General features: G+C 70.7%; 104 protein-coding genes and 1 pseudogene (2 of these 105 only partly in view). 55 read left to right on the top strand and 50 right to left on the bottom strand.

Features of this window, described 5'->3' with window-relative positions; all coding sequences use genetic code 11:
• Positions 1–59, bottom strand: a pseudogene (locus tag OG395_RS23460) (DNA-binding protein) (its annotated part extends 31 nt beyond the left edge of the window); the annotation flags it as partial.
• Between the two features lie 404 nt (positions 60–463).
• Here OG395_RS23460 and OG395_RS23455 point away from each other — a divergent pair.
• Together OG395_RS23455 and OG395_RS23450 are read left to right on the top strand one after the other, a co-directional pair.
• On the top strand, positions 464–1186 hold the full coding sequence (locus tag OG395_RS23455; RefSeq protein WP_327249433.1) for an RNA polymerase sigma factor: 723 nt from the start codon (positions 464–466) through the stop codon (positions 1184–1186).
• Positions 1165–2280 carry a hypothetical protein gene (locus tag OG395_RS23450; RefSeq protein WP_327244713.1) on the top strand — a complete coding sequence of 372 codons (1116 nt, stop codon included), beginning with the start codon at positions 1165–1167 and terminating at the stop codon, positions 2278–2280. The genes OG395_RS23455 and OG395_RS23450 overlap by 22 nt, the downstream gene beginning before the upstream one ends.
• A 188-nt stretch (positions 2281–2468) precedes the next feature.
• On the opposite strand, the gene OG395_RS23445 is transcribed toward OG395_RS23450, so the two are convergent.
• A complete protein-coding gene (locus tag OG395_RS23445) occupies positions 2469–3365 on the bottom strand; it encodes a L,D-transpeptidase family protein (protein WP_442818770.1) in 897 nt (298 codons plus the stop codon).
• Between the two features lie 224 nt (positions 3366–3589).
• Here OG395_RS23445 and OG395_RS23440 point away from each other — a divergent pair, with 224 nt between their 5' ends.
• Complete coding sequence (locus tag OG395_RS23440) at positions 3590–5170, top strand: acyl-CoA mutase large subunit family protein (RefSeq protein ID WP_326792698.1); 1581 nt, start codon at positions 3590–3592, stop codon at positions 5168–5170.
• 119 nt (positions 5171–5289) lie between these two features.
• Complete coding sequence (gene leuE / locus OG395_RS23435) at positions 5290–5967, top strand: leucine efflux protein LeuE (RefSeq protein WP_327244711.1); 678 nt, start codon at positions 5290–5292, stop codon at positions 5965–5967.
• Between the two features lie 18 nt (positions 5968–5985).
• Here leuE and OG395_RS23430 read toward each other — a convergent pair whose 3' ends face one another.
• Entirely contained in the window at positions 5986–7134 is a 1149-nt protein-coding gene (locus OG395_RS23430) for an acyltransferase family protein (RefSeq protein WP_442818769.1), read from the bottom strand.
• A 231-nt stretch (positions 7135–7365) separates the two neighbouring features.
• On the opposite strand from OG395_RS23430, the gene OG395_RS23425 reads away from it, so the two are divergent.
• Positions 7366–8913 carry a hypothetical protein gene (locus tag OG395_RS23425; protein ID WP_327244709.1) on the top strand — a complete coding sequence of 516 codons (1548 nt, stop codon included), beginning with the start codon at positions 7366–7368 and terminating at the stop codon, positions 8911–8913.
• A complete protein-coding gene (locus tag OG395_RS23420; RefSeq protein WP_327244708.1) occupies positions 8910–11267 on the top strand; it encodes a glycosyltransferase in 2358 nt (785 codons plus the stop codon). Before OG395_RS23425 ends, OG395_RS23420 begins: the two co-directional genes overlap by 4 nt.
• A 101-nt stretch (positions 11268–11368) precedes the next feature.
• Here OG395_RS23420 and OG395_RS23415 read toward each other — a convergent pair whose 3' ends face one another.
• Both OG395_RS23415 and OG395_RS23410 read right to left on the bottom strand, forming a co-directional pair.
• On the bottom strand, positions 11369–12742 hold the full coding sequence (locus tag OG395_RS23415; RefSeq protein ID WP_327244707.1) for a polysialyltransferase family glycosyltransferase: 1374 nt from the start codon (positions 12740–12742) through the stop codon (positions 11369–11371).
• Positions 12739–13722 carry a glycosyltransferase family 2 protein gene (locus OG395_RS23410; protein ID WP_327244706.1) on the bottom strand — a complete coding sequence of 328 codons (984 nt, stop codon included), beginning with the start codon at positions 13720–13722 and terminating at the stop codon, positions 12739–12741. Before OG395_RS23410 ends, OG395_RS23415 begins: the two co-directional genes overlap by 4 nt.
• A gap of 209 nt (positions 13723–13931) precedes the next feature.
• Here OG395_RS23410 and OG395_RS23405 point away from each other — a divergent pair, with 209 nt between their 5' ends.
• The 4 genes from OG395_RS23405 to OG395_RS23390 are packed head-to-tail and all read left to right on the top strand — an operon-like array spanning position 13932 to position 18588.
• The gene (locus OG395_RS23405; protein ID WP_327244705.1) at positions 13932–15290 is read left to right on the top strand and encodes a DUF6716 putative glycosyltransferase; all 1359 of its coding nucleotides are present in this window, start codon (positions 13932–13934) and stop codon (positions 15288–15290) included.
• Between the two features lie 20 nt (positions 15291–15310).
• Positions 15311–16573, top strand: coding sequence for an N-acylneuraminate cytidylyltransferase (locus OG395_RS23400; protein WP_327244704.1), 1263 nt, complete (start codon positions 15311–15313; stop codon positions 16571–16573).
• A 12-nt stretch (positions 16574–16585) separates the two neighbouring features.
• Positions 16586–17521 (top strand): N-acetylneuraminate synthase family protein, encoded by a 936-nt coding sequence (locus tag OG395_RS23395; RefSeq protein WP_266982308.1) that lies wholly within the window; start codon positions 16586–16588, stop codon positions 17519–17521.
• Between the two features lie 11 nt (positions 17522–17532).
• Positions 17533–18588: a hypothetical protein gene (locus tag OG395_RS23390; RefSeq protein ID WP_327244703.1), complete on the top strand. Its 1056-nt coding sequence runs from the start codon at positions 17533–17535 to the stop codon at positions 18586–18588.
• Positions 18589–18667: 79 nt separating this feature from the next.
• On the opposite strand, the gene OG395_RS23385 is transcribed toward OG395_RS23390, so the two are convergent.
• Positions 18668–18856: a hypothetical protein gene (locus tag OG395_RS23385; protein WP_327244702.1), complete on the bottom strand. Its 189-nt coding sequence runs from the start codon at positions 18854–18856 to the stop codon at positions 18668–18670.
• A 227-nt stretch (positions 18857–19083) separates the two neighbouring features.
• On the opposite strand from OG395_RS23385, the gene OG395_RS23380 reads away from it, so the two are divergent.
• Positions 19084–19773 carry a hypothetical protein gene (locus OG395_RS23380; protein WP_327244701.1) on the top strand — a complete coding sequence of 230 codons (690 nt, stop codon included), beginning with the start codon at positions 19084–19086 and terminating at the stop codon, positions 19771–19773.
• A 57-nt stretch (positions 19774–19830) separates the two neighbouring features.
• Here the strand turns inward: OG395_RS23380 and OG395_RS23375 are convergent, their stop codons facing one another.
• Entirely contained in the window at positions 19831–21090 is a 1260-nt protein-coding gene (locus OG395_RS23375) for a M48 family metallopeptidase (protein ID WP_327244700.1), read from the bottom strand.
• 274 nt (positions 21091–21364) lie between these two features.
• On the opposite strand from OG395_RS23375, the gene OG395_RS23370 reads away from it, so the two are divergent.
• The 7 genes from OG395_RS23370 (at position 21365) to OG395_RS23340 (ending at position 29949) form a co-directional block, all read left to right on the top strand.
• Positions 21365–22636, top strand: coding sequence for an amidohydrolase (locus OG395_RS23370; protein WP_327249432.1), 1272 nt, complete (start codon positions 21365–21367; stop codon positions 22634–22636).
• Positions 22637–22774: 138 nt separating this feature from the next.
• The gene (locus OG395_RS23365) at positions 22775–23815 is read left to right on the top strand and encodes a BMP family lipoprotein (protein ID WP_327244699.1); all 1041 of its coding nucleotides are present in this window, start codon (positions 22775–22777) and stop codon (positions 23813–23815) included.
• A 278-nt stretch (positions 23816–24093) separates the two neighbouring features.
• On the top strand, positions 24094–25686 hold the full coding sequence (locus OG395_RS23360) for an ABC transporter ATP-binding protein (protein ID WP_327244698.1): 1593 nt from the start codon (positions 24094–24096) through the stop codon (positions 25684–25686).
• Entirely contained in the window at positions 25683–26798 is a 1116-nt protein-coding gene (locus tag OG395_RS23355) for an ABC transporter permease (protein WP_327244697.1), read from the top strand. The genes OG395_RS23360 and OG395_RS23355 overlap by 4 nt, the downstream gene beginning before the upstream one ends.
• Positions 26795–28084: an ABC transporter permease gene (locus tag OG395_RS23350; RefSeq protein ID WP_327244696.1), complete on the top strand. Its 1290-nt coding sequence runs from the start codon at positions 26795–26797 to the stop codon at positions 28082–28084. The genes OG395_RS23355 and OG395_RS23350 overlap by 4 nt, the downstream gene beginning before the upstream one ends.
• Positions 28081–28479: a cytidine deaminase gene (locus OG395_RS23345; protein WP_037688350.1), complete on the top strand. Its 399-nt coding sequence runs from the start codon at positions 28081–28083 to the stop codon at positions 28477–28479. The genes OG395_RS23350 and OG395_RS23345 overlap by 4 nt, the downstream gene beginning before the upstream one ends.
• Positions 28480–28671: 192 nt before the next feature.
• Positions 28672–29949, top strand: a complete 1278-nt coding sequence (locus OG395_RS23340) for a thymidine phosphorylase (protein WP_327244695.1) — start codon at positions 28672–28674, stop codon at positions 29947–29949.
• A gap of 95 nt (positions 29950–30044) precedes the next feature.
• Here OG395_RS23340 and OG395_RS23335 read toward each other — a convergent pair whose 3' ends face one another.
• A complete protein-coding gene (locus OG395_RS23335) occupies positions 30045–33344 on the bottom strand; it encodes a S8 family peptidase (protein ID WP_442818591.1) in 3300 nt (1099 codons plus the stop codon).
• A gap of 322 nt (positions 33345–33666) precedes the next feature.
• On the opposite strand from OG395_RS23335, the gene OG395_RS23330 reads away from it, so the two are divergent.
• Positions 33667–34020 carry an STAS domain-containing protein gene (locus OG395_RS23330; protein WP_327249430.1) on the top strand — a complete coding sequence of 118 codons (354 nt, stop codon included), beginning with the start codon at positions 33667–33669 and terminating at the stop codon, positions 34018–34020.
• 106 nt (positions 34021–34126) lie between these two features.
• Here the strand turns inward: OG395_RS23330 and OG395_RS23325 are convergent, their stop codons facing one another.
• From OG395_RS23325 to OG395_RS23310, 4 genes are all read right to left on the bottom strand, one after another.
• The gene (locus OG395_RS23325; RefSeq protein ID WP_327244694.1) at positions 34127–34399 is read right to left on the bottom strand and encodes a hypothetical protein; all 273 of its coding nucleotides are present in this window, start codon (positions 34397–34399) and stop codon (positions 34127–34129) included.
• Positions 34396–35385, bottom strand: a complete 990-nt coding sequence (locus OG395_RS23320; RefSeq protein ID WP_327244693.1) for a sigma-70 family RNA polymerase sigma factor — start codon at positions 35383–35385, stop codon at positions 34396–34398. The genes OG395_RS23325 and OG395_RS23320 overlap by 4 nt, the downstream gene beginning before the upstream one ends.
• A 142-nt stretch (positions 35386–35527) precedes the next feature.
• Positions 35528–36244, bottom strand: a complete 717-nt coding sequence (locus tag OG395_RS23315) for a L,D-transpeptidase family protein (RefSeq protein ID WP_327244692.1) — start codon at positions 36242–36244, stop codon at positions 35528–35530.
• An 87-nt stretch (positions 36245–36331) separates the two neighbouring features.
• Entirely contained in the window at positions 36332–37636 is a 1305-nt protein-coding gene (locus OG395_RS23310; RefSeq protein WP_327244691.1) for an MFS transporter, read from the bottom strand.
• A 62-nt stretch (positions 37637–37698) separates the two neighbouring features.
• Here OG395_RS23310 and OG395_RS23305 point away from each other — a divergent pair, with 62 nt between their 5' ends.
• Positions 37699–38652 carry a LysR family transcriptional regulator gene (locus OG395_RS23305; RefSeq protein WP_327244690.1) on the top strand — a complete coding sequence of 318 codons (954 nt, stop codon included), beginning with the start codon at positions 37699–37701 and terminating at the stop codon, positions 38650–38652.
• A gap of 69 nt (positions 38653–38721) precedes the next feature.
• On the opposite strand, the gene OG395_RS23300 is transcribed toward OG395_RS23305, so the two are convergent.
• A complete protein-coding gene (locus OG395_RS23300; protein WP_327244689.1) occupies positions 38722–39483 on the bottom strand; it encodes an alpha/beta hydrolase in 762 nt (253 codons plus the stop codon).
• Positions 39484–39586: 103 nt separating this feature from the next.
• On the opposite strand from OG395_RS23300, the gene OG395_RS23295 reads away from it, so the two are divergent.
• Both OG395_RS23295 and OG395_RS23290 read left to right on the top strand, forming a co-directional pair.
• Positions 39587–40741, top strand: coding sequence for an adenosine deaminase (locus OG395_RS23295; RefSeq protein WP_327244688.1), 1155 nt, complete (start codon positions 39587–39589; stop codon positions 40739–40741).
• A gap of 134 nt (positions 40742–40875) precedes the next feature.
• Complete coding sequence (locus OG395_RS23290; RefSeq protein ID WP_327244687.1) at positions 40876–41190, top strand: hypothetical protein; 315 nt, start codon at positions 40876–40878, stop codon at positions 41188–41190.
• A 103-nt stretch (positions 41191–41293) separates the two neighbouring features.
• Here OG395_RS23290 and OG395_RS23285 read toward each other — a convergent pair whose 3' ends face one another.
• The 5 genes from OG395_RS23285 to afsQ1 form a co-directional block, all read right to left on the bottom strand.
• On the bottom strand, positions 41294–41494 hold the full coding sequence (locus OG395_RS23285) for a PspC domain-containing protein (protein WP_327244686.1): 201 nt from the start codon (positions 41492–41494) through the stop codon (positions 41294–41296).
• Positions 41495–41588: 94 nt separating this feature from the next.
• Complete coding sequence (locus OG395_RS23280; RefSeq protein ID WP_327244685.1) at positions 41589–42143, bottom strand: VanZ family protein; 555 nt, start codon at positions 42141–42143, stop codon at positions 41589–41591.
• A 70-nt stretch (positions 42144–42213) separates the two neighbouring features.
• A complete protein-coding gene (locus OG395_RS23275) occupies positions 42214–42837 on the bottom strand; it encodes a hypothetical protein (protein WP_327244684.1) in 624 nt (207 codons plus the stop codon).
• Entirely contained in the window at positions 42837–44375 is a 1539-nt protein-coding gene (locus tag OG395_RS23270) for a HAMP domain-containing sensor histidine kinase (RefSeq protein WP_327244683.1), read from the bottom strand. Before OG395_RS23270 ends, OG395_RS23275 begins: the two co-directional genes overlap by 1 nt.
• The gene (gene afsQ1, locus OG395_RS23265; protein WP_189275392.1) at positions 44372–45049 is read right to left on the bottom strand and encodes a two-component system response regulator AfsQ1; all 678 of its coding nucleotides are present in this window, start codon (positions 45047–45049) and stop codon (positions 44372–44374) included. Before afsQ1 ends, OG395_RS23270 begins: the two co-directional genes overlap by 4 nt.
• Before the next feature lie 181 nt (positions 45050–45230).
• On the opposite strand from afsQ1, the gene OG395_RS23260 reads away from it, so the two are divergent.
• Positions 45231–46019 carry a SigE family RNA polymerase sigma factor gene (locus OG395_RS23260; RefSeq protein WP_327249429.1) on the top strand — a complete coding sequence of 263 codons (789 nt, stop codon included), beginning with the start codon at positions 45231–45233 and terminating at the stop codon, positions 46017–46019.
• Positions 46020–46199: 180 nt separating this feature from the next.
• Here the strand turns inward: OG395_RS23260 and OG395_RS23255 are convergent, their stop codons facing one another.
• Both OG395_RS23255 and OG395_RS23250 read right to left on the bottom strand, forming a co-directional pair.
• Positions 46200–46919 carry a response regulator transcription factor gene (locus tag OG395_RS23255; protein ID WP_327244682.1) on the bottom strand — a complete coding sequence of 240 codons (720 nt, stop codon included), beginning with the start codon at positions 46917–46919 and terminating at the stop codon, positions 46200–46202.
• Positions 46916–48100 (bottom strand): sensor histidine kinase, encoded by a 1185-nt coding sequence (locus OG395_RS23250; protein ID WP_327244681.1) that lies wholly within the window; start codon positions 48098–48100, stop codon positions 46916–46918. Before OG395_RS23250 ends, OG395_RS23255 begins: the two co-directional genes overlap by 4 nt.
• Before the next feature lie 145 nt (positions 48101–48245).
• Between OG395_RS23250 and OG395_RS23245 the strand changes: the two genes are divergently transcribed.
• Genes OG395_RS23245 through OG395_RS23235 form a run of 3 tightly spaced genes read left to right on the top strand, consistent with a single transcriptional unit; the run spans position 48246 to position 51489 of the window.
• Positions 48246–49178: an ABC transporter ATP-binding protein gene (locus tag OG395_RS23245; protein ID WP_327244680.1), complete on the top strand. Its 933-nt coding sequence runs from the start codon at positions 48246–48248 to the stop codon at positions 49176–49178.
• Positions 49175–50716 carry an ABC transporter permease subunit gene (locus OG395_RS23240; RefSeq protein WP_327244679.1) on the top strand — a complete coding sequence of 514 codons (1542 nt, stop codon included), beginning with the start codon at positions 49175–49177 and terminating at the stop codon, positions 50714–50716. Before OG395_RS23245 ends, OG395_RS23240 begins: the two co-directional genes overlap by 4 nt.
• Positions 50713–51489: an ABC transporter permease gene (locus OG395_RS23235; RefSeq protein ID WP_327244678.1), complete on the top strand. Its 777-nt coding sequence runs from the start codon at positions 50713–50715 to the stop codon at positions 51487–51489. The genes OG395_RS23240 and OG395_RS23235 overlap by 4 nt, the downstream gene beginning before the upstream one ends.
• A 19-nt stretch (positions 51490–51508) precedes the next feature.
• Here the strand turns inward: OG395_RS23235 and OG395_RS23230 are convergent, their stop codons facing one another.
• The gene (locus OG395_RS23230) at positions 51509–52216 is read right to left on the bottom strand and encodes a uridine kinase family protein (protein WP_327244677.1); all 708 of its coding nucleotides are present in this window, start codon (positions 52214–52216) and stop codon (positions 51509–51511) included.
• Between the two features lie 64 nt (positions 52217–52280).
• Here OG395_RS23230 and OG395_RS23225 point away from each other — a divergent pair, with 64 nt between their 5' ends.
• A complete protein-coding gene (locus OG395_RS23225) occupies positions 52281–52685 on the top strand; it encodes a hypothetical protein (protein ID WP_327244676.1) in 405 nt (134 codons plus the stop codon).
• Positions 52686–52754: 69 nt separating this feature from the next.
• Here OG395_RS23225 and OG395_RS23220 read toward each other — a convergent pair whose 3' ends face one another.
• Genes OG395_RS23220 through deoC form a run of 3 tightly spaced genes read right to left on the bottom strand, consistent with a single transcriptional unit; the run spans position 52755 to position 56123 of the window.
• Entirely contained in the window at positions 52755–53726 is a 972-nt protein-coding gene (locus OG395_RS23220; protein ID WP_327244675.1) for an aldehyde dehydrogenase family protein, read from the bottom strand.
• Complete coding sequence (locus OG395_RS23215) at positions 53716–55155, bottom strand: aldehyde dehydrogenase family protein (RefSeq protein ID WP_266982249.1); 1440 nt, start codon at positions 55153–55155, stop codon at positions 53716–53718. The genes OG395_RS23220 and OG395_RS23215 overlap by 11 nt, the downstream gene beginning before the upstream one ends.
• Before the next feature lie 5 nt (positions 55156–55160).
• Complete coding sequence (deoC, locus tag OG395_RS23210; protein ID WP_327249428.1) at positions 55161–56123, bottom strand: deoxyribose-phosphate aldolase; 963 nt, start codon at positions 56121–56123, stop codon at positions 55161–55163.
• Positions 56124–56259: 136 nt separating this feature from the next.
• Here deoC and OG395_RS23205 point away from each other — a divergent pair, with 136 nt between their 5' ends.
• The gene (locus tag OG395_RS23205) at positions 56260–56904 is read left to right on the top strand and encodes a PH domain-containing protein (RefSeq protein ID WP_327244674.1); all 645 of its coding nucleotides are present in this window, start codon (positions 56260–56262) and stop codon (positions 56902–56904) included.
• Positions 56905–57355: 451 nt separating this feature from the next.
• Here the strand turns inward: OG395_RS23205 and OG395_RS23200 are convergent, their stop codons facing one another.
• From OG395_RS23200 to OG395_RS23190, 3 genes are all read right to left on the bottom strand, one after another.
• A complete protein-coding gene (locus OG395_RS23200) occupies positions 57356–58996 on the bottom strand; it encodes a phospho-sugar mutase (RefSeq protein WP_327244673.1) in 1641 nt (546 codons plus the stop codon).
• A gap of 108 nt (positions 58997–59104) precedes the next feature.
• Positions 59105–59929: a purine-nucleoside phosphorylase gene (locus tag OG395_RS23195; protein ID WP_327244672.1), complete on the bottom strand. Its 825-nt coding sequence runs from the start codon at positions 59927–59929 to the stop codon at positions 59105–59107.
• A gap of 104 nt (positions 59930–60033) precedes the next feature.
• Positions 60034–60471: a gamma-glutamylcyclotransferase gene (locus OG395_RS23190; RefSeq protein WP_266982241.1), complete on the bottom strand. Its 438-nt coding sequence runs from the start codon at positions 60469–60471 to the stop codon at positions 60034–60036.
• A 273-nt stretch (positions 60472–60744) separates the two neighbouring features.
• On the opposite strand from OG395_RS23190, the gene OG395_RS23185 reads away from it, so the two are divergent.
• On the top strand, positions 60745–62184 hold the full coding sequence (locus OG395_RS23185; protein ID WP_327244671.1) for an NAD(P)H-quinone dehydrogenase: 1440 nt from the start codon (positions 60745–60747) through the stop codon (positions 62182–62184).
• Between the two features lie 177 nt (positions 62185–62361).
• Positions 62362–63324: a DeoR/GlpR family DNA-binding transcription regulator gene (locus OG395_RS23180; protein WP_327244670.1), complete on the top strand. Its 963-nt coding sequence runs from the start codon at positions 62362–62364 to the stop codon at positions 63322–63324.
• A gap of 231 nt (positions 63325–63555) precedes the next feature.
• Here OG395_RS23180 and OG395_RS23175 read toward each other — a convergent pair whose 3' ends face one another.
• Both OG395_RS23175 and OG395_RS23170 read right to left on the bottom strand, forming a co-directional pair.
• Entirely contained in the window at positions 63556–64149 is a 594-nt protein-coding gene (locus OG395_RS23175; protein WP_327244669.1) for a TetR/AcrR family transcriptional regulator, read from the bottom strand.
• A gap of 181 nt (positions 64150–64330) precedes the next feature.
• Positions 64331–66085 (bottom strand): acetyl/propionyl/methylcrotonyl-CoA carboxylase subunit alpha, encoded by a 1755-nt coding sequence (locus tag OG395_RS23170; RefSeq protein ID WP_327244668.1) that lies wholly within the window; start codon positions 66083–66085, stop codon positions 64331–64333.
• Positions 66086–66497: 412 nt separating this feature from the next.
• Between OG395_RS23170 and OG395_RS23165 the strand changes: the two genes are divergently transcribed.
• Complete coding sequence (locus OG395_RS23165; protein WP_327244667.1) at positions 66498–66968, top strand: hypothetical protein; 471 nt, start codon at positions 66498–66500, stop codon at positions 66966–66968.
• A gap of 13 nt (positions 66969–66981) precedes the next feature.
• On the opposite strand, the gene OG395_RS23160 is transcribed toward OG395_RS23165, so the two are convergent.
• From OG395_RS23160 to OG395_RS23145, 4 genes are all read right to left on the bottom strand, one after another.
• Positions 66982–67593 carry a nucleoside triphosphate pyrophosphatase gene (locus tag OG395_RS23160; protein ID WP_327244666.1) on the bottom strand — a complete coding sequence of 204 codons (612 nt, stop codon included), beginning with the start codon at positions 67591–67593 and terminating at the stop codon, positions 66982–66984.
• Positions 67594–67738: 145 nt separating this feature from the next.
• On the bottom strand, positions 67739–67867 hold the full coding sequence (gene mmpB / locus OG395_RS23155) for a morphogenic membrane protein MmpB (protein ID WP_266982230.1): 129 nt from the start codon (positions 67865–67867) through the stop codon (positions 67739–67741).
• A 155-nt stretch (positions 67868–68022) separates the two neighbouring features.
• Positions 68023–68229, bottom strand: coding sequence for an acyl-CoA carboxylase subunit epsilon (locus OG395_RS23150; protein ID WP_327244665.1), 207 nt, complete (start codon positions 68227–68229; stop codon positions 68023–68025).
• Between the two features lie 14 nt (positions 68230–68243).
• Positions 68244–69827 carry an acyl-CoA carboxylase subunit beta gene (locus tag OG395_RS23145; protein WP_327244664.1) on the bottom strand — a complete coding sequence of 528 codons (1584 nt, stop codon included), beginning with the start codon at positions 69825–69827 and terminating at the stop codon, positions 68244–68246.
• Positions 69828–70026: 199 nt separating this feature from the next.
• Between OG395_RS23145 and OG395_RS23140 the strand changes: the two genes are divergently transcribed.
• From OG395_RS23140 to hutH, 5 genes are all read left to right on the top strand, one after another.
• Positions 70027–70893 carry a biotin--[acetyl-CoA-carboxylase] ligase gene (locus OG395_RS23140; RefSeq protein ID WP_327244663.1) on the top strand — a complete coding sequence of 289 codons (867 nt, stop codon included), beginning with the start codon at positions 70027–70029 and terminating at the stop codon, positions 70891–70893.
• Positions 70894–71244: 351 nt separating this feature from the next.
• Positions 71245–72417 (top strand): adenylate/guanylate cyclase domain-containing protein, encoded by a 1173-nt coding sequence (locus OG395_RS23135; RefSeq protein WP_327244662.1) that lies wholly within the window; start codon positions 71245–71247, stop codon positions 72415–72417.
• A 75-nt stretch (positions 72418–72492) separates the two neighbouring features.
• Positions 72493–73305: an enoyl-CoA hydratase/isomerase family protein gene (locus OG395_RS23130; protein WP_327244661.1), complete on the top strand. Its 813-nt coding sequence runs from the start codon at positions 72493–72495 to the stop codon at positions 73303–73305.
• A gap of 86 nt (positions 73306–73391) precedes the next feature.
• The gene (locus OG395_RS23125) at positions 73392–74573 is read left to right on the top strand and encodes a GGDEF domain-containing protein (RefSeq protein ID WP_327244660.1); all 1182 of its coding nucleotides are present in this window, start codon (positions 73392–73394) and stop codon (positions 74571–74573) included.
• Between the two features lie 90 nt (positions 74574–74663).
• Complete coding sequence (gene hutH / locus OG395_RS23120) at positions 74664–76214, top strand: histidine ammonia-lyase (protein ID WP_078839839.1); 1551 nt, start codon at positions 74664–74666, stop codon at positions 76212–76214.
• Between the two features lie 299 nt (positions 76215–76513).
• Here the strand turns inward: hutH and OG395_RS23115 are convergent, their stop codons facing one another.
• On the bottom strand, positions 76514–76819 hold the full coding sequence (locus tag OG395_RS23115) for a hypothetical protein (RefSeq protein ID WP_327244659.1): 306 nt from the start codon (positions 76817–76819) through the stop codon (positions 76514–76516).
• Between the two features lie 154 nt (positions 76820–76973).
• Between OG395_RS23115 and OG395_RS23110 the strand changes: the two genes are divergently transcribed.
• The 4 genes from OG395_RS23110 (at position 76974) to OG395_RS23095 (ending at position 81209) form a co-directional block, all read left to right on the top strand.
• Complete coding sequence (locus OG395_RS23110; RefSeq protein WP_327249427.1) at positions 76974–77342, top strand: hypothetical protein; 369 nt, start codon at positions 76974–76976, stop codon at positions 77340–77342.
• A 207-nt stretch (positions 77343–77549) separates the two neighbouring features.
• Positions 77550–78815, top strand: coding sequence for a L,D-transpeptidase (locus OG395_RS23105; protein WP_327244658.1), 1266 nt, complete (start codon positions 77550–77552; stop codon positions 78813–78815).
• A gap of 207 nt (positions 78816–79022) precedes the next feature.
• The gene (locus OG395_RS23100) at positions 79023–80480 is read left to right on the top strand and encodes an ABC transporter permease (RefSeq protein ID WP_327244657.1); all 1458 of its coding nucleotides are present in this window, start codon (positions 79023–79025) and stop codon (positions 80478–80480) included.
• A gap of 45 nt (positions 80481–80525) precedes the next feature.
• Complete coding sequence (locus OG395_RS23095; protein WP_327244656.1) at positions 80526–81209, top strand: ABC transporter ATP-binding protein; 684 nt, start codon at positions 80526–80528, stop codon at positions 81207–81209.
• Positions 81210–81325: 116 nt separating this feature from the next.
• Here OG395_RS23095 and OG395_RS23090 read toward each other — a convergent pair whose 3' ends face one another.
• Entirely contained in the window at positions 81326–81889 is a 564-nt protein-coding gene (locus tag OG395_RS23090; RefSeq protein WP_327244655.1) for an RDD family protein, read from the bottom strand.
• A gap of 49 nt (positions 81890–81938) precedes the next feature.
• Here OG395_RS23090 and OG395_RS23085 point away from each other — a divergent pair, with 49 nt between their 5' ends.
• From OG395_RS23085 to gdhA, 4 genes are all read left to right on the top strand, one after another.
• Complete coding sequence (locus tag OG395_RS23085; protein WP_327244654.1) at positions 81939–82451, top strand: hypothetical protein; 513 nt, start codon at positions 81939–81941, stop codon at positions 82449–82451.
• Positions 82452–82541: 90 nt separating this feature from the next.
• Positions 82542–82916, top strand: a complete 375-nt coding sequence (locus tag OG395_RS23080; protein WP_327249426.1) for a DUF1330 domain-containing protein — start codon at positions 82542–82544, stop codon at positions 82914–82916.
• A 139-nt stretch (positions 82917–83055) separates the two neighbouring features.
• A complete protein-coding gene (locus OG395_RS23075) occupies positions 83056–83226 on the top strand; it encodes a hypothetical protein (protein ID WP_266982203.1) in 171 nt (56 codons plus the stop codon).
• Positions 83227–83496: 270 nt separating this feature from the next.
• Entirely contained in the window at positions 83497–84876 is a 1380-nt protein-coding gene (gene gdhA / locus OG395_RS23070) for an NADP-specific glutamate dehydrogenase (RefSeq protein WP_327249425.1), read from the top strand.
• Positions 84877–85003: 127 nt separating this feature from the next.
• Here the strand turns inward: gdhA and OG395_RS23065 are convergent, their stop codons facing one another.
• The 5 genes from OG395_RS23065 to OG395_RS23045 all read right to left on the bottom strand — a co-directional run bounded on the left by OG395_RS23065 (position 85004) and on the right by OG395_RS23045 (position 90260).
• Positions 85004–85360 (bottom strand): YrdB family protein, encoded by a 357-nt coding sequence (locus OG395_RS23065; RefSeq protein ID WP_442818768.1) that lies wholly within the window; start codon positions 85358–85360, stop codon positions 85004–85006.
• Between the two features lie 81 nt (positions 85361–85441).
• Entirely contained in the window at positions 85442–86107 is a 666-nt protein-coding gene (msrA, locus tag OG395_RS23060) for a peptide-methionine (S)-S-oxide reductase MsrA (protein WP_327244652.1), read from the bottom strand.
• 88 nt (positions 86108–86195) lie between these two features.
• A complete protein-coding gene (locus OG395_RS23055) occupies positions 86196–87332 on the bottom strand; it encodes a hypothetical protein (RefSeq protein WP_327244651.1) in 1137 nt (378 codons plus the stop codon).
• 37 nt (positions 87333–87369) lie between these two features.
• Positions 87370–88959, bottom strand: a complete 1590-nt coding sequence (locus OG395_RS23050) for a M48 family metallopeptidase (protein WP_327244650.1) — start codon at positions 88957–88959, stop codon at positions 87370–87372.
• Positions 88960–89156: 197 nt separating this feature from the next.
• Positions 89157–90260, bottom strand: coding sequence for a hypothetical protein (locus OG395_RS23045; protein WP_327244649.1), 1104 nt, complete (start codon positions 90258–90260; stop codon positions 89157–89159).
• Between the two features lie 67 nt (positions 90261–90327).
• On the opposite strand from OG395_RS23045, the gene OG395_RS23040 reads away from it, so the two are divergent.
• Entirely contained in the window at positions 90328–91473 is a 1146-nt protein-coding gene (locus OG395_RS23040; protein ID WP_327244648.1) for a cystathionine gamma-synthase, read from the top strand.
• Between the two features lie 218 nt (positions 91474–91691).
• Here OG395_RS23040 and OG395_RS23035 read toward each other — a convergent pair whose 3' ends face one another.
• The 4 genes from OG395_RS23035 to OG395_RS23020 form a co-directional block, all read right to left on the bottom strand.
• Positions 91692–91883, bottom strand: coding sequence for a DUF1059 domain-containing protein (locus OG395_RS23035; RefSeq protein ID WP_037688500.1), 192 nt, complete (start codon positions 91881–91883; stop codon positions 91692–91694).
• Positions 91884–92004: 121 nt separating this feature from the next.
• Positions 92005–92256, bottom strand: coding sequence for a hypothetical protein (locus OG395_RS23030; RefSeq protein ID WP_327244647.1), 252 nt, complete (start codon positions 92254–92256; stop codon positions 92005–92007).
• On the bottom strand, positions 92253–92747 hold the full coding sequence (locus OG395_RS23025; protein ID WP_327244646.1) for a sigma factor-like helix-turn-helix DNA-binding protein: 495 nt from the start codon (positions 92745–92747) through the stop codon (positions 92253–92255). The genes OG395_RS23030 and OG395_RS23025 overlap by 4 nt, the downstream gene beginning before the upstream one ends.
• Before the next feature lie 62 nt (positions 92748–92809).
• A complete protein-coding gene (locus OG395_RS23020; protein ID WP_327244645.1) occupies positions 92810–93331 on the bottom strand; it encodes a MarR family winged helix-turn-helix transcriptional regulator in 522 nt (173 codons plus the stop codon).
• Between the two features lie 157 nt (positions 93332–93488).
• Between OG395_RS23020 and ilvA the strand changes: the two genes are divergently transcribed.
• The 3 genes from ilvA to OG395_RS23005 all read left to right on the top strand — a co-directional run bounded on the left by ilvA (position 93489) and on the right by OG395_RS23005 (position 96685).
• On the top strand, positions 93489–94718 hold the full coding sequence (ilvA, locus tag OG395_RS23015; protein ID WP_266982172.1) for a threonine ammonia-lyase: 1230 nt from the start codon (positions 93489–93491) through the stop codon (positions 94716–94718).
• A 93-nt stretch (positions 94719–94811) separates the two neighbouring features.
• On the top strand, positions 94812–95834 hold the full coding sequence (locus tag OG395_RS23010; protein WP_327244644.1) for an ATP-binding cassette domain-containing protein: 1023 nt from the start codon (positions 94812–94814) through the stop codon (positions 95832–95834).
• The gene (locus tag OG395_RS23005) at positions 95831–96685 is read left to right on the top strand and encodes an ABC transporter permease (RefSeq protein WP_327244643.1); all 855 of its coding nucleotides are present in this window, start codon (positions 95831–95833) and stop codon (positions 96683–96685) included. The genes OG395_RS23010 and OG395_RS23005 overlap by 4 nt, the downstream gene beginning before the upstream one ends.
• A gap of 69 nt (positions 96686–96754) precedes the next feature.
• Here the strand turns inward: OG395_RS23005 and greA are convergent, their stop codons facing one another.
• Positions 96755–97252 carry a transcription elongation factor GreA gene (gene greA / locus OG395_RS23000; protein ID WP_037688517.1) on the bottom strand — a complete coding sequence of 166 codons (498 nt, stop codon included), beginning with the start codon at positions 97250–97252 and terminating at the stop codon, positions 96755–96757.
• Positions 97253–97455: 203 nt separating this feature from the next.
• Positions 97456–97872, bottom strand: coding sequence for a DUF4307 domain-containing protein (locus OG395_RS22995; protein ID WP_327244642.1), 417 nt, complete (start codon positions 97870–97872; stop codon positions 97456–97458).
• 153 nt (positions 97873–98025) lie between these two features.
• Here OG395_RS22995 and mca point away from each other — a divergent pair, with 153 nt between their 5' ends.
• Both mca and OG395_RS22985 read left to right on the top strand, forming a co-directional pair.
• Complete coding sequence (gene mca / locus OG395_RS22990) at positions 98026–98907, top strand: mycothiol conjugate amidase Mca (protein ID WP_266982165.1); 882 nt, start codon at positions 98026–98028, stop codon at positions 98905–98907.
• 1 nt (position 98908) lies between these two features.
• Positions 98909–99148, top strand: a complete 240-nt coding sequence (locus OG395_RS22985) for a hypothetical protein (RefSeq protein WP_327244641.1) — start codon at positions 98909–98911, stop codon at positions 99146–99148.
• 88 nt (positions 99149–99236) lie between these two features.
• Here the strand turns inward: OG395_RS22985 and OG395_RS22980 are convergent, their stop codons facing one another.
• Positions 99237–102494 carry a tetratricopeptide repeat protein gene (locus OG395_RS22980; protein ID WP_327244640.1) on the bottom strand — a complete coding sequence of 1086 codons (3258 nt, stop codon included), beginning with the start codon at positions 102492–102494 and terminating at the stop codon, positions 99237–99239.
• A 175-nt stretch (positions 102495–102669) separates the two neighbouring features.
• Between OG395_RS22980 and OG395_RS22975 the strand changes: the two genes are divergently transcribed.
• A complete protein-coding gene (locus tag OG395_RS22975; RefSeq protein ID WP_327244639.1) occupies positions 102670–104685 on the top strand; it encodes a thioredoxin domain-containing protein in 2016 nt (671 codons plus the stop codon).
• A gap of 86 nt (positions 104686–104771) precedes the next feature.
• Here OG395_RS22975 and OG395_RS22970 read toward each other — a convergent pair whose 3' ends face one another.
• Positions 104772–105404, bottom strand: a complete 633-nt coding sequence (locus OG395_RS22970) for a TetR/AcrR family transcriptional regulator (RefSeq protein WP_327244638.1) — start codon at positions 105402–105404, stop codon at positions 104772–104774.
• A 220-nt stretch (positions 105405–105624) separates the two neighbouring features.
• Positions 105625–106335 carry a PAQR family membrane homeostasis protein TrhA gene (gene trhA / locus OG395_RS22965; protein ID WP_327244637.1) on the bottom strand — a complete coding sequence of 237 codons (711 nt, stop codon included), beginning with the start codon at positions 106333–106335 and terminating at the stop codon, positions 105625–105627.
• Positions 106336–106530: 195 nt separating this feature from the next.
• Here trhA and OG395_RS22960 point away from each other — a divergent pair, with 195 nt between their 5' ends.
• Positions 106531–108354 carry a phosphoenolpyruvate carboxykinase (GTP) gene (locus tag OG395_RS22960; protein ID WP_327244636.1) on the top strand — a complete coding sequence of 608 codons (1824 nt, stop codon included), beginning with the start codon at positions 106531–106533 and terminating at the stop codon, positions 108352–108354.
• A gap of 457 nt (positions 108355–108811) precedes the next feature.
• On the top strand, positions 108812–109153 hold the full coding sequence (locus tag OG395_RS22955) for a hypothetical protein (RefSeq protein WP_327244635.1): 342 nt from the start codon (positions 108812–108814) through the stop codon (positions 109151–109153).
• Positions 109154–109294: 141 nt separating this feature from the next.
• Here OG395_RS22955 and OG395_RS22950 read toward each other — a convergent pair whose 3' ends face one another.
• A complete protein-coding gene (locus tag OG395_RS22950) occupies positions 109295–110650 on the bottom strand; it encodes a collagen-like protein (RefSeq protein WP_327244634.1) in 1356 nt (451 codons plus the stop codon).
• A 310-nt stretch (positions 110651–110960) separates the two neighbouring features.
• Here OG395_RS22950 and OG395_RS22945 point away from each other — a divergent pair, with 310 nt between their 5' ends.
• Both OG395_RS22945 and OG395_RS22940 read left to right on the top strand, forming a co-directional pair.
• Positions 110961–111683, top strand: coding sequence for a peptidylprolyl isomerase (locus OG395_RS22945; protein WP_327244633.1), 723 nt, complete (start codon positions 110961–110963; stop codon positions 111681–111683).
• 127 nt (positions 111684–111810) lie between these two features.
• Positions 111811–112287, top strand: partial view of a DUF2079 domain-containing protein gene (locus OG395_RS22940; RefSeq protein ID WP_327244632.1) — the 5' portion only. 996 nt of this gene lie beyond the right edge of the window; only the first 477 of its 1473 coding nucleotides appear in the window; its start codon is at positions 111811–111813; the stop codon falls past the right edge of the window.

Below are 112287 nucleotides of genomic sequence, written 5' to 3'. Positions count from 1 at the left end.
AGATCGTACGACCTGTGGTACTCCATCACGAGGGCCGGATCATCGATGGTGTCACCGCTCGGAAGGGAGCGGGAACCGGACCGGGAGCGACGGCAAGGACAGGACTGCTGTCGACTGAATCACCGACCGGTCCGTCACCGGGTTGGAGGGCGTCCTCGGGGAACGGTGCCGGCGGGATCCCGGACCTGCCGAACAGAGAGAACTGAGGCAGAACGAGGACGACCGGGGCCGCCACCCCCCACAGGAGAGGCCCCGGTCGTCTTCCGCGGGGCCGCAGGACGACCCCGTACTCCTCTCAGCGCCGTGAGTGCGTTTTCTGTCACACCTCACTGTGTCCGGGAACGTTGCGGGTTGTACAAGTCATGGACGCGGCCCCCGCGAAGGACGTAGCGTGCTGAGTCGCGCAGGGTGGCGCGGTAGTGGTGACCAGCTGCGATTCAGGACAGCAGGGCGGGTTGAGGGAGTGCTGGGGGACGACGCGGAGTTGACCGCCGCGGTGCTCGCGGCACAGGACGGGGACGAGGACGCCTTCCGTTCTGTGTACCGCGCTGTGCAGCCGCGGCTGCTGGGCTACATACGAACGCTGGTGGGGGAGCCGGATGCCGAGGACGTGGCGTCCGAGTCCTGGCTGCAGATAGCGCGTGACCTCGACCGGTTCAGCGGAGACGCCGACCGGTTCCGCGGCTGGGCGGCGCGGATTGCCCGCAATCGGGCTCTCGACCATGTGCGAATGCGCGGCAGGCGCCCCGCGATCGGCGGCGACGAGACCGAACTGTCGGAGAAACCGGCCGAGTCCGACACCGCCGACGAGGCGATCGAGGCCCTGGCCACCGGCCGTACCATGGCTCTCATCGCCCAACTGCCGCAGGACCAGGCCGAGGCCGTCGTGCTGCGCGTGGTGGTCGGCCTGGATGCGAAGAGCGCGGCCCAGACGCTGGGCAAGCGGCCGGGAGCGGTACGCACCGCCGCACACCGCGGACTGAAACGGCTGGCGGAGCTGCTCCGCGCGGACAGTGACGACGGCGGTGGCGAAGAGGACGCGTCGCGGGGATTTCTGCCGCACGGGAGTGCGGCAGGTCATGCGGCGGAACTCGGCGCCGTACCCGCGCAGCGCCTTTCCCGGACCGGTCTGGCGGCGTCCGCCGGTGTGACGGATTTGCGTCCGTGGACGCAGAGGGACATGTGATGGCCGACAAGCAGGACGCATGGCTTGACAGGGACGCGACGGAGCGACTGCTCCGCGGCGAACCGGTCGATCCCGGCGAGGGCCATGCGCGCGCCGACGCCGAACGGCTCGCGGCCGCGCTGGGCGCGGCTGCCCGCAGTGCCCGCCCGGCCGCCGGTGAACTGCCGGGCGAGGCCGCCGCGCTGGCCGCGTTCCGGACGGCCCGGCGCGCAGGGGCGCGGGCGACGGCGCCGGTGGACGTCCGGTCGGCGGGACACGCCGCGAAGGACAGCGGGCCAAAGACGCTGGGACCGGTACGCATCGGTCCCGCGGCATCCCAGGGCGGCCGCACGCGTGCGCCGCGCTGGGGCCGTCCCGTCCGTTTCGGTCTTGCCGCCTCCCTCGCCGGCTGCGCGCTCGGTGGGGTGGCGGTCGCGGCAGGCGCGGGCGTGCTTCCCGGTCCGTTCGGCAAACACGCCAACCCGCTGCCGGCCTCCTCGGTATCGGCGTCCGCGTTTCCGGAGGAACTGGGCTCCGGGGACGCGTCCGGCGGGACGACTGCCCCGCCGTCGGGGTCGCCGGACGTGAACACGTCCCCGGATTCTTCCGGTGGAACCCACCAGGGCAAGGACGACCGTGACGGCGCGTCAGACAAGGCCGGAACGCCGGACGGGAGCGGCGCCCGGAACGGCGGGAGCGACGGCCGACGTTCCCCGGACGCGACCGACGGCAAGGGCACGCCCGGCGGCGGCCAGGACGACACGTCGGACGTCTGGTTCGCCCGGACCCTCAAGGCATGCCGCGACTACCGCGACGGCAAGCTCAACGACGCCCGCAGACGCCGTCTCGAAGAGCTGGCCGACGGCGCCGCCAACCTGGACCGGTTCTGTCAGCGGATGTTCGACAAGGCCGGTGACGAGGACGACCAGGGGAACGACGCCGACGAGCAGAGCGGTGCCGACGCGGACGCGGCGGATCAGGCCGACGGCAGTGCGAACGCGCTCCAGTCGCTCTGGTTCGCACCCGGTACCCCGGCCCCGTCGGCCCCGGCGTCCCCGACCGGTGTCGCCTCCCCGACGGCCACGGCTCCGGCCGTCCCGGCCGACAGGCTCTGAGCCGTTCCGGCCGCTCCGCCGGCACCGGGTGTGACACTTTTCGACCCGTGGACGCAGTACAGAGTGAGCCGACTGGTCATCGGCAGCGCACAGAGCCGGGGTTCCCCCCGTACCTTCGGCTCGGCGCACCCGGCGCGGGCGGGACACGTTCCCCCGGTCCCGCCCGCGCCCCCTTTCCCCGCCTCCGCTCACCAGTAGATGACGACCTTGTCGCCGTTGCGCACCTGGTCGAAGAGGGCGGCGATCTTCCCTTCGTCCCGGATGTTCACGCAGCCGTGCGACGCGCCGGTGTAGCCGCGGGCCGCGAAGTCCGCCGAGTAGTGCACCGCCTGACCGCCGCTGAAGAACATCGCGTACGGCATGGCCGTGTGGTAGATCGTCGACACGTGGTGCCGGGACTTCCAGTAGATGGAGAAGGTGCCTTCGCGGGTCGGCGTGTACTGCGAGCCGAACCGCACATCCATCGAGGAGACGACCCGGCCGTCGATCATCCACGACAGGGTCCGGCTGTTCTTGCTGATGCAGAGCACCCGCCCGGTCATGCAGCGCTTGTCGGGCCTGGCGGCGGGCCGGGAGGTCGGCGGGTTCAGCTCGGCCGCCGTCGGCTTCCGTGTCATGGCGACCAGCTTCTGCCAGGTGAGGGTGTCCGTTCGACCCGTGCGGGACAGACCGCGCTTGCCCTGGAAGGACTGCACGGCGGCGACGGTGAGCGTCCCGTAGTAGCCCGTCGGGCTGCGGTCGAAATGGCCGATCTGACGGAGCCGGGCCTGCAGCTCCCGTACCTGCTTGCCCTCGGAGCCGGTCGCCATCAGCGTCCTGCCCTGTGGAGCGGGCTTGGGGGCGGCGGACACCGACGGCGAGGGCGCGATGGTCGACGGCGAGGGGGTCGCGGCGGGCTTGGCGTCGTCGGTCGCCGGGCCGGAGGTCTTCGGCGGGGACGAGGGCTTCGTCGCGGAACCGCCGGAGGCATGCGCCTGGCAGCCCGCGGTCGTGGCGGCCAGCGTCAGGACGGCGACGGCGGTCACCGCCGTGGCGCCTGCCCGGTGTGCCGTTCCTCCGCCGTACCGGGTTCTGTGTATCCGCATCATCCTCGGCCCCCTGATTCCTTCGTTCTCTCTTGGGACGGATTCCCGCTCTGCCCGGTTGCCAAAGCCCGCGCATGATGGTGAGTGCGGTGGCGAAGGCCGTAGGACGCACCCTGTGAGCAAGGTCCCAGCCGGTGCCCCTCCACCGGTCGCGCGGCCGCCGCTACAGTCCGTCGCGAGGATCGTTGGTTACCAGTTGGTAGCTTCAGTGGGAGGTACAGCAGATGACGCGCGAGTCGGAGTCGGGACTGCCCATCGAGCCGGTGTACGGGCCGGACGCACTCGACGGGTGGAACGCCGACGACAAACTGGGAGAGCCCGGTGCCTACCCCTTCACGCGCGGCGTGTACCCCACGATGTACACCGGCCGGCCGTGGACGATGCGGCAGTACGCCGGCTTCGGCACGGCCTCCGAGTCCAACGCCCGCTACAAGCAGCTGATCGCCAACGGCACGATGGGTCTCTCCGTCGCCTTCGACCTGCCCACCCAGATGGGTCACGACTCCGATGCGCCGATCGCGTCCGGCGAGGTCGGCAAGGTCGGGGTGGCGATCGACTCGATCGACGACATGCGGGTGCTGTTCGGCGGGATCCCGCTGGACAAGGTCTCCACGTCCATGACGATCAATGCCCCCGCCGCCCTGCTGCTCCTCCTCTACCAGTTGGTCGGCGAGGAGCAGGGCGTCCCGGCGGACAGGCTGACCGGCACCATCCAGAACGACGTCCTCAAGGAGTACATCGCCCGCGGCACTTACATCTTCCCGCCCAAGCCCTCGCTGCGGCTGATCGCCGACATCTTCAAGTACTGCAAGGCCGAGATCCCGAAGTGGAACACCATCTCGATCTCCGGCTACCACATGGCGGAGGCCGGAGCCTCGCCCGCGCAGGAGATCGCGTTCACCCTCGCGGACGGCATCGAGTACGTCCGTACCGCCGTCGCGGCGGGCATGGACGTCGACGACTTCGCCCCGCGTCTCTCCTTCTTCTTCGTCGCCCGTACGACCATCCTCGAAGAGGTCGCCAAGTTCCGCGCCGCCCGCCGGATCTGGGCCCGGGTGATGAAGGAGGAGTTCGGCGCATCGAGCCCCAAGTCGCTGATGCTCCGCTTCCACACCCAGACCGCGGGCGTCCAGCTCACCGCGCAGCAGCCCGAGGTCAACCTGGTGCGCGTCGCGGTCCAGGGGCTCGGCGCGGTCCTCGGCGGCACGCAGTCGCTGCACACCAACTCGTTCGACGAGGCGATCGCCCTGCCGACCGACAAGTCCGCCCGGCTCGCGCTCCGTACCCAGCAGGTCCTGGCGTACGAAACGGACGTCACCGCCACGGTCGACCCGTTCGCGGGTTCGTACGTCGTCGAGAAGATGACGGACGACGTCGAAGCCGCTGCCCTGGAGCTGATGGGCAAGGTCGAGGACATGGGCGGCGCGGTCAACGCCATCGAGCGGGGCTTCCAGAAGAACGAGATCGAACGGAGCGCCTACCGCATCGCCCTGGAGACGGACAGCGGGGAGCGCGTCGTCGTCGGCGTCAACCGCTTCCAGCTCGACGAGGAGGAGCCCTACGAGCCGCTCCGCGTCGACCCGGCGATCGAGGCCCAACAGGCGGCCCGGCTGACGAAGCTCCGCGCCGAACGGGACCAGGACGCCGTCGACGAGGCGCTGGGGCGGCTGAAGAAGGCGGCCGAGGGGACGGACAACGTCCTCTACCCGATGAAGGACGCGCTGGCGGCGCGGGCGACGGTCGGCGAAGTCTGCAACGCGCTGCGGGAGGTGTGGGGGACGTACGTGCCGACGGACGCGTTCTGAGCGGGGGTCCGCCTGCGTCGCGGATGTTCTCCCGTCCGCTCGACGGCGAAGGCTGAGCCCCGTACCGTCCTCCGAGACACCTGGACGGAGTGTCGTACCCCCGTGCGACACTCCTGTTCATGCTGGGTGTCACTGATCTTCCGACCTATCTTGTCGGCCTCGTGCTGATTGTTCTGCTGCCGGGGCCGAATTCGTTGTACGTGCTCTCCGTCGCCGCCCGCCGCGGTGTGCGGACCGGGTATGTGGCGGCTGCCGGTGTGTGGACCGGTGACACCGTGCTGATGACGCTGTCCGCGCTCGGCGCCGCCTCCCTGCTGCAGACGACGCCGGTGCTCTTCGCCGTCGTCAAGTACGCGGGCGCGGGCTATCTGACCTGGCTGGCGATCGGCATGCTGCGGGCCGCGGCGTCCATGTGGCGCGAGCGGCACCGGCAGATCGCCGAGTTGACGGACGAGGCCGCCGGACCGGGCGAAACGGGGACGGCGGCCGGGGCGGTGGAGCGGCCGTACCGGCGGGCGCTGGTGGTGAGCCTCTTCAACCCGAAGGCGATCCTGTTCCTGATCTCCTTCTTCGTGCAGTTCGTCGACCCCGGGTACGCCTATCCGGCGCTGTCCTTCCTGCTGCTGGGGACGCTGCTGCAGATCGCGAGCTTCCTCTACCTGTCGGCGCTGATATTCGGCGGCACCCGGCTGTCCGCCGCGTTCCGCCGCCGCAAGCGGCTGTCGGCCGGGGCCACTTCGGCGGCGGGTGTGCTGTTCCTCGGGTTCGCGGCGAAGCTCTCGCTCAGCAGCGTCTGAGGCGGACGGGCGGCCCGTTCACCGGTGTCGTGCCTCACCGCCCGCACCGCCCGTCAGTGATCTGCGCAGCCGCGGTGTGAGCCACCGCTCCACATACCGGTGCAGCAGCCAGGCCAGCGCCAGCATCAGGACCACGGTGAGAACCGCCGTCGCCCACGCGGGGACCCCGAGGCGCTGATGGAGCATGTTCACCGCCACCCAGCCCAGATGCTCATGGACCAGGTAGAAGGGGTACGTCAGCGCTCCCGCGACGGTCAGCCACCGGTGGTCGAAGCGGGCCAGGGCGCCCAGTGCGATGGCGGCGACGGCGGCGAAACCGGCCGTCACGATTGCGATGATGACCAGTGACGAGCGGTACGAGAAGGCGTGCGGGCCCGCCGGATGCCACAGATCGGCCACCGCGGAGTGCTGGCCGAGCAGCCAGCTGACGCCGACGATGCCCCAGGCCGTGGCGTCCCGCCGGTTGCGGTGGACCAGGTAGAGCCCGATGCCGCCTATGAAGAACGGGGCGTACGCCGGCATCAGGACCACGTCGAGCAGCGGCTCGCCGGATGCCTTGCCGAGCGCCGCTGCCAGGGTCCACGCCGCACAGAACAGGACGATCCGTCGCCGGTTGGCCCCCGGCAGGACGACGCACACGGCGAACAGGGCGTAGAACCGGATCTCCGCCCACAGCGTCCAGCACACGCCCAGCACCCGGTCCACGCCCAGCGGCTGCTGCAGCAGCGTCAGGTTGACCAGCGCGTCGCTGGGCGAGACCGCCTCGTACGCCACCGTCGGTAGTGCGAAGACCAGGGTCACGAGCACGACCGACGCCCAGTACGCGGGCAGCAGCCTGGCCGCCCGCGAGGCGAAGAACGACGCGAGCGAACGGCCCCATCCGCTCATGCAGATCACGAAACCGCTGATGACGAAGAAGATCTGCACACCGAGACAGCCGTAGGCGAACCACGTGTGGGCGGACGGGAACAGGGAAGCGGCGGAGACTCCCCACGCCGTGGTGATCTCACCGCCCCGGCCCCCGTAGTGGTACGCCGCGACCATCAGCGCGGCGACCAGCCGCAGCCCGTCGAGGGCCCGCAGCCGGGGTGCGGGGCGCGCCTGTGGTGACCCGGGCCCCACCTGCGCGCGGGCGGTGGAAACCCGCTCGATCGTCCTGCCCGGCATCTCCGGAGTGATGGTCACTGACGTCCCTTCCAACAGTGGCGAAGGGTCAGGCTAGGGCGCCGATGGCTCCGGAACGGGCGGGAAGGGAGCAGTTTCCCGTGCTGACAGGGCGAGTTCATCTCGCGGCCGTTCAGGTTTCTTAGCGTGCTACGGAACCTGACACGGTCGCCGAACATCCTTACCCCTTCTCACGCCCCCTTCCCCCCACGGGCACCAGACGCTTGGAGCGCCATGACGAAAGCCCGCACCCGCTGGCCACGGCAACGTGACGCGGAGGACTCGGCCCCGCCCGAAGGCGGGACGTCCCACCTCGCCACCGTCCTCCCGACGGAACTGGAGACCTGCCTGCGCGCCTGTGCCGCGCACAGCGGGAAGCTGGTCGCCGGGCTCGACCGGCGGCGTACGGCGCTTGCGGAGGCGCTCAGGAACCTGCTGGCCACCCACGCCGGCATGGAGCAGACGGCCGCCGCGGCCTCCCCGCTCCCGCTGCTGCGGCGCCCGGGCAAGAGCGGGACAGGATCCTCGCTCGTGCTCGGTGACGCCCTGCTCGACCCGCTGCTCGCGGTCGGCAACAAGGCGCTGGACTGCGGTTACGAGGACGAGCTGAAGCTCGCGATCCTCATCACGGACACCGTGCTCACCCAGCGCAGGCGCTCCCGCGCCGGCTGGCGGCTGCGGGCCCGGACGCTGGAGGCGATGGGGGCGGAGAACGCCGCGGTCGAGGCGTACGAGCGCTACCTCGGGCTCACCGACGAGGACGGCTTCGGTGTGGCGGCGAAGATCGCCGGCCTGCGGGCCGGCGCCGAGCGCCAGGACGAGCTCCTGCGGAAGCTGGAGTGCGACTGCCCGGAAGCCGGCGAGTTCACCGGCCTGTCCGTCACCGAGTCCTGGGCCGAAGGCCTGGAGCTGCAGGCGCGCGGCGACTGGCGTGCGGCCCGGCCCCGGCTGATCGGCGCGCTGCTCACCCAGGACCGGGCCGGAGTCCCGGTGCCGGAGATCCAGGAGGCCGCGTCCCAGTACCTGGGCCTCGCGATGGAGGCCGGCGGGCTGGCGGGCAGCGGCGCCGGCAGTCCCACCGGCCCCACCGATCTCGCGCTCCTCACCGACCTGATCGCGCTCTACGCCGAGCAGCGCCGGACCCGGATGCGCGGCCCGATCGGCGACCCCACCTTCGGCGACGTCGAATGGACCACGCTCGGCGAGTTCCGTAACCGGATAGCGGGCAAGTCGATCTGCCTGATCGCCAACTCGCAGCGCGTCGGCAGCAGTTCGATGGGAGCCGAGATCGACGCGTACGACCTGGTCGTCCGCTTCAACTCGTACAGGATCGATCCGTCGGCGACCGGCAAGCGCACCGACATCCACGCCACCATCCACAAGCACGGCTTCAACTGGGACCGGAAGGTCGACACCCGGCTGGTTTTCGGGGGGCTCTCCGGCGACTGGAAGTACTCGCTGCGCAACCGGCTCGTACCCGGCGCCCAGAAGTATCTCGGCGACGAATCGCTGCGCTGGCCGCTGCGCGACATCGGCAAGGTCGGCACCGACGTCTGGCCGGCGATCCCCACCAGCGGCTTCAACATGCTGTGGCTGCTGGACTACCTGGACGTCAGCTCGCAGCTCGACCTGATCGGCTTCGACTTCTACGAGAGCGGCGCCTACCGCCTGCCCGCCGCGATGAAGATGCCCATCACCTCCGTGCACGAGTACACCAGCGAAAAGACGTGGGTCATGGAACGCGCCCAGAGCGTCACCGATATGAGGATCAGACTGCGATGACGACGCCCACCGCGACCACCGCACAGGCACCCGTGCCCGCGCCCCGGACCCCCGCCCCCGCGAACGCGCTCACCGGCAAGCGCCGCGTCGCTTTCGCGAGCTTCGTGGACGAGAACTACCTGCCCGGCTTCCTGGCCCTGCTGCGCAGTCTTGCCCTGTCCAACCCCGGCGTCTGCGAGGACTTCATCGTCCTGCACGACGGACTGCGCCCCGCCTCCGTCGCCCAGATCCGGGCGCTGCACCCACGCATCGACTTCCGCCGGGTGGACGCCGAGCACTACGACTCGTATGCCAAGGGAGACCAGGACAACTACCTGGTCCGCAAGGCGTACTTCATCCTCGACGTGTTCCGGGTGCGCGACTACGACACCGTGATCACTCTGGACACCGACATGGTGGTCCTCGGCGATCTCGGCGAACTGCTGGAGCTGCGCGACGGCCTGGCCGCCGTGCCGCAGTTCTTCTACGGGCAGCACAAGCTCAACAGCGGGCTGCTGGTCATCCAGCGCGAGTACCTGAGCGACGAGTTCTGCGCGAAGATCGACGAGGTCGGCCGCGCGGGCACGTACGAGCTCGACAAGCACGACCAGGGCATCCTGAACGCTGTCCTCGAGGGCGACTTCGTGCAGCTCGACGCCCGCTACAACTTCGTCAAGCGGCGGCTCTCCGGCGACCTCCCGGTGCCCGACACCACCGCGATCCTGCACTTCACCGGGCGGCACAAGCCCTGGCAGGGCGGCGAGGCCGGCTACGGCCAGGCCGAGGACCGCTGGCGCGAGTTCGAGCTGCCCGACACCGAGTTCCACGCCGCGTACCTCGCGCTGCCCGGCACCAAGCACCACGACCTGCTGGTGCACTACGGGACCCCGCACGTGCGCCGCACCGCCGACCCGGAGAGTGCGCGCCGGGTCGCCGCCGCGCACATCTCCGCCGGTGAGTACCAGGAGGCGGCCGACCTCCTCGGCGCCGTCCGGATACCCGTCGACGACGCCTGGCCGCACGAGGTGCTCGGCCACGCGCTGATGAGCGTCTCCCGTTACGAGGAGGCCCGCGCCCAGCTCCTCCTCGCGACCGCCGCCCCCAACCGGGCCGCGACCTCCTTCGCGCGGCTCGCCCAGATCGCCTGGATCCACGGCGACGACGCCACGGCGGCGGCGTACGCGATCGAAGGGCTCGGCGTCGACCCGACCCACCGGGCGAACCGGCTGATGTACAAGCGCACCAAGGACGTGTCCACCCCCGTGGAGGGGCCGGCCGCCGAGCAGCTCGCGCATGTCGCCTTCTACATGGAGCGACAGGGCAACGCCGGGGACAAGCTCCTCCCGGAGAGCGTCCGGCTGGCGTTCGGCCAGGACACCGGCCCGGCCCGCTGGCACTCGGTCCACGCCCACCGGCTCTTCGACGAGGCCGCGCTGGAGCGGGTCAACGCCCGGCGCGGACTGGTCATCGGCGGCGGCGGCCTCTTCATCCCGGACACCGCGCCGAACGGCAACAGCGGCTGGCAGTGGAACGTCCCCGACGAGCTGCTGGAGCGGATCGACGTACCCGTCATGGTGTACGCCGTCGGGTTCAACGCCTTCGACGGCCAGGCGTACGGCCACGGCCGGGACCGGTTCCTCTCCTCCCTGCGGAAGCTGGTGGAGCGCGCCTCGTTCTTCGGGCTGCGCAACCACGGCTCCATCGAGAAGGTCCGCGAGCTCCTGCCGCCGTCGCTGCACGACAAGGTCCGCTTCCAGCCCTGCCCGACCACGGTCACCCGGCAGCTGGTCCGCGGCTGGACCGACCCCGCACAGCGCGAGAACACCGTGCTGATCAACGCCGCGTACGACCGGTCCGGGCTCCGCTTCGGCCACGACTACAGGCACTTCCTCGCCGAGATGGCCACCGCGGTGAAGGAGCTCGGCAAGCGCGCCGAGGTGAAGTGCGTGGCGCACTCGCTGGACGACGAGCGGATCGCGTTCGACCTGCGGCGCGAGCACGGCATCTCGCTGCCGGTGATCCCGATGTACGACTTCGGATGCGACGAGATCCGGTCCACGTACGCCCGGACCAAGCTGGTCATCGGGATGCGCGGGCACGCGGGGATGATCCCGTTCGGCTGCGGTACGCCGATCATCAGCCTGATCTCGCACCCGAAGATGGCGTACTTCCTGTCCGACATCGACCGCCCGGAGTGGGGCATCTCCGTCCACGACCGGCACCTCGGGGCGCGGCTCGTGGAGCGGGCGGCGGGGCTGCTGGACGACCACGCGGCGACGGTCGCCGATGTGCACGGCAGGCAGCAGGAACTCTGGAAGGTCACCGAGGCGAACGCCGCGGACCTCCGGGTGATCCAGGGCGGCGTCCGTATCTGACGGCACGACGAAGGGGGGCGGGGCGCCGACCAGGCGCCCCGCCCCGCTTTTCTGCCCTCGATCGCCGGGCGGCCCGACACGGAGTACCCGGTCGCCCCGGCTTATCGGAGCACAACCCGCCGCAACGACTTCGCCCGCCGCGCCACCTTGCGCACCGCTGCGTTCCGCGGGAGGAACGCGAATTGGGCGGGCACTCCACCCGGCAGCCCCAGCGAGGTGAGCCGCTTGCGCTTGAAGTAGCGCCAGGTCGCCGCCGTGAGATGGGTGGAGAGATACCGCTCAGCGGCCGGCCGCAGTTCCGGATAGATCTTCGGCTGCATCGTGAAGCCGACCGCGGTGACCAGCTCGTTCAGCTCGGCCGGTGCCACCGCCTCCGCCTCTGTGACCGCCTGCCGGTCGCCGAGGTCCGGCACCAGGGCGTCCACCAGCGTCACCGGAACCCGGTTGCTGTTCTCGAACGGCGACAGCCGGTCCAGCAGCATCTCCGTACCGACCCGGGCGACCGGCACACCGTAGAACGCGGACGCCGTGAGCAGCGCGGTCGAGAAGCAGCCGACGACCAGCGCCGGCCGCATCCGCCGGTACAGCACCTCGGCCAGCACCGGCGTGGTCAGCACCCCCGAGTCCAGCACGGTCAGCTCCGCGCCGAGCTTCTCCGCCTCCGTCTCCATCGCCCGCGACCACTGCGCCGGCGCCGTCGGGTGCGGCTTGAACACCAGCCGCGTGTGGCCGAGTTCGACCGCCCCGCGCATCATGCGCAGATGCAGTTTCTCCTCCTCCGCCGCGCTGATCAGCCCCAGCGCGGAGAGGTACTGGCCGAGCAGCAGGGCGGGCGCCTCCACGGACGGCACGCTCCCCACCACATCGTGGGCGTCGGCCAGTTCACCGAGCACCGTGAGGAACGCCTCGGTCGGCACGACCTCCGGCGCGACCCCGAACTCCGTGAGCAGCAGCGGCTTCAGTCCCGGCACGAGGTCGAGGTGGAGCAGCCGCCGCACCCGGGTGCCGGTCAGCGGGTCGATCTTGTTCCTGGTCGGGCCGTAGCTCATCAGCCCGTCCGCGTACACATCGATCGGTGCGCCGGTGAACATCTGGGCGATCGCCATCGCCGGGTTGACCTGGATCGACTCGATCGCGAGCTCGACGGTGTCGTCCCCGAGTCCCCATGCGAGGCGCAGATGACGCTCCCACAGCGGTACGTCGTCCGGGCGCGGGGCCCAGCCGCTCGGGTGGAACGGGGCGATGGTCTCGTTCCACGACACCACGTCGTCGAACCGGCCGCGCAGCGCGTCGAACCCGGGCATCGCGTCGACGGCGGGTGTCGTCTCCGGAATCGCCGCGTTGTTCGAGATGAGCAGGATGCGGCGGTCGGCGTCCGCGAAGGCGCCCGCGTCCAGCGCGGCCGCGAGGGTGGCGGTGCCGTAGAGGGTGGAGGCGAGGAAGATCTGCGTCGTACGGGTCCGGCTGCTGCTCATGCGGCCGCCACCTCCTTCGCGGCGACCGGGCGGCGACGCAGTCGGCGCAGCAGGGTCGCGCGCTGTACGTCCATCGAGTCCAGGGCGTCGTCCAGCACGTCCTGCGGCATCCGCTTGAGTGCGGCCGCGCTCATCGATTTCAGGGCCCGGGACACGGCGGGTTCGAATCTCTCCATCGAGCTCATGTGATGAAAAATGATTGCGCAATAGGTGCGGACCGCTTTCGGCAGAAGGGCCCGCGCATCGCGGTCCTCCGCCGTTTCTCGTACCACTTGATCAAATGAGCGAATGAAATCGAGCTGGCGTACGTCACCGATCTGGGTCAGCGACGAGGCGACGCCGCGCCGGTAGAAAATGCCGAGAAAACCGAGTACCGCGAAGGAATCCGCCTCGCGGTGCAGTCGCCAGATCCACGGCCGGTCCTCGGCGGTGCGCAGACCGTCCGTGAAGTGCAGCAGTCCGCGGTCCAGGAGCCGGCGGTGGTAGAGGCCCGCCCAGGCGTACGGGTAGTCGACCGAGGTGGTCCGCGCGGCGGGCAGGATCGCGTCCCGCGGGTCCATGACCTCGTCGCGCCGGCCGTGCGGTACGCGGTGCACCGTACGGGTCCTGCCGTCGACCTGCACATGGTCGGTACGGACGAAGTCGCAGCCCAGCGCCTCGGCCCGGGCCAGCAGCCCGGCGAAGTACCCGGGGGCCACCCAGTCGTCGCCGTCCAGGAAGGCGAGGTATTCGCCGCGGGCCGCGTCCAGGCCGGTGTTCCGGGCGGTGGCCAGCCCGCCGTTCTGCTTGTGTCTGCTGACGACCACCCCCGGAATCTCGTCCTCCGCGCGGCGCAGCATGTCCGCGGTCCCGTCGGTCGAACAGTCGTCGACGAGGATGAATTCGAAGTCGTCGCGGGCGTTGGCCCGCAGGCTTCTCAGGGTGTCGGGGGCGTATGTCTGCACGTTGTAGAACGGCACGATGACGGAGAGCTTAACCACCCGTCTCACGCTAGGCGGGCGCTCGTCATTTGCCCTGGCCCCAGGGGGGACGGCAGGTGAACGACGAATGTCGGAATGATGAACCGGACTCAATCCATAGCGATTGAGGGCCTTTTGTGGAGCTGATTCGCCAAGCGTCGGCGGGCTGTTAACCATCTGTTGCCGTCACGTTGGGCCATGAATCGAAATGCCTTCCTAACTTCTAGGACGTGCCCCCACGTACCAGCAAGACCACGGCGCTCCGGGTAGCCGTACTCGCCGACTCGGACACCCGGTGGAAATGGGGCGCGCTCACCGCGCGCCGCCTGACCACCGGGTCCCCGGACGCGCCCCGCGCAGCGGAACGGCCGGTCGAGATCAGCGGACTGCTCCTGCGCGGCCGGGCCACCCCGACGGCGCGCCAGCTCGCCGAAGTCGGTGACGTAGGGGTCGAGACCGGCCGGGTGCGCGAAGTGACGGCCGTCGAGTTCCTGCACACCGTGCGGGACGAGGGGTACGACGTCGTGGTCCTCGCCCTCGTCGGCGGCGCGGTCCAGGCGATGCTGCACGGCCTCGCCGCCCTGCGGCTGCCCGCCAGGCCCGTCGTCGTCACCGGCTACGTCGGTGTCGTCTACGAGAAGCTCGCCGACGGTCTGCTGCTGCGGCACGGCGCGGACGTCGTCCTCGCCAACTCCCGCCACGACGCGGAGCGTTTCCGCGCCGTGTACGAGGGAGTGGGCGCCGATGCCTCGGCCGTCACGGAGGCCGCACTGCCGTTCCTCGGCGGCGCCCCGCACCGGCCGCAGGAGGGTCGCGACACCGTGGTGTTCGCCGCCCAGCCCTCCGTACCGGCGTCCCGCGCCGACCGTACATATCTGCTGCGCAGGCTCGTCGAGCACGCCAGGCTGCACCCGGACCGCGAGGTGCTGCTGAAGCTGCGCTCCAAGCCCGGCGAGCACACCACACACATCGAAGAACTCCCGTACCAGCGGCTCGCGGAGAAGCTGCCCGGCGGACTGCCGCCCAACTTCCGCCTCGTGTACGGGCACATGGGCGAGGTCCTCGACCGCACCGACCTGCTGGTCACGGTCTCCTCGACCGCCGCGCTGGAGTCCCTGCACCGGCGCATCCCCACCGCGATCCTCAGCGACCTCGGCGTGCGCGAGGCCCTCGGCAACCACCACTTCATCGGCTCGGGCCTGCTCACGTCGTGGGACCGGCTCGACGGCGGCTCCCACCCGGAGCCCGACGAGACATGGCTGGCCGGCCAGGGCGTCGCCGCCGACGGCACCTACGACACGGCGTACGAAACCGCACGGGCCCGCGTCGGCGCGCTGCTGGCCGCGTCCCGCCTGCCCGACCTCGCCCCGTACTACACACCCGCCACCGCCTCCGGCTACCTGCCCGGCATCCTCGCCCGCCACCACCTGGCCCCCGACGGCCACCCGCTGCCCGGCGCCGCCGCGCCGCGCGAGACGGGCGGGGTGCGGGGCGCGGTCCGCGACGCGGTACGGGAAGCGGCGCGCGGCGCGTACCGGCAGGGCGTCCAGCGGGTAGCCCCCGTGATCCGACGGATGGGCGAGCTGTGACAACGAATCCAGGAGCAGACATGACGCCGACCTCGACACCGAAGCCGAACCCGACCGTGCTCGCGGTGATCCCCGCACGCGGCGGATCCAAGGGCGTCCCGGCCAAGAACCTCGCCCAGGTCGGCGGCATACCGCTGGTCGCCCGTGCGGTCCGCGCCTGCCTGTCCGCCCGTGAGGTCACGGACGTCGTCGTCACCACGGACGACGCGGCGATCGCGGACGCGGCCCGGGCGGCGGGCGACGCGCTCGGCGCCACCGAGCGCGTGCACTGCGTCCAGCGCCCGTCGGCCATCGCGGGCGACACCGCGACCAGCGAGGCTGCGGTCCTGCACGCACTCGACGCGTACGAGGCGATGCACGAGCGCACCGCCGACGTGGTGCTGCTCGTCCAGTGCACCAGCCCGTTCGTCACCCGCGAGGACATCGACGGCGTGGCCGCCGCTGTCGCCCGCGACGGCGCCGACACGGCCGTCACCGTCGCCCCGTTCCACGGCTTCATCTGGCGCGACGGCAGCGCGGTCGAGGACGACACCTACGGCGTCAACCACGACAAGGCCGTCCGCCCGCGCCGCCAGGACCGGCCCCAGGACCTGCTGGAGACCGGCGCCGCCTACGCGATGGACGTCGAGGGCTTCCGTACCCACCGGCACCGCTTCTTCGGCCACACCGCGCTGGTCACCACCGACCCCGCCCGGGTCCTGGAGATCGACGACCCGCACGACCTGGCCCGCGCCCGCGCCCTCGCACCGCTCCTGGACCCGTCACCGCTGCCGACCCGCGAGGACATCGACGCGGTCGTCCTCGACTTCGACGGCACGCAGACCGACGACCGGGTCCTGATCGACTCCGACGGACGCGAGATCGTCGCCGTCCACCGCGGAGACGGTCTGGGCATCGCCGCCCTGCGCAGGGCGGGCCTGGACCTCCTGATCCTCTCCACCGAGCAGAACCCGGTCGTCGCCGCCCGCGCCGACAAGCTCAAGATCCCCGTCCTGCATGGCATCGACCGCAAGGACCTCGCGCTCAAGCAGTGGTGCGACGAGCACGGCATCGCGCCCGAGCGGGTGCTCTACGTCGGCAACGACGTCAATGACCTGCCCTGCTTCGCCCTCGCCGGCTGGCCCGTCGCCGTAGCGAGCGCCCATGACTCGGTACGCGCCGCGGCGCGCGCCGTCACGACCACCCCCGGCGGCTTCGGCGCCATCCGCGAAATCGCGGCGTGGCTGCTCGGGCCCACCCTCACCGGCCACCTTTCCACCCCCACCAACTCCACCACCAAGTAAGGAAACACCCCCATGAGCACCTCCCGTCTGCGCACCCTCGGCACCCGCACCGCCGGTCCCGGCCGCCCCGTCTACATCACCGGCGAGATCGGCATCAACCACAACGGCGACCTCGACAACGCCCTCGCGCTGATCGACGTGGCCGCCGAAGCCGGCTGCGACGCCGTCAAGTTCCAGAAGCGCACCCCGGAGATCTGCACCCCGCGCGACCAGTGGGACATCGAGCGCGACACCCCGTGGGGCCGGATGACGTACATCGACTACCGCCACCGCGTCGAGTTCGGCGAGGCCGAGTACCGCGCCATCTCCGACCACTGCGCCGAGCGCGGCATCGACTGGTTCGCCTCCCCGTGGGACACCGAGGCCGTCGCCTTCCTGGAGAAGTTCGACGTCCCCGCCCACAAGGTCGCCTCCGCCTCCCTCACCGACGACGAGCTGCTCCGCTCGCTGCGCGCCACGGGCCGCACGATCATCCTTTCCACCGGCATGTCGACCCCGCGCCAGATCCGCCACGCGGTCGAGGTCCTCGGCTCGGACAACATCCTTCTCTGCCACGCCACGTCGACGTACCCCGCGAAGGCCGAGGAGCTGAACCTCCGCGTCATCAACACCCTCCAGCAGGAGTACCCGAACGTCCCGATCGGCTACAGCGGCCACGAGACCGGCCTGCAGACCACCCTCGCCGCCGTCGCCCTCGGCGCCGCGTTCGTCGAGCGCCACATCACCCTCGACCGGGCCATGTGGGGCTCCGACCAGGCCGCCTCCGTCGAGCCGCAGGGTCTGACCCGTCTGGTCCGCGACATCCGCACCATCGAGGCCTCCCTCGGGGACGGCGTCAAGAAGGTGTACGAGTCCGAGCTCGGCCCGATGAAGAAGCTCCGCCGCGTCGCGGGCGTCGTCGCCGAGAACGCCGAGGCGGCCCCGGCCGCCGAGCCGGTCGCGGTCTGACGGGCCGACCGGTGAACCTCGCCTTCGTCGAGAGCCCGGTCCAGCTCCTGAACGTCCTGGAGTGGGCCTTCACAGAGGGAGGCGACGACCATGTCCTGGCGGACATAACGGTCGTCGTCCTCCCCCCGGTCGACCCGATGTCGCGCGGCCAGCTGCGCCGGATGGCGGAGCTGGCTCGCGACGAGGGCGTCAACGTCCGCTGGCAGGAGGCGCGCGGCGGGGCGGGCGCGCCGCTGAAAACCCTCCGGGCCCTGACGGGACTGCTGCGCAGGGCGGACCGGATCGTGATCGGCGACCCGTTCTCCCGCTACGTGCAGCTCCTCCTGTCCATGGTCCGCACCCGTCGGCTCACGGTGGTCGACGACGGCACGGCCACGATGGAGTTCGTCGCCCAACTCGCCCGTGGCGAAAGGCTGGTGCGCTGGCACCGGCGGGGCAGCTCGGGCCCGCGCGACCTGATCCTGGCCCCGGTCACGGCCACCGCCCGCCGTCGCTTCACCCCGTCCTCGACCCGCGAGGTCGAGGTGTTCACGGCCATGCCGGTCGAGGCTCCGGCCGGTGTCACGGTCACTCCCAACACCTTCGCCTGGACCCGCGCCCGCTTCGGCCCGCCACTCCTCACCAAGGGCGCGGACCTGGTCGGCACGTCCCTGGCCGAGACCGGCGTGATCGACCAGGCCCAGTACCTGGAGGCGGTCGCCGCCCTGGCCCGTACCCATGGCGCGACCCGCTACTTCGCGCACCGCCGCGAGTCCGCCGACAAACTCCATGCTCTGGAAGCCGCCACCGGCCTGGAGATCGTCCGCCCGGACCTCCCCCTGGAACTCATCGCCCGCCGCGGCCCGATCGGCCGCACGGTCCTGAGCTTCCCCTCCACGGTGGTCCACACACTGCCGCTGGCGCTGACGGGCACGGAGGTCAAGGTCGCGGTCTGCGACATCGCCCCGGAGTGGCTGCGTGACACGGCGTCGCCACGCGCGCAGGGTTTCCTGAGCGGTGTCACGGAGACGGCCCGCGACGTACAGCGCCTCGCTCCGTGGCGGGCCACCGCGGTGACCGAGGCCTGAGCCCGTCCCTGCGAACGGCTGAGGCCGCCCGGGCGGACTGCCTGAGCGGCCTCGATTCACACGTGAACCATGACCGGCGTCATGAGTTGTACGGTCCGAAGAACGTCACCCGGCCGAAGGGTCCGTTGCCGGGGGCCGTTTCCCCCGCTGCCGACAGGCTCAGTGAGGGAACCAGCAGGTCCGGCGACGCCGTCGGCCACTCGCCGGAGCGGTCGCCATCGACCGGGCCCAGTACCCGGAGGTGGTTGCCGCCCTGGCCCGTACCCATGGCGCGACCCGCTGCTTTTGCGTACCGCCGTGAGAACTCCACGCCCTGGAAGCCGCCTCGGCCGCGAGCCCTGGCGTGCGGCTGCCGAGCGCCGGGGAGTCCGCGTCCGGACGAGCCGCGCGCCGAACCACCTGACGTCACCCTGACTGGGAAGTGGCGTACGGCCAGGGTTTGTTGGGGGGAAGCCCTGATGGTGGGCAGGGGCGGCCGGGCGCGAGCATCGCAGCATGAGAGTGCAGACGATGACGGTGCGTCAGAACGAGCCGGTCGGCGGGGCATTCATTGCGGGCCCGGCCCTGTTGGCCGGGTACGGAGTGGTGCGGCTGGCCGGTCGGGCGGTGAGCGATTACGGGCCCGGTGCGTGGTGGACGGTGGCGCATGTGCTGTCGCTGGCCGGACTGCTCGCGTTCGTGCTGGTGTTGCTGGGGCTGCGGAGGACGGCAGGGGTGCGGGGTGGCAAGCGGGTCGCGGTCGAGGCGGCGACCTGGGCGGGGCTGCTCGGGGCGGCGGCGCTGGTGGTTCAGGCGGTGATCGACCTGGCGGTCGGGTTCCTCACCGTGGACAAGCCGGCCATGAGCGACATGTTCGGGAGGGTGCAGGACGTGCCCGGCGTGATGCCGCTCGTCTACACCGTGGTGCCGATGCTGTTCTGGCTCGGCCTGTCGGCCCTCGTCACGCTGCTGGCGTTCCTCCGGCGGGACGTCGTCAGGGGCTGGGCCCCGGTGCTGGTGCTGGCCGGGATCGTGCCGGCGGCCATGAGCCTGGATCTGCTGGCGGTCGGTGCGGTGTGCCTCGGGACGGCGCTGCTGCCGATGCGCCGGGGGCTGCCCGAGCGCGGCGGGCGGCCGGGCCGGCCTCAGGGACGACCGGGCGCGGCGCGCAGCGAGGAGCAGTCCTTCTCCGAGACGGCGCAGTAGTCGACGGGGGCACCGGGACCAGCCCTCCTGCCTGCCTGCCCGCTGCCGCCCGCCCGTCTACCTGCTGTTGAGGATCCGGCGGGCCAGCCTCTCCCGGGCCCCGGCCAGCTCGGCGTCGAGGCCGGCCTGCCTCCCGGCGTCCGCGACCACCGCGGCCGCCTCGGGAGCCGCCGCGAGCAGGCGGGCGCGGCGCAGATGCGTCGGCGGGTGGGTCGAGTCGACGCTGTGGCCCCGCTGCGCGCTGACGCGCCGCTGACGCTCGTACTCGCCCTCCGGTATCGAGTCCATGTGGGCGGCCAGTCGCTCCCACAGGCCGCGCCAGGCTTCCTTGCGCGCCGGGTCCCCGGGCCGTCCCACCTGCGTGGAATTGGCCTCGCGCAGCAACGCGGACCGGGCGGAGTCACCGACCAGGAGCCGGTCCATGAGGCCCACGGCGGCCTCGGTGGACCCGGCCCGGGCCGCGAAGGAGTCGGCCAGGTACTCGCCACGCTGCGTGTCGCGCAGCGTCAGGTGGTCGAGCAGCATCAGCACACCCTGGACCGCCCGTCGAGGCAGCAGGGAGAGCGCGTTGAGCGCCGCCTCGCCGAGGGTGGGGTGGGGGATCCGGTCCAGCAGATACCACCAGGTGGTCAGGGAACGGAGCGCGTTCCCGGTGATCAGACCGTGGCGCATGTCCCCGTTGGCGTAGTGACCGAGCTCGTGCCCCAGCAGCGCGATCCGCTGCTGGGGGGTCGTGATCTCCCCGAGCCCGAGCCCGAGGACCAGCAGCCAACGCTGACGCACCCCGTAGGTGGTCACGGCCGCGTTCACGTCGTCCGTGACCACGACGGAGTGCACCCCGGTCGTGCCGGCGACCTTTGCGACCTCGTCGATCAGAGCGAACAGCTCGGGCGCATCGGCCCGGTGCAGGACCGGCTCGTCGGGGAGCCGTCCGAAGCGCGGGCGCAGGACCCCGGCGAGGACCAGGAAGAGCGCGCCCACCGCGGGAAGCGCGCTGCCCCAACCGAGCAGCACCAGCAGGAGTCCGCCGACGGCCAGGGCGACCGTGACGCCGTGGACGGCCAGGGCGATGACGAAGGCCAGGACACCGGCGAGGTCGCGCCGGGGCCGCAACGACTCACCGGTCGTCACCTGGGCGAGCAGCTTCTCCCCGTACCGGCGGGCCGGCTCGCGCCGCAGCCCCTCCAGCCGCCCCGGGGGTTCCTCGGCCTCTCCCGGATCCACGTTCCAGTCGCACGCGGCGCACCACGGCACGAACCTCTGGTCCGTCTGGATCTCCGCTCCGCACTCCGGGCACGGCCGAACGTTCTGTTCCAAGGTGTCGAGCACCGTCGGGCCCCGTCCACGGCCCCGACCGGGACCGACGCTGTCCACGACGCAGTCGATCGAGCGCGTCGGCGACGCAGAGTAGACCGGGCGCACTCCGGACCCGGACAGCGGGGCACCGGAGGAAAACGGGCGAGTTTACCCACCTCCATCCCACTGCACACGCTCCGACGCCGCATTTTGTTCCTCTATGCGGCTGAACTTTTGTTGATCTGTGGCCAGTTGAGGGGTGAAGGGGCCTACCCTTCACCAGGTGAACCAGTTGATGTCCCGCGACGCCGATGCCGACCTGCCCGAGGACGCCGACCTGCCCGGCACGCTGCCCGGGCCCCTGCGGGCCGAGCTGATCGCGTTCCGGCGCGATCTGCACATGCACCCCGAGCTCGGCAACCAGGAGTTCCGTACCACCGCCGCGCTCAAGGCCCGGCTGGAGAGGGCCGGGCTCCGGCCCCGGGTGCTCGCGACCGGAACCGGTCTCCTGTGCGACGTGGGTACATCGGGAGGGGCGCGAAGCTCGGACGAGGGTGGTGGTGGGCGACGGGCGGGCGGTGACACGCGGCCCATGCTCGCCCTGCGCGCGGACATCGACGCTCTGCCCATTCCGGACACCAAGGCCGGCGTCCCGTACCGGTCCACCGTTCCCGACCGGGCGCACGCCTGCGGGCACGACATTCACACGACCACCGTCCTCGGCGCCGGGCTCGTGCTCGCCGAGCTCGACCGGCAGGGGCTGCTGCCGCACCCCGTGCGGCTGATCTTCCAGCCCGCCGAGGAGGTGTTGCCCGGCGGCGCGCCCGATGCGATCGAGGACGGGGTGCTGGAAGGCGTCGGGCGGATTATCGGGGTGCACTGCGACCCGAAGGTCGACGTGGGGAGGATCGGGCTGCGGGTCGGGGCGATCACCTCCGCCTGCGACCGGTTGGAGGTCACGCTCGACGGGCCCGGCGGGCACACCGCCCGGCCGCATCTGACCACCGACCTGGTCACCGCCGCCGCCAAGGTGGCCACCGAGGTGCCCGCGCTGCTGGCGCGGCGGGTCGACGCGCGGGCCGGGCTCGCCGTGACCTGGGGGCGGCTGGAGGCCGGGCACGCGTGCAATGTGATCCCGCAGCATGCCGAGCTGTCGGGAACGGTCCGCTGCCTGGATCTGGCGGCCTGGCGGGAGGCGCCGGACCTGATCCATGCCGCCATCGACGAGGTGGCCGGAATGCATCGGGCCAAGTCGGTGATCGACTACATCCGAGGGGTCCCGCCCGTCGTGAACGATCCGGCCGTGACCGATCTGCTGGCCGCTGCGATGACCGGGCGCCGTGGATCGTATGCAATCGAGGACACCGAGCAGAGCCTCGGCGGGGAGGACTTCTCCTGGTATCTGGAGCACGTCCCGGGGGCCATGGCGCGGCTCGGGGTGCGCACGCCCGGTGACACCCGGCGCCTTGATCTGCACCGGGGTGATTTCGACGCGGACGAGGAGGCGATCACCGTTGGCGTGGAGCTCTTCACCGCCGCGGCTTTGCTCGACGGCAACCGTTCGTGACCGGACAGGTCACCCCCGGTTCGCGACGATCCGATAACGGCTTCCGTACAGGGCTTTATCTGACATCTACGCGCGTTACGATCGCGGCGAAACCAGCGCCGGAAGAGGCGCTTCGGTCAGGTTTGAAGGAGCCTTCCCTTGCGCCGGGTATCCAAGATCACCGCTGCGTGTGCCATCACTGCAGCATTCGCGCTCACCGCCACCGCGTGCGGCAGCTCGTCCGAGGAGAGCACCAGCTCCGACAAGGGCCAGATGAAGATCGGCATGGCCTACGACGTGGGCGGCCGGGGCGACAACTCGTTCAACGACTCCGCCGCGCGTGGTCTGGACAAGGCCAAGGCCGAGTTCAAGGCCCAGACGAAGGAGCTCACCGCCAAGAACGGTGAGACCCCGGCCGACCGTGAGCAGCGTCTGCAGTCGCTCGCCGAGGGCGGCTACAACCCGGTCATAGCGATCGGCTTCGCGTACAAGGACGCGGTCGACAAGATCGCCCCGAAGTACCCGAAGGTCAACTTCGGCCTGGTCGACTCGGTCTCCGACGTGAAGAACGTCGCCTCCATCGTCTTCACCGAGGAGCAGGGCTCGTACCTCGCCGGTGTCGCAGCGGCGCTGAAGTCGAAGGACGGCCAGGTCGGCTTCATCGGCGGTGTGGACCTTCCGCTGATCAAGAAGTTCGCCGCGGGCTTCCAGCAGGGTGTCCTGGACACGAACCCGAAGGCCAAGGTGCAGATCCAGTACCTGTCCACCGGTTCGGACCTGTCCGGCTTCGGCAGCCCCGACAAGGGCAAGGAAGCCGCCAAGGGCATGCTCGACAAGGGCGCGGACGTCATCTTCGCCGCCGCGGGCGGCTCGGGTGCCGGTTCGATCGAGGCCGTCGCGGGCAAGAAGGGCGCCTGGTCCATCGGTGTCGACTCCGACCAGGCACTGGACCCGGCGCTGGCGAAGTACAAGGACACGATCCTGACCTCGGTCGTCAAGAACGTCGACGCCGGTGTCTACGACCTGGTCAAGTCCGTCAAGGACGGCAAGGCGCTGACCGGCGTCCAGGCGTACTCCCTGGCCAAGGGCGGCGTCTCGCTGACCACCACGGGTGACCACCTGGGGGACATCCAGACGCAGCTCGACGAGGCGAAGAAGAAGATCGTCGACGGCACGATCACGGTCAAGACCACGACCTGATCCGAGCCGTCGATCGGGGCCCGGGGGAGCTGCTTCGGCTGCTCGGCCGGGCCCCGATTCGCGTACGGCTTCCGGCCCGGACCGGAACGTAGCCGTACGCACACGGTTGGCCACCTTCTACCGGGTGGCCAACGATTCGGGGACGCTACGCGCGTAGCGTGTTCCGGGCGCGGTACCTTTTTTCGCTCCCCCCGCCTCTTGCCCCATCGCCTCCGCCCTCCGCCCTCCGCTCCTGTCAAGGAGAGTGCGCCATCAACGCGTCCAGCAGTCCCCATGCCGTGGAGCTCCGCGGCATCACCAAGCGGTTCCCCGGGGTCGTGGCCAACCACGACATCGACATCACCGTGCGTCGCGGCACCGTCCACGCTCTCGTCGGCGAGAACGGTGCCGGCAAGTCCACTCTGATGAAGATCCTGTACGGCATGCAGAAGCCGGACGAGGGCACCATCGCGGTGGACGGCGAGCAGGTCTCGTTCCACAACCCGGGTGACGCCATCGCGCGCGGCATCGGCATGGTGCACCAGCACTTCATGCTCGCCGACTACCTCACCGTCCTGGAGAACGTCGTCCTCGGCTCCGAGAAGCTGTACGGGATCGGCGACCGGGCCCGCGCCAGGATCAAGGAGATCTCGGACGCGTACGGTCTCGGGATCCGCCCGGACGCCATGGTCGAGGACCTCGGCGTCGCCGACCGCCAGCGCGTGGAGATCCTCAAGGTCCTCTACCGCGGCGCCCGCACCCTGATCCTCGACGAGCCGACCGCCGTCCTCGTGCCGCAGGAGGTCGACGCGCTCTTCGACAACCTGCGCGAGCTCAAGGCCGAGGGCCTGACCGTCATCTTCATCTCGCACAAGCTGGGCGAGGTGCTGTCGGTCGCCGACGAGATCACCGTCATCCGGCGCGGTACGACGGTGGGCACCGCCGACCCGGCGAACACCACGCCCAAGCAGCTCGCCGAGCTGATGGTCGGCAGCGAACTGCCGTCGCCGGAGACCCGCGAGTCGACCGTCACCGACACGCCGATGCTCACCGTCGACGACCTGCGGCTGACCGCCACCGACCCGGACGGGGTGGTGCGTGCCGTGCTCGACGGCATCACCTTCACCATCCACAAGGGTGAGGTTCTCGGCATCGCGGGCGTCGAGGGCAACGGCCAGTCCGAACTGGTCGACGCGATCATGGGCATGCGCCACCCGGACCACGGCGTACTCACCCTGGACGGCGCGGACATCTCCCGGACGCCGACGCGCAAGCGCCGCGAGGACGGGATGGCCGTCATCCCCGAGGACCGCCACCGGCACGGACTGCTGCTGGAGGCCCCGCTCTGGGAGAACCGCATCCTCGGCCATGTCACCGAGCGTCCCAACAGCAAGGGCGCGTTCCTCGACCTCAAGGCCGCCCGCGCGGACACCGAGCGGATCGTGCGCGAGTACGACGTCCGCACCCCCGGCATCGAGGTCACCGCCGCCTCGCTCTCCGGCGGCAACCAGCAGAAGCTGATCGTCGGCCGCGAGATGAGCCACGCCCCGAAGCTGCTGATCGCCGCGCACCCCACCCGGGGCGTGGACGTCGGCGCGCAGGCGCAGATCTGGGACCAGATCCGCGAGGCGCGCCGCGAGGGCCTGGCGGTGCTGCTGATCTCCGCCGACCTGGACGAGCTGATCGGGCTCTCCGACACCCTGCGCGTCATGTACCGCGGCCGCCTGGTCGCGGACGCCGACCCGGCGACCATCACCCCGGAGGAGCTCGGCTCGGCGATGACGGGAGCGGCCTCCGGCCATCTCGAAGCGCCCGCCGAGTCCGGGACGGATGCGGAGTCCGGTCCGGACGCCGCCGACACCGACCCCCGGGACGGGGGAGAGGACCGATGAAGAAGTTCGACAAGGAGCGGCTGCTCCTGGGGATCGCGGCCCCCGTACTCGCGATCGCGGTCGCCTTCCTGGTGACCGCCCTCGTGCTGGCCGCCACCGGCAAGCAACCGTTCAGCGCGTTCGGCATCATGTTCGACTACGGGGTGAAGTCGGACAGCCAGGTCTACATCCTCAACAAGGCGACGACGTACTACCTCGCGGGTCTCGCGGTGGCCGTCGGCTTCCGGATGAACCTCTTCAACATCGGCGTCGACGGCCAGTACCGCCTCGCCGCCTTCTTCGCCGCCGCCGTCGGTGGCGCGCTGACCCTGCCGGGCGCCCTCCAGATCCCGCTGATCATCCTCACCGCGATGATCGTCGGTGCGATGTGGGCCGGGATCGCCGGTGTCCTCAAGGTCACCCGCGGCGTCAGCGAGGTCGTCTCGACGATCATGCTGAACGCCATCGCGACCGCCATCATCGGCTATCTGCTCCAGCAGGGCCGCCTCGGTCACCTCGACGAGGCCGGCACGAAGATCTCCACCACCCCGCTCCCGGAGTCCTCGCACTTCTTCGAGTTCCCGACCACCCCGACGCCCGTCTGGGGCTTCATCGTGGTCGCTGTCGTCGCGGGCATCGCCTACTGGTTCACGCTCTCGCGCACCCGGTTCGGCTTCGATCTGCGTACGGTCGGCCAGTCCGGCTCCGCGGCAGAGGCCAGCGGTGTCAACGTCAAGAAGATGGTCGTCACGTCGATGCTGATCTCCGGCGCGGTGGCCGGCCTGGTCGGTATGCCGACGCTGCTCAACGACAGCTACGAGTACAGCGGCGACTTCCCCATCGGTATCGGCTTCACCGGCATCGCCATCGCCCTCCTCGGCCGCAACCACCCCATCGGCATCGCGCTCGGCGCACTCCTCTGGGGCTTCCTGGAGCGCGGTACCGGAAAGCTCGAGTTCGAGGGGTACGACAAGGAGATCGTCGGCGTCATCCAGGGCGTCATCGTCCTGTGCGTCGTCATCGCCTACGAAGTCGTCCGTCGCTACGGACTCAAGCGTCAGCAGAGCAAGGTCGGCGCGGAACTCGCCGCACAGGCCGCCCGTAACTCCGACCAGCAGGAGGTGTCGGCGTGACCGCCACGGCGACTTCCACCCCGCCGCCCGCGGCCCCCAAGGTCTCCGGTGGCAAGGGCGGCCGTACCCGCCTCTCCTTCCCCGTCGTTCTGCTGATCGTCGCGGGCGCGCTGCTCGCGCTGTCCGCGGTACGCGCCATCACCGGCGCCCAGGACGTCACCTCGGCCGGGCAGATCAGCGCGGCGCTCGCGATGGCCGTGCCGATCGGGCTCGCCGGTCTCGGCGGCCTGTGGGCCGAGCGGGCCGGTGTGGTCAACATCGGCCTCGAAGGCATGATGATTCTCGGTACGTTCTTCGGCGCCTGGGCCGGCTGGCAGACCAGCCCCTGGCTCGGCGTGCTGGCCGGTGTCATCGGCGGCATGCTCGGCGGGCTGCTGCACGCCGTCGCGACCGTCACGTTCGGCGTCGACCACATCATCTCCGGCATCGCCATCAACATCCTGGCGCTCGGGTTCACCACCTACTTCGCCAAGCTCTGGTTCAACACGGGCGAGGCGGCGGCCAAGGGCGGCAGCCCCAAGCAGTCGCCGCCGTCCGACGACATCACCTCGGTGACGATCCCGGGCCTGTCCGACTGGCTGCACTCGATCGAGAAGCACCACTGGTTCTTCGTCTCCGACCTGGCCGGTGTCATCGGCGGTCTGGTCACCAATGTGTCGCTGCTGACGGTCGTGGCCGCGATCCTGTTCGTCGTGACCTTCTTCGTCCTGTGGAAGACCTCGTTCGGGCTGCGGCTGCGTTCCTGCGGCGAGAACCCGATCGCCGCCGAGTCGCTCGGGGTGAACGTCTACCGCTACAAGTACATCGCGGTGATCATCTCCGGTGGCATGGCCGGACTCGGCGGTGCCTTCCTCTCCCTGGTCACCTCGCACATCTACAACGAGGGCCAGACCGGCGGCCGCGGTTACATCGGTCTCGCCGCGATGATCTTCGGTAACTGGCGGCCCGGCGGTCTCGCCATGGGCGCGGGCCTGTTCGGCTTCGCCGACGCGCTCCAGCTGCGCAACGGCGGCGAGTCCGTCCACGCCCTGCTGCTCCTGCTGGTGGTCGTGCTGGCCGTGCTCGCCGCCTGGAAGCTCTACCGCAAGAGCTTCGTCCAGGGTGCGGTCAGCGCCGCCATCGCCGCCGCCGTACTGGTCTGGTACCTCGCCACGGACACGGTGCCCACCGAGTTCGTGAGCGCCACCCCGTACATCGTCACGCTGCTCGTCCTCTCGCTCTCCGCGCAGCGGCTGCGGATGCCGAAGGCGGACGGCATGCGGTACCGGAAGGGCCAGGGCAAGTGACCGCGGCTGCCGACGTCGACTGGGACGCGCTGCGCGTCGCCGCCCGGGAAGCCATGTCCCGGGCATACGCCCCCTACTCGGGCTACCCGGTCGGCGTCGCGGCGCGCGTCGACGACGGCCGCACGGTGGTCGGCTGCAACGTCGAGAACGCCTCGTACGGACTCGGCCTGTGCGCCGAGTGCGGCCTGGTCTCGCAGCTGAACGCCACCGGCGGCGGCCGGCTGACCCACTTCACCTGTGTCGACGGAGCGGGCGAGATCCTGGTCCCCTGCGGCAGGTGCCGTCAGCTGCTGTACGAGTTCGGCGGACCGGAGCTCGTCCTGGAGACCCCGGACGGCCTCCGTACGCTCGACGAGATGCTGCCGCAGGCATTCGGGCCGGACCATCTCAGGTAGAGCTTCTCTTTCGGATCAGGCCGGATCGGGCTGCGTGCCAGGGCCCGCGAGCCCGGCCTGATCCGAAAGACAGGCCCAGAACTCCCGTGGCCCTCCTGAAACTTCGGGAGGGCCACACCCGTCTCCACCCTCTATGCGCGTAGAGTCATTCGGGACTCTTGCGTACGTACCGGCCGGAAGGACACCCAGGACATGGACGCCATCTCCGTCATCCGCACCAAGCGGGACCGCGGCGAGCTGAGCCCCGAGCAGATCGACTGGGTCATCGACGCATACACCCGAGGCGAGGTCGCCGACGAGCAGATGTCCGCGCTGGCCATGGCGATCCTGCTGAACGGCATGAACCGTACGGAGATCGCCCGTTGGACCGCCGCCATGATCGCCTCCGGCGAGCGGATGAACTTCGACGCGCTCTCCCGCCCCACCACCGACAAGCACTCCACCGGCGGCGTCGGCGACAAGATCACCCTGCCGCTCGCCCCGCTGGTCGCCGCCTGCGGCGCCGCCGTGCCGCAGCTCAGCGGCCGCGGTCTCGGCCACACCGGAGGCACACTCGACAAGCTGGAGTCCATCCCCGGCTGGCGCGCCCACCTCTCAGGCGCCGAGATGCTGAACGTCCTGGACACCACCGGAGCCGTGATCTGCGCCGCGGGTGACGGGCTGGCCCCCGCCGACAAGAAGCTGTACGCGCTCCGCGACGTCACCGGCACCGTCGAGGCCATCCCGCTGATCGCCAGTTCGATCATGTCCAAGAAGATCGCCGAGGGCACCGGGGCGCTCGTCCTGGACGTCAAGGTCGGCTCCGGTGCCTTCATGAAGACCATCGAGGACGCCCGCGAACTGGCCTCCACCATGGTCGCGCTGGGCAGCGACAGCGGTGTGCGGACGGTCGCGCTCCTCACCGACATGGCCACCCCGCTCGGCCTGACCGCGGGCAACGCCCTGGAGGTGCGCGAGTCGGTCGAGGTCCTGGCCGGCGGTGGTCCGAAGGACGTCATCGACCTCACCCTCGCCCTGGCCCGCGAGATGCTGGATGCGGCCGGGCTCAAGGACGCGGACCCGGAGAAGGCCCTGGCCGACGGCTCCGCGATGGACGTCTGGCGCAGGATGATCTCCGCCCAGGGCGGCGACCCGGACGCCGCGCTCCCGGTCGCCCGCGAGCAGCACGTGGTGACGGCCCAGGCCTCCGGCGTGCTGACCCGTCTCGACGCGTACGACATCGGCGTCGCCGCCTGGCGCCTCGGAGCGGGCCGGGCCCGCAAGGAGGACCCGGTGCAGGCGGGTGCGGGCATCGAGCTGCACGCCAAGCCGGGCGACACGGTGACCGAGGGCCAGCGGCTGCTGACGCTGCACACGGACACCCCGGAGAAGTTCGAGTACGCGCTGAAGGCCCTGCCCGGTTCGTTCGACATCGCCCCGGCCGGCACGGAGTTCACGCCGACCCCGGTGGTGCGCGAGCGCATCGCGTAACACCGCCCGGGAACGCGAACGGCCCGCCGGGGTGGAGGAATCCGCCCCGGCGGGCCGCTCTTGTGCGGACGGTGCGCCTAAGAGCCTGTGACTGCCTACTTGCCGAAGTACGCGTTGTAGATCGACACCGACGACTTGTTGCCCTGCTTGTCGGTGACATTGGCCCGGTACGAGATGGACTTGCCCTTGGCCGGGTTCTTCACGGAGATCTTGCCCGACTTGACCGCGGTCTTCTTCCAGGTCTTGCCGGCGTCGTAACTGATGTACACCGTCAGCGACTTGAGGTTCTTACCGGCGGCCGAACCCTGTACCGTCACCGGCACCGAGGCCGTCCTGCCCGCCGTCACCCTGCCGTCCAGCGTCACGTTGGGGGTGAAGCGGACCGTGGACGCCGGGAGCTTCGCGGAGGCGGCCCTCTTGGACTTGAAGGTCCAGCTCGCGTCGATGCGGGTGGACAGGGTGCTGATCCTGGCGCTGCGCCGGACCGAGGTCGTCAGCTTGTAGTCCGCGGAGGCGGCCGGGACGACGAACGGCTCAAAACCGAAGAGCGGGTCCTGGTTCTCGGCGAACTTCTTGCCGTTGCGGTAGAGGACGGTCTTCACCGAGGTGTAGTCCGTGTAGCCATCGTGGCCCTTGCCGTCCGCGTGCAGCGGGAGAATGGCGGACAGCTCGTTGCCCTGGCGGAGGATGCCGTCGTACTTGCCGATCCGCGGGCCGAAGACGCCGGTGTTGACGGTCTTGGTGTAGGTCTTGCCACCGGTGAACGCCTGTTCGGCGCCGAGCGAGTACACGGTCTCACGGATCGGCCAGCCCTGGTCGTCGAGGCCGCCGTTCTGTCCGAAGTCGAAGCTCCACTTGGCCTTGTCGACGGTGGAGACATAGACCGTGCGCGTGCCGGGAAGCTTCTGCTGCACCGACATCTTGGGGAATGACCCGCCTTCGTCGGGCAGGCTGCCCCACGCGCTGATCTCACCGGTCTTGCCGCGCACACCAGGTGCCCCCATGGCCACCTTAACCGCGGCGAGCTGCTTGGCCGTCAGGTTGCGGGTGTAGCCGTTGGAGAGCTGGGTCACCGGGAGGCCGCCGAGCGCGATGTCGTACTCGGTCGACGCACCCTTGTACCAGGTGCCCATCCAGTGCTGGGACAACGAGCCGTCGGTCACCTTCGGGCCGACGTGTGCGGTGCGGAAGTTCTTCTGGTCCGGCACGGCGTAGTCGGAGGTCATCCAGAAGTTTTTGGCGCCGATTGTGTAGCCGGTCGCGACGTAGTCGGGCGTGAGCCCCTTCGCGGGCAGGGTGATGCTGACCGGCTTGGTCGTGCGGGCGTCGAACGTCACCGTGGTGTTCTTGGTGACGTTCAGCTTCGGCTGGGCGAACCAGTCGCCGCCCTTGTAAACGTTGTCCGAGCCCAGCATCTGGTCCGCGCTGAGGGTGTACAGGCCCTTGGGCACCCGCAGCTTCACCGAACCGTTGGTGATCTCCGGCATGAGCCACACGTCGGAGACCGCGTCGTCGAGGCCGGAGAGGTCGGCCGTCGCGGTCGCGGGCGCCTTGCCGTCCCGGCCGATGGCCTTGAGCGTCACGTCGTACGACTCGATCTCGCGCTCCACCGCGGCCGCCGTGCGGACGGTCTGGCCGCCACCGGTCGCCACGACATACGCGGAGTACGAACCGTCCGTCGTGCCGCCCAGCCGGGTGTTCGCCGTCAGGGGCACCTCGGCCGTGCCGCCCGCCGGGACGGTGACCTCGTTCGCGCCCAGGGCGAAGAAGCCGGCCGGGGCGGGCTTGCCCTTCGGATTGAGACCCGTCACCGCCAGCGAGAGGGTGACGTCGGTCGTCCCCAGGTTGCGGTATGTCACCTGCTTGGTGACCGGGGTGTCATTGGTGTGCGGCCACTGCTGCGTACCGAATCCGACCGAGACCGGGTCGGCGATGACGCTCTGGCCGATCGCCCTGTCGAGGGCGATCCTGCCCGTGCCCTGCTCGAACGGTGTGTACGCGCCCGGCTTGGCGGAGGCCGTCAGGGCCCCCTTCAGTTCGGTGTTCCGCCACTGCGGGTGCTGCTGCTTGAGCAGCGCCGCGGCGCCCGCGACATGCGGGGTCGCCATTGACGTACCGGAGATGGTCGTGTAGCCGGCCGGCTTCTGGCCGTACTCCTGGTCGATGAGCGAGCCCGGCACCGCGGCCGCCGTGATGTCCACACCGGGGGCGGTCACATCGGGCTTGACGGCTCCGTCGCCGACGCGCGGACCGCGGCTGGAGAAATTGGCCATCCTGTCGTTGTCGTCGACGGCGCCGACGGTCAGCGCGGCGTCCGCGCTGCCCGGGGAGTCCACCGTGCCCGCGCCGTCGCCCTCGTTGCCCGCCGCGATGGCGAACAGTACGCCGGTCTCGGCCGACAGCTTGTTGACCGTCTCCTCCAGGGGATCGATCCCCGGCTGGTCGAGACCGCCGAGACTCAGGTTGACGATGTCGGCGCCCTGCGCTGCCGCCCACTCCATCCCGGCCGCGATGCCGGAGTCCGTGCCGTAGCCGTCGTCGTCGAGCACCTTGCCCTCAAGCAGCTTGGCGTCCGGAGCCACGCCCTTGAACTTGCCACCCGACTTGGCGCCCGTACCGGCCGCGATCGACGAGACATGGGTGCCGTGCCCGACCCGGTCCTTGGTGTCGGCCGACGTGGAGAAGTTCTTCGTCGCCAGGATCTGGCCCTTGAGGTCCGGGTGGGTGGCGTCCACACCGGTGTCCAGGACGGCGATCTTGACGCCCTTGCCGGTGTACCCGGCCTTCCAGGCGGCGGGCGCACCGATCTGCGGCACGCTCTTGTCGAGGCTCGCCCTGCGTACGCCGTCGAGCCAGACCCGGTCGATTCCGGGTGCCGTGGTGCGCTCGACGCTGCGGGACGGCTTGGCGGTGAGCGCCTGCCAGATGTCCTCGGCGTCGCTCCTGGGCGTGATCACCGACTCGGCGTTCAGCGACTTCAGGGTCCGGCCGACCGAGGTGCCACCGGCGTCCCTGACGTCGGCCTTCGCGGCGCCCGTCTGTGCGCCCCGGTAGCCGACGATCAGCCGCAGGCCCTTCTGCTGGGACCTGCGGATCTCCGGACGGTTCAGGAAGGTGACGTCGAAGAACCGCCGGTCGAGCTTGCCGGAGCCGATCAGCCGGTGGGCGTCGGTCGGAAAGATGTACGTGTGCCCGTTGCGGACCTGCCGTTGTACGGGTATCTGCTCACGCCCCTTCGCGGGCTCGAAGCCCACGACCCGGCCCTTGGCGTCCACCGAGACGCGGTCGCCGGTGATGAGCGTCAGTTGATGCCGGTTCAGGGACTTGGCCCCGGTCGGCCGGGCCTGTTCCGCCTGTGCCACCGCCGGGGTGGTCATCCCGGCTGCGAGCGCCACGGCGGCCGCCGTGGCGATGGTCGATATACACGCGTTTCTCACGTGTCTGCGCAACTTTCCCCCTGGAGAATCAGGCGGCCCCCCGAGGGGCCACTGGTCAGTCGGCACCGAATGGGTCGCCGGTGCCGACCGGTTCACCTACCTAGAGGGGAAATTGATCGAGAGGGTTCACAGAAACAGCACAGATGACAGGAGTTGACGGAAGTTCATCGGTTGGTGCCCGTACCGGCCGGGTGGCCGAGGGGCGGGTGGGAGCAGCCACTGGGCGGGCACGGGGCGTCCACCACGCCGGGGCGCCGGGAAGGTGCGGATGCGGACGGCGATGAGTTTCGGCGGCCGGACCGGTCTCCCTGATGTGGAAGCCACGACCCCGATCGTTCTCGTCGTCACCGGCCGCGTCACACGCGCGGCCGTGCCGGGACTCTGCGCCGAGCTGGAGGCGCTGCTCTTCGACCCCGAGGGCGTCGTCCGCGACCCGGTCGCGGGGGTGGACTGCGATGTGGGCGGGGTCGTACAGGCGGACCTGGCTCTGGTCGAGGCGATAGCGAGGCTGGGGCTCATCGCGCGCCGGGCGGGCGGCCGACGGCTCCGGCTGCGCAATGTGCCGCCCGGACTGCAGCATCTGCTCGACCTGGTGGGGCTGGCCGATGTGGTGGACGTGGGGGAGCAGGGCTGAGAGCCTGTCGGGTGACCTTCGATCGGATGGCGTGCGTGCCAGGGCGTGGCCGCCCGATCAGAGGTCACCCGACAGGCTCTGAGGTGCCCGGCGCCGCTCCCCGGTGTCAGCCGGGGCGCGCGCAGTCCACCACCAACAGCCGGGCCGCCGAGGCCGAGGGGTGCGGCGTCGGCGTCGCTGTCGCGTCGTCGGCGCAGGCGCCGTCGTGCCAGTGGTCCGGCTGCGGTCCCGGTTCGGCGCCGGAGGCAGGGGGCCGGGCCGGGTGGGGCCCCTCGGTGGCGACGGGCTCACCCAGCCACTGCGTGACTCCCCAGCCGCCGAGCGCCAGCACCACCCAGCCCGCCACCAGCGCGTGCCCCAGCCGAGGCCGCCGCGTCATGCCGCTTCGGCCTCGAGGTGGTCGGGCAGGCCGAAGAGCGGGAACCAGCGGGGCGTGTCCAGGAAGCAGTGCATGCCGGTGATCGCACCGTCCGAGATGTCGATGACCTGCACCGCCCACGGCACGAATCCCGGACCGTCCGGATTCGGTTTGTACTGCGCGAACGCCGGGGTGCCGTTGGCCGCGGTCGCCACCAGACGGGAACCCTCGCAGCCCGCACCGAGGGAGCGCATGAAGCCCGTGATGTCGTCGTGCCCCTGGAGCCAGAGGTCGAACGGCGGCATGGTCATCACGGCGTCCTCGTGGAGCAGCGCGGTCAGCGCCGCCATGTCGTAGCCCTCGAACGCCGCCACATACCGCTCAAGGAGCTTGCGCTGCTCGTCGTCGAGCGGATCAGCGGTGTCGGTGGCCGCGCTCCGATGGTCCGTGAGCGTGGCTCGCGCCCGCTGCAGGGCGCTGTTGACCGAGGCGACCGACGTGTCGAGCAGTTCGGCGACCTCGCTCGCCTTCCACGCCAGCACCTCGCGCAGGATCAGCACGGCACGCTGCTTGGGCGGCAGATGCTGCAGTGCGGCGACGAACGCCAGACGCACCGACTCCCGGGCCACCGCGGCCTCCGCCGGGTCGGCCACCGACGGCAGGATCCGCCCGTCCGGCATCGGCTCCAGCCAGGTGTTCTCCGGGAGCGGGTTGAGCGCGGCCTGGGCGAGCGGTGTCGGGCCCGTCAGGTCGACCGGGCGGGCCCGTTTCTTCCCCGCGTTCAGCATGTCCAGGCAGACGTTGGTGGCGATCCGGTACAGCCAGGAGCGCAGTGAGGAGCGGCCCTCGAACTTGTCGAAATTCCGCCAGGCGCGCACCAGCGTGTCCTGTACCGCGTCCTCCGCCTCGAAGGCCGAGCCGAGCATGCGATAGCAGTAACCGGTGAGCTCGACCCGGTGTCCCTCCAGACGGCTGTCGATATCCGCCGGTGCCGTCAGATCACTCATCGCTCCACCCCTGTTGTGCTGTGACGCCGCTCACTTCGGCACTTCGGAAGCTACCGCAGGCCACTGACAACGGGGGCGGGAAGTGCCGAAGCCGCCCGCTCTCCGGTCACGTCCCCGATTCCGGTCACGTCCCCGATTCCGGTCACGTTCCGGGCTTGCGCCCGTACACGTACACGTCGTCGCCGTTCTTCAGCAGGTTCCAGTATGTCCTCGCGTCCGCGTCCCGCATGTTGACGCAGCCGTGCGAGCCGGGCGGGTTCCACATCTTCAGATTCACCGAGTGGAACGCCTGCCCGCCGTCGAAGAACTGGGAGTACGGCATCCACACGTGGTAGAGCGACGACCAGTGGTTGATGTGCCGCAGGTAGATCTTCTTCGAACCGGTGCGCGTCTCGTACCCGTTCCGCCCACTGCGGATCGGCACCGGACCGAACTTCAGCTTCGATCCGTCCTGGATCCAGCTGAGCTGTCGGGTCAGGTCCACACACGCGATGCGCCCCTTGTTCGTGGGGCACTTCTTGTCCTTGTTGGGATTCGTGCCGGCCGCCTTCTGTGCCGTGAGCGTCTTCATCGTCCGCCAGGTGACCGGTCCCGCGTACCCGATGTCGGGGGTGACCCCGTAGGTGCGCTGGAAGGACTGGATCGCCTTGCAGTCGGCGGCCGACTGCTTCCCGTCGACCGGCCGGTTCAGATACGCCTCGACCTGCTTCTGGTACGGCCCGGTGGATGTGGTGCAGGACGCCGCCTGCGCCGCCGTGCCACCGCCCAGGACGAGCGCCGGCGCCGCCATCAGCGCGGCGACGGACAGCGCGACCGCGCGCCGCGTCCGGACTCCCCGCATGTTCCCTACGACTGCCATGTACGCCAACTCCCCTTCGCGCCGCAGTGCGTTGATTACGCCTGATAGACGCGCGAAGGGGAGTCGGTGGTTGTGCGTGAGTATGTCTCAGTTCTGTACTGACGCCATCGGGACGAGGCGCCGCCGCTTGGCGCGGGCGACCCGCGACCCGTACAGCGTGATCGAGACGACGCCGAGGACCGCGAACAGCCCCAGCGTCACCGTGCCCGCCCAGCCACCGGCGTGGAAGGCGATCGCGCCGAGCGTGCCGCCCGCGCTGGAGCCCAGGTAGTACGCGGACTGGTAGAGCGCCGATGCCTGCGCCCGGCCGGTCGTCGCGGTCCGGCTCACGGACGACGAGGCGACCGCGTGCCCGGCGAAGAAGCCCGCCGTGATCAGGACCAGACCGAGAAGTACGGCGATCAGCTGGTCGGCGAGGGAGAGCAGCAGGCCGGTGGCCGTGGTGGAGACGGCCAGGTAGAGCGCGCCCCGGCGGCCGAGCCGTGCGACGAGCCTGCCCGCCGCCGCCGACGACACCGTACCGACGAGGTAGACCAGGAAGATCGAGCCGATGACACCCTGCGGGAGGTGGAACGGCTCCCCGACCAGCCGGTAGCCGATCACCGTGTAGACCGCCCCGAACACCGTCATGAACAGTGCGCCGATCGCGTACAGCCTGCGCAGCAACGGGTCGGCGAGGTGTCCGCCCACCGTCTTCGCCAGGGCCTTCGGGTTCAGCGAACCGGGCGTGAAGTGACGGGCCCTCGGGATCATGAAGTGGAAGACGACCGCGCAGGCCACGGCCAGCAGCCCGACCGCGCCGAGCGCCGCCCGCCAGCCCCACAGCTGGGCGATCCAGCCGGTGAGGATGCGCCCGCTCATGCCGCCGATGCTGTTGCCCGCCACGAACAGTCCGATCGCGGCGACCAGCGCCTTCGGCCGCACCTCCTCGGCGAGGTACGCCATGGCGGAGGCGGGAAGTCCGGCGAGGGCCGCGCCCTGGACGGCGCGCAGGGCGATCAGCCAGCCCAGCGAGGGGGCGAAGGGGACGAGAAGCCCGACCAGTACCGCGACCGTCAGCGACGCGGTCATCATCTGCCGCCGCCCGAACCGCTCGGAGAGCGCGCTCATCGGCAGCACACACAGTGCCAGCGCACCCGTCGCCGCCGAGACCGTCCAGCTGGTCTGTCCGGCCGTGGCGTCGAATCCGGCGGAGACGGCGGGCAGCAGCGCCTGGGTGGAGTAGAGGAGTGCGAACGTCGCGACACCGGCGGCGAAGAGCGCGAAGCTCATCCGGCGGTACCCGGGCCGGCCGGGCTCCAGCCGGTCAGGGGAGGAAACGGGCGCGACGGGCGATGAGGGGGCTGAGGCGTCCAGCGTGAGGGTGGACGCCTTGGTACTGGCAGGAGGCATACGTCGAAAGTAGATCTCTCTGATTCATGCGTCCAATGCACGAACTTGCGATAATCCATCCCATGGTGCATGAATACAGCTCACAGCCTCGGCTGTCACCGAGTAGTTACGAAGAAGACATTCGCGCGGTGCTCGCGCCGCGGCTCGCGTACTTCGAGGCGGTGGCCCGCCACGAGCATGTGACGCGCGCCGCGCACGAGCTCGGCGTCCCGCAGTCCACGCTGTCGCGGGCCATGGTCAGGCTGGAACAGGACCTGGGCGTCGCCCTGTTCGCCCGCAAGGGCCGTACCGTCTCGCTCACCCCCGCGGGCCGCACCTTCCTGGGCTCCGCCGAGCGGGCCCTCACCGAGGTGGAGCGGGCCGCGGACTCGGTACGGGCGGACGCCGATCCGACGGCGGGCAAGGTCGCCTTCGGCTTCCTGCACACCATGGGCTCCGAGACCGTCCCCGCCCTGCTCCGCGCCTTCCGCGCCGACCACCCGCGGGTCCGCTTCCAGCTGGTGCAGAACTACGGCGAGGCGATGATCGAACGCCTCCGGGCCGGCGGCCTCGACCTCTGCCTCACCTCCCCCGTCCCGGACGCCCCCGACCTGGTCGCCCGCCGCCTCGATGAGCAGTGGCTGCGTCTGGTCGTCCCGGAGGACCACCGCCTCGCCTCCCGCCGGCGGATCCGTCTGGCGGAGGCGGCGGACGAGGCGTTCGTGACCCTGGAGCCCGGTTACGGCCTGCGGCGGATCACCGACGACCTGTGCGCCGAGGCGGGCTTCAAGCCACGTGTCGCCTTCGAGGGCGAGGAGGCGGAGACCCTGCGCGGCCTGGTCGCGGCGGGCCTGGGCGTCGCCCTGCTGCCGCCCCCGGCGGTGGCCCGCCCGGGCGTGGTCGAACTGACGGTCACGGCCCCCCGCGCGGCCCGCGAGATCGGCGTGGCCTGGCTGGACGGCCACCCGGACACACCCCCGGTGGCGGCGTTCAAGCAGTTCCTGCTGTCGCGCAGGGGGCACCTGCTGCCCGACTGACGCGCGGACGGGGATGCGGGGCCGAGGCGTGTCCGCGCACATCGCGAGCCGCCCTCCGTCTGCCAGGCTCTAAGCCCCCAGCGACCGCCCGAACCCCGCAGCCAGCGGCATCCGCAGCCCCAGTGGTGGCGGCGCCGCCAGCGCGTCGGCGACCGGTCGTGCGTAGGCCCGCCCGAACAGCGAACCCCGTACGAAGTCCGTGGCCAGCGCCACCACTTCGGACCGGTGCTGGCGCAGCGCGTGACCGTCCGAGTGGACCTCGAAGCGGCAGGTGTCCCGGTTGGCCTTCTTGGCCCGCTCGGCCAGCCGGAACGACAACTCGGGGTCGGACCGGGCGTCGTTCGTGCCGTGGACGAACAACACCTGGCGGCCCAGCAGGTGCTTCACCGGTTCCGGCTCGGCCGAGGCCTCCCCGGGCAGCCAAGGAGCCATCGCCAGAACGGAGTTGACCGCCGCGTGGCCACCCGCGCGCAGTGCCGCCCGGCCGCCCATGCCGTGCCCGGCCAGACAGACGGGGATGTCGCCGTAGCGCCGTACGACCTCCTCCACCGCCCACTCCGCGTCCGCCGCGAGCTGCGCGTCCGTGGCGTTCCAGCCCCGGCAGCGGTAGTGCACGACATGCGCGGCCAGCCCGTCGTCCTGGCCCGCGCGGGCCAGGGTCCGGGCGAGCGGCAGCTGTAGTGCGTACGACAGGGAGGAAGGGCGGCGGTGCGAGTCGGCCTCGCCGTCCGGGAGCAGCAGGACCACTCCGCTGACCGCAGGTTGTGCTCCGGCCGTCTTCACGGCCCGTCCCAGCCTCGGAGCAGGCAGGGGAAGTGCGCGCTGTCCCATGACAGAACAGTGTCAGAAGGAGAGGTGTACTCCACCCGTATTCGCGGTCACTGTTACGTATCGGCGCGCGGCGCTCTACGCGCGTAGGCGTTAGAGTGCCCAGATGATGAGCCCGACCCCGCACGTGCCCGGCACCGACCAGATCCGACGCGCCCCCAAGGTGCTGCTCCACGACCACCTCGACGGCGGTCTGCGCCCCGGCACGATCGTCGACCTGGCCCGTGACGCGGGCTACGAAGCCCTTCCCGAGACCGACCCGGACAAGCTCGGCATCTGGTTCCGCGAGGCGGCCGACTCCGGCTCGCTGGAACGTTACCTGGAGACGTTCGCCCACACCTGTGCCGTCATGCAGACCCGGGACGCCCTGTTCCGGGTGGCCGCCGAGTGCGCCGAGGACCTGGCCGCGGACGGTGTCGTGTACGCGGAGGTGCGGTACGCCCCCGAGCAGCACCTGGAATCCGGGCTGACCCTCGAAGAGGTCGTCGAGGCGGTCAACGAGGGCTTCCGCGAGGGTGAGCGCCGGGCCCGTCAGGACGGCAACCGGATCAGGGTGGGCGCCCTGCTCACCGCGATGCGGCACGCCGCCCGCGCCCTGGAGATCGCCGAACTCGCCAACCACTACCGGGACCTGGGTGTCGTCGGCTTCGACATCGCGGGTGCCGAGGCGGGCTACCCGCCCACCCGCCACCTCGACGCCTTCGAGTACCTCAAGCGCGAGAACAACCACTTCACCATCCACGCGGGCGAGGCCTTCGGCCTGCCGTCGATCTGGCAGGCGCTCCAGTGGTGCGGCGCCGACCGCCTCGGCCACGGCGTCCGCATCATCGACGACATCGAGGTCGCCGAGGACGGCAGCGTGACGCTCGGCCGACTCGCCTCGTACGTACGGGACAAGCGCATCCCGCTGGAGATGTGCCCGACCTCCAACCTTCAGACCGGCGCCGCCGCCTCGTACGCCGACCACCCCATCGGGCTGCTGCGGAGGCTCCATTTCCGCCTCACCGTGAATACGGACAACCGGCTGATGAGCGGTACGAGCATGAGCCGGGAATTCGAGCGGCTGACCGAGACCTTCGGATACACGCTCGACGACATGCAGTGGTTCACAGTCAATGCGATGAAATCAGCGTTCATTCCTTTCGATGAACGTCTTGCGATGATCAATGACGTGATCAAGCCCGGATATGCCGAGCTGAAGTCCGAGTGGCTCTTCGAGCAGACCGCTGCGACCAGCGGCTCTTCGTCCCCCGCGGGCTGATTCGCGCGCTGTGCCGAACGGCCGGGACGATCAGATCCCGGCCGTTCGGCGTGTCCGGCATGTTTGCGGGACCGGTCGTGGGCTGACTAGTTTGCAGAGCCGCTCACATCCCCTTCCCCAAGGATGAATTCCACATGAAGCAGTCTGCTGCCAGGACTCTCGGTGTCGCCGCTCTCGGCGCCGCTTTCGCCGCTGCCGCCGCAGGTACCGCCTCGGCGTCCGCGCTGCCCGTCGACGCCGCGTCCGCCCTGCCCGTCGCCGGCTCGGCGCTGGGTACCGCGACCCGGAGCCTGCCGGTCCAGGACACGGCCACCAAGCTCCTCGGCAGCGGTCAGACGAAGGTCGTCCACGACGCCACCTCACCGCTGGGGGGCCTGCTCGGCGGACTGCCCGCCGGCGGCGTGAAGGCCAACGGTCTGTCGACCAACGGTCTCCCGCTCGGCGGCTGACCCCCGCACCCACGCACGTGGGGCGGACACCCGGTCCGGGTGTCCGCCCCACGTGCGCGTCCAGGGACGAGGAGATGTCCGGCCATGATCCGCCGGACGGCCCCTACCAGGCGGCCGCCGCCGACTTCTCGGCCGGCAGCAGCAGCCACAGCGCCAGATAGAGCAGGAACTGCGGGCCGGGCAGCAGGCAGGAGACCAGGAAGATCACGCGCATGGTCCCGGCGGATGTGCCGAAGCGCCGTGCCAGCGCTGCGCACACTCCGCCGATCATGCGTCCGTCTCGGGGGCGGGCAAGTGCGGCCATGGTGGGCTCCTTCGCGAACCGTCTGCTGGGGAGCAGCTCCGTCGTGCTCCCGATGTCTCCATGGTGGCTCCGCGAACGGGGGCAAAGCGTCGCTCTACGGTGCGATACCGACCCTGGAAATCGTCGGGGTCGACCCCTGAGAGGTCTCCTCCCTGGGGCGGGGAATCGCCCCCCGCACCCGCTGCTCCTGCTTCCGGCGGCGCAGCCGCTTCCGGAACACCGGCACCACCAGCAGATGGGCCAGTGCCACCCCGACCGTGTTCAGCAGCAGCGAGTCGACATCGACGACCTGCCCCGGCACCCCGGTCTGCGCCAGCTCGATGGTCAGCGAGATCAGCGACCCGGCGGCGACCGTACGTGCCAGCGAGGCCCACGGGGAGACGAAGAGCCGGCCCCCGGCCATCGGCAGCAGCACCCCCAGCGGTGCCAGCAACAACAGCCCCTCACCGATCCGGTGCGCCGCCGCGGCCGGGCCGAGGGACAGGTCCGCCCTGATGCCGGCGAGCGGTTGAAGGTTCGCCGCTGTCACCCACGGGACGTCCAGCGGGCGCAGAGTCAGCCACCCGACCAGCAGCAGATGCGCGAGGAGGAGGAACCCCCCGGCCGCGCGGAAGCGGATGACGGCCTGGCCGTCCGAACCTTGACCCACGCCTCCCAGGACGCCCCCACCGGCGGGATCGGTTCCGCCCCCGCCCCAGAAACCCGGGCGGGGGAGGCCGTCAGGGCAGCTCGAGCGCGCCGAGCGTCGGCACGGACTTCGGCCGGGCCTTCGTCTCCGAGGTGCACAGATAGCCGCGCGGTGCGTAGTTCCCGGGGCCGCCGAGCATCACCGTGCCGTCCGTGGCGAGCGACTCGCTCTCCGCGTAGGTGCACACGATCTGCGCCAGCGCCTGCGACGGCAGGTCCTCCGGCTGCTCGCTGAGCCGCAGCGCGGCCGCCGGATCGCCCCGACGCGCCTCGCTGATCCGGAGCGTCGTCGGCACGGTTGTGGAGAAGCCGGCCTGGCGCTCGTCGTCGGCCGGTTCCCGCTGCAGCTCGTCGAGGAGCGCCTGCGCCACCCGGACCCGGTCCGACTTCGCGTCGTGGACCTGCACCGCGCGGTCCACCGTGACCAGTTGCGAGGCGCAGACCAGATAGATCTGGACCGGGATGCCCTTCAACGCCTCTGTGCTGACGTCCTCCGCGGACATCGAACACGGCACCCGCGACGGCGCGGCCCCGGCGTCGACCGGCACCGAGGTGGTCCTGATTCCGCACCCGGCGGCCAGCACGGCGCAGACGACGGCGCCGGCCAGCGTTCCGGCCGAGCGGCGCGCCCGATGCGTACCACGGTTGCTGCGCATCACGTATCGCCGCCCTCCTCGTCCTGGACCTCCGCGTCGTGATCCTGCGCGGTGCGGGTGAGCTGTTCGGCATCGCGCGGCAGCCGCAGGACGAACACCGCGCCGTCGCCGTCCGGCGAGTTCGCCGCGGTGATGTCACCGCCGTGGATGTGCGCGTTCTCCATGGCGATCGACAGACCCAGCCCGCTGCCCTCCGAACGCGGCCTGGACGCACTGGCCTTGTAGAAACGGTCGAACACGTGCGGCAGGACGTCCTCGGGAATGCCGGGTCCGTGGTCGCGCACCTCGATGACGAGTTCGTCGCCGTCGGTCCGTACCGCGACCCGTACCGGCGAACCGCCGTGCTTCAGCGCGTTGCCGATCAGATTGGCCAGGATCACATCGAGCCGGCGCGGATCGAGGCGGACCATCATGCCGCGCTCGGCGTCCAGATCCACCGCGTCCAGCCAGGCCCGGGCGTCGATACAGGCGGTGACCTGGTCGGCGACATCGACCGTGTCGAGGACGAGCCGGGCGGTACCCGCGTCGAAGCGGGTGACCTCCATCAGGTTCTCCACCAGGTCGTTGAGCCGCCGGGTCTCGCTGACCACCAGGTGCACGGCGGGCGCGATCATCGGGTCGAGGCTGTCGGCCTCGTCCTCCAGCACCTCGGCGACCGCGGTGATCGCGGTGAGCGGGGTCCGCAGTTCGTGCGACATGTCGGCGACGAACCGGCGGCTGGACTCCTCCCGCGCGCTCATGTCCGCGACCTTCTTCTCCAGCGAGCTCGCGGCCTTGTTGAACGTGCGGGAGAGATCCGCGAGTTCATCGGTGCCGGACACCACCAGGCGGGTGTCGAGTTTCCCCTCGCCCAGCTTGCGCGCCGCGTCACCGAGCCGCTGCACCGGCCGCAGCACCGTCGTCGCGGCGGCCTGCGCCAGTAGCGCGGAGCCGACCAGGGCGAGAGCCGTGGCGATCCCCAGCGACCACGCAAGGGAGTTGAGGTCCTGCCGTTCCTGGTCGAGCGACTTCAGCATGTAGCCGGTCGGACCACCACCGATGATCTTCGTGCCGGCCACCAGGTACGGCGTACCGCGGATCGAGGTCCGCTGCCAGAACAGGTGGTACGCGTACTTGTTGCCCGCCTCCACCGGCTGCTTCCGGTTGACCTGCCGCTGCAGCGAGAGCGGCACGTTGTCGAGCGTGAACGTGTCCAGATCGGAGTTGCCCACGATCGGCTTGCCGCCGTCACGCTTGTCGACGAGCAGCACGCTGTAGCCAGGGCTGCTGCTCGCCATCTGCACGGCGGTGTTCTGCAGGTCGTCCTTGGTCGGCCGCAGCGGCAGCGAAGCCGCCCGGTTCTGCATCTCCTGCCGGAAGTCCCCGAGCGCCGCATCCTGCGTCCGCGTCAGGACGGCCTCGCGGTTGAGCCAGTACGCGATTCCCGAGGCCGACACCGCGGCGGTCAGCGCCACCAGTGCGAACACGACGACGAGCCGCAGCCGCAGACTGGTCCAGCGAAGTCCGGCGAGCAGACTGCGTTTGGCGGCAGCACTCACTGAGGCGAGTCCAGCCGGTAGCCCACGCCGCGCACGGTACGGATCAGGGTCGGCGAGGACGGCACGTCCTCCACCTTGGCCCGCAGCCGCTGCACACAGGCGTCGACCAGCCGGGAATCACCGAGATAGTCGTGTTCCCAGACCAGCCGCAGCAACTGCTGACGCGACAGGGCCTGCCCGGGGCGACGGCTCAGTTCGAGCAGGAGCCGCAGCTCGGTCGGTGTGAGCTGCAGGTCCTCCCCATTCTTCGTCACGGTCATCGCGGAACGGTCGATGACGACGTTCCCGAACGTCGCCGAGTCCGTGGACTCGCGCTCGCCGCGGCGCAGCACCGCGCGGATCCGGGCGTCGAGCACCCGGCCCTGCACGGGTTTCACCACGTAGTCGTCGGCGCCGGACTCCAGTCCGACCACGACGTCGATGTCGTCGCTTCGCGCGGTCAGCAGAATGATCGGCAGCTGGTCGGTGCGCCGGATACGGCGGCACACCTCGAAACCGTCGATGCCGGGCAGCATCACATCCAGCACGATCAGGTCCGGCCGCTGCTCGCGCAGCAGTTTCAGGCCGTCCTCTCCCGTCGCCGCGGTGGCCACACGGTGGCCCTGGCGCGACAGCGAGAGTTCGAGGGCCGTGCGGATGGCGTCGTCGTCCTCGATCAGCAACAGGAAAGGCACGGAGGTCATTCTGGCCCATGGTGGAGCTTCAGTTCGACACTTGAAGCGCTCTCATACATCCGGCGCACCGGCGGGAGGCCCTGTGACAGGTCTGTGACAGTCGGCGGACAGCGTCATGAAACAGCCCGGGCAAGCTCATTGGCACAAGGAACGGACGGACTCCACCGACGGGGGGCGCGAGATGAACGCACTGCACAGCACGACCACAAGCGCAGTTGTCACGCGTCTCCACGACGTCGGCAGGGGCACCGAGAAGTCCGGCGCAGGAGGGGGCGCCTCCCTGCTCGAGCGGAGCCGAGAGCTCGGGGCAGGGCGGGGGTGCGTTCGTGGTGTCGGCCGTCAGCACACGTCCTGTATGACGGTGGTCGACGCAACCGGGGGAGCCGGCGGGGGAGCCGCGTACGGGGAGGTCACGGGGGAGCGGATGTCCCGGACGGAGAGTTCGGACGCCGAAGCGGCGTTCACGACCTACGTCCAGGAGCGCCGCGCCTCCCTGTACGCAACCGCCTACCACCTGACCGGTGACCGGTTCGAGGCCGAGGACCTGCTGCAGAGCGCCCTCTTCTCCACCTACCGGGCGTGGGACCGGATCAGTGACAAGGCGGCGGTCGGCGGATACTTGCGCCGCACCATGACCAATCTGCACATCAGTGCGTGGCGCCGACGCAAGTTGAACGAATACCCGACCGAGGAACTGCCGGAGACGGCGGGCGACACGGACGCGATGCGCGGTACGGAACTGCGTGCCGTGCTCTGGCAGGCGCTGGCGCGGCTGCCGGAACTCCAGCGCACGATGCTGGTCCTGCGGTACTACGAGGGGCGCACGGACCCGGAGATCGCGTCGATACTCGACATCAGTGTCGGCACGGTGAAGTCGAGCATCTGGCGGTCGCTGCGGCGGCTGCGCGAGGACGAGGTGCTGAGCTTCGGCCGTGACGAGGAGGAGTCCTTCGGCGAGCTGGTGGCCTGAAGGCAGCGGGGGATCCGGGGGGATCCGGGGACTGCTGCTTCGGGGGAAGCGACAGGCTCTTACGGGGGGCACGCAGCGGGGTCGGATGGGCCGGGGGGTCCTGTCCGGCCCTGTGGTGCGTGCGGGGACGGGTGCGGGGAGACAGGGGGCCTCGCGGGGCTCTGCCCCGGACCCCGGTCCTCAATCGCGCGACGGCCTCGGATCCGGGGTTCTGCCCCGGGAGCCCGGGACGACCAGGCCCGATTCGTAGGCCGTCACCACCGCCTGGGTGCGGTCGCGCAGGGCCAGTTTGGTCAGGATTCGGCTGACGTGTGTTTTCACCGTCTCCTCCGTGATCAGCAGGCGCGTCGCGACCTCCGGGTTGGACAGGCCCTCCGCCACCAGGCGCAGGACCTCGGTCTCCCGGCGGGTGAGTGCTGCGAGCACCGCCGCGGGTACGGGGTCCGGCGTGCGGTGCTGGGTGGCGAATTCGCTGATCAGGCGGCGGGTGACCGTCGGTGCCAGCAGGGCCTGGCCGGCCGCGATGACGCGCACCGCGTCGAAGAGCCGCTCCGCGGTGACGTCCTTGAGCAGGAAGCCGCTGGCTCCGGCGCGCAGCGCGTCGTACACGTACTCGTCCAGGTCGAACGTGGTCAGGATGAGGATGCGGGGGCCGTCCGGGCCCGACGCGGCCAGTTGTCTCGTCGCTTCGATGCCGTCCGTGCCCGGCATCCGTACGTCCATGAGGACCACGTCGGGCCGGAGACCGGCGCACGTCCGTACCGCTTCGGCGCCGTCGCACGCCGTGCCGACGACGGTGAAGTCCGGCTGCGTGTCCAGCAGGGCGGCGAAGCCCGTGCGGACGACCTGGTGGTCGTCGGCGACGACGATCCGTACGGCGGGCTGTGGCTCGGTGCTCATCCGGTGGTCTCCGCGTGGGTCGGCAGTACGGTCTCGACGAGGAAGCCGCCGCCGGGCGCGGGGCCGGTGCGCAGTTCGCCGCCGACCGCGGCGGCACGCTCGCGCATGCCGGACAGTCCGTGGCCGCCCGCGGGCGGCGCGGGCGGCGGGCCCGGGCCGTTGTCGCGGATGCGCAGGGCGAGGGTGCCGGCGCCGAAGTGCAGTTCCACGTCGACGGCGGCGCCCGGTGCGTGCCGCCGGGCGTTGGTGAGGGCTTCCTGGACGATGCGGTAGGCGGCGAGCTCGACGCCCGGGTCGAGCGCCGCCTGCCGGCCGCGGACGATGAGGCGGGTGCCCGTCCCGGACGCGTCCCGGGCCTCGTCGAGCAGGTCGACCAGTTGTCGCAGGCCCGGCTGCGGCTGCCGGTCGGCCGTATCGGACCCGGTGTCCTCGCGCAGGACGCCGAGCAGCCGACGCATCTCGGTCAGCGCCGCCCGCGCGGTGTCGCCGATCGACGACAGCCGCTGCGCACCGGCGGCGGGCATCCCGGGGGTGGTCAGCCGGGCCGTCTCCGCCTGGACGGCGATCATGGATATGTGATGGGCGACGACGTCGTGCAACTCGCGGGCGATCCTGGCGCGTTCGCCGCGTGCCGTGTGTTCGAGCAGGGTGCTGGTCATCGCCCGGTGCGCGGCGCTGTGGGTGAGTGCCTCGCCGCGGGCCCGGCGGGCGATGCCCGCCCACGCCGCGACCGGGGCGAGCGAGGCCAGCAGCACGGTGAGGACGCCGGTTTCGGAGTGCGCCGGGGCGAGCCGGGCGAGTGCGAGCGGCAGGAACGGCATGGCGAGGAGCGCCGCCGACCGCGGTGAGCCCGCACGGCCCAGCCGGTGCAGGACGATCAGCTGGGCGCAGAGCCCTGCGACGGTCAGCGAGCGGAACGGGGCCAGCGACAGCACGGTTGCCGCGGTGACCGACGCGGCGGCCGCGGCAGGACTCAAGAACGCCGAGGGCAGCGCGGTGGCCACCGCGAGCAGGCCGATGAGCAGGCCGAACCGGACCGTGACGCCGCTGTCCACCGTCCGCGCGAACGACTCGGTCACCGCGAGCAGCGCCAGGACCGTCCCGGCCACGGCAGGCGTACGAGGGCCGGCGCCGATGCGCCGCCCCCGCTCGGCCCGTCCGCTCCACCGGTGCTCGTCCACGTCCGTCATTCTTGCCGCAGGTGGCGCACCCCGGCATCCCTCTCATGAGGGACCTGTGGCACCGGACATCCCTCGTGCCAGGGAGGGCAGAAGTCGCTGTCCGGCGTGACGACCGCGGGGCACCGGGCTGCCTAGCCTGCCAGACATGGAAGCAACCGTGGAAGTCACCGGCCTGCGCAAGCGTTACGGGCCGACCACCGCGCTGGACGGGATGACGTTCACCGTCAGGCCCGGACAGGTCACCGGTTTCGTCGGCCCCAACGGCGCCGGCAAGTCGACCACGATGCGGGTCATCCTCGGCCTGGACACGGCCGACGAGGGCACCGCGCTGATCGGAGGTCAGCCGTACCGGAACCTGCGGAACCCGCTGAACCACATCGGGGCGCTGCTGGACGCCGCCGCGCTGCAGCCGGGCCGGACCGCCCGCAACCATCTGCTGTGGCTGGCCCACTCGCAGGGCCTCGGCGCGCGGCGGGTCGACGACGTCATCGAGCAGGCCGGTCTGGGGCCGGTCGCCGGGCGCCGGACGGCGGGCTTCTCGCTCGGCATGCGGCAGCGCCTCGGGATCGCCGCCGCACTGCTCGGCGACCCGCCGGTGATCATGCTGGACGAGCCGTTCAACGGCCTGGACCCGGAAGGCATCGTGTGGATGCGCGACTTCCAGCGTGCGCTGGCCGCACAGGGCCGGGCGGTGCTGCTGTCCAGCCACCTGATGAGCGAACTGCAGGACACCGCCGATCATCTGGTGGTGGTCGGACGTGGCAGGGTCATCGCCGACACCAGCGTGCGCGAGCTGATCGGGGCCGCGTCCGGCGACCGGGTCACGCTGCGGACCTCGGCACGGGCGGAGGCGATGACGGCGCTTGCGTACGCCGGAGCAACCGTGGCGGCCACCGACCGCGACACCCTCACCGTCTCCGGGCTGGCGGCGGGGCACGTCGTGACGCTGCTCGGTGAGAGCGGGGTGCCGTTCTCCGAAGTGTCCGCGCACCGCGCGACACTGGAGGAGGCGTACATGGAACTGACCCGGGACGCGGTCGAGTTCCGCGCCGCGGCGGCCGAGGAGCCGGCCCGATGACCGGGACCACGACGTCGTACCGCTCCGGGACGCCGGCCGTGCACACCGGGTTCACCCAGCAACTGCGGGGCGAGTGGACCAAGTTCCGTACGGTACGGGGCTGGGTCGCCGGACTCGCGGCCGCGGCGCTGGTGATCGTACTGATCGGGCTGATCGGCGTCCACGCGGAGCGGCCCACCTGCGAGGACCCGAACCAGCCCTGCACCGGTGCCAGGGGTCCGGGCGGCGAGGCCGTGACGGACCGGTTCTACTTCGTGCACCGGCCGTTGACCGGGGACGGCAGCATCACCGTACGGATCACGTCGCTGGCCCCGGACAGTGCGAAGGGCGAGCTGCCGCCCTGGGCGAAGGCGGGGATCGTCCTGAAGGCGGGCGACCGGGCGGGGTCGGCGTACGCGGCCGTCATGGCCACCGCCGGGCACGGCGTGCGGATGCAGCACAACTACACGCACGACACAGCCGGTGAGCCCGGCACCGCCTCCGCCGCGTCCCCGCACTGGCTGCGGCTGACCCGGACCGGGGACACGGTGACCGGCTACCGGTCGGCCGACGGGGCGCGCTGGACCGCGGTCGGCACCGCACGCCTGACCGGTCTGCCGTCGCAGGTGCAGGCCGGGATGTTCGCCGCCTCGCCACCCGCCACGGCGTCGACGAGCCAGAAGTTCGGGGGGCTGAGCAACCGCGGGGCGCCCACCCGGGCCACCGGTGTCTTCGACCACGTCGCTCTCAGCGGCGCGGAGTCCGGGGACCCGGCGTGGCACGGTGAGCAGATGGGCGGACCCGCCGATGACTTCGCGTCGGACGGCACGTTCCGCCGGGCGGACGACACGTTCACCGTCACCGGGTCCGGCGACATCGCACCGGCCGTGGGCGGCCCCATGACCGCGGGCGGTCAGACCATCGAGCGCGGCCTGGCCGGCACGTTCGTCGGGCTGATCCTGGTGATCGTTGTCGGGGCGACGTTCATCACCGCCGAGTACCGGCGCGGACTGATCCGCACCACCCTCATGGCGAGCCCGCGGCGGGGCAGGGCGCCGGCTGCGAAAGCCGTCGTCCTCGCCGCCGTGACCTTTGCGGCCGGGCTGCCCGCCGCGGCGGCGGCGGTGCTGCTCGGTGAATGGCTGGTGCGCCCCGGCGGCTTCGACTTCCCGGTCGGCACGCTCACGGAGCTGCGCGTGGTCGCCGGTACGGCGGCCCTGCTCGCGGTCACCGCGGTGCTCGCCATGGCCGTCGGCACCGTACTGCGGCGCAGCGCCGGGGCGGTCACCCTGGTGTTCGCGGCGATCGTCCTGCCGTACATCCTCGCGACCGCCTCGATCCTGCCCGCCGGGCCCTCGCAGTGGCTGCTGCGTGTCACCCCGGCAGCGGGCTTCGCCATTCAGCAGAACATGCCGCAGTACGCGCAGGTGGACAGCGACTACACACCGGCCTTCGGCTATTTCCCGCTGCCGCCGTGGGGCGGATTCGCGGTGCTGTGCGGGTGGACGGCTGTCGCGCTGGTCGCGGCGGTGTTCATGATGCGCCGGAGGGACGCATGAAGCAGACCCTGCACGCGGAGTGGACGAAGCTGCGCACCGTGACGGCCCCGGGGTGGCTGCTCCTTGCCCTTGTCGTGCTCACGGTGGCGGTCAGTGCCGCGACGGCTGCCGCCGCCGAGTGCCCGTCGACGGGCTGTCACCAGGACGTCGCCAGGCTCAGTCTGACCGGGATCCATGTGGGGCAGACGGTCGTCGCCGTCCTGGCCGTGCTGGTGATCAGCGGCGAGTACAGCACGGGGATGATGCGCACCACGCTGATGGCGACACCGCGCCGGTCCACGGTCCTGGCCGCGAAGTCGGTCGTCCTCACGGGGGTGGTGCTGGTCGCCGGGGCGGTCGCGGTGTTCGGCTGCCTGCTGGCGGCGGGGCTGATCCTGCCGGGCAACGGCTTCACGACGGCGCAGGGCCAGGCGATGCTGTCCCCGGCCGACGGTCCGACGCTGCGCGCGGCGGCCGGGTCGGTGCTGTACCTGGTGCTGATCGCCCTGACGGCCCTCGGCACCGCCACCGCGGTCCGGGACCCGGCGGCGGCGGTCGGCGTCGTACTCGGCCTGCTCTTCGTCCTCCCGATTCTCACGCAGCTGGTCACCGACCCGGACTGGCACCGTCACCTGCAGCAGATCGCCCCGATGACGGCGGGGCTCGCCCTTCAGTCCACGACCGGTGCCGACAGCCTGCCCATCGGCCCGTGGGCAGGGCTGGGAGTGCTCGCTGGATGGGCCGTGGCCGCGCTCCTGGGAGGGGGACTGGTCCTGAGGCTTCGGGACGCGTGAGCCCCCGACGCCGGACCGGCTACGCCACCTCGCGCGCCACCGGTGCCCGGCGGCACCGTCCTGCCGCAGCCGCCGCCAGGCGCCCGAGCGCCTCCTGCTTCCCGCAGGGGTGAGCGCCCAGCGCCGTCTGCCGTGCCACGATCCGCCGCTCCGCGCGCATCAGCCGCCACCCCCGTCGCAGCAGGAACGGCACGGACTTGCGGCCCTCGCGCAGATCGCGCAGCAGCCGGCGCCGGAACGTCGTCGTCGGGCGGCCGCGCAGGCACAGCGCGTCCGCCAGGACACCCAGTTCCTGGCATCGCTCGACTATGTCCGCCGCGAAGATGCCCTCGGCCACGAAGAGCGGCGTCCGCTCGATGTGGAGCGCCTCGTGGTCGATCCGGGAGCTGGTGGCGATGTCGTACACCGGAACGTTCGTACGCCCCGTGCGGCACAGCTCCGTGATGGCGGCGACCGCCGCATCCGCGTCCCAGGACTGTGCGGAGTCCCAGTCGATGTCCGAACTGCCCGGGACCAGCGGCAGTGTGGGGTCGTCGCCCTCCTTGTAGAAGTCGTCCAGGCGCAGCACCGGAAGGTCGGTGCGGGCGGCCAGGGAGGACTTGCCGGAGCCGGAGGGGCCCGCGAGCAGCACGACGCGGGTCGGGATCGGTTGGGAACTCACAGGACACGAGTGTGAGGCATCGACCCGCGCAGGGGATCCCCCGGTACCCGTGTTGGTATCCAGCATCACAGCTCAACTACTCTACGCGTACAGATGATTACTCGATCGCTGTCGATCAGGTGGGAACTCCATGGCACGTCATGCACTTTCCAGGTCCCGACGCCCCGCGCTGCTGCGCGCAGGTCTGACCGTCACCGCGATGGGCGCCGCGCTCGGTGCGGGGGGTGCGGCGGCCCACGCGGCGCCGCTGCCCATCGCTCCGGCCCCGGGCGCCGACAGCAGTCTCGACGCGGTCGGTGAGGCGACCGGGGGCGCGGTGACCGGGACACTCGGGCACGGGGTCTCTCCGGTCACGAACCTTCAGCTCGACCCGCTGGCCAAGACGGGTGTGGACCCGCTGGCCAACGGGGTGGGGACGCAGATCGGCGACTTCAAGCCGGTCACCACGGGCATCGTCACCGAACCGCTGAGCGGCGGTGGTGCGCTGAACGACCTGCCGTTGATGGGGCAGGTGACGGGGCTGGTGCACGGCTGATCCCCGCACACAGGGCCGCGGCCCGCCCCTCCGCAGTGTTGCCGGAGGGGCGGGCCGCAGTCGCGTCGGTCAGTAGGAGGAACCCGAGACGCCGAGCGCGCCCGTGGGGTGCCAGACCGTCTTGGTCTCCAGGAAGGCCGTCAGGCGGTGCGTGCCCGGGTCGGCCGACCAGTCGTCTCCGTCCACAGCCTGTGGACGATCGGAGCTCTGCGCTTCCTTCTCCGGGTGGTGGCGGGAGACGGGTGGGCGGAGAACTCGCTTCAGGTTGTCCGCTGCCGCGATCTCCAGCTCCTTCGCCAGATCGGCGTCGGCGCCCGTGAGATCGATCGCGTTCACGTCCTGGTGGGACGCGAGCGGGGCCGCGAGCTCCGCCGTCTTCCCGGACAGGATGTTCACCACACCGCCCGGCAGGTCGGAGGTGGCCAGCACCTCGCCCAGGGACAGCGCCGGGAGCGGGGCGTCGGCGGACGCGATGACGACCGCCGTGTTGCCGGTCGCGATCACCGGCGCGACGACGGAGACCAGGCCGAGGAACGACGACTTCTGCGGTGCCACGACCGCGACCACGCCCGTCGGCTCGGGCGTGGACAGGTTGAAGAACGGGCCCGCGACCGGGTTCGCCCCGCCCACGATCTGGCCGATCTTGTCGGTCCAGCCCGCGTACCAGACCCAGCGGTCGATCGCCGCGTCCACGACGGCCGCCGCCTTGGACTTCGACAGCCCTTCCGCGTCCGCCACCTCCCGTACGAACTGGTGCTTGCGGCCCTCCAGCATCTCCGCGATGCGGTAGAGGATCTGGCCGCGGTTGTACGCCGTCGCGCCCGACCAGCCGCCGAACGCCTTGCGGGCGGCCACGACCGCGTCCCGTGCGTCCTTGCGGGAGGCCTGCGGCGCGTTCGCCAGCCACCTGCCCTTGTCCGCCGCGTCAGCGGCAGATGTCTTCGCCGTCACCTCGTACACCCGGCCGCTCTCGGAGCGGGGGAACTTGCCCCCGACGTACAGCTTGTAGGTCTTGAAGACACTCAGACGGTTATCGGACATCGAGGTACGCCTCCAGGCCGTGACGGCCGCCTTCGCGGCCGAAGCCCGACTCCTTGTAACCGCCGAACGGCGAGGTCGGGTCGAACTTGTTGAACGTGTTGGCCCAGACGACGCCCGCCCGGAGCTTGTTCGCCACCGCGAGGATGCGGGAGCCCTTCTCCGTCCAGATGCCGGCCGACAGGCCGTACTGGCTGTTGTTGGCCTTGGCGACCGCCTCGTCCGGCGTACGGAACGACAGGACGGAAAGCACCGGGCCGAAGATCTCGTCGCGGGCGATGGTGTGCGCCTGGGTGACGTTCGTGAACAGCGTCGGGGCGAACCAGTAGCCGGACGACGGGAGATCGCAGGGGGCCGACCAGCGTTCGGCGCCCTCCGCCTCGCCCGTCTCGACCAGCGCCGTGATCCGGGAGAGCTGCTCCTGAGAGTTGATCGCACCGATGTCGGTGTTCTTGTCCAGCGGGTCGCCGAGGCGCAGCGTGGACAACCGGCGCTTCAAGGAGTCCAGCAGCTCGTCCTGGATCGACTCCTGGACGAGGAGGCGCGAGCCCGCGCAGCAGACCTGGCCCTGGTTGAAGAAGATGCCGGTGACGATGCCTTCGACGGCCTGGTCGATCGGGGCGTCGTCGAAGACGATGTTCGCGCCCTTGCCGCCCAGCTCCAGGGTGACCTTCTTGTCCGTACCGGCGACCTGGCGGGCGATCGCCTTGCCGACCGCGGTCGAGCCGGTGAAGGCGACCTTGTCGACGTCCGGGTGCTGGACGAGGGCCGCGCCCGCGTCCCCGTACCCGGTGAGGATGTTCACGACACCCTTCGGCAGGCCCGCCTGGCGGCAGATGTCCGCGAAGAAGAGCGCGGAGAGCGGGGTCGTCTCGGCGGGCTTCAGGACCACGGTGTTGCCGGTGGCGAGCGCCGGGGCGATCTTCCAGGCCAGCATCAGCAGCGGGAAGTTCCACGGGATGACCTGGCCCGCGACGCCGAGCGGGCGGGGGTTCGCGCCGTAGCCCGCGTGGTCGAGCTTGTCGGCCCAGCCCGCGTAGTAGAAGAAGTGCGCCGCGACCAGCGGGAGGTCCGCGTCGCGGGTCTCCTTGATCGGCTTGCCGTTGTCGAGGGTTTCGAGAACGGCGAGCTCGCGGGAGCGCTCCTGAATGATCCGGGCGATCCGGAACAGGTACTTGGCGCGCTCGGAGCCCGGCAGCGCCGACCACTTCTCGAACGCCTTGCGGGCCGCCTTCACGGCCCGGTCGACGTCCGCGGCGCCGGCCTGCGCGACCTCGGAGAGGACCTCCTCGGACGACGGGGAGACCGTCTTGAAGACCTTGCCGTCGGCCGCGTCGGTGAACTCGCCGTCGATGAACAGGCCGTACGACGGCGCGATGTCGACGACCGACCGCGACTCGGGGGCGGGTGCGTACTCGAATGCAGATGCCATGGGGATCAGTCCACCGTCACGTAATCGGGGCCGGAGTAACGGCCGGTGCTGAGCTTCTGGCGCTGCATCAGCAAGTCGTTCAGCAGGCTGGAGGCGCCGAAGCGGAACCAGTGGTTGTCCAGCCAGTCCTCGCCGACGGTCTCGTTGACCAGGACGAGGAACTTGATCGCGTCCTTGGAAGTGCGGATGCCGCCGGCGGGCTTCACACCGATCTGCACCCCGGTCTGCTCCCGGAAGTCGCGCACGGCCTCCAGCATCAGCAGGGTGTTCGCGGGCGTGGCGTTGGTCCCGACCTTGCCGGTCGACGTCTTGATGAAGTCCGCGCCCGCCAGCATGCCGAGCCAGGAGGCGCGGCGGATGTTGTCGTAGGTGGACAGCTCTCCGGTCTCGAAGATGACCTTGAGGCGGGCGTCGGTGCCGTCGGCACGGGCGCACTCGGCCTTTACGGCGAGGATCTCCTCGTACACCTTGAGGTAGTGGCCGGAGAGGAAGGCGCCCCGGTCGATCACCATGTCGATCTCGTCGGCCCCGGCGGCCACGGCGTCGCGGACGTCCGCGAGCTTCACGTCGAGCGCGGCGCGCCCGGCGGGGAAGGCCGTCGCGACGGACGCCACCTTCACGCCGGAACCGGCCAGCGCGGCGGCGGCCGTCGCCGCCATGTCGGGATAGACGCAGACCGCGGCGGTGCGCGGGGTCGTGCGGTCGGTCGGGTCGGGATTGACGGCCTTGGCGGCGAGAGCCCGGACCTTGCCCGGGGTGTCCGCGCCTTCCAGCGTCGTCAGGTCGATCATCGAGATGGCGAGGTCGATGGCGTACGCCTTGGCCGTCGTCTTGATCGAACGGGTTCCGAGGGACGCGGCGCGCGCTTCGAGGCCGACGGCGTCGACGCCGGGCAGCCCGTGCAGGAAGCGGCGCAGCGCACCGTCGGACGCGGTCGCGTCGGAGAATGCGGGTGCAGTGGTGGGCATGGTCACCAGACGAGCATATCTACGCGCGTAGCGGCCTGTACAGGGGGGAGGGGTTACCGGCGTGGAGCGCAGTGCACGTGCGGGTGCGGGGTGGCCGCTCCGGCGGGGCCCCCGCACGTCAGGCAGAATCGGCCTCATGACGAGTCCCACACCTCCCACCGAGCCGTCCTACGCCGACCGGACCTTCCGGTCACCCGCCGGGATGGTGGGCGGTGCCCTGCTGCTCCTGCTGGTCTGCTGGCTCGGCGTGGATGCCCTGATCAGGGGTGACGGGCGGACACCGTGGCTCGCCCTGGCCGGACTGCTGACGGCCGTGCCGCTGATCGTCGCGTTCACCCTGCGACCGGTCGTGTCGGTGAACAAGGAGCGGATCCGGATCCGCAACCCGTTCCGGACGATCACGGCGCCGTGGTCGGCGGTCGCGGACGTGCGGGCCGGGTACTCCACCGAACTGTTCACCCAGGACGGCGCGAAGTACCAGCTGTGGGCGGTGCCGGTGTCGCTGCGGCAGCGCAAGAAGGCGGCACGGCAGCAGTCGCGCCAGTCGCAGGACGATCCGTACCGGCGGACGTCGGTGCATGCTGATGTGCGGGACACGAATGCGCGGATTGCCGGGGCGGATCAGGCGGTGGCGGATCTGCGCGAGATGGCTGAGCAGGGTGGGGGCGGCGCGGGTGGCACCGGTGGCGCCGAGGCAGTCGTCGTGCGGTGGGCGTACGAGGTGATTGCACCGTCGGTCGCGGGGGTCGTGCTGCTGGTGGTGCTGCTGGCGCTGGGCTGAGGGCTGTCCTGCTCATCGCCGGCGGGCGCACGACGACAGCTGCAGCACCCCGTTGCTCTGTCGGAGCGCCCGGATACGTCCCGTGTGAGGATGCCCTCCGCCTTGCGATGCACCGCGTCCGACGCCGCGCGCCGATCCGCGAGGGATGACGGGACGGCCCTGAGACGGACCACCGGGTGAGCACCAGCCGCCCGACCAGGCGTACGGCGGCGCAGCCGGCCGGGGCGGGCGCGGCGTCCGGGACCGCAGGGCCCGGCCCTTGCGCCACCGCCTCCCGTGACCGGCGGCTGCGCGGCACGGGAGGCGGGGACAATCGGGACAGCGGGGACGGCTCGGTGCGGGGACACCGGGTCACCCCTTTTCCGGCCAGGGCCGATGACCGGGAAAGGAGACGGAAGGCTGCGGCAACAGCGGTACCCGATTCCTCCGTACGTACGAAGGGCGCTTGCGTTCAGATCCCGGCGGCCGCTGAAAGATCCCTTGTGATCCCCGCGAGGAGTTCGGCGCCCTTGGCCCGCGCGGCGGGCAGGTCGTCCGCCGAACCGACCGGCACCACGACCTCCAGGTAGCACTTGAGCTTCGGCTCGGTGCCGCTCGGCCGGACGATCACCCGGGCACCCTCCAGGTGGTAGCGGAGTCCGTCGGTGGGCGGCAGCTGTTCCGTGCCCTCCGACAGATCCTCGGCCGACGTGACGGCGAGCCCAGCGAGCGCGACCGGCGGGGCCTCGCGCAGCCGCCGCATGGCGTCCGCGATGACCGACAGGTCCTCCACCCGGACCGAGAGCTGGTCGGTGGCGTGCAGCCCGTGCTCGACCGCGATGTCGTCGAGGAGATCGAGGAGCGTGCGCCCCTGCTCCTTGAGCACGGAGGCCAGCTCGGCGACGAGCAGTGCGGCCGTGATGCCGTCCTTGTCACGTACGCCGTCGGGGTCGACGCAGTAGCCGAGCGCCTCCTCGTACCCGTACCGCAGGCCGTCGACGCGGGCGATCCACTTGAAGCCGGTCAGCGTCTCCTCGTACCCGTTCCCCGCCTTCTCGGCGATCCGGCCGAGCAGCGACGACGACACGATCGACTCGGCAAAGACACCGGTGGCACCGCGGGCGACCAGATGGGCGGCGAGCAGCGCGCCGACCTCGTCGCCGCGCAGCATCCGCCAGCCGCCGTCCACGGACGGGTCCGGGACGGCGACGGCGCAGCGGTCCGCGTCCGGGTCATTGGCGATGACGATGTCCGGCTGCGCGCGCCGGGCGGTGGCGAACGCGAGATCCATCGCCCCCGGCTCCTCCGGGTTCGGGAACGCGACGGTGGGGAACGCCGGGTCGGGCTCGGCCTGCTCGGCGACGAGCACTGGCTCCGGGAACCCGGCGCGGGCGAAGGCCGCGGTCAGGACGGACGTGCCGACGCCGTGCATGGCGGTGTACACGACCTGGGCGGTACGCGGGGATCCGGCGTCGAGCACCGCGTCCGTGCGGGCCAGATAGGCGTCCAGGACTTCGTCGCCGAGGATCTCCCAGCCGCTCTCCGGCCGGTCCACGCCGGCCAGCGGGCCGACCGCGGCGATCGCGTCGGCGATCTCCCCGTCCGCCGGGGGCACGATCTGCGAGCCGTCACCCAGATAGACCTTGTAGCCGTTGTCACGCGGCGGATTGTGGCTCGCGGTCACCTCGACGCCCGCGACGGCGCCCAGATGACGTATCGCATATGCCAGGACGGGGGTCGGGAGCGGGCGGGGGAGGACCGCCGCGCGCAGACCCGCACCCGTCATCACGGCCGCGGTGTCGCGGGCGAAGTCGGCGGACTTGTACCGGGCGTCGTACCCGATGACGACCGTGCCGCCGGTCTGCCCCTTCGCCTTCAGATAGGCGGCGAGCCCGGCGGCGGCGCGGATGACGACGGACCGGTTCATCCGCATCGGTCCGGCCCCCAGCTCACCGCGGAGCCCGGCGGTACCGAACTGCAGCGTGCCGGCGAACCGTGCGGCGAGCGCGTCGATGTCCTCGGCGTCGATGAGCTTGGCGAGCTCGTCGCGGGTCTCGGGGTCGGGGTCCTCGGCGAGCCAGGTCCTGGCCTGCGTGATGAGGTCCTGCTGCACGGTGTCCGCCTTTCTGCGGGGTGAGGTGTTTTCCGGGTGTGGGTGGGTGGCACGCCGCGCGGGGCCGTCCCGGGCGGCGGACACCGCCCGCCGCAGGGCGACGCCCGGTCAGATGCGGTCGAGCACCCGCGCGAGCAACGACCCCATCCGGGTCGCCGAGTCCCGTCCTGCCTGCAGTACCTCTTCGTGGTTCAGCGGCTCCCCGCTCAGGCCGGCAGCCAGATTCGTGACGAGCGAGATGCCCAGCACCTCCGCCCCCGCCTCCCGCGCGGCAATGGCTTCGAGCACCGTGGACATGCCGACCAGGTCGCCGCCCATCACCCGGACCATGTTGATCTCGGCCGGGGTCTCGTAGTGCGGGCCGGGGAACTGCACGTACACGCCCTCTTCGAGGGTGTCGTCGACCTCCTTGCACAGCGCGCGCAGCCGCGGCGAGTACAGGTCGGTCAGGTCGACGAAGTTGGCGCCGACGATCGGGGACGCCGCGGTCAGGTTGATGTGGTCGCTGATCAGGACCGGCTGCCCGGGGCGCATGCCCTTGCGCAGACCGCCGCAGCCGTTCGTCAGGACGACGGTCTTGCAGCCCGCGGCGACAGCGGTACGGACCCCGTGCGCGACGGCGGCGACGCCGCGGCCCTCGTAGAAGTGCGTGCGGCCGAGGAAGACCAGGGCGCGCTTCTCGCCGATCCGGTACGAGCGGATCGTGCCGCCGTGGCCCTGGACGGCGGGTGCCGGGAAGCCGGGAAGTTCGGTCACCGGGAACTCGGCCTCCGGAGTGCCGAGCGCGTCGCCCGCAGGTGCCCAGCCGGAACCCATCACGAGGGCGACGTCGTGGGTCTCGGCACCGGTCAGCTCGCGCAGGCGGGCAGCGGCGTCGGCGGCGGCGGCGTGCGGGTCGCCCTGGATGTTGTCCGGAATAACAGATGCGTTCACGCGGATGAGGGTAGCCGGTGATTCCCTACGCGCGTAGATGCCCCTGCATAGAGTCTCCGTGCGACTCTTTGTGCTTTCACACAGAACCGGGCGGCGGCGCGGTCTCAGCAGGGGTGTTTGCGCAGTTCCATCACATAGTCGTGCGGTGCGCCCGCCGACTCGGCGGCGTCCGCGATCTCGCCCAGGTAGCGGGCGGACGGCAGCCCGCCCTCGTACCCGTTCAGCACGTACATCCAGGCCGGCTCCTCGCCGTCCAGGGTGTGCACCCGGACCCGCATCCGCCGGTAGATGTCGAGGCCGACACCCTCCCAGCGGTCCATGGAGTCCTCGTCCATCGGTGCGATGTCGTACAGCGCCACGAAGACCTGCGAGCGCGGCGCCTCCACCACGGTGGCCAGCGCGCCTTCCCAGCCCATCTGCTCCCCGCCGAAGGTCAGCCGCCAGCCGTTGAGCCAGCCCGTGCCGCGCAGCGGGGAATGCGGTGCGCGGCGCGTCATCAGCCGCGCGTCGAGGTTGCCGGCGTACGCGGCGTAGAGCGACATGGGGTCGAGGGTACGGGAGGTGACCCCAGGAGCGGCGATTCCTGTGAGGAAGTCCCTGTCGGCGCCCCCGAGGAGAACCCGTGGAGGCCTCTGCGAGGGGTCCTCGCCGCGCCCCTTTCGCCGTCCTGGCTCCCGTATGGAGGGCCCCGGGGCGAAGCATGTTGGCGCGTGCGGGACAATGGAGTACGTACTGCATACCCCCGGGGTGATCCCCCGGACCCCCGGCCGGGGCGGCAGACGGCCGCGGGATGACATACGCGAGGCGGACTTTTTGTGACCCGGATCGTGATCATCGGCGGCGGACCCGGCGGCTACGAGGCGGCACTGGTGGGCGCCCAGCTCGGCGCGGAGGTGACCGTCGTCGACTGCGACGGCCTCGGCGGCGCGTCGGTACTCACCGACTGCGTGCCCTCCAAGACCCTGATCGCGACGGCAGAGGTGATGACCACGTTCGACTCTTCGTACGAGGAGTTGGGCATCATCGTCGCCGACGACACGCCGCACATCGAGCAGGCGGCGCGGGTGGTCGGCGTCGACCTCGGCAAGGTCAACCGACGGGTGAAGCGCCTGGCGCTCGCCCAGTCCCACGACATCACCGCCTCCGTCACCCGTGCGGGGGCCCGGGTGATGCGTGGCCGCGGGCGTCTGGAAGGCCTCCAGGCCGCCGACGGCTCCCGCACGGTCGTCGTGACCGCGGCCGACGGTACGGAGGAGAGGCTCACCGCCGACGCCGTGCTGATCGCGACCGGCGGCCACCCCCGGGAGATCCCGGACGCGCTCCCCGACGGCGAGCGCATTCTGAACTGGACCCAGGTCTACGACCTCGACGAGCTCCCCGAGGAGCTCATCGTGGTCGGCTCCGGCGTCACCGGTGCCGAGTTCGCCGGCGCGTACCAGGCACTCGGCTCCCGCGTCACGCTCGTCTCGTCCCGCGACCGGGTGCTGCCGGGCGAGGACCCGGACGCCGCCGCCGTGCTGGAGGACGTCTTCCGGCGCCGCGGCATGAACGTCATGGCGCGCTCGCGCGCCCAGGCGGCGAAGCGGGTCGGTGACCGGGTCGAGGTCACCCTCGCCGACGGCCGCGTGATCAGCGGTTCGCACTGTCTGATGGCGGTCGGGGCGATCCCGAACAGCGCGGGCATGGGTCTGGAGGAGGCCGGGGTCCGGCTCAAGGATTCCGGCCACATCTGGACCGACAAGGTCTCCCGCACCAGCGCCCCCGGCGTGTACGCGGCCGGCGACGTCACCGGCATCTTCGCCCTGGCCTCGGTCGCCGCGATGCAGGGCCGGATCGCGATGTACCACTTCCTCGGTGACGCGGTGGCCCCGCTGAATCTGAAGACCGTCTCCTCGAACGTCTTCACCGACCCGGAGATCGCCACCGTCGGCTACACCCAGGCGGACGTCGACTCCGGCGCGATCGACGCACGCGTGGTGAAGCTGCCGCTGCTGCGCAACCCGCGCGCCAAGATGCAGGGCATCCGGGACGGCTTCGTCAAGATCCTCTGCCGGCCCGGTACCGGCATCGTGGTCGGCGGCTGTGTCGTCGCGCCGCGGGCCAGCGAGCTGATCCACCCCATCTCGATCGCGGTGGACAACAATCTGACGGTGGAACAGATCGCAAACGCTTTCACTGTGTACCCGTCCCTGTCGGGATCGATCGCCGAAGTGGCACGGCAGTTGCACACCCGGAAGCGGGCCGGCGAGGCGTAGGAACCCGGCATTCCCCGGCAACCCCTGGCAACTCGGGCGAGCGGGAGGCCGTCGAACGATCAGTAGGGAACAACAACGGGGCCGCCTATATCACTTGGCGGCCCCTTGTGTGTACAACTTCTGTTATTCGGCGCAAACTGCTGAAAACTCTCGGGTGGTCACGTTACTGTCAGTTTTGTGTTCGCTGCAGAACGTCGTCAGTTGATCCTCGAAATGGTGCGCGCCAACGGGGCGGTATCGCTCCGTGAGCTCGCCCGCGTCGTCCAGACCTCCGAAGTGACCGTACGGCGGGACGTGCGGGCACTGGAGGCAGAAGGACTCCTCGACCGCCGGCATGGCGGTGCGGTTTTGCCGGGCGGTTTTACGCGGGAGTCCGGCTTTCCGCAGAAATCCCATCTCGCCACCGCGGAGAAGACGGCCATCGCCGACCTGGCCGCCGGTCTCGTCGAAGAGGGCGAGGCCATTGTGGTCGGAGCAGGCACGACCACGCAGGAGCTGGCCCGCCGGCTCGCGCGGATCCCCGGCCTGACCGTCGTCACCAACTCACTGCTGGTCGCCCAGGCGTTGGCCCATGCCAACCGGGTGGAGGTGGTGATGACCGGAGGCACCCTGCGCGGTTCCAACTACGCCCTGGTGGGCAGCGGTGCGGAGCAGTCGCTCCAGGGGCTGCGGGTGACGCGCGCGTTCCTGTCCGGGAGCGGGCTCACCGCGGAACGGGGGCTGTCCACGTCCAACATGCTCTCGGCGAGCGTCGACCGGGCGTTGGTGCAGGCCGCCGCGGAGGTGGTGGTCCTGGCGGACCACACCAAGCTCGGCTCCGACACGATGTTCCAGACGGTGCCCACGGACCTGATCACCCGTCTGGTGACGGACGAACCTCCGGCCCACGACGAGCGGTCCGCCACCGAGTTGCAGGCGCTGGCCGACCAGGGCGTACAGATCGCGGTGGCGGGGGCGGGGATGGGGCCGGTCGGGACCGACTCCCACCCGTCGGGGCGCCAGGCGCGCCGCGACATGCCCCTGCCCGGTCAGCGGCGCACGCATGGCGGTCCGGGGCCGCAACTGCGCAGCGCGGCTTCGGCCCTGACGGACCAGTCCCCGGGCGACCGGGCTCGCGTGGCGGACCTCCGGCGCCGCTGAGAGTGCCCGGCAGTGGGCTTCGCGGCGTCGCGGCGTCGCGGGGCCGGGGCACGCACCTCGCGGCGTTGTCGTCGATCACCAACTCCCCCATAGCCCCGCTCCTTCGCCCGCGCTGCCTACTGCCGGGCGCTCTGAGTCCATCGGGGCGCTGCCCCGAACCCCAGCGCTCAAGTGCCGGACGGGCTTGATGGGGCCGACGGAACCCGGCCCCCCGGCGATTGAGGAGCAGTCTCAGCCCGCCGCCCGCGGCCCCTTCAGCCCCTGCAACGTCAGCGTCAGCAGTCGTCCGGCCAGGGCCGGATCCTCCGGCGCCTGCTCCGCCGCCAGCGCGATCGCATTCGTCAGCTGCATCAGGTCGCCGATCGACACGTCCGCCCGCACCGCCCCACTCGCCTGCGCCCGTGCGAGCAGCCGTGCCCCCGCCTCGCGCAGCGGCACGTTGCAGTCGGACAGGGCCGAAGTCTCGTCCCGCGACGTCGACATGAGTGCCTGCGCGAGCCCGCGGTACTCACCCGCATGGGTGATGATCGCGCCGAGCCAGTCCACCAGGCCCCCGCACGGATCCGCCTTCGCCAGCTCGTGGGAGCGGGCGAGCAGTGAGGCGACTGCTTCCTGGAACACCGCGCTCATCAGCGCGTGCCGGTTCGGGAAGTGCCGGTACAGCGTGCCGATCCCCACGCCTGCCCGGCGCGCGATGTCCTCCAGCGAGGCATCGGTGCCGTGCTCCGCGAACGCCGTACGGGCCTCGCACAGCAGCCGGTCGTAGTTGCGCCGCGCGTCGGCGCGCATGGGCCGGCCCGGCGTCTGTGCCGTGCTCATCGCCATTGCGCAGTCCTCCCTTTTCCGCCCCCGGGGTCCAGGATGCCATTGCGTAAACGTAGGTCGCCTCCGCTTGCCGGGGCCGGACCGGAACCCGCCGCGACACCGGGACGGAGCCGACAGACGACAAGGGCCCCCGCGGAGTCGTTCGTACGACTCCGCGGGGGCCCCGGCACGGATCGGCGGATCAGTCCTTGATCTCGCAGATCACGGCGCCGGACGAGACCGAGCCGCCGACCTCGGCGGCCAGACTCTTGATCGTGCCGGCGCGGTGGGCGTTGAGGGGCTGTTCCATCTTCATGGCTTCGAGGACGACGATCAGGTCGCCTTCCTGGACCTGCTGGCCCTCCTCGACGGCGATCTTGACGATGGTGCCCTGCATGGGTGAGGCGAGGGTGTCGCCGGAGACCGCGGAGCCGGTCTTCTTCGCCGCGCGACGCTTGGGCTTGGCACCCGCGGCGAGTCCGGTGCGGGCCAGGCTCATGCCCAGCGAGGAGGGCAGGGAGACCTCGAGACGCTTGCCGCCGACCTCGACGACGACCGTCTCACGGCCGACCTCCTCCTCCGCCTCCACGTCGGCGGGAGCGGCGAAGGGCTTGATCTCGTTGACGAACTCGGTCTCGATCCAGCGGGTGTGGATCCGGAACGGGTCGCTGGTGAACGCCGGGTCGGTGACGACCGCGCGGTGGAACGGGATCGCGGTGGCCATGCCCTCGACGTTGAACTCGGCCAGCGCGCGCGCCGCCCGCTGCAGCGCCTGCTCACGCGTGGCACCGGTCACGATGAGCTTCGCCAGCAGCGAGTCCCACGCCGGACCGATCACCGAGCCGGACTCGACGCCCGCGTCCAGGCGGACACCCGGACCGGTCGGCGGCGCGAACACCGTCACCGTGCCCGGGGCGGGCAGGAAGCCGCGGCCCGGGTCCTCACCGTTGATCCGGAACTCGAACGAGTGCCCGCGCACCGCCGGGTCGTCGTAGCCGAGCTTCTCGCCGTCCGCGATCCGGAACATCTCCCGGACCAGGTCGAGACCGGTGACCTCCTCGGTGACCGGGTGCTCGACCTGCAGACGGGTGTTGACCTCCAGGAACGAGATCGTGCCGTCCATACCGACCAGGAACTCCACGGTGCCCGCACCGACGTACCCGGCCTCCTTCAGGATCGCCTTCGACGCCGCGTACAGCTCCACGTTCTGCGCCTCGGACAGGAACGGCGCGGGAGCCTCCTCCACCAGCTTCTGGTGACGGCGCTGCAGCGAGCAGTCACGCGTCGACACGACCACCACATTGCCGTGGGAGTCGGCCAGACACTGCGTCTCCACATGCCGGGGCTTGTCGAGGTAGCGCTCCACGAAGCACTCCCCGCGCCCGAACGCCGCGACCGCCTCACGGACCGCGGAGTCGTACAGCTCCGGGATCTCCTCCAGCGTCCGAGCCACCTTCAGCCCGCGACCGCCACCGCCGAACGCCGCCTTGATCGCGATCGGCAGCCCGTGCTGCTCGGCGAACGCCACGACCTCCGCGGAACCCGACACCGGGTCCGGGGTGCCGGCGACCAGCGGCGCACCGGCACGCTGCGCGATGTGGCGGGCGGCGACCTTGTCGCCCAGGTCGCGGATCGCCTGCGGCGGCGGACCGATCCAGGTCAGCCCGGCGTCCAGCACGGCCTGGGCGAACTCGGCGTTCTCCGACAGGAAGCCGTAGCCCGGGTGGATCGCGTCCGCCCCCGAGTCCTTGGCAGCCTGCAGCACCTTGGCCATGTCCAGATAGCTGGCGGCCGGGGTGTCACCGCCCAGAGCGAATGCCTCGTCGGCCGCACGCACATGCAGAGCGTCCCGGTCCGGGTCGGCGTAGACGGCCACGCTCCCGATCCCGGCATCCCGGCATGCCCGAGCAACACGGACAGCAATTTCGCCACGATTGGCGATGAGCACCTTGCGCACGATGGCTCCCTCCTTGAAACAAGCTGAGTTTAGGGACTACCGACACGGCCTTACGACCCGTCCCCATTGGTGAGCTTGCCCACACGGAGCGTGATTCGAGGCCTGCTCGAAGCGCGAAATCCCTTGTGGCACCACGGTACGCCGGGTTTCATGACCGCACAGTAGCCACGAGGTGTGGTCCAGGTCTCTGTTCACAGGAACGACAGCTCCCGGCGTTTCTTTGTCGAGTACCTACTAACGGGCGGGGTTTTCTTTGCGCGACGCACGAGGGGCGGGACAACGCGGAGTCCGTGTGCCGAGTGTGATCCATGTCCGGGTGCGGAAAGAGGCAGGCAGGGCGGTCTGAACTCTTGTCCGAAGGATTACCCGTTAGTAGGGTCCGCGCTATCGCACGTACTGCAGGTAACAGGGGGTGAGCGCCGTGGTGCGCAGACCGGTGGCTTTCGTGGCCGCGATCGTGCTGTTCGTGGAAGCCGCGGGCATCGTGCTCGTCAACGGCATCCTGGCGACGGTGGTCGACAACCAGGAGATGTCGCTGGCCGGGCTCGATCCCGCCGCCATGTCCGCCGGAGCGTGGGCGATGGGCGGCGTCGCCGGCCTCTATCTGCTGCTGTGCGGTCTCGTCCTGCTGCTGACCGGCATCCGTGACCGGGCCCCCGGCCGGGTCGGCCGGTTCGCCCTGATCAGCTGCGCCGTGGTGCACGGGGTGCTGGGCGCACTGACCGTGGGGCTGGTCGGCTGGGCCGCGTTCGCCTTCATGATGGTCGTGCTCGGACTGATCGTGCTGACTCTGGTGGCGTACGGGACCGTGCGCGAGAAGCGCGACGGCGAGGCGGACGGGAACGGCGGCGGCGCCGAAGAGGGTGCTCCGGCGCCCGCGTGACCCGCCCGTCGCGTCAGACCCACAAGTCGGTGACCGAGAAACCCAGTTCGCCCAGGAGCCGGCGCAGCAGCGGCAGCGAGAGCCCGATGACATTGCCGTGGTCGCCCTCGATGGAGTCGACGAACGGTGCCGAGCGCCCGTCCAGCGTGAAGGCGCCCGCGACATGGAGCGGCTCGCCCGAGGCGACGTAGGCGGCGATCTCGGCATCCGTGGGCTCACCGAACCGGACGACGGTGGACGCCGTCGCGGACGCCGTACGCCCGGTCGCCGTGTCGATCACGCTGTGGCCCGTCTGCAGGATCCCGGACCGGCCGCGCATGGACTTCCAGCGGGCGGTGGCGTCCTCGCCGTCGGACGGCTTCCCGAGCGCCTCGCCGTCGAGTTCGAGGACCGAGTCGCATCCGACGACCAGGGCCCCCGCGGCCTCCGGGCGGCCGGCCACGGCGGCGGCCTTCGCCTCGGCGAGGACGAGCGCCAGCTCGCCCGGCGTCGGGGCGGTCAACGCGTCCTCGTCCACACCGCTGACGATCACCTCGGGTGCGAAGCCTGCCTGGCGCAGCAGACCGAGACGGGCGGGGGAGGCGGAGGCGAGCACGAGACGGCGCTGATCAGTCATACCGGCCATCGTAGAAGGGCCCGGCGCGTCGCAGTACCACGCATCCACGGCCTCGGCGCACGCCACGGCGCCGGGCGCCCACGACTGCGGCACGCGCCGCACCACGGGGCATCCGCCGTCATGAAGCGCGCTGCGGCACCGGGCGCCCACGGCGTCAGCGGGTGCCGAGCGCCAGCATCGCGACGACCATGGCGAGCGCAAGCACCAGCCAGACGCGCCGCATCATGTCCTGGGCGTCGCGCAGCTCTTTCGGGGGCTTGTTCTCGGGGTCGGACCACAGCATGGTCCCGATCCTGCTGCGGCCGCCCCCGCGGCGCCTGAGTACGGGTACTCAGCCGCCCTGGTGCGTACGGACCAGATCGTTCCGCGGCCGCACGGCGGAGGCCCGGACCCCCGTGGCGGGTTCCGGGCCTCCGAGGACACCGTGCGGCCGGACGGCTACCCCGGCCAGTACGTGCGTGCCCAGGCCCGCGGGCCGGGCCGGTGGCGCTCCCGGCGGGCGATGCGGCCCGGGTCGGACCACTGTTCGGCCGGCGCGGGCGCGCCGGACGACACAGCGGCCGTCGCCGCGGCGCGCGCCTGGACCACTGCCAGTGCGGCGGCCAGCTCCTCCGGGGTCGGGTTGCCCCGTACGACCTTGATCATGGTCAGGACCCTTTCTAGAGGGGGATGTTGCCGTGCTTCTTCGGGGGCAGGGATTCCCGCTTCGTGCGCAGCTGGCGCAGCCCCTTCGCCACGTGTGCCCGGGTGTCGGACGGCATGATCACCGCGTCCACGTAGCCGCGTTCGGCCGCCACGTACGGGTTGAGCAGCGTGTCCTCGTAGTCGGCGATCAGCTCGGCGCGGGTCGCCTCCTGATCCTCGGCGGCCGCGATCGTGCGGCGGTGCAGGATGTTCACCGCACCCTGCGCGCCCATCACCGCGATCTGCGCGGTCGGCCAGGCGAGGTTGATGTCGGCGCCCAGGTGCTTGGAGCCCATGACGTCGTACGCGCCGCCGAACGCCTTGCGGGTGATCACCGTGATCAGCGGGACGGTCGCCTCCGCGTACGCGTAGATCAGCTTGGCGCCGCGCCGGATGATGCCGCCGTACTCCTGGTCGACGCCGGGCAGGAAGCCGGGGACGTCGACGAAGGTCAGCACGGGCACGTTGAACGCGTCGCAGGTGCGGACGAAGCGTGCCGCCTTCTCGCTCGCGTTGATGTCCAGACAACCCGCGAACTGCATCGGCTGGTTGGCGACGATGCCGACGGGGTAGCCCTCGACCCGCCCGAAACCGGTGATGATGTTCGGCGCGAACAGGGCCTGCGTCTCCAGGAACTCGCCGTCGTCCAGCACATGCTCGATGGCGGTGTGCATGTCGTACGGCTGGTTCGCCGAGTCCGGGATGAGGGTGTCGAGCTCACGGTCCTCGTCGGTCACCGTGAGATCCGCCTCCTCCGGGAAGGCGGGCGCCTCGGAGAGGTTGTTCGACGGGAGGTAGGACAGCAGCGACTTGACGTACTCGATGGCGTCCTTCTCGTCCCCCGCCATGTGATGCGCCACACCCGAGGTGGTGTTGTGCGTACGGGCGCCGCCCAGCTCCTCGAAGCCGACGTCCTCACCGGTCACCGTCTTGATGACGTCGGGACCCGTGATGAACATGTGCGAGGTCTGGTCGACCATGACGGTGAAGTCGGTGATCGCGGGGGAGTAGACCGCGCCACCGGCGCACGGTCCGACGATCAGCGAGATCTGCGGGACGACACCCGAGGCGTGCACATTGCGGCGGAAGATCTCGGCGAACAGACCGAGCGCGGCCACACCCTCCTGGATCCGTGCGCCGCCGCCGTCGTTGATGCCGATGACCGGGCAGCCGGTCTTGAGCGCGAAGTCCATCACCTTGACGATTTTCTCACCGTAGACCTCGCCGAGCGAGCCGCCGAAGATGGTGAAGTCCTGCGAGTACACGCAGACGGGGCGGCCGTCGACCGTGCCGTAGCCGGTGACGACACCGTCTCCGTACGGGCGGTTCTTCTCGATGCCGAAGTTGGTGGAGCGGTGCCGGGCGAATTCGTCGAGCTCCACGAAGGAGCCCTCGTCGAGCAGGAGATCGACCCGCTCGCGGGCGGTCAACTTGCCCTTGGCGTGTTGCTTTTCGACCGCGCGTGCGGAACCGGCGTGTGTCGCCTCGTCGATACGGCGCTGCAGGTCCGCGATCTTGCCCGCGGTGGTGTGGATGTCGATCTCTTCCGGCTCGGACATCGGGTGGCGGCTCCCTGCCTGGTCACGGGGACGACTGACTGGTGGGTTCTACGGCTGCGTGCGCGGCCGGGTGCGCGATGCGCGCGCGGGGACGGCCGGCCGGGCAGCTGCCGAAGGTACTGAATGGCTACTGATCCGTAGCGTATCGGCGCGGATACCGTTCGGCAGTGCGTCGTTTGCCACACCTAGGGTGGCTTGCATGACACCTCCGGATGCGTCACAGAACCGCTGGTCGGACCTGGACCGGCCGCCCCTGAACGTCCCCGCGCTGCGCCGCGGACTGCTGCGGCCCGGCGGACTGTGGACCTCACTCGACGTCGTGGACACGACCGGTTCCACCAACTCCGACCTCGCGGGGCGGGCTGCGGAACTCACCGAGGGCACGGTCCTGATCGCCGAGGAACAGACCGCGGGCCGAGGCCGCCTCGACCGGACCTGGACTGCGCCCGCCCGCTCCGGCCTGTTCTTCTCCGTCTACCTGACGCCAGGCGACGGCGTACCGGTCCATCGCTGGGGCTGGCTGCCGCTGCTCGCGGGTGTCGCGGCGGCGACCGGCCTGGCCAAGGCGGCGGGCGTCGACATGGCGCTGAAATGGCCGAACGACCTGCTGGTCACGGTGGCGGGCGAGGAGCGGAAGGCGGGCGGCATCCTGGCCGAGCGCGCCGCGAACGGCGTCGTGGTCGGTATCGGCGTCAACGTCTCCCTGCACGCGGACGAGCTCCCCGCCCCCAATGCCGCCTCCCTCGCCCTGGCCGGAGCGGTCTCCACCGACCGGGAGACGCTGCTGCGGGGCGTGCTGCGCTCGCTGGAGCACTGGTACGAGGAATGGCGCGCGGCCGACGGCGACGCGGCGGAGAGCGGCCTCCAGGCGGCGTACGCGGCGGGCTGCGCGACGCTGGGGCGGACGGTACGCGCCCAGCTCCCCGGCGACCGCTCCCTCACCGGTGAGGCGGTGGCGATCGACGGCGACGGCCGCCTGGTCCTGTCCACCGACGAAGGCCTCCAGGAACCGGTGTCGGCGGGCGACATCGTCCATCTGAGGGGCGCGGAGGGCGGCCTCACCTAGTGCCCCTCCCGGCAGGCTCTGCCCCGTCGCGCCGCCCGGCACGCCCGCCGGAGCGCCCACCGGCGGCACCCGCGCGCAGCGTGGACGGCCCGGTCCCATGGCGCCCGCGCCACGTACGGGGTCGCCGTGGCCCACCACCCGCAGCCACCACGAGCCCCCGGCCCGGTCCCGTACGGGGTGCCCCGTCCGGCCGTCCCGGTGGGAACCACCCGCCGGGGAGCAAACCCCCACGCCCCCGGCCCCGGCCGGGGCGCCCTCACTTAGTGAGGTAGCGCACACCTGCCGTATCGTTGAGGCGATCCACCGACAGATCGGCAGGGCAGTGCGCAGGGAACGGGCAGGAGGCGGCTGGTGACCGTCGACGACACGAGCTCCGGCGCGGGCGCGGAGCCCCCACCGGAACCCTCGGTCCACGCGACGCCGCATCACGAAGTCGACCACACCGCGGAACCGACCGACGATCCCCTCGCGATCCGGCTGGAACAGCTGATCCTGGGGGCGGACCGCCGCTACACCCCGTTCCAGGCGGCCCGTACCGCCGGTGTCTCGATGGACCTGGCGTCGCGGTTCTGGCGCGCCATGGGGTTCGCCGACATCGGGCAGGCGAAGGCGCTGACCGAGGCGGACGTGCTCGCGCTGCGGCGGCTCGCCGGACTCGTGGAGGCGGGACTGCTCAGCGAGCCCATGGCGGTGCAGGTCGCCCGGTCCACCGGGCAGACCACCGCCCGGCTGGCGGAATGGCAGATCGATTCCTTCCTGGAGGGGCTGACCGAGCCGCCCGAGCCCGGCATGACCCGCACCGAGGTCACGTATCCCCTGGTGGAGCTGCTCCTGCCGGAGCTGGAGGAGTTCCTCATCTATGTCTGGCGGCGCCAGCTCGCCGCCGCGACCGGCCGGGTGGTGCAGGCGGCCGACGACGACGAGATGGTGGACCGCAGGCTCGCCGTCGGCTTCGCGGACCTGGTCGGCTTCACCCGGCTGACCCGGCGGCTGGAGGAGGAGGAGCTCGGCGAGCTCGTCGAGTCGTTCGAGACGACCTGCGCCGACCTGGTCGCCGCGCACGGCGGCCGGCTCATCAAGACCCTCGGTGACGAGGTCCTCTTCGCCGCCGACGACGCGGGCACGGCGGCCGAGATCGCGCTGCGCCTGATAGAGGCGATGGCCCAGGACGAGACGATGCCCGCGCTCCGCGTCGGCATCGCCTTCGGCACCGTCACGACCCGGATGGGCGATGTCTTCGGCACGACGGTGAACCTCGCCAGCCGGCTCACCTCGATAGCGCCCAAGGACGCCGTGCTGGTGGACGGCGCGTTCGCGGAGGAGCTGACGCGTACGGGCGACGCCCCAGCCTCCGAGGCGCAGGCGGCGGAGGAGGCCGCGGCGGCCGAGAAGGAGCGCGAGAACGGCGTGGAGCCGCTGGCCGTGCCGAAGTACCGGTACGGGCTGCAGCCGATGTGGCAGCGGCCGGTGCGTGGGCTCGGCGTGGTGGAGCCGTGGCTGCTGGCCCGGCGCGGTATGTCCTGACCGCGCCCCGGGGCGCGGTCGCAGGCACCCCCTAGGATCCCTCCGGTAACGCTCGTTAACCGGAGGGGTGCAGTCATGACCGTCACGTCCGAGCAGCGGTTCGGGGAGTTCGTCGTCGTACGGGTCCACGAGGGCCAGGACCATGTCGCCGAACTGGTTCTCGACCGGCCCAAGGCCATGAACGCCGTGTCCACGGACATGGCCCGCTCGATCGGCGCCGCCTGTGCGGCGCTCGCCGCCGACCCCGCCGTGCGGGTCACCGTCCTCACCTCCAGCCACGAGCGCGCCTTCTGCGTGGGCGCGGACCTCAAGGAGCGGAACTCCTTCACCGACGCCGAGCTGGTGCGGCAGCGACCCACCGCGCGCGCCGCCTACACCGGCGTCCTCGACCTGCCGATGCCGACGGTCGCCGCCGTGCACGGGTTCGCCCTCGGCGGCGGATTCGAGCTGGCTCTCTCCTGCGATCTGATCGTCGCCGACCGGACCGCGGTGGTGGGGCTGCCGGAGGTGTCGGTCGGTGTCATCCCGGGGGGCGGCGGTACCCAGTTGCTGCCGCGCCGGGTCGGGGCGGCGCGCGCCGCCGAGCTGGTCTTCACCGCCCGGCGGGTGGAGGCCGCTGAGGCAAGGGAGTTGGGGCTCGTCGACGAGCTGGTGGAGGCCAGGGAGGACCGGACGCGGGCGCTCGCGCTCGCCGGGCGGATCGCGGCCAACTCGCCGGTGGGTCTGCGCGCTGCGAAGCGCGCGCTGCGGCTCGGCCACGGGCTCGATCTGCGGGCCGGACTGGAAGTGGAGGATGCGGCCTGGCGCTCGGTGGCCTTCTCCGGGGACCGGGCCGAGGGCGTGGCCGCGTTCAACGAGAAGCGGAAGCCGAACTGGCCCGGCGAGTAACGGTACGCCATGGTTCCGACGCGCAGAGCAGCCGATTCGCGGCTTCAAGTTGATCAAATCACCACAGATCTACATACGATGTAACGATGGGTGGTGAGGATGTGCGGCTGCGGGCCGTCGTATCGCTTGCGCAGTCGATGGCTGCGGCGCATACCCCGCGCGAGTCCTGGCGGGCGGCCGCGCTGGGGGCGTGCGAGGCGTTGGGCGGCAGTTTCGCCGCGCTCTCCGTGTGGGAGCGCGGGCCGGGGCGGCTCCGGGTGCTGGTGAACGCGGGTGAACGCGCCGCGGGAGAGGATGAGTTCCCCGACGAGGAGACGTACCCGGTGCACGAGTTCCCGGAGATCACCGAGTTCCTGCACGAGCGGTGGGCGGGGGGTGGTGAACCGGACGCCTGGGTGGAGACGGCCGACGGACCGGTCGGCGAGGACGATGTCGCGTCCGACGTGAAATCGGCGGGTGGGGGAGGACACGGGAGCGGTTACTACCATCAGCGCGTGGCGGCTCTGCGGCGCCGCCGGCGCGGCTGCTGTGTGGTCGCGCCGATCGTGCTGCACGGGAGGGCCTGGGGTGAGCTCTATGTGGCGCGACCGGTGGGGGAGGCGGTGTTCGGGCGGGAGGACGCGGACTTCGCGACCGTGCTGGCCGCCGTCGTCGCCGCCGGGATCTCCCAGACCGAGCGCCTCGAAGAGGTCCGCAAGCTCGCCTTCACCGACCCGCTGACGGGGCTGGCCAACCGTCGCCTCGTCGATGCGCGGCTCGACGAGGCGGTGGAACGGCACCGTGCCGACGGCTCGGTGGTCAGCCTGGTCGTCTGCGACCTGAATGGCCTGAAGGCGGTCAACGACACGCTCGGCCACGCGGTCGGCGACCGACTGCTGGAACGTTTCGGCTCGGTGCTGTCACGGTGTGGCGCGATGCTGCCGGGCGCGCTCGCGGCCCGGCTCGGCGGTGACGAGTTCTGTCTGCTCGCCGTGGGCCCCGAGGCGGACGAGGTGATCAGGGTGGCCACCGAACTCTGCGACCGCGCATCGGAGTTGGAGCACGGCGACGGGGTCGCCTGCGGGATCGCGTCGACCGGTGACCCGATCGGTCCGGTGGTCTCGGCCCGGCGGCTCTTCCGGCTGGCGGACGCCGCCCAGTACCGGGCGAAGGCGGCTCGGTCGACGAAACCGGTGGTGGCGGGGCGGGACGGCGAGGTCATCCGGCTGGCCGACTCGCCGCCGAAGTCCGCCCATGATCGCCGCCGACTGCGCGGCAGCCGTCCGTAGCACTCGTGCGGAACCGCGATCGGGATCGGTAAGGGGTCAACCGCACGACCACTAGTGACATGGAGAGTTTCAGTCCGTACGCTTCTGAATATGGATATGCACACAGTCGTGGTGGGGACGTCCGGCACCACCGCAGAGGACGTCATCGCCGTGGCTCGCGCGGGAGCCCGCGTCGAGCTCTCCGCAGCCGCAGTCAGCGCACTCGCCACCGCCCGCGAGATCGTGGACGCGCTGGCCGCCAAGCCCGAGCCGGTCTACGGCGTCTCCACCGGCTTCGGCGCGCTCGCCAGCCGGCACATCAGCCCCGACCTGCGGGCCCAGCTCCAGCGCAACATCGTCCGCTCGCACGCGGCCGGGATGGGCCCGCGCGTCGAGCGCGAGGTCGTGCGGGCCCTGATGTTCCTGCGCCTGAAGACGGTTTGCTCCGGCCACACCGGCGTCCGCCCCGAGGTTGCCCAGACCATGGCAGACGTACTGAACGCGGGCATCACCCCCGTCGTGCACGAGTACGGCTCGCTCGGCTGCTCCGGCGACCTGGCACCGCTCTCGCACTGTGCCCTGACGCTGATGGGCGAGGGTGACGCGGAGGGCCCCGACGGCGTCGTGCGCCCGGCCGGTGAGCTCCTCGCCGCGCACGGCATCGCCCCCGTCGAACTGCGCGAGAAGGAGGGCCTCGCCCTCCTCAACGGCACCGACGGCATGCTCGGCATGCTGGTGATGGCCCTCGCCGACCTGAAGAACCTCTACACCTCCGCCGACATCACCGCCGCGCTCAGCCTGGAGGCGCTGCTCGGCACGGAGAAGGTCCTCGCCCCGGAGCTGCACGCCATCCGCCCGCACCCGGGCCAGGGTGTCAGCGCCGACAACATGCTGCGGGTGCTCGCCGGGTCCGGCCTCACCGGCCACCACCAGGACGACGCCCCGCGTGTCCAGGACGCCTACTCCGTGCGGTGCGCGCCCCAGGTCAACGGAGCCGGGCGGGACACCCTTGCGTACGCCGGGATCGTCGCCGACCGCGAACTGGCCTCCGCCGTCGACAACCCCGTCGTCCTGCCGGACGGCCGCGTCGAGTCCAACGGCAACTTCCACGGCGCCCCGGTGGCGTACGTGCTCGACTTCCTGGCGATCGTCGCCGCGGACCTCGGCTCGATCACCGAGCGCCGCACGGACCGGCTGCTGGACAAGAACCGTTCGCACGGGCTCCCGCCGTTCCTCGCCGACGACGCCGGTGTCGACTCGGGTCTGATGATCGCCCAGTACACGCAGGCCGCCCTGGTCAGTGAGATGAAGCGGCTCGCGGTCCCGGCGTCGGCGGACTCGATCCCGTCCTCCGCGATGCAGGAGGACCACGTCTCCATGGGCTGGTCGGCGGCGCGCAAGCTCCGTACCGCGGTGGAGAACCTCGGCCGGATCGTCGCCGTCGAGCTGTACGCGGCGACTCGCGCCATCGAACTGCGCGCCGCCCAGGGGCTCGCCCCCGCGCCCGCGTCCCTCGCCGCGATCGAGGCGCTGCGGGCGGCCGGCGTCGAGGGGCCCGGCCCGGACCGGTTCCTGTCGCCGGATCTGGCTGCCGCGGACGCGTTCGTGCGGAGCGGGAAGCTGGTGGCTGCGGTGGAGCCCGTCACCGGCGCACTGGCCTGAGCACCTGTCGGGTGGCCTTCGGCCGCCCGATCAGAGGTCACCCGACAGGCTCTGAGGCCTCTCGTTCGGATCGGGCCTGATCGGGGAGCGGCCCGCCGCGGAGCGGCTGGTGTGCGTGCACAAGGTCTCGCCCGGCCCGCGGTGTTGCCCTGATGCCCAAGTGGCTCCGCCTACTTGGGCATCAGGGCGTCTTGCGATCCCATGCACCGGACGCCGGGGCCCCGCCCTTCGGGCGGACGGCGATATGTTGCGGACGCCTCCCGGGGGCATCCGGCGTATCTGCCGACCGGACCCGTCCCTCAAGCCCGTCCGGTGATCGAGGACAACGTCCCCGCGCGGCGCCCCGAGTGGGCGACGAACGCTGCGCCGACGACCAGGAACGCTGTGCCACCGATCAGATACGGAGTGGTGTCGACCCCGGCCCCGGTCTCGGCGAACGCCGGCCCGGCCCCCTCGTCCCCGGTGCTCGTGACCGCCGGTCTGCCCGGCGCACCGGCCACACCGTCGGCATCGTCCGTCGCGTTGGCCGACGGGACGAACCACAGGGCGCACAGCAGCGTGGCCGCCGCGGTGGCGGTCAGGAGCGGACGGCGGGCCATGGCCACGGAATCGATCCCCCTTGTGACAGCAGTGAGTTAGCCGGCTGCGCCGATGCTAATGAAAGCAGCGGGTCGCGGGAAAGCCGGGAGAGCCCTTGGCCCTACGCTCCGGCGTATGAGCACTTCAGAGACATCACGGTTTGTTCGTCTTCGCGTGGAGATGGTGGTGGAGATCACCGACGCGGACGCCCTCAGCGGTACGGCACTGGAGAGCATCGCCGCCGAGTACGGCGAGCCAGGCGGCGAGTCGGCCGAGGAACGCATGCATGCCGAGTCCGCGGTGCGGGCAGACGGTGCGGAGGCTCTCGCCTCCCTCGTCGACCCGTTCGATCTGGTCGGCGAGGTGCCGGGGGTCGAACTGGCCCAGGCCTCCTGGACCAGCGAGATCGTCGACTACGACCCCGAGGACCCGGACGCCTGGGACCTCGACGACGAGGACGAGGGATACGGCGACGGCGACGAGGACGACGACGACGTCGCGCACAATGGGGAGGAACACGACGACGGGGAACAGCGGTCCAGCCGGTGAACACACCGGCCCCGGCCTGTTCCCGGTAGGTCGGGGCCACCAGGTGTTCGGCCCTGGAACCACAGCTGCCACGGCTGCGTCGATGAGTGGTGTTCCCCACATCTTGGACGGATGTGGAACGGAGAACCCTTCCCGGGTGTTCTTGGAACATTGACGGGGTACCGCCGGCCGGCGGCTCTGCTCGGGGTTACGGGGGATACGGCAACGATGGAGAAGCGTGTGATGACGGACAGCAAACGACGCAGGGGCCTGATGGCCGCGTCCGCACTGCTCGGCGGCGTTCTGGTACTCACTGCCTGCAGCGACGGCGGAGACAAGGCCAGCGCCGAGAGCTCGAAGAAGTCGCAGGCGGCAGCGGTCGACAAGGCGGCAGCCCAGGACGCCTCCGAGGCGCAGATAGCGATCTCGCCGAAGAACGGCGCGACCAACGCCAGCATCAACAACGACGCCAAGGTCACCGTCACCAAGGGCAAGCTGAGCGAGGTCACCATGACCACGTCGGCCGGTGCGAACGTCCAGGGCACCCTGGCGGCCGACGGCACGAGCTGGCAGCCGAACGGGCAGCTGGAGCGCTCGACCACGTACAAGATCAACGCGACGGCCAAGGACTCGAAGGGCCGCGAGGCGCACGAGAACTCCTCGTTCACCACTGTGTCGCCCGCCAACAGCTTCATCGGGAACTTCACCCCCGAGGACGGCTCCACGGTCGGCGTCGGCATGCCGGTCTCGATCAACTTCAACAAGCCGATCACGGACAGGAAGGCCGTTCAGGCCGGGATCACCGTGACGTCCAGCAGCGGCCAGCAGGTCGTCGGCCACTGGTTCAACTCGCAGCGTCTGGACCTGCGCCCCGAGCAGTACTGGACGGGCGGCTCCACCGTCACGCTGAAGCTGGCGCTGGACGGCGTCGAGGGCGCGAACGGCGTCTTCGGCGTGCAGCAGAAGACGGTCACCTTCAAGGTCGGTCGCAACCAGGTCTCGACGGTCGACGCCGGCGCGAAGACGATGACCGTCACCCAGAACGGCAAGACGATCAAGACCATCCCGATCTCGGCCGGTTCCCCGGCCAACCCGACGTACAACGGTCAGATGGTGATCTCCGAGAAGTTCAAGGAGACCCGGATGAACGGCGCGACGGTCGGCTTCACCGACGCCGATGGCAAGGGCGAGTACGACATCAAGGACGTGCCGCACGCCATGCGGCTGTCCTCGTCGGGCACCTTCATCCACGGCAACTACTGGGGCGCGCGGTCGGTCTTCGGCAGCGCCAACACCAGCCACGGCTGCGTCGGCCTCGCCGACGTCAAGGGTGCGGGCGACGCCAACCAGCCCGCCGCGTGGTTCTACAACAACTCGATGGTCGGCGACGTGGTCATCGTCAAGAACTCCCCGGACAAGACCATCACCCCCGACAACGGCCTCAACGGCTGGAACCTGAGCTGGGCCGACTGGCAGGCAGGCTCCGCAGTCTGACCCCGGTGGGCGTCCCCGGACGCCCTCCGTATCCCGCGCTCGACCGCGTACCCGCGCAATCCCCGACGCCACGTACGCACACAAGGCGGCGGCACCACGGATCCCCTCGGATCCCCGGTGCCGCCGCCTTCGTCGTACGGAAGCGTTCTCATCCTGATCTCATCGGGGCCTTAACTCGCCATCACAACCGATCCATAGCGTCGCGTCATGTTCTTCACCTACCTCCGGCGCGAGCTGCGCCGCCGCAGAAAGGCGGCGCTGGTCGTCGCCTCGGGGCTCGCCCTGGGCATTGCGCTGGTCATCATCGTCAGCTCGGTCTCCTCGGGCATGAGCAAGGCCCAGGACAAGGTCCTGGAATCGCTGTACGGCCTCGGTACGGACATGACGGTCACCAAGGCCGCCGCCGCTCCGGGCTCCAGCAGTCAGCGCCCAAGGTTCGAGTTCGACGCCAAGGGCGATGACTCGAAGCAGAGTTCGGACCGCGTCATGGTCCAGGGCTTCCAGACGCTGTCCTCCACCACCGTCGACAAGGTCGGCAAGCAGAGCGGCGTCGCGGACGCCGTCGGTGGGCTGAGCCTCAACGTCCTGAAGGTGGACGGCCAGTTCAAGCGCGGCGAGTTCAAGCAGAACGGGAACGCGGGCGCCACCGACCAGCGCGGTCCCGGCGGCGGCGGTACGACGCAGCCGCAGGGTGAGGTCCAGGGCGGCGGCGCCTCGTTCGACGTCAACTCGTACTCCGTGTACGGGACCGACGTCACCAAGCAGGACCTCGGCCCGCTGACCTCGTCGAAGATCACCAAGGGTCGTACGTTCAAGGCCACCGAGACCGACGCCGAGGTCGCGGTCGTCGACGCCTCGTACGCCAAGCAGAAGAAGCTCGCGGTCGGCAAGACCGTGACCGTCTCCGGGACCAAGTACAAGATCATCGGTGTCTCGACGGCGGACAGCGGCGACGCGGCCGCCAACCTCTACATCCCGCTGAAGCAGGCGCAGACCCTCGCCGACGCCAAGAACAAGGTCACCACGGTCTACGTCAAGGCCGCCGACTCGCAGCAGATCGACAGCGTCAAGTCCGCCATCCAGAAGAACATCTCGGGCACGACCGTCACCACCTCCGCGGACCTTGCCGACACCGTCTCCGGCTCCCTGTCCACCGCCTCCGACCTGGCCACCAGCGTCGGCAAGTGGCTGTCGATCGCGGTCCTCGTGGCCGCCTTCCTGGTCGCCGGACTGCTCACCTCCTCCGCGGTCAGCCGCCGGGTGCGGGAGTTCGGCACGCTGAAGGCGCTCGGCTGGAAGAGCGGCCGGGTCACCCGCCAGGTTGTCGGCGAGGCACTCGTCAACGGTCTGATGGGCGGTGTCCTCGGCATCGCGGTCGGTCTGGCCGGCGCCTACGTCGTGACGGCCATCAGCCCCACCCTCACCGCGCAGCTCGGTGGCTCGGGCGGCGGTGGCGGCATGGCCGGCGGCCCCGGCGGCATGGGCGGCCCCGCCCGGCAGGCGGCGTCCAAGTCCCTCGACATCGCGCTGACCGCACCCGTCTCCCTCTCCACCATCCTCATCGCCGTCGCGCTGGCCGTGGCGGGCGGGCTGATCGCCGGTGCGTTCGGCGGCTGGCGGGCCTCCCGGCTGCGCCCCGCGGACGCGCTGCGCCGCGTCGAATAGCCCGCCCGCGAGCCCCACCCCCTTCAGTCCAGCAGGAGTTGACCCATGTACACGCTCAGCGGCGTCACCAAGCGCTATACCCGCGGCAAGTCCACCGTCGATGCGCTCGCCGGCGTCGATCTGACCATCGAGGACGGCGGACGCCTGGTCATCCAGGGCCCCACCGGCGGCGGCAAGTCCACGCTGCTGCAGATGCTCGGCGGTCTGGACCGTCCGACGGCCGGCAGCGTCGAACTCGACGGTGTGGACCTCGCGAAGCTCAGCGAGGCCAAGCTCACCAAGGTACGCGCGCAGAACATCGGCTTCGTCTTCCAGAGCTTCAACCTCATCCCGACGCTGACCGCGCAGGAGAACGTCGAGACGGCGCTCGTCCCGCTCGGCGGCAGGCCTGCGGAGCGGCGCAGGCGGGCCGCGGAGGCGCTGGACTCCGTCGGACTCGGTGAGCGGCTCGGACACCTCCCGAGTGAGATGTCCGGCGGGCAGCAGCAGCGTGTGGCGATCGCACGGGCCCTGGTCAAGCAGCCGAAGGTGCTGCTCGCCGACGAGCCCACCGGCAACCTCGACGAATCGATGCGCGACGAGGTCATGGAGGTGCTGGAGACGATGTGGAAGGAGCACGGGCTGACCTTCATCATGGTCACCCACGACAGCGCGATCGCCCGCAGGGCGCCGAGGCTGGCGACCATCCGCAAGGGCCGTGTCACGATCACGGAGAACGCGGCGGCCTGACGCACGGACGCCACGGTATGGCGTACGGACGCAGAAGACGGCGTACGGACGCGTACGCGTGACGCGCGGACGCACCCGGCTCGGGCACACCGGCCTTCCGGGCAGGGGCAACGGCGCTAACGCCGCTGCCCCTGCCCGGCGTTGGCGGTTCCGTACACGGTTTCGCAGGCGCTCCGGTAAGCGGCGAGGTCGCTGCGGCGGACCTGGCGCAGTCCGGAGAGGTCGGCGGACGGGTCCGCCCGCGGGCGGCCGGGCGGGGTGCTGCCCGCGGGGCGCGGCCCCTCGCCCGTACCGGAGAAGCCGGAGCGCAACGGGCGCAGCCAGTAACAGGGTTGCAGCGGCAGCCGGGCCAGCCCGTGGAGCCAGCGCCGCGTCAGTCGGCCGAGGCCGGGGCGACCGGCGTCGGGCAGTCTGATGACCCGTATGCCCATGATGAGCTTGCCCGCACCGGCCCCGACGAGCGCGGTCAGCACCACCTGGTTGAGGAACGAGAACGCGAGCGCCGGCCCGAGGATCAGGCCGGCGAGCTGTGGTCCGGTGGCCGCGTGGGCATGCGACCGGGCCAGTAAGCCGACGGTCAGCAGGCAGAGGTAGCAGTCGAGCCCGACGGCGAGAAAGCGGCGCATGTCCCCGGCGCGCGGTGGGGTACGGGGCAGCGGTGCGGTGAGTGATGTTGTCATGGCTGCATCATGTCTGTTCCCCTCCGCTCATCGCATTAATCTCACCGTCATGACCGCTGCCATCACCGCCATGATCACCGCAGTCGTCGGCGTGCTCGGCACCCTGTTCGCGCCGATGCTCGCGCACCGAATGACCGCGCGACAGCGCCAGGAGGAGGCCGAACTGGCCGACACGCGGCGGAGGTTCGAAGAGCGGCGCATCCAGTACACGGCCATGAACCGGGCCTCCCGGCAGTTCCACACACTCCTCAAGGACGCCCTGCACCGGATCAGGGACGGCGTCTATACGGAGCAGGAACGCACCCAGCTCGAAGAGGCCCGCCTCGACCACCGCGACCGCTACGCCGAGGCGCAGATGATCGTCCCGGAGCGGATCCTGCAGGCCTCCCGTGACCTCAACCAGGTCCTCGCGAACGCAGACGGGGCCGTCAAACGCCTCGATCGCGGTCTCGCCCGCGACGGCGAGACCGTGACCCGGATCCTGGAGAACCTGAGGGCGGCGAGTCCGTACCTCGACGCGATGCGGGAGCTGATGCGGGAGGACCTGGGCATCACCGACTGAGCCCCGCCCCTACCCCGGAGGTAATCGACGCTCCGCACGCCCCCGGGCAGCAGGGTGCACACCGGCTGACGGAGACACGGCAGCACGCAGATCCCGGAGGGCGAGACCACGACCGCATACGCCATAGCCCACCTGCACCCCGCCGCCCACCCCTGCGAGGAGGTTCTCACCTACATCGAGCGCATCCAGTCGACCATGGACCCCTTCGGCGGCCGCTTCCTCGTCCATGGCGCGCAGGTCGAGGTCATCGAGGGCGAATGGCCGGGTGCGCTCGTCGTCATCGGGTTCCCGAGCATGACGGCTGCCCGCGGCTGGTACGAGTCGGACGCCTACCGGGAACTGCTGCCGCTGCGGACCCGGAACATGGCGGGTGACGCGGTGCTCGTCGAAGGCGTCGGACCGAAGTACGACGCGTCGGCGACCGCGGCCGCGATGCGAGCGGCGGCAGCGGCCGTCAATGCCTGACAGGCTCTGAGCCCCGAGGAGCTGCAGGCTCTGCGAGGTGTAGCTGAGTACACCCCCGTTCCGGGTGGGGGGTCCCTCGCTGCGGCGCATCCCGCCCGGGAGGATGGAACCCATCGGATCAACCACGGAGGGAACCCTCATGAAGCCGCTGCTCTGGCTCGTGCTCTGTCTCGCAGTCGTCGCCAATGTCGGCCTGAACCTGATGGAGGACACCGGGCTGCACATCGCCCTGAGCGTCGTCTCGGGCGCTGTCGTCCTCGCGTCCGGCGTGCGGCTGTGGATGCTGCGGGACAGGCGCGAGGAGGCCTGACCCGCGCGCCCCGACCGGCCGCATCCGGGGCGGATTGCGCCATACGCCCGGTGCCGGAAGGCCCGGGGAAGGCTCAGTATGTGGATGCGGCCGAGGATCTTGCGGCTCCCCTGGGACAATCGGCACGTCACAACGGTCCCGTACGTCGCATCGGTGAGGGCACTTCTCACGATGTCCGGGTGACGTCCTCAATGGGGAGGGGGACCGGCGGTGCCCCTCGGGACGGGGCGCCTTCGCGCATGTTGCCGACCCATGGAAGGTCTTGATCAGATGCAGGCCACCCCTGTTTCCTCGGAGCCGCACGCAGCAGAGATCCGTGTCATCGAGCCGCTGTACGCGGAGATCCTGCGGCGGAATCGGGGCGAGAGCGAGTTCCATCAGGCGGTACGGGAAGTCCTCGAGACGCTCGGCCCGGTCCTGGCGCAGCGACCGGAGTTCGTGGACGCGCGGATCATCGAGCGCATCTGCGAGCCGGAGCGTCAGCTCATCTTCCGAGTGCCGTGGTCGGACGACTCCGGCGACATCCATGTGAACCGCGGCTTCCGGGTCGAGTTCTCCAGCGCCCTGGGACCGTACAAGGGCGGGCTGCGCTTCCATCCCTCTGTCGACCTCGGCATCGTGAAGTTCCTCGGCTTCGAGCAGATCTTCAAGAATGCCCTCACCGGCATGCCGATCGGCGGGGGCAAGGGCGGCGCCGACTTCGACCCGAAGGGCCGCTCCGACGCCGAGGTCATGCGGTTCTGCCAGTCGTTCATGACCGAACTCCACCGCCACCTGGGCGAGTACACGGACGTCCCGGCCGGTGACATCGGCGTCGGCGGCCGCGAGATCGGCTACCTGTTCGGCCAGTACAAGCGGATCACCAACCGGTACGAGTCCGGTGTGCTCACCGGAAAGGGCCTGGGCTGGGGCGGTGCCCAGGCGCGCACCGAGGCCACCGGCTACGGCTGTGTGCTCTTCACCGACGAGATGCTCAGGAGCCGGGGCGGATCCCTCGACGGCCGGCGGGTCGTCGTGTCGGGCTCCGGCAATGTCGCGATCTACGCGATCGAGAAGGCCCAGCAGCTCGGCGCGACCGTGGTGACGTGCTCCGACTCCGACGGCTATGTCGTCGACGAGAAGGGCATCGACCTCGCCCTGCTCAAGGAGGTCAAGGAGGCCGGTCGCGGCCGGGTCTCGGAGTACGCGGAACGGCGCGGCGCGCATGTCGGCTTCGTCGCCGGCACGGGCGTGTGGAACGTCCCCTGCGACGTGGCCCTGCCGTGTGCCACGCAGAACGAACTCCACGAGGCCGATGCGCTGACGCTCGTACGCAACGGGGTGCAGGCGGTCGCCGAGGGCGCCAACATGCCCACCACCCCGGAGGCCGTGCGGGTCCTCCAGGAAGCGGGCGTCGCCTTCGCCCCCGGCAAGGCCGCCAACGCGGGCGGAGTGGCCACCAGCGCGCTGGAGATGCAGCAGAACGCGTCACGCGACTCATGGACCTTCGCGCATACCGAGGAGCGGCTCGCGGAGATCATGCGCCACATCCACGACTCCTGCTTCACCACGGCGGAGCGCTACGGCAGCCCCGGCAACTACGTGGTCGGCGCGAACATCGCCGGTTTCGAACTGGTCGCGGACGCCATGCTCGCGCAGGGCCTCATCTGATCCCGCGCCGTACGCACCGCCGGCCCGGCCGCCTCCGCAGCCGGGCCGGCGGCGTCGGGGCCCTTCCCTTCGGATCGGTCCCCGCGAGCCAGGCGTGATCCGAACGCGAGAGGCCCCGAGAGCCCCGTCACCGCGCGGGGCGGCGCCGGAAGAACTCGGCCAGCCCCGTGTTCACGACCACCACGACGCCGGCCACCGACGCCGCCACCGGATGACCCACGCGGTACACCGCGTACACCCCGCCGCCGAGCACGACCGCCTTCACCAGCAGGACGCCCCACAGCGGAAGCCGGACCCGGGCGCGAGGAGCGGCGAACAGCCCCCACAGCACGATGGCCACCGCCGGCATTCCGAGCCCCAGCAGCCACCGGGCAGCGGCCCCGCCGCCGGCGGTGAAACCCCACCACGACAGGCACGCCAGCGCCGCCAACTCGATGACGAACGCCAGGAGTTCGTTGGCCATGAACCAGGGGCGGCCGCGCATCGCGGCAAGGCTGTCGAGGCCGTCGCTCGTCATCGGGTGGGACTCCTCCTCGGGCAGGTCCGCGAGACGGCGGGCGGCAGGTCAGCCGTCCGCGGGCGCGACACCGATCGGGCACGATACGCCCGTCCCGCCGATCCCGCAGTAGCCCGCCGGGTTCTTGTCCAGGTACTGCTGGTGATAAGCCTCGGCGGGCCAGAACGTGCGGCCCTCCGCCGGGAGGATCTCCGTGGTGATCTCGCCGTGGCCGGAGGCCGTCAGGACCTTCTGGTACGCCTCGCGGGACGCGGCAACGGCCGCCTCCTGCTCGGGGGAGTGGGTGTAGACCGCCGAGCGGTACTGCGTACCCACGTCGTTGCCCTGACGGAAGCCCTGTGTCGGGTCATGGGACTCCCAGAAGACCTTCAGCAGCTCGGAATACGTGACGATCTTCGGGTCGAAGACGACGCGGACCGCTTCGGTGTGCCCCGTCAGGCCCGAGCAGACCTCTTCGTACGCGGGGTTCTCCGTATAGCCGCCCTGGTAGCCGGCGAGCGTCGTCCAGACGCCGTCCGTCTGCCAGAACTTGCGCTCGGCGCCCCAGAAACAGCCCAGCGCGAAGTCCGCGACCTCCAGGCCGTCCGGGTACGGGCCCAGCAGCGGATTGCCGAGGACCGTGTGGCGGGACGGGACGGTGAATTCGGGGGTGGGGCGGCCGCGCAGGGCCTCCTCCGGGGTGGGGAGCTGCGGGGTGCGGCGCTGCAGGAACATGCGGGGGCTCCTCCGGGATAGGGATGTGCAGCCCGTACAACGTGGCGGGGCCGCCGCGGATTCCGGCGCCCCCGCCGCGTCGCAGCGGTCAGTTCCCGCTCGCCGCCAGGACCTGTGCGGCGCTGAAGTCGCGGGCCTGGAGGTAGCGCTCCTTCGGGTCCCCCGAGTACGTCCACGGGGCGCTGTCGATATGGCCGTCGACCGCACGGAACTGCTCCACCGCTTCCTCGTACCGATCCTGCCAGTACAGCAGCCAGGCGAGCATGTGGCGGACCCGGACGATCCGCGGGTCCCCGGGGGCGGCCTCCGCGGCGGCCGCCACATCGATCAGACAGGCGTCGACCGCGGCGATCAGCTCGGGGCTCTTGTAGTACACGTCCGGATCGGCGTCCTGCTCCGCCGTCTCCTGCTCGAACGCGGCGTAGAGCGGGAGGAAGGAGAGGAGCCGGCCGGGGCTGCCCTTCGCCGCCGCCTCGCGCGCGAACCGCTCGGCCAGCTCGTGCGAGCCGCGCCACTTGCGGCACCAGTACTGGAGCGCCGAGGTGTGAGCCGCGAGGTGGTGTGCGTCGCGCTTCTCGATCTCGGCCCACAGGGCGCGGAAGTCGTCGTGCCCGTAGCCGAGGCCCAGGGCGCAGGAGATCTCGGCGATGTACGGGCACGGGTCGTCGCCCGCCAGCTCCTGGGCCTCGTGGCAGGCCACCCGGGCCTGGGCCATCATCCGGTGGAAGCCGGCGAACTGCTCCTGAGTGGTGTACTTCGCCTGCTTCGCACCACGGATGTCGGCCGCCACGCTGATCAGCGCGCCCGCGTGCACGAGGGCGGCACCGGCGTCCTTCGGCTGCGCGGTGCGCCAGGCCAGCAGCCAGGTGTCGTCGGCCGCGGCCTCGTCCTGGAGGACGCCGGCACGCCGGTAGCGCTCCTGCCAGTCCCGGCCCGCGCCGGCGAGGAAGTCGGCGCCCGCCTGCCAGTTCCCGGCCCGGACGGTGGCGCGTACCTCCTCGTCGTGCGGGTCGGGGGCGGCGGCGTGTGCGATGTCGATGGCGTCGGCCGGGACGAAGCCGAGCTCCGCCGCGGCCCTCGCCGGGTCGGACTTCCGGCTCCGGCGTTTCCGGGGTGCCGAGGGGGCGGCGCCCGGGGCGTCTTCGGACGACGCCGTGTTCTTCCGTGCCTTCAGCCAGAAGTAGACGCCGAACGCGATCGCCAGCAGGGGTATCAGTCGTGCCACAGGAGGTACCGGTCCAATCAGGGAAGAAGCGTGCCGTTCACGGGGCGAGCAGTTTGCGCAGCGGCTCGGTGTCCGGGATGTCCGCCACGGCGGCGTCCAGCGCCGCGGGGAGCTCCTGCGCGTACCCGTGCGGCAGCTCCAGCGTGGCGGAGTCGGACCAGGACAGCTGCCAGCGGGCCCGTCCCTGCCGTACGCACTCGTTGCTGACCAGCTGCGACAGGCCGGACCGCAGCCGGGGCCTGGCGAACTCGCGGGCCGCCCGGCCGGTCGCGGCGGCGGCCTCCTCGGACTTGGGCAGCCGGTCGGCGATCTGCCACAGCGCACCCGCGTCGATCGCGTCGAGCGTGGCGGCGAGCGAGCCGTCGCCGCCGGTCGCCTCGGCGACCACCGCGCCGAACCCCTGCGCCGACCGTTCGGTGTACGACGCCATCGACTCGTGTACCAGCTCCGGCCAGTCGGCACGACGCAGCCTCAGGGCCTCGGGCGTGAGGACTGCCTGTTCGACGGCGGCGAGCGCCCGCTCGGGATCGGCGAGCAGGGCCAGAGACGGTTCCACCGGCTCCGAGGCACGGCCGTCGTCCGGCAGCGCCTCGATCCGGGCGACGCGCTCCGCGATCGGCGGATGCGAGTCGTACGGGGAGGACGGCTCGGTCGGCAGGGAGCCGCGCATCTCGTCCAGTTCGTCCTGGCGGGCGGCCAGCAGATGCCGTACGCCTCCGAGGACCTGGCCGGGCAGCGGCAGCATTCCTGCCTCGACGCCGAGCGTGGCGTACCCGTTCATGTAGAAGCCGTGGGCGGCGTCGAGGGCCGGGAGCTCGCGCAGGGCGGACGCGGTCGCGTCACGGCCCGCGATCCGGGCCGCGGCGACATCGGCCGCGAGCTCCTCGCGGCGGGCGCCGGAGAGCGTGGCACGCATGTAGAACTTCGCGTACGCCGTGTAGATCGCCGCCATCGCGCGGTACGTGACACCCGCGCCACCGGTGTCGATCTCCTTGGCCTTCTTGCCCTTGGCGAGGGCCTTCGCCGCCTTCTTCTCCTGGCGCGCCTGCTCCTTGGCGACGGTTTTGCCCGCCCGCTCCTGGAAGTGGGCGATGGTACGCATCACCTGGATGCGGCCGCGCGCGGTGATCGCGGTGAGACGGGTGTCGGAGTTGCCGTAGTGGCCCATCTCATGGGCGAGTACGGAACGCAGCTGGGCCTGGGACAGGCCGGTCATCAGGGGCAGGCCGAGATAGAGCCGGCGCCTTCCGCCGACCAGGCCGAGGAACCTGGCGTCCTCGCTGACCGCGGCGTTCACATCGCCGGTGAGCACGATCTCGTCCGGCGCGCGGGTGCCGACCTGTTGCGCGATGTCACGGACGGTGGCCCAGAGCCGGGGTTCGTGGGTGTCGTCGACCGGCAGTCCGGCCAGGCCCTCGTCCTTCGGCGTGCGCAGCATGAACATGCCCCGCACGATCGGGACGGCCAGGACGACGCTGAGGACGAACAGCTTCGCGGCGACGCTGCTCGTCGTCCACGCGAACGCCGCCCAGTCGAGGGCTCCGAGGACGGCGAGCAGGACGACGCTCAGCAGATAGAAGCCGGCGAGCAGGACAAGGGCGCGCGCGGCACGCAGAGATGGGCCCATCGGGCGATTCCCCCCACGGGAATGAGAAACGTATGGCGAACGGCGGAGTCGGGGCGGTGCGGGTTGTGGGGGGAACCGGAGTATGTCCTACCGCGGGCGGATGCGGCAACGTGGTTCGGCGACAGCCGCAGCCGACGGTGGAACGAGGGCTGACCGGCGGTGGAACGAGGGCTGACCGGCGGTGGAACCGGCCCCCCTCACCGCGGCAGCGTCGCCGGGCTGCCGCCGTTCGCCTCGTACCCGGCGACCGCCAGCGCCCGGTAGACCGTGTACTCGGCGGCCGGGTCGGGGTTCTGCGTCCACGGCAGCGCGCCCACGTGCCCGTCGATGTGGACGAACTGGTGCATCGCCTCCGCCCAGCGTTCCATCCGGACCAGGAACAGCACCAGCAGATGACGGACATGGGCGAGCATCGGGTCGTCGGGGCGCGCCGCGTGCACCGCGAACAAGGCGCCCTCGACGGCCTTCGTCACCACGACGCCCCGGTAGAAGCCCTGCACCAGATTGACCTCGGGCAGATGCTCGTACACCGCGAACAGCGGCAACGCGGCCAGCAGCGAACCCTGCGGGGCGCGGGCCGCGGCGGACGTCGCGAACCGCTCGGCCTCCTCGCGGGAGCCGTGCCACTTCTCGCACCAGAAGTGCAGCGCGGCGATGTGCGCGCCCATGTGCGCCGGAGCGCGGTCGATGATCTTCGCCCAGAGCTGGTCGAACTGCTCGTGGGAGTAGCCGAGTCCACGCGCGACGGCCAGCTCGACGATGTACGGGACCGGGTCGCCGGGCGCCAGCAGGGCCGCCTCGCCGCAGACCGTACGGGCCTCCTCCAGGATGATCCGGAAGTCGTCCGTACCCGCGGACGACGACCGCCATGCCTGCTGGACCAGGAACTCGGCGTGCACCGCGGCCCCACCCGCGTCCTTCGGCGACTGGGCGCGCCACGACCGCAGCCACGCACCACCGACCCCGGGCGCCTGCATCAGCTCCAGGGAGGCGGCACCGGCGAACGCCTGCACGCGCTGCCACCGCACCTCACCCTCCTTCGGCGTCTCCGCCAGCAACTGAGAGGCGGCGCGCCAGTCCTGGGTGCGCTGCACGACATCGAGGACATCGAGGAGGTCCTGGTCGGGGCCCGGCATCCGGATGTCCAGCTGCTCCTGGCGCACGAAGCCGTACGTGTCCGGGTCGGCGGCGCCGGGGGAGCCGGGCGCGACCTGGCGGATACCGGAGCGGCGACGCAGCACGAAGGGGCCGAGGACCGCGGCGAGCATGCACAGCGCGATCAGGAACCAGAGAATCTCCATGCGCCCATTGTCACCGGACGGCGCAGTGGAGGTGGATCACCCCTGTGACGAACTACGCTCGGGCCCCATGAGCGACCAGCACAGCTTCGAGACCCTCGCGATCCACGCGGGCAACACCGCCGATCCTCTCACCGGCGCCGTTGTTCCGCCCATCTATCAGGTGTCCACGTACAAGCAGGACGGCGTCGGCGGACTGCGCGGCGGCTACGAATACAGCCGCAGCGCCAACCCGACGCGCACGGCGCTGGAGGAGAACCTCGCGGCCATCGAGGGCGGCCGCCGCGGTCTCGCCTTCGCGTCCGGGCTCGCCGCGGAGGACTGCCTGCTCCGCACGCTGCTCCACCCCGGCGCCCATGTCGTCATCCCGAACGACGCCTACGGCGGCACCTTCCGGCTCTTCGCCAAGGTCGTCAAGCGGTGGGGCGTCGACTACTCCGTCGCGGACACCTCGGACCCGGCGGCGGTCCGGGCCGCGGTCAACGACCGTACGAAGGTCATCTGGGTCGAGACGCCGTCCAACCCGCTGCTCGGCATCACCGACATCGCCGCGGTCGCGGACGTGGCACGCACCGCGGGTGCCCGGCTGGTCGTCGACAACACCTTCGCCAGCCCTTACCTGCAGCAGCCGATCGCGCTCGGCGCGGACGTCGTCGTGCACTCCCTGACCAAGTACATGGGCGGCCACTCCGACGTCGTCGGCGGTGCGCTGATCGCCGCCGACGCGGAGCTCGGTGAGGAACTGGCGTACCACCAGAACGCGATGGGCGCGGTCTCCGGACCGTTCGACTCCTGGCTGGTGCTGCGGGGCATCAAGACGCTGCCCGTCCGGATGGACCGGCACAGCGAGAACGCGGCCAAGGTCGCCGAGCTGCTGACCCGGCACCCCAAGGTCACCCAGGTCCTCTACCCGGGGCTGCCGGAGCACCCGGGACACGAGATCGCCGCCAAGCAGATGAAGGCGTTCGGCGGCATGGTCTCCTTCCGGGTCCAGGGCGGCGAGGAGGCAGCGGTCGAGGTCTGCAACCGGGCCGAGCTCTTCACGCTCGGCGAGTCGCTCGGCGGCGTCGAGTCGCTGGTGGAGCACCCGGGCCGGATGACGCACGCCTCCGTGGCCGGCTCCGCCCTGGAGGTACCGGCCGATCTGGTCCGCCTCTCCGTCGGCATCGAGTCCGCGGACGACCTGCTGGCCGACCTGACGCAGGCGCTCGGATAGGGCCTTTCTTTCCGACCGGATCGGGGAGCGGGGTCCGGTGCGCGCAGCTGCAAGGCGGAGGGGGAGGCGACGCGGAGCGTCGGTGACCGACGGCAACGCGGCAGATGTGCGTGCCGGGGCCCGCGAGCCCGGCGCGATCCCGAAGAGAGGTCCAGGGAGTCCGGCGGCACAGAACCGGGCGGGCAGGCGCTCGTCCCGCCCGCCCGGCGTCCTGGGGGTCAGGCGTCGACCTTCTCGTCCTCCAGCGACGCCCGGATCTGCTCCCGCAGCTCCGGGCTGTCGGCGTGTTCGTGGACGGAGACCGCGTGTTCCGTCGCGGCTCGCACCACTTCCTCCTCCTCACCGGCGATGGTGAGCGAGCAGTTCGTGACGCTCGGGTGCTTGCGGCAGTCAGCGATCTTCCTGGTCATGACGGCCTCCTCGGCTCGTGCGGCATGCCGTCACATCCAGGATAGGAGTGCCCGGCAGCAGGCAGCCCCGCGACGCCGCGAAGCTTACTGCCGGGCACTCCAAATCCGCAGGAATCGGGCTTTACGCCCCGTCCAGGGGCGGGGTCGTATCCGCGGGCGGCACGTGCCAGGGCTCGGCGATCATCACCCACACCGTGAACGCGACCACCGCCACGCACAGCACGAACACCACCAGCGCACGGAGCGCACGGCGCCGCCGCAGCATCCGGCCGCCCTGCTCCGCCGCCCGCTCCGCCAGATCGGCGGGGACCGGCGGATGCGGCACGTCCAGCATCCGCCGGACCTGCTCCTCCTTCTGGCCCTGACGCCTCATGGCCCCGCCCCCAGCAGTCGTACGGGCAGCCGCCGCGCCGCGGGCCTGCGGGTGCCGCGCATCGTGGCCACCGACCGGTTGCAGAGCGCCCGGACCCGGTCCACCGGAAGCCCCAGCAACGCGGCGGTCTGCTCCTCCGCGACCCCCTCGTACAGCCGCAGCACGAGAACCAGCCGCTCCCGCGGGGTCAGCGGATCCAACAGCCCACCGCGCGGCCGATGGTGCCGCCACGCCTCATGGGCGAACCGGATGGCCAGCTCCTGCCGGGTGCGGTCGTACGGATCCTCACCGTGCAGCCCGTCCCAGGCCGCGTACGTGCGGGCCAGGGCGGCGGTCAGCAGCCGCTGCGCCCGTTCGTTCGCGCCGGGCGGCTGCGTCGGCTCGGCGGTGAGCAGGGTGGCGGTATGCAGCAGCCGGCCCGCGGCGCCCGCCACAAAGGCATCGAACTCCTGGGCGCGCCGCCGCTGAACTCCTGCCTGCCGCTCTCGCACACCCACATCGGAGCCCCGGGAAGGTCCCCGGGTCAAGAGGTCGTACAGGCATATTCCAGTCCTCAGCCACCCGCGGGCTGGTGCTGCCGCGCAGCCAGCGCCGCGTTGAACCGGGTCAGCAGCGTGCAGAACGTCTCGCGCTCCTCCGTCGTCCATTCCCCCGTCACCTGTGACATCAGGTCCCGCCGCGACGCACGCACCTCGTCCAGCCGCGCATGTCCGCGCGGCGACAGCTGAAGCACGACCGCGCGGCCGTCCTCCGGATGCGAGGTCCGCTTGACCAGACCGGTGTCGACGAGCGGCGCGACCTGACGGGTCACGGTTGAGGAGTCGATCCCCATGCCCGCGGCCAGCGCCTTGACGCCCATCGGGCCTTCCCGGTCCAGTCGGTTCAGCAGCAGGTACGCCGCCCGGTCCATGGAATTGCGGACCTGGCCGACACCGCCGAGGCGGGTCTGCTCGGCACGGCGGGCGAAGACGGCCACCTGGTGCTGCAGAACATCGAGGAGGTGGTCGGGACCCGGGGAGTCGGGGGTGGCGCCCCCGGAAGGAGACGCAGCAGTCGTCATGTCCTGAGGGGGCATGGCCGGGGGCTCTCTTCGTGCGGTGTTCGGATGGGTGGGGGACAGAGTACGCGGCCACGGGGCAACGTGTACCAGTGCTGCACAAACCTGCGAACAACGACGCAGGACGGCACCAGCACGGCGTCCGGCCCCGCGTCCAGCTGCAAGACTTGCGGTTATGAACTTCCGTACGCCACACCCGTTTCCCCCAGTGATCCTCGACGACGTCCGCGGCGCACGGAAGATGCTCTCCGGCGTGGCCCGGATGACCCCGATGGAGGGCAGCCGTCACCTGTCCGGGCTGGTCGGCGCGCCTGTGCACTTCAAGTGCGAGAACCTGCAGCGGACCGGCTCGTTCAAGCTGCGCGGCGCGTACGTGCGGATCGCAGGCCTCTCCCCGGTCGAGCGCGCGGCCGGAGTCGTCGCCGCAAGCGCCGGAAACCATGCGCAGGGTGTCGCACTCGCGTCTGCGCTGCTCGGCGTACGCTCAACGGTCTTCATGCCGGTCGGGGCGCCGCTGCCGAAGGTCGCCGCGACCCGCGAGTACGGCGCCGAGGTCCGGCTGCACGGCCACGTCGTCGACGAGACCCTCGCCGCCGCCGAGGAGTACGCCCAGGAGACCGGCGCCGTCTTCATCCACCCCTTCGACCACCCGGACATCATCGCCGGACAGGGCACCGTGGGCCTGGAGATCCTCGAACAGTGCCCGGAGGTCCGCACCATCGTCGTCGGGATCGGCGGCGGCGGACTCGCCGCGGGCATCGCCGTGGCCGTGAAGGCGATCCGGCCCGACGTGCGGATCGTCGGAGTCCAGGCGGCGGGCGCCGCCTGCTACCCGCCGTCGCTCGCCGCCGGCCACCCGGTGGCGATCGGCTCGCTCCAGACGATGGCGGACGGCATCAAGGTGGGGCGCCCCGGCGACGTACCGTTCGAGCTCGTCCGGGAGCTGGTCGACGAGGTCCGCACGGTCTCCGAGGCCGAACTCTCCAGCGCGCTGCTGCTCTGTCTGGAGCGGGCGAAGCTGGTCGTCGAACCGGCGGGGGCGAGCCCGGTGGCGGCGCTGCTGAGCGACCCGGAGTCGTTCCGCGGACCGGTCGTCGCCCTGCTGTCGGGCGGCAATGTCGACCCGCTGCTGATGCAGCGCATCCTCACCCACGGCATGGCGACCGCCGGCCGCTATCTCAGCCTGCGGGTCCGGCTCACGGACCGCCCGGGGGCACTGGCCACGCTGCTCTCCGTGCTGACCGTCGCCGACGCGAACATCCTCGACATCGGCCATGTGCGGACCGATCCGCGCCTCGGACTCACCGAGGCGGAGGTCGACCTGCATCTGGAGACCAAGGGTCCCGAGCACTGCGAGGAGGTCACCGCGGAGCTGCGTGGTGCGGGCTACCTGGTGACGGACTGACATTCCGTCAGGTTGGGCGTTCGCCGGGCGGGGAGAGGTGCGTAAACCTAGGATCTGTCGAGGAAGCCAACGAACGCTCTGGGGGAATCCCGTATGCCAGGCGCCATCTACGCCGAAGGTCTGGTGAAGACCTTCGGCGATGTACGAGCACTCGGCGGTGTTGATCTCGACGTGCCGGAGGGCACGGTCCTGGGCCTCCTCGGTCCCAACGGCGCAGGCAAGACGACTGCCGTGCGTGTCCTCACGACGCTGCTCAAACCCGACAGCGGCCGGGCCGTCGTGGCAGGCATCGACGTGCTGAAGAAACCCAACGAGGTTCGCCGCTCGATCGGCCTCTCCGGCCAGTTCGCCGCGGTCGACGAGTATCTGACCGGCCGCGAGAACCTGCAGATGGTCGGTCAGCTCTACCAGATGAGCAGTCGCGACGCGAAGGCCCGTGCGGTGCGGCTGCTGGAGCGGTTCAACCTCGCGGACGCGGCCGACCGCCCCGCGAAGACGTACTCCGGTGGTATGCGCCGCCGCCTCGACCTGGCGGCGGCGCTCGTCGTCTCCCCGCCGGTGATGTTCATGGACGAGCCGACGACCGGACTCGACCCGCGCAACCGCCAGCAGCTGTGGGAGGTCATCGAGGAGCTCGTCGCAGGCGGCACCACGCTGCTGCTGACCACGCAGTATCTGGAGGAGGCCGACCATCTGGCGCACAACATCTGTGTCATCGACCACGGTCTCGTCATCGCCCGTGGCACGTCCGACGAACTGAAGGCCAGGACCGGCGGCGAGCGCGTCGAGGTCGTGGTTCACCACCCCGACCAGATCGATCCGGCCCGCGCCGTCCTCACCAACCTCGGCAAGGGTGAGGTCACTGTCGCCCAGCACACCCGCAAACTGACGGTCCCGGTCTTCGGCGGCGCCAAGCTGCTCGCCGAGATCATCCGTGATCTCGACACCCGCGGGGTCGAGATCGACGACATCGGACTGCGCCGCCCGACCCTCGACGACGTGTTCCTCTCGCTCACCGGCCATGTCGCCGAGGCGCCGGAGACCGACGAGAACGGGACGGTCCCGGGTATCGGCGCGCAGACCGGCAGGAAGGCCGGACAGGAGGTCAGCAAGTGACTGCCACGACGGACACGCCGCACCTCGCGGCAGCCCCCAGGGCGGGCGGCGGCATCGGCGGGTCGGTCCGCGACTCCCTCGTCGTCGCCAAGCGGAATCTGATCCGGATGACCCGGATCCCGGAGATGGTGATCTTCGGGCTGATCCAGCCGATCATGTTCGTGGTGCTGTTCAGCTACGTCTTCGGCGGCTCCATGATGATCGGCGGTTCCACCAGCCCCAGTGACTACCGCAACTTCCTGATGGCGGGCATCTTCGCGCAGACCGTGACCTTCGCCACCGCGGGCGCCGGTGCGGGCATCGCGGACGACATGCACAAGGGCCTCATCGACCGGTTCCGCTCGCTGCCGATGGCGCGCGGCGCGGTCCTGACCGGCCGTACGCTCGCCGACCTCGTCCAGACGACGCTCACCCTGGTCGTTCTCGCGGTCGTCGCCCTGCTGGTCGGCTGGCGCACCGATGAGAACGTCGGCAAGGTGCTGGGCGGCTTCGCGCTGCTGCTCCTGCTGGGGTACGCCTTCTCCTGGATCGGGGCGCTGATCGGTCTGTCGGTCCGCACCCCCGAGGCGGCCACGTCGGGCGGTCTCATCTGGCTCTTCCCCGTCACGTTCATCTCGAACGCCTTCGTGCCCACCGAGAACATGGCGAGCTGGCTCCAGCCGGTCGCCGAATGGAACCCGTTCAGCGCGACCGTCCAGGCCTGCCGAGAGCTCTTCGGGAACCCGGGCGTCTCCCCGTCCGATGCCTGGCCGATGCAGCATGCCGTCTGGGCCTCGCTGATCTGGTCCGTGCTGATCATCGTGGTCTTCCGAACCCTCGCGGTCCGCAAGTACCGCTCGGCGACCGCCTGAGGAACACCAGGAAGCCCCGGCCGTCGGCGGCCGGGGCTTCCTGGTGTTCTGCCGTGTCCGGTGGCCGGCTCAGCCCGAGTAGGGCTTCGCCGCGAGGATCTTCACCGAGGCCCGCTTGCCGTTCGGCAGCTCGTACTCGGCGTCCTCGCCCATCTTCTTGCCGTTCACGCCGGTACCGAGCGGAGACTGCGGAGAGTACGTCTCGATGTCCGCGCTCGCGTACTCGCGGGAGGCGAGCAGGAACGTCATGGTGTCGTCGGGGTCACCGTCGAACGCGATGGTGACGACCATGCCGGGCTCGACCACGCCGTCGTCGGCGGGGGCCTCGCCGACCTTCGCATGCTCCAGGAGCTGGGTGAGCTGGCGCACCCGCAACTCCATCTTGCCCTGCTCCTCCTTGGCCGCGTGGTACCCGCCGTTCTCCCGGAGGTCACCCTCCTCACGGGCCGCCGCGATCTTGACGGCGATCTCCGTGCGCGCGGGACCAGACAGGTACTCCAGCTCGGCCTTGAGCTGGTTGTACGCCTCCTGCGTGAGCCAGGTGACGTTTTCGCTGGTCTGGGTCACAGGTGCTCCTAGTCGGTACTGGATATTCAAGCGTCGGTACTGGGAATACAAAGCATCGCCCTACCCAGAAGCATGTGCCTCCACGGGTGGGCGAAACCACGAGCCTAACAATTCCCCAGGAAAAGGGGGAGAAGGTAAACCGCTATGACCGCGTCAACGCAGGCCAGCGGCGATAATCGCAGGTCAGAGCAGGTCCGTTCCGGTCAGTTCGACGACCCGCCGTCAACCGTGCAGCCCAGCAGCTCGACGCTGGTCGCCCGCGAGGTCGTACGCAACGAGACGATCCGGTCGATCCGGTCGGAACGGTCGTCGAAGCGGATGTCCTTCCGGGCCACGTCGCTGCCGTCCACCTGCTGGGAGCGGAGCGTGCAGTACCCCTTCGCGTCCCGGTCCTTGCGCACCTCGAGGTGGATGTCGACCCGGTCGTCCGAAGCGATCCTGAACTTGATCACTTCGGCGCTGATTCCCTGGCCTGCCACGTAGTCGTAACCGATCCAGCCGACCACGCCGAGCAGTGCGACGCCCAGCACCGAGCCGATGATCTTGAGCTTGCGGTCCGCGCGCTCGTCCGCGGAGCGCCCGTAGCGGCCCTCCGGAAGTGCTTCACGCACCGCAGCCATGATCGTTCCTCCCGTACCGGGGATCGAGGAATTTTCCGCCCCCCGGTTCGGTCACTATAGAAGCCTCTCACCCGCCACCCGACCGCCGCCCCACACCGACGTCCCTCCGGGACGGCACCACTCGGTGGCGGCCGAATCACTGAGGATCGAGTCTTGACTGAGCAGCTTCGACTGATGGCCGTCCACGCCCACCCCGACGACGAGTCGAGCAAGGGCGCGGCCACCATGGCCAAGTATGTGTCCGAGGGGGTGGACGTGCTGGTTGTGACCTGCACGGGAGGCGAACGAGGCTCCATCCTCAACCCGAAACTCCAGGGCGACCCGTACATCGAGGAGCACATCCACGAGGTACGGAAGAAGGAGATGGACGAGGCCCGGGAGATCCTGGGCGTCAAGCAGGAGTGGCTCGGCTTCGTCGACTCGGGGCTGCCCGAGGGCGACCCGCTGCCCCCGCTGCCCGAGGGCTGCTTCGCACTGGAGGACGAGGAGAAGGCCGCGGGGCGTCTCGTCCGCTCCATCCGCGCGTTCCGGCCGCAGGTCATCACCACGTACGACGAGAACGGCGGCTACCCGCACCCCGACCACATCATGACCCACACGATCACGATGATCGCGTTCGAGGGCGCCGCGGACACCGAGACGTTCCCCGAGACCGAATTCGGCCCCGCCTGGCAGCCGCAGAAGCTCTACTACAACCAGGGCTTCAACCGTCCGCGCACGGTGGCGCTGCACGAGGCGCTGCTCGCCCGCGGTCTGGAGTCGCCCTACGGCGAGTGGCTGGAGCGCTGGAAGGAGTTCGAGCGCGTCGAGCGGACGCTGACCACGCACGTTCCGTGCGCGGAGTTCTTCGAGATCCGGGACAAGGCGCTGATCGCGCACGCCACGCAGATCGACCCGGACGGCGGCTGGTTCCGGGTGCCGATGGACATCCAGCGGGAGGTCTGGCCGACCGAGGAGTACGAGCTGGCGAAGTCTCTCGTCGATACCTCCCTCCCCGAGAGCGACCTCTTCGCGGGCATCCGCGACAATGCCTGATATGTACGCGACCCAGGCACTGACCCACGTCGTTCCTCTCGCCGAGGAGTTCGACAAGAACAAGGTGACACCCGGCGTCCTCGGCTTCCTCGTCTTCGCGGCGCTCGCGGTGGGCGTGTGGCTGCTGATGAAGTCCATGAACCGGCACATGGGCAAGGTGAACTTCGAGGAGGCGCCGGATCCGGATGCGGGGTCGGTCGGGGCCGACGTATCCGGGGCGGGGGCCGGGTCCGCGAAGTAGCGGGTTCCGGCGCAACCCGTTGGCGTCTTTGTCCTCAATCGCCGGACGGGCTTGAAAGGCCCGTCCGGCGAGGGTGCCGGGACGGCGGCTATGACCGTGCTTCCACTGCCACGCCCATGATTTCCCGGGCGTGGCGGGTCGGGGTCATGCCCAGGCGCCAGGCCTGCCAGCCGTCCTCCAGGTCGATCCCGCGGTTCAGGACCACGGTGAACGCCTCCGCGCGGTCCACCAGCTCGCTGTCGCGGTTCGGGTGCCCGGCCCGGAGCAGGTCGGCGAGTTCCTGCTGGGCCACCACGGTGCCCACCTCCGTGCCGCCCGCCGACGCGTACGGCAGCAGAGTGCAGCGCAGGAAGCGGGCCCAGTCGGCGCCCCGCGTGTCGCCGTACGAGTCGAACAGCGCCACCGCCTCGTCGCACAGCGCGAGTGCCTGGGCCGCCCGGTTGTTCCCCGCGTCGACCAGGGCCAGTTCCAGACACGTCCACGCCTCGCCGTGGGCGACACCGATGCGCCGGAAGTCGGCCCGGGCATCGGCCAGGAGCTGACGGGCGAAACCGGAGTTGCGCAGATTGCCGGTCCGGGCGGCCCGCTGGTCGCGGGTGACCCGGCCCGAGTGGTGCCGGGCACACGCCAGCCCGTAGACGTCCCGCATCCGGGAGAACATCGTGCGCGACCGCTCCAGCTCCCGCACCGCCTGGTCGGTGTCGCCCGCCTCCTCCAGCGCCTGGCCCAGGTAGTACAGCGTCCACGCCTCACCGCGCGCGTCCTCGTTGTCACGGTGGCGGGAGAGCGCCCGGCGCAACTCGTCGACCGCCGGGTCCGGGTCGCCGTCGAGCAGCCGGGCGCGGGCCAGCTGGGTCAGCGCCCACGCCTCGCCGCGCTCGTCACGGGTGCGGCCGTACAGGTCCAGGGCCGTACGCAGCGTCTCCTCGGCCCCGGGCACATCGCCCATCCGCAGCAGCACCTGGCCCAGCTGGAACTGTGTCCACGCCTCGCCGTGCAGCGACTCGCCCTCCCGGTGCAGGGTCAGCGCCGTGTCGAGGAGGGTCAGGGCCTCCGCCAGGTTCGCCCGGTCGCGCTCGACGGCGGCCAGGGCGTGCAGCGACCACGCCCGGTCCTCGGCCTGTCCGTCGGAGGACTGCAGCGCGATCGCCTCGCGCAGCCGCGCCGACGCCTCGGTGAGGTTGCCCTGGTGGTGCAGGGTGATACCGAGCGAGCAGAGCGCCAGCGCCGTGCCCGCGTCGTTCTGCGCCTCGCGGTAGAGACCGACGACCGAGGACAGTGTGGTGCGGGCCTTGTCCAGCTCGCCGAGCTGCCGGGCCGCGATGCCCGTACGCCACTGGACCGACCGTTCCAGCAGCCCCTTGTCGACGGCCTGCGTCAGCTCGCTGATCTCACCCAGGCGGTAGAGGTCGCCGCGCAGCAGGCAGTAGTCACACAGTGCGCCCAGCAGGTCCAGCACGGCCCCCTGGTCGACGCCCTCCGCATGCCGCAGCGCGGAGGTGATGAAACTCGACTCGTCGTCCAGCCAGTGCAGTGCCGCGTCCAGCGAACCGAACCCGTGCGAACCGAACTGCCCAGCCCGGGTGGACATCTTCCCGTCCACCATCCGGATCACCGCACCGGCGAGCTCCGCATAGTTGTGGATCAGCCGCTCCTGCGCGGCGGTACGGTCCGCCTCCTCCTCCTCGTCGCGCAGCCGGGCCAGGGCGAAACCCCGTACGAGATCGTGCAGCCGGTAGCGCGTACCCCGCACATGGTCGAGCAGCCCGGCCCGGGACAGGGCCGTCAGCAGCGACTGCGCCTCCTGTTCCTCGGCGGACAGCAGCGCCGCGGCCGCCGCCGCGCCCAGGCTGGCGCGCCCGGCCAGCGCGAGCCGGCGCAGCAGCCTCCGCGCCTGCTCGGACTGGTCGGTGTAGCGCAGCCACAGAGCCCGTTCGACGGGCGCGACGGGACCGTACGCGGCGAGTTCGGCGGCCAGTGCCGTGCGGGTACGCGGCCCGAGCGAGGAACCCGCGACCCGCAGCGCCAGCGGCAGCCCACCGCACAGCTCGGCGATCGCGTCCGTCGACTGGGAGTCGTACGGCCCCTGCTCCTCCTCCTGCGCCGACACGCGCAGCAGCTCCTCCGCACCCGCCGCGTCCAGCGGGCCCACGGGCAGCTGATGCACCCACGCCGGAATATCGGCAGGCAGGTCGAGGGGGGCGCGGGCGGTGACAAGAACCAGGCTGTCGGAGCGCTCCGGTATGAGCGTACGGACCTGCGCCGGGTCGCCGGCGTCGTCGAGGACGATCGTCACGGGCGTGCCGGTCAGATGCTGGTGGTAGAGCTCGCTGAGCCGTCGCACCTGCTGCTCGGCGGAGGACCTGCCCCGGGATCCCGACTCCGCTCGATCAGGGGAGACCCCATCCCGGAACAGCAGCTGTTCGCGCGGCGCGCCGAGCCGGTTCAGCAGGTGCAGCAGCGCGTCGCGGGTCGGCAGCGGGTTCTCGCCGGTGACATCGGAACGCAGATCCACCACGCACGCGCCCCGGAACTGGTCCTTCAGCTCATGCGCCGCCCGCACCGCGAGTGCCGTGCGCCCGGAGCCGGGCGTGCCGTGCAGGACGACGACGGTCGGCTTGGTCTCCGTCGACGCGCGTGCCGCGTGCACCCACTGGGCGACCTGCGCCAGCTCGGCCCGGCGGCCGGCGAACGGTCCGTCGGGGGCGGGTAGATGCCCGAAGGACTGGTCGAGCAGCGACCGCCTGCGCGCCGCCGCACTGCGGTCACCGCCGCGCAGCTGCGGCACGACGGCGGCGGCCTTCTTCTTCGGCGTACGGGACGACGCGCTCAGCATCCGCTGCTGGTCCAGGAACGGGCGGATGCCCCGCACCTCCAGCGCCGCCAGCCACTGCAGCCGCAGCTGTTCGGGCCCGCCGGGCTGGCCCGCCGCACCCGCGTGCCGGTGGGCGGCGGGCCAATGCGAGGCGGTCGCCTTGACGACGGTGGCCGTGGCGCCCGCGACGGCGACGACGGCGCCCGCGCCGAGCGCCGGCCCCGCCGCCGTACCGAACGCGAGATCGGCGCCGAACGCCGCTGCCGCGGCGACCCCCGTGACCAGCAGGGGAGTTCCCATCGCCGCCTTGCTGAACTGCTGCGACAGGGGTTTCCGCCCGGCCTCCATCGCATCGAGCGCCTGCGTGTACGCGGCGTACTCCTCGGCCGCGCTCGCCGCCAGCGAGTCGAGCGCCGCCCGCCCGCGCGCCGTCAGCGCACCCGCGTCGGCCCTGCCCCCCGAACGGCGTACTTCCTCCTCCACGGCGCGTACCAACATCCGTTCGGCTTCAGCCCGGTGGCTGTCCCGCATGCCCGTCCCCCTCCGACCGCCGCGTTCCGCATCAGCTGACACAGCACCAAGTGTCCTGTCTACGGCGGATGGGCGCGAGAGAGCAAGGAGATCGGTTGGGGGTCGCCGGGTGAGAGGCCGGTGCCCGGACCGTGGCGTGCGGCGGGGGCTCCGCCACGTGCGCAAGGATGGGGGCATGTCCAATCGACTCGCGCAGGTCACCTCCCCGTACCTCCTTCAGCACGCGGACAACCCGGTCGACTGGTGGCCGTGGTCGCCCGAGGCGTTCGAGGAGGCGCGCCGGCGGAACGTGCCGGTGCTGCTCAGCGTCGGCTATGCGAGCTGTCATTGGTGCCATGTGATGGCGCACGAATCGTTCGAGGACGTGGAGCTTGCGACGTATCTGAACGCGCACTTCGTCCCGGTGAAGGTCGACCGCGAGGAGCGGCCCGACGTCGACGCCGTGTACATGGAGGCGGTGCAGGCGGCGACCGGTCAGGGCGGCTGGCCGATGACCGTCTTCCTGACCGCCGACGCCGAACCCTTCTACTTCGGTACGTACTTCCCGCCCGCGCCCCGTCACGGCATGCCGTCCTTCCGGCAGATCCTCGAAGGCGTCGTGGCCGCCTGGACCGAACGCCCCGACGAGGTCGCCGAGGTCGCCGGGCGCATCGTGCACGACCTGGCAGGCCGCTCGCTGGCTCACGGCGGGGAGGGGCTGCCCGGCGAGCAGGAGCTCTCGCAGGCGCTGCTCGGGCTGACCAGGGATTACGACGAGAAATACGCGGGCTTCGGCGGCGCCCCGAAGTTCCCGCCGTCCATGACGATCGAGTTCCTGCTGCGCCACCATGCCCGCACCGGCGCCGAGGGCGCCCTCCAGATGGCCGCCGACACCTGTGAGGCGATGGCCAGGGGCGGGATGTACGACCAGCTCGCCGGTGGCTTCGCCCGCTACTCGGTGGACCGGGAATGGGTCGTGCCGCACTTCGAGAAGATGCTCTACGACAATGCCCTGCTCTGCCGGGTGTACGCCCATCTGTGGCGGGCGACGGGCTCCGACCTGGCCCGCCGGGTCGCCCTGGAGACCGCCGACTTCATCGTGGGCGAACTGCGCACGGCGGAGGGCGGGTTCGCCTCGGCGCTCGACGCCGACAGCGAGGACGGCGGCGGCAGCCACGTGGAAGGCGCGTTCTACGTGTGGACGCCCGCGCAGCTGCGCGAGGCGCTGGGAGAGCAGGACGCCGTGTTCGCCGCGGACTACTTCGGGGTGACCGAGGCGGGCACCTTCGAGGAGGGCGCGTCCGTGCTCCAACTGCCGCGCACCGACGACGCGGTGGACCCGGACCGGGCCGCCGACGTGCGGGCCCGGCTGCTCTCGGCGCGCGAGGAGCGGGCGCGTCCCGGACGGGACGACAAGGTGGTGGCGGCCTGGAACGGTCTGGCGATCGCCGCGCTCGCCGAGACCGGGGCGTACTTCGACCGGCCCGACCTGATCGAACGTGCCACCGAGGCGGCGGACCTGCTGGTCCGGGTCCACATGGGCGACAACGCCCGGCTGTCGCGGACGTCCAGGGACGGCCGGGCGGGTGACAACGCCGGGGTCCTGGAGGACTACGGCGATGTCGCGGAGGGTTTCCTCGCGCTGGCCGCCGTCACCGGCGAGGGTGTCTGGCTGGAGTTCGCCGGCTTCCTGCTCGACATCGTGCTGCAGCACTTCACCGGCGAGGGCGGGCAGCTGTACGACACGGCGGACGACGCCGAACAGCTGATCCGCCGCCCGCAGGACCCCACCGACAGCGCGACTCCGGCGGGCTGGACGGCGGCGGCCGGAGCGCTGCTCTCGTACGCCGCGCACACCGGATCCGAGGCCCATCGCGCGGCCGCGGAAAGTGCGCTGGGGGTGGTGAAGGCGCTCGGGCCACGTGTTCCGCGGTTCATCGGGTGGGGTCTCGCGGTTGCCGAGGCGCTGATCGACGGCCCGCGCGAGGTGGCGGTCGCCGGCCCGGTCGGTGGCGGACTGCACCGTACGGCACTGCTGGGGCGGGCGCCGGGGGCGGTGGTCGCGGCGGGCGAGAGCGGCGGCGCGGAGTTTCCGCTGCTGGTGGACCGGCCGATGGTGGGCGGGGCGCCGACGGCGTACGTCTGCCGGCACTTTGTGTGCGACGCGCCGACCACGGATGCGGGCGAGCTGGCGCGGAAGCTCGGGGGGTGACCCCGGGAGGAGCCCGGTGCGTGCCCGGCCGGCGCTCTGTCCGCGGTCTCCGCCACCGGGGCCGACGGCCCGGCGCACCGCTTGCGTCAGAGCGTCAGGCCGCCCTCGAGCGTGTCCATGGCTCGGTTGATCATCGCTATCAGGTCGCCCTTCTGGTCGTGCTCGCCCCAGTACAACGTCACCTCGCGCAGCGCCCCCAGCACCGCGGCGATGAACACCCGGACCTCCAGGTCGTCGGCGCTGCGGCCGCTCCGGTCGGCGAGCACCTGGGCCAGGACCTTCGCCGTGTCCTGCATGGTCTCCGATATCCGTGCCCGGATCGCGGGGACCTCCACCATCAGCCGGGTGCGCCGGCGCAGTTCCTCCTCCTCGGTGGCGAGGAACGCCGTCAGCGCCTCCGTCATGATGATCCGCAGCGATTCCAGCGGCGGCTCGTCCGTGGGACGGTTCCGCATCTCCGCTTCCACGACGGGGTCGTACTCGTCGGTGAGGACGATGTCCTCCTTGGTCGCGAAGTACCGGAACACCGTGCTCGGCGACACCTCCGCCGCCTCCGCGATCTGCTCGATCGTCGTCGCGTCGTACCCCTGTTCGGCGATCAGCCGGTACGTGGCGCTGCGGATGGCCATCCGGGTCTTGAGCTTCTTGCGCTCGCGCAGCCCCGGCTGGGCCTGCGCCTCGACGGACGTGACGGAGGAGGTACGGGAGGTGGCGGCCATGGTCGCCATTCTCGTGCATCGACGGACTCCGCGACCACGTCGGCATCCCCGGTCCGCGACGGGCGGCGTCCGTCAGAAGGCCCCCCACCAGCAGCGCGGTCACCAGCGACGCGGCGCCGGTGACCCGTCGATGCGGCGGGCGCCGGGTGATGATGCCTCGCCACGGAAAAGGGCCGCGGCTCGGAAGCCGCGGCCCTTGAGGGCGGGGGAGGAGGTTCGCTCAGGCGTGGTTGTACGCCACCAGCGAGATGCCGACGTAATGCACGGTGAAGGCCGCCAGGGTCAGCGAGTGGAAGACCTCGTGGAAGCCGAACCACCGCGGTGACGGGTTGGGTCGCTTGATCCCGTAGATGACGCCGCCCGCGCTGTAGAGCAGGCCGCCGACGACGACCAGGACCAGGACCGCGATCCCGCCGGTGCGCATGAAATCGGGCAGGAAGAAGACCGCTGCCCAGCCCATCGCTATGTAGCAGGGGGTGTACAGCCAGCGGGGGGCGCCGACCCAGAACACCCGGAAGGCGATGCCGGCGGCGGCTGCCGCCCAGACTGCCCAGAGCAGCGGACGCCCGGTCGACTCCGGGAGCAGCAGCAGGGTCAGCGGCGTGTACGTGCCCGCGATGATCAGGAAGATGTTGGCGTGGTCCAGCCGGCGCAGCACCGCCTCGCCGCGCGGACCCCAGGTGCCGCGGTGGTAGATCGCGCTCACGCCGAAGAGCAGGCATGCGGTCGCGATGTAGATGCCGCAGGCGATCCGGCCGCGGATACTGTCCGTGAGCGCAATCAGAACAATCCCCGCGATCAACACCGCGGGGAACATTCCGGCATGCAGCCAGCCGCGCATGCGCGGCTTCACCGGGCCCGGCGCCGATTCGGCCGGGCCCGGCTCGGCTGGTTCGACCTCGGCTGGTTCGGGCGCGGCGGCAGCAGTCATGACCGCATGCTACCTACGCCACCGTAGGTTGCGAACGCGAGTGGCGATGCTCACGTGGGCACTCCTCTGGACATATGGGCGAATCGGTCGGATGATCAAATGAGTATGGTCGGCACCGGATGAGCGGCTACGAAGCATCCGGGTCGCAGCCCCCACGGGGCAACTGCCCAAAGACACCCTCAACAAGGAGCGATCGTGGCGCGCGACATCGCGGCTCCCCTCACTGTTCCCACCCGTCACCAGGAGCTGGCCTCCTGGGTGAACGAGATCGCAGCCATCACCGAGCCGGACCGTGTGGTCTGGTGCGACGGTTCCGAAGCCGAGTACGAGCGCCTGTGCGGGGAGCTCGTGGCCAAGGGCACGTTCACCAAGCTCGATGAGATCAAGCGCCCGAACTCGTACTACGCCGCCTCCGACCCGAGCGATGTCGCCCGCGTCGAGGACCGCACCTTCATCTGCTCCGAGAAGGAGGAGGACGCGGGCCCGACGAACCACTGGAAGGCCCCCGCCGAGATGCGGGAGATCTTCACCGGTGAGAAGGGTGTCTTCCGCGGCTCCATGCGGGGTCGCACGATGTACGTCGTGCCGTTCTGCATGGGCCCCGTCGGCTCCCCGCTGTCCGCGATCGGCGTCGAGATCACCGACTCCGCGTACGTCGCCGTCTCGATGCGCACCATGACGCGCATGGGCCAGGCCGTCCTCGACGAGCTCGGCACCGACGGCTTCTTCGTCAAGGCGGTCCACACGCTGGGCGCGCCCCTGGAGGAGGGCCAGGAGGACGTTCCGTGGCCGTGCAACTCCACCAAGTACATCTCGCACTTCCCCGAGGACCGCGAGATCTGGTCGTACGGCTCCGGCTACGGCGGCAACGCCCTGCTCGGCAAGAAGTGCTACGCGCTCCGCATCGCCTCGGTCATGGCCCGCGACGAGGGCTGGCTCGCCGAGCACATGCTGATCCTCAAGCTCACGCCGCCGCGGGGTGAGTCGAAGTACGTCGCCGCCGCGTTCCCGAGCGCCTGCGGCAAGACCAACCTGGCCATGCTGGAGCCCACGATCTCCGGCTGGACCGTCGAGACGATCGGCGACGACATCGCCTGGATGCGGTTCGGCGAGGACGGCCGTCTCTACGCGATCAACCCCGAGGCCGGATTCTTCGGTGTCGCGCCCGGCACCGGCGAGCACACCAACGCCAACGCCATGAAGACGATGTGGGGCAACTCCGTCTTCACGAACGTCGCGCTCACCGACGACGGCGACGTGTGGTGGGAGGGCATGACCGAGGAGCTTCCCGCGCACCTCACGGACTGGAAGGGCAACGACTGGACCCCCGAGTCCGACACGCCCGCCGCCCACCCCAACGCCCGCTTCACCGTCCCGGCCGGCCAGTGCCCGATCATCGCGCCCGAGTGGGAGGACCCGAAGGGGGTGCCGATCTCGGCCATCCTCTTCGGTGGCCGCCGCGCCTCGGCCGTACCGCTGGTCACCGAGTCCTTCGACTGGCAGCACGGTGTCTTCCTCGGTGCCAACGTGGCCTCCGAGAAGACCGCCGCCGCCGAGGGCAAGGTCGGCGAGCTGCGCCGCGACCCGTTCGCCATGCTGCCGTTCTGCGGCTACAACATGGGCGACTACATGAACCACTGGGTCAAGGTCGGCGCGGACAAGGACCAGGCGAAGCTCCCGAAGATCTACTACGTGAACTGGTTCCGCAAGAACGACGCGGGCAAGTTCGTGTGGCCGGGCTTCGGCGAGAACAGCCGTGTTCTGAAGTGGATCGTCGAGCGCCTGGAGGGCAAGGCCGAGGGCGTCGAGACGCCGATCGGCATCCTGCCCGCCAAGGGCGCCCTGGACACCGAGGGCCTGGACCTCTCCGAGTCCGACCTGGACTTCCTGCTCACGGTCGACAAGGAGGTCTGGCGCGAGGAGGCGGCGCTGGTCCCCGAGCACCTCAACACCTTCGGTGACCACACGCCGAAGGAGCTGTGGGACGAGTACCGCGCGCTGGTCCAGCGCCTGGGCTGACGCCCCCGGGCGGCGCCTTCGAGGCGTCGCCCACCCGGGCGTACTCCTGAAGTGCGCCCCTTCGATCCCCGCGGCCGGGTCTTCCGACATCCGCCCTGACCTGTGGGGTCAACAGCCCGCCGCGGAACGGCCCCCGGAATCCCCTTACGGTTCCGGGGGCCGCCCTTTCCCGCCCCTTTTATAGAGAACATCCGCACATCGCCGCAGGGTTGCACACGAGACCTTCACATGGCTTCGATGTCCCTTCACATCGCCTCCGGTCGAGCCGTCCGGAGGCCAACCGAGCCTGTGGGGGACTCGGTTGAACACGTCTCGGCACTACCGGCGCATGGCGGCGACGCCGGCCGCACTGACGCTCACCACTGTGGGCCTCACCGCCCTCGCCGCCCACGCGGCCGACCCAAGAACGTGGCTGTTCTGATCGACCATCTCAAATCACCGTGACAACCGCCAGTGTGTGCGATTCACCACGAACGCCAAGTGGTCGATCACACCGCACGGGAAGCTGAACCTGCCGAAGATCGGCCCGGTACGGGTCCGCTGGTCCCGGGCCCCTCCATCGGTCCCGTCGACGGTTACGGTGATCAAGGACGCGGGGGGCCGGTACTGGGCCGGCTTCGTCGTTGCCAGGGAGCGCATCCTCCACGTTCGTGTGGGGGAGGTGGCCAATGCCACTCCGCCGATCAGCAGCACCGCCAGGACGATTCCCACGATGCGTCTCACGGATGCGGCCTGCTCGCGGAAACCCACATTCCGGGTCGAGTTGAGTGGACGTCAGGTGAAGTGCGTATCCCAGTAGGCAACGGGAGCGGCCGATTCTCTCCGGCAACCCGGTCACAGGTGGAACTTGGGCTGCGTCGCACGGCGCACGCACGTGTGCCGTGCCCGGACGATCCCGGGCACGGCACACTTCAGAGGGATCCCAGCGAGGTCAGGACCGCTACTGGCTCTTCGAGAGTCCCTTCTCGGCTGCGTCCATGCCCGGCCCCATCGCCCCGTTGGCGGCGAGGCTGTTCATCAGCTGGTCCATCAGGCTGGACTGCTCGCTCGGGTTCAGTGGTTCGTCGTTCCCGAACGGCTCGCTGGGGGCGAAAGTCGGCGCGTTCGGCAGAGTCGTTACTTCCCTCCACTGCGAACCTTCGGCGGGGCACACGAGGGTTTGCCCGTTGGCGGCGCAGTGCAGGGTGTAGACGTCACCATCCGTGGTGATGATCTTGTAGAAGGCGTCACTTCCGTTGGCGTCGACCGAGATGCCGCAGACGGGGGAGTCCGTGGGGAAGCCCGTGATTGTGCTCAGGTCTCCCCAGCCTGCGGTGTTCGCCGGTCCGAAGGTGATGTTTTGATTCTCCGGGCCCCCGCCGTCTACGAGGTGGCGCCTACCGTAGAACGCCGACCCGTTGAAGAGTGCGCCGAGGAATTGCTCGTTGCCGTTGGGCTGCGTCGAGGTGACGTTGATGCACGGCCCGGTCCCACCGGTGGCGCCGGTGGCTCCCGTGGCGCCGGTGGCTCCGGTGGCTCCGGTGCGTCCCGTGGCTCCGGTGGGTCCGGTCGGTCCCGTGCGTCCCGTGGCTCCGGTGGCTCCGGTGGCTCCGGTGCGTCCCGTGGCTCCGGTCGGTCCCGTGGGTCCGGTCGGTCCTGTCGGTCCGGTGGCTCCGGTGGCTCCGTTCTCGCCGTTCTGACCCGTGGGTCCGGTCGGTCCGGTGGCGCCGGTGGCTCCGTTCTCGCCGTTCTGACCCGTGGGTCCGGTCGGTCCGGTGGCGCCGGTGGCTCCGTTCTGACCCGTGGCTCCGGTCGGTCCCGTGGCTCCGGTGCGTCCCGTGGCTCCGGTGCGTCCCGTGGCTCCGGTGCGTCCCGTGGCCCCGGTGCGTCCCGTGGCTCCCGTGGCTCCAGTCGGTCCCGTGGGCCCGGTCGGTCCGGTGGCGCCGGTGGCTCCGTTCTCGCCGTTCTCACCCGTGGCTCCGGTCGGTCCCGTCGGCCCGGTGGGGCCGGTGGGGCCGGTGGGCCCGCGCTTGCCCTTCTCCTTCTCCTTGCACTTGTCCCTGTCGTGCTTGTTCTTGTGGTGGTCGCAGCACTCGTCCCTGTCGTGCTTGTTCTTCTGCTTCTCGCACTTGTCACCGCCCATAAGCACAGGCCGGTTCATCTCGCCCGGAGAGAAGGCGCTCTGGGCCGCTGCCACCGCGGGGCTGGAAAAGCCCAGCATGACGAGGCTCAGCGTTGCCATCGCACCGCCGGCCAGCCACCTGCGACCGCGGGGCACCGGGCCCAGACGCGAGGGGGTCCTGGTCTCAGGACTCATGAATTTGCTCCTTGGGGAACCGAATGGAGTGGTCTCGACGAGGCATGCAGAGCCTCTGACGCAACATTCAGGTGCATGTGCAAGAAAGTGGGCGAGACACACCAGACGTTCAGGCGATCGGCAGAGTGAGGAAGGGGGCCGAAAGAGGATGAGCCCCGAAGAGTTGGGCCATGCAGCCCCATAGTGGTTTCAGTTCCGAGTGTGTGTCGGTGCAGCCGACACGCAGACGGATGGATACGCTCTGCATGCTTCATCAGACCCCACTCGCCAAATCGAGGCTCGAATGCCCGTCAGGGATTTTCAAGGAAAGATGAATTTCTTCACCAGGGCCAGGAATCCTGTGGTCAAGGTGGCGACGGTCGCGCTCGCCGTAACCACGACGTTTTCAGGACTGACATGGGCGGCGGTCTCCCTGACGGGGAACAGCGTCGATGCGAAGCCGCCGGTCGCGTGCTCATACAACCTCACCAATGGTGCCAAGGCTGTGGGAATTCCCACTTTCGACGCCCAGGCCGCGGCTCGGCCATACACGGCAGAAGTCGTGACCAACCGGGGAACCATCACCTTCGCGGCACTGACCGACAAGGCGCCCTGCACCACCAACTCCTTCTCCTTCCTGGCGCGGAAGGGGTACTACGACGGCAGCACGTGCCACCGCGTCACGACCCGAGGGATTTTCGTATTGGACTGCGGTGACCCCAAAGGGGAAGGCACGGCCGATCCTGGCTATTTCTTCCAGGACGAGAATCTGGGCGGAGCCGAATATCCGGCCGGAACCGTGGCGATGTCCAAGGCGGTTCCCGGCAGGAACGGCAGTCAGTTCTTCATCAGTTATGCCGATCCTGATCTTTCCATGCCGTCCGAGTGGACTCCCTTTGGGAAAGTCCTGAGCGGATTGGACGTACTGAAGGAGATCGCCAGGAACGGGACGCAGGACGGATCCTCCGACGGAAGGCCGAAGAAGGCTGTCGTCATCAAGTCGGTAACGGTGCGACAGGCATCGGTCAATGCCCCTCGCGAGAAGCGCGGGTGACTCCACCACGCCCCAGATGTGCCGCTATTCGGAGTATTCTGCGCGCACACATGGCGGCTCAGAGCCAGGCCGTGAAGGCTGCTGGCATCTTGAGTTCCTCAGGGTCGGTTTCCGGAAGGAATAAGTCATGCATGCCCCACCCACCGACAGCGCCACGCTTCCGGTGCAACAAAAATCAAGTGTGGATGAAGGGCCGGTGGTCGAGCCGTCTCGGGGGAGCCGCTCCGGCATCCCGTGGTGGATCTGGGCCCTGGCGGGAGCACTGTTCTTCACATACGCGACGTTGTCCTTGCGTATCCATCAGCGCATGCTCTCCCACAGTTTCGACCTGGGAATCTTCGAGCAGATCGTCCGCTCCTACGCGCATGGGCACCTGCCCGTCTCCGAAATCAAGGGGCCGGACTTTCCCATCCTGGGGGACCACTTCTCTCCCATTCTGGCCCTGGTGGCACCTGTCTACCGGCTGTGGCCTTCGCCGATGGCCCTGCTCGTGGTGCAGGCGGCGCTGATCGCCGCGAGCGTTCTGCCCCTGACTCTCTGGGCGCGCCGAGCGCTGGGCTCCCCCGCCGCCGCGGTCATCGGGGTCTGCTACGGCCTCTCCTGG

This window comes from Streptomyces sp. NBC_01320 (genome assembly GCF_035974375.1).
GTDB classification, from domain to species: Bacteria; Actinomycetota; Actinomycetes; order Streptomycetales; family Streptomycetaceae; genus Streptomyces; species Streptomyces yanii.
The sequence above is the reverse complement of the archived record's forward strand: the minus strand, read 5'-3'. Positions and strand labels throughout refer to the sequence as shown.

Bases quoted from the DNA above. Each gene is read 5' to 3' on its own strand.
- mmpB (WP_266982230.1), bottom strand. From the start codon at position 67,867: ATGCTGTGGTCCGACCCCGAGAACAAGCCCCCGAAAGAGCTGCGCGAC.
- gdhA (WP_327249425.1), top strand. From the start codon at position 83,497: ATGCAGGCCACCCCTGTTTCCTCGGAGCCGCACGCAGCAGAGATCCGT.
- OG395_RS23175 (WP_327244669.1), bottom strand. From the start codon at position 64,149: ATGGCGATGAGCACGGCACAGACGCCGGGCCGGCCCATGCGCGCCGAC.
- OG395_RS23355 (WP_327244697.1), top strand. From the start codon at position 25,683: ATGAAGAAGTTCGACAAGGAGCGGCTGCTCCTGGGGATCGCGGCCCCC.
- msrA (WP_327244652.1), bottom strand. From the start codon at position 86,107: ATGTTCCTGCAGCGCCGCACCCCGCAGCTCCCCACCCCGGAGGAGGCC.
- OG395_RS23035 (WP_037688500.1), bottom strand. From the start codon at position 91,883: ATGACCAGGAAGATCGCTGACTGCCGCAAGCACCCGAGCGTCACGAAC.
- OG395_RS23385 (WP_327244702.1), bottom strand. From the start codon at position 18,856: ATGGGTACGGGCCAGGGCGGCAACCACCTCCGGGTACTGGGCCCGGTC.
- OG395_RS23240 (WP_327244679.1), top strand. From the start codon at position 49,175: ATGACCGGGACCACGACGTCGTACCGCTCCGGGACGCCGGCCGTGCAC.
- OG395_RS23090 (WP_327244655.1), bottom strand. From the start codon at position 81,889: ATGACAACATCACTCACCGCACCGCTGCCCCGTACCCCACCGCGCGCC.
- ilvA (WP_266982172.1), top strand. From the start codon at position 93,489: ATGAACTTCCGTACGCCACACCCGTTTCCCCCAGTGATCCTCGACGAC.
- OG395_RS23320 (WP_327244693.1), bottom strand. From the start codon at position 35,385: ATGAGTGATCTGACGGCACCGGCGGATATCGACAGCCGTCTGGAGGGA.
- OG395_RS23235 (WP_327244678.1), top strand. From the start codon at position 50,713: ATGAAGCAGACCCTGCACGCGGAGTGGACGAAGCTGCGCACCGTGACG.
- OG395_RS23100 (WP_327244657.1), top strand. From the start codon at position 79,023: ATGTTCTTCACCTACCTCCGGCGCGAGCTGCGCCGCCGCAGAAAGGCG.
- OG395_RS23150 (WP_327244665.1), bottom strand. From the start codon at position 68,229: ATGATCAAGGTCGTACGGGGCAACCCGACCCCGGAGGAGCTGGCCGCC.
- OG395_RS23445 (WP_442818770.1), bottom strand. From the start codon at position 3,365: ATGCGGATACACAGAACCCGGTACGGCGGAGGAACGGCACACCGGGCA.
- OG395_RS23305 (WP_327244690.1), top strand. From the start codon at position 37,699: ATGGTGCATGAATACAGCTCACAGCCTCGGCTGTCACCGAGTAGTTAC.
- OG395_RS23075 (WP_266982203.1), top strand. From the start codon at position 83,056: ATGAAGCCGCTGCTCTGGCTCGTGCTCTGTCTCGCAGTCGTCGCCAAT.
- OG395_RS22980 (WP_327244640.1), bottom strand. From the start codon at position 102,494: ATGCGGGACAGCCACCGGGCTGAAGCCGAACGGATGTTGGTACGCGCC.
- OG395_RS23085 (WP_327244654.1), top strand. From the start codon at position 81,939: ATGACCGCTGCCATCACCGCCATGATCACCGCAGTCGTCGGCGTGCTC.
- OG395_RS23205 (WP_327244674.1), top strand. From the start codon at position 56,260: ATGACGAGTCCCACACCTCCCACCGAGCCGTCCTACGCCGACCGGACC.
- OG395_RS23295 (WP_327244688.1), top strand. From the start codon at position 39,587: ATGATGAGCCCGACCCCGCACGTGCCCGGCACCGACCAGATCCGACGC.
- OG395_RS23340 (WP_327244695.1), top strand. From the start codon at position 28,672: ATGGACGCCATCTCCGTCATCCGCACCAAGCGGGACCGCGGCGAGCTG.
- OG395_RS23300 (WP_327244689.1), bottom strand. From the start codon at position 39,483: ATGGGACAGCGCGCACTTCCCCTGCCTGCTCCGAGGCTGGGACGGGCC.
- OG395_RS23330 (WP_327249430.1), top strand. From the start codon at position 33,667: ATGAGTTTCGGCGGCCGGACCGGTCTCCCTGATGTGGAAGCCACGACC.
- OG395_RS22945 (WP_327244633.1), top strand. From the start codon at position 110,961: ATGAATTTCTTCACCAGGGCCAGGAATCCTGTGGTCAAGGTGGCGACG.
- OG395_RS23245 (WP_327244680.1), top strand. From the start codon at position 48,246: ATGGAAGCAACCGTGGAAGTCACCGGCCTGCGCAAGCGTTACGGGCCG.
- OG395_RS23140 (WP_327244663.1), top strand. From the start codon at position 70,027: ATGACACCTCCGGATGCGTCACAGAACCGCTGGTCGGACCTGGACCGG.
- OG395_RS23125 (WP_327244660.1), top strand. From the start codon at position 73,392: ATGGGTGGTGAGGATGTGCGGCTGCGGGCCGTCGTATCGCTTGCGCAG.
- OG395_RS23030 (WP_327244647.1), bottom strand. From the start codon at position 92,256: ATGAGGCGTCAGGGCCAGAAGGAGGAGCAGGTCCGGCGGATGCTGGAC.
- deoC (WP_327249428.1), bottom strand. From the start codon at position 56,123: ATGCCCACCACTGCACCCGCATTCTCCGACGCGACCGCGTCCGACGGT.
- OG395_RS23255 (WP_327244682.1), bottom strand. From the start codon at position 46,919: ATGAGCACCGAGCCACAGCCCGCCGTACGGATCGTCGTCGCCGACGAC.
- OG395_RS23315 (WP_327244692.1), bottom strand. From the start codon at position 36,244: ATGGCAGTCGTAGGGAACATGCGGGGAGTCCGGACGCGGCGCGCGGTC.
- OG395_RS23430 (WP_442818769.1), bottom strand. From the start codon at position 7,134: ATGCCGGGCAGGACGATCGAGCGGGTTTCCACCGCCCGCGCGCAGGTG.
- OG395_RS22950 (WP_327244634.1), bottom strand. From the start codon at position 110,650: ATGAGTCCTGAGACCAGGACCCCCTCGCGTCTGGGCCCGGTGCCCCGC.
- OG395_RS23215 (WP_266982249.1), bottom strand. From the start codon at position 55,155: ATGGCATCTGCATTCGAGTACGCACCCGCCCCCGAGTCGCGGTCGGTC.
- OG395_RS23425 (WP_327244709.1), top strand. From the start codon at position 7,366: ATGACGAAAGCCCGCACCCGCTGGCCACGGCAACGTGACGCGGAGGAC.
- OG395_RS23370 (WP_327249432.1), top strand. From the start codon at position 21,365: ATGTCCCGCGACGCCGATGCCGACCTGCCCGAGGACGCCGACCTGCCC.
- OG395_RS23395 (WP_266982308.1), top strand. From the start codon at position 16,586: ATGAGCACCTCCCGTCTGCGCACCCTCGGCACCCGCACCGCCGGTCCC.
- OG395_RS23440 (WP_326792698.1), top strand. From the start codon at position 3,590: ATGACGCGCGAGTCGGAGTCGGGACTGCCCATCGAGCCGGTGTACGGG.
- OG395_RS23110 (WP_327249427.1), top strand. From the start codon at position 76,974: ATGGTGGTGGAGATCACCGACGCGGACGCCCTCAGCGGTACGGCACTG.
- OG395_RS23415 (WP_327244707.1), bottom strand. From the start codon at position 12,742: ATGAGCAGCAGCCGGACCCGTACGACGCAGATCTTCCTCGCCTCCACC.
- OG395_RS23380 (WP_327244701.1), top strand. From the start codon at position 19,084: ATGAGAGTGCAGACGATGACGGTGCGTCAGAACGAGCCGGTCGGCGGG.
- OG395_RS23310 (WP_327244691.1), bottom strand. From the start codon at position 37,636: ATGCCTCCTGCCAGTACCAAGGCGTCCACCCTCACGCTGGACGCCTCA.
- OG395_RS22995 (WP_327244642.1), bottom strand. From the start codon at position 97,872: ATGGCTGCGGTGCGTGAAGCACTTCCGGAGGGCCGCTACGGGCGCTCC.
- OG395_RS23020 (WP_327244645.1), bottom strand. From the start codon at position 93,331: ATGCCCCCTCAGGACATGACGACTGCTGCGTCTCCTTCCGGGGGCGCC.
- OG395_RS23190 (WP_266982241.1), bottom strand. From the start codon at position 60,471: ATGTCGCTCTACGCCGCGTACGCCGGCAACCTCGACGCGCGGCTGATG.
- OG395_RS23225 (WP_327244676.1), top strand. From the start codon at position 52,281: ATGGCACGTCATGCACTTTCCAGGTCCCGACGCCCCGCGCTGCTGCGC.
- OG395_RS23220 (WP_327244675.1), bottom strand. From the start codon at position 53,726: ATGTCCGATAACCGTCTGAGTGTCTTCAAGACCTACAAGCTGTACGTC.
- OG395_RS23065 (WP_442818768.1), bottom strand. From the start codon at position 85,360: ATGCGCGGCCGCCCCTGGTTCATGGCCAACGAACTCCTGGCGTTCGTC.
- OG395_RS23420 (WP_327244708.1), top strand. From the start codon at position 8,910: ATGACGACGCCCACCGCGACCACCGCACAGGCACCCGTGCCCGCGCCC.
- OG395_RS23130 (WP_327244661.1), top strand. From the start codon at position 72,493: ATGACCGTCACGTCCGAGCAGCGGTTCGGGGAGTTCGTCGTCGTACGG.
- OG395_RS23160 (WP_327244666.1), bottom strand. From the start codon at position 67,593: ATGGCCGGTATGACTGATCAGCGCCGTCTCGTGCTCGCCTCCGCCTCC.
- hutH (WP_078839839.1), top strand. From the start codon at position 74,664: ATGGATATGCACACAGTCGTGGTGGGGACGTCCGGCACCACCGCAGAG.
- OG395_RS23400 (WP_327244704.1), top strand. From the start codon at position 15,311: ATGACGCCGACCTCGACACCGAAGCCGAACCCGACCGTGCTCGCGGTG.
- OG395_RS23145 (WP_327244664.1), bottom strand. From the start codon at position 69,827: ATGTCCGAGCCGGAAGAGATCGACATCCACACCACCGCGGGCAAGATC.
- OG395_RS23325 (WP_327244694.1), bottom strand. From the start codon at position 34,399: ATGACGCGGCGGCCTCGGCTGGGGCACGCGCTGGTGGCGGGCTGGGTG.
- OG395_RS22970 (WP_327244638.1), bottom strand. From the start codon at position 105,404: ATGGCCGCCACCTCCCGTACCTCCTCCGTCACGTCCGTCGAGGCGCAG.
- OG395_RS23010 (WP_327244644.1), top strand. From the start codon at position 94,812: ATGCCAGGCGCCATCTACGCCGAAGGTCTGGTGAAGACCTTCGGCGAT.
- OG395_RS23045 (WP_327244649.1), bottom strand. From the start codon at position 90,260: ATGGAGATTCTCTGGTTCCTGATCGCGCTGTGCATGCTCGCCGCGGTC.
- trhA (WP_327244637.1), bottom strand. From the start codon at position 106,335: ATGACTGCTGCCGCCGCGCCCGAACCAGCCGAGGTCGAACCAGCCGAG.
- OG395_RS23285 (WP_327244686.1), bottom strand. From the start codon at position 41,494: ATGGCCGCACTTGCCCGCCCCCGAGACGGACGCATGATCGGCGGAGTG.
- OG395_RS23095 (WP_327244656.1), top strand. From the start codon at position 80,526: ATGTACACGCTCAGCGGCGTCACCAAGCGCTATACCCGCGGCAAGTCC.
- leuE (WP_327244711.1), top strand. From the start codon at position 5,290: ATGCTGGGTGTCACTGATCTTCCGACCTATCTTGTCGGCCTCGTGCTG.
- OG395_RS23040 (WP_327244648.1), top strand. From the start codon at position 90,328: ATGAGCGACCAGCACAGCTTCGAGACCCTCGCGATCCACGCGGGCAAC.
- OG395_RS23050 (WP_327244650.1), bottom strand. From the start codon at position 88,959: ATGGGCCCATCTCTGCGTGCCGCGCGCGCCCTTGTCCTGCTCGCCGGC.
- OG395_RS23290 (WP_327244687.1), top strand. From the start codon at position 40,876: ATGAAGCAGTCTGCTGCCAGGACTCTCGGTGTCGCCGCTCTCGGCGCC.
- OG395_RS23230 (WP_327244677.1), bottom strand. From the start codon at position 52,216: ATGCTGGATACCAACACGGGTACCGGGGGATCCCCTGCGCGGGTCGAT.
- OG395_RS22985 (WP_327244641.1), top strand. From the start codon at position 98,909: ATGTACGCGACCCAGGCACTGACCCACGTCGTTCCTCTCGCCGAGGAG.
- OG395_RS23260 (WP_327249429.1), top strand. From the start codon at position 45,231: ATGAACGCACTGCACAGCACGACCACAAGCGCAGTTGTCACGCGTCTC.
- OG395_RS23275 (WP_327244684.1), bottom strand. From the start codon at position 42,837: ATGCGCAGCAACCGTGGTACGCATCGGGCGCGCCGCTCGGCCGGAACG.
- OG395_RS23105 (WP_327244658.1), top strand. From the start codon at position 77,550: ATGGAGAAGCGTGTGATGACGGACAGCAAACGACGCAGGGGCCTGATG.
- OG395_RS22975 (WP_327244639.1), top strand. From the start codon at position 102,670: ATGTCCAATCGACTCGCGCAGGTCACCTCCCCGTACCTCCTTCAGCAC.